The organism is Archangium primigenium, assembly GCF_016904885.1.
Taxonomy (GTDB): domain Bacteria; phylum Myxococcota; class Myxococcia; order Myxococcales; family Myxococcaceae; genus Cystobacter; species Cystobacter primigenius.
In genome coordinates this window covers 2,165,012-2,278,248 of the sequence record NZ_JADWYI010000001.1, presented here as the reverse complement: position 1 = coordinate 2,278,248, position 113,237 = coordinate 2,165,012, and the positions used below count along the sequence as shown (strand labels likewise).

Genomic DNA, 113,237 nt, shown 5'->3' with positions numbered 1-113,237 from the left:
GAACTCGCGCAGGCGCTCCACCTCGCGCATGAGCGCCGTCACCTGGTGGGACGCCACACGCCAGCCGGCGTCCGCGTCCTCGTCCTGCACGAAGCTGGCGGAGGCCACGGAGCTGGCCACCGAGGGGGCCGCCGCGGGCGCCGGGGCGACCATCGCGGACTCGCCACCCATGGCCGCCGCCTCCTCGGGCGGAGGGGCATCGGCCACGAGCTGGGCCAGGGCCACCGCGGGATCCGGCAGCGCGTCTCCACGGCCATCCGCGTGCGCCTGGGCCCGGAGCAGGAAGAGATCCAGCCCGTGCAGCAGCATGTCCACCATGGGGCGGGACATGGGCTTGATGTCCTTGCGCAGCGGCGCGAGGGCATCCTCCAGCTTGTGCGCGATGGAGCTCAGGTCCTGCAGGCCGAGGCTCGCCGCGCTGCCCTTGAGGGTGTGCAGGTGGCGCGCCAGACGCGTGTAGACCTTGCCGAGGGCCTCGGAGTCGAGCCCCTCGCGCTCCAGCTCCAGCAGGTCCAGGGTGACCTTCTGACAGACTTCCTGCGCCTCGGACGAGAAACCCGCCACGAGGCTCTGCAGCATGGGGTCAACCGACATTACGTACCCCGGTGGCGCCCGCGAAGAGGCGCGGCAGATCGATGAGGTGAATCAATTGTCGCGACCCCGGGACGAGCACTTCGATCACCGAGCCCTCCGCGTGCGTCCGGGAGGCCTCCACCGCGGCGGCGGAGATGCTCAGCGGGCGGGGAATGGCCTCGCAGTCCAGGGCGCACAGCTCGCCGTCGCCGCGGTCCACCACGAGCAGCACGGCGGGATCCTGCCGCCAGCCGTGGCCGCCCAGGAGCGCCGCGAGGCTGAGCGCCGCCAGAACCTGCCCCTGGTAGCGCAGCACGCCGATGACGTGCGGCAGGGACAAGGGCACCGCGGTCACCAGGCGCAGGGGCAGCGCCGCGCGCAAGGAGGCGAGCGGAATCGCGTAGCGCTCCTCGCCCAGTGGGAACTCGGCCACCATGAGCACGGTCTCATCGGCGGTGGTGTCGGAGCGTCCACGCAGTCGTGTCGCGCGCTCGTCCAAGAGGGCGCGGACTTCCTGATCCTGAACCTCCTCGGGGCCTCGGGTGGTGGCTGTCATTCGATCGATCCCAACGTGAGGAAGGCGTCAGCGGACGCGCGGTAGAAGCGGGCCGGCAGGGGCTCCGGTCCCTCGATGATCTGGTCCGGAGGCAGCTTGGCGGCGCTGTCACGCACCGCGTGCATGAGGGCGAAGGCCGCCTCGCGCGACCCCGCGCGCTCGCGCAGCAGGGCGAGCTCCAGCATGCCCGGCAGATAGTCCCGGAAGCGCTCCAGGAGCTGCTCCAGCGTGAGGGCGGCCCCCTTCTCGTCGCCCCCCTCGATGCGCTGCAGCGCATCGGTGTGCAGGCTCACCGCGGACACGGGCGGCCGCACGGGCTCGGGGGGAGGCGCCGGACGCACGGGCACGCGGGCCACTTCGGGCGGCGGCGTGGGCCGGGGCGGCGGCGCGGAGTTGGGCAGCGGCCGGCGGAAGGCCTGCAGCTCGGGCGGACCCACGCGCACCAGACCCTCGGGCGGATGGTCCACCTCCACGGTGCCCAGCAGGATGTGACCGCCGGGCACGAGCGCCCGCGCCAGATGGCCGAGCGCGGTCTGGACCGCCTCGGGCGAGAAGTACGTGAGCACGTTGCGGCAGAAGATGACGTCGAACTGCCCGTACACCCCGGCCAGCGGCTCGAGCAGGTTGCCCTGGGCGAAGCGCGTGACGGCGCGCACCGAGTCGTTGACGCTCACCCGGCTGTCGGCGATTTCCTGGTAGAGCGGGTAGAGCAGCGGCCCGGCCTCGCGGCGCGACCAGTTGCCGTAGGTGCCGCGGCGCGCGTACTCCAGCCGGCCCTCGTGCAGGTCCGTGCCGAGCACCTCCACCGTGACCCCCGGGGTCACCGTGTTGAGCAGGCACGCGGCGATGGAATAGGTCTCCTCACCGGAGGCGCACCCGGCGCTCCAGCCACGCACGTGCAGCGAGCCCCGGCGCAGCGCGGAGGGCACGGCCTCGGCGGCGAGGAAGCGGAACTGCTCGGGGTGGCGGAAGAAGTACGTCTCGCCCACCAGCACCGCGTCCAGGAGCGCGCGTGCCAGGGGACCGTTGGGCCTCTGCAGCTCCGCCATCAGCTCCGAGGGCGAGCGGCCCCGCGCCAGCTCCGCGCGCACGACGCGATCCACCGCCGTGGGCGAGATGGCCGTGTCCCGGAATCCCGTGCACGACGCGACGACCTCTCGCGCCCGGGCGAGCACCTGTAGAGACTCCACCTGCGAACTCATGCGCTGCGCTCCCGTTGGTCCGGACGCAGCAACGCCGCCGCCTCATGCAACAATTCCTGCGTGGCGAAGGCCCTGGGGTCGAAGATGGGGACCGGTCGCCCGCTCGCTCTGAGCATGCCCACCAGCGCGTCGCGCAGGTGACCATGGCCCGTGCCGCCCACGCGCTCGCGCGGCTCGATGTCCGCGGCCGGGTATTCCTCGGGGTCCTGCACCGCGTCCACGCTGAGCGCCAACTGCACCCCGTCGATCTCCAGGATGACGAGCTTGCGCTCCTCCACGGGCTCGCTGTGGTTCACGTCCAGGCGACGCGCCAGGTCCAGCACGCACACCGGCTGGCCCTTGAGTTCGAAGAACTCGGAGATGTAGCCCGGCCCCATGGGCAGCGAGCGCGTGGCCGGCTGGAGGATGACCTGCCGCACGCCCTCCAGGGGAATGGCGAACTCCAGGCCCCCCACGCCCAAGCGCAGGAGCGCCATGGACCCCGCCCGTGCCCGGCGCCGCGCGTTCTGCAGCGCGTTCTCCACCGCGCTCAGGAGCTCATCGGCCCGGAAGGGCTTGGACAGGAAGAGCTCCGCCCCGAGCGACAAGCAGGCCTCGGCGCGACTGGCCTCCGAGGAGATGATGATGACGGGGATGTGGGCGGTGGCGGGATCCGCCTTCACCCGCTTGAGCACCTCGTCCCCATCCATCTCCGGCATGGACAGGTCCAACAACATCGCGGCGGGTTGGACTTTGCCAATCTTCTCGAGCGCCTCGCGACCATTGCTCGCCGTGTTCAGGGCGTAGTGGCCGGAGAGGATGGCGCGCTCGAGCGCAAGGATGGCATCGCTGTCGTCGACAAGGAGCAGGGACGGGAGGCTCACGGCTCGGCGCTCAGTTCTGGGCGAGGAGTTTACGCACGGTTTCCGTCAGATCATTGTGGGAAACCGGCTTGTTGATGAAGGAATTGGCTCCGGCCTCGACGCCCCGCTGTCGCAGGTCCCCACCCCGCTCACCCGTGAGCAAGATGACGGGAACGTCGCGCACCGAGGCCAGGATCGGGCTCGTACGCACCTGCTTGACGAAGGTGATGCCGTCCATGCCAGGCATATTGATGTCCGCGATGACCAGCTTGACCGGCACCAGCCGGAGCAGCTGCAACGCCCGTGACGCGTCCTCGGCCTCGACGAACCCCATCTTCAGGTTCATGAGGTAGATCTTGAGGATGTTGCGCACAGTCGGGCTGTCATCCACGAGAAGGATGTTGGCGCTCAAACCCAGTACTCCGCCCGGGCCGCGAAGTTCGGGTCCCGGTTGAAGGAAACGGTGAAGACTCTAACGTGACCTCGCCCCCCAGCGAAAGACGGGGGGGGGGCCGAAACACGACTCCCGGGGGAGGAGCATGCTCCTCCCACCGTACAGCACTCAACCAGCCGAGGGCGTCGGGGGTGGCTGGCCGCTCTCCTCCTTCTCGTCTTGGCTCGTGTCCACCGGCGGGGCCCCGATCGCATGATAGCCGCCGTCCACGTGCACCAGCTCTCCCGTCGTGGACGGGAGCCAGTCCGAGAGCAGCGCACAGGCCGTGCGTGCCACCGCCTCATGGCTGTTGCGAGCATCCCACCCCAGCGGAGCCTGACGACCCCAGCCCCTTTCCAGGGATTTGAAACCAGGAATGCCCTTGGCCGCCACCGTGGACAGCGGCCCGGCGGCCACAGCGTTGACCCGGATACCTTTAGGCCCGAGGTCGCGCGCCAGATAGCGCACCGTGGCCTCCAGGCCCGCCTTGCACACCCCCATCCAGTCGTAGATGGGCCAGGCGACGCGGTTGTCGAAGTCCAGCGTGACGATGGAGCCGCCCTGGGTCATCAGGGGCAGGGCCGCCACGGCCAGCTCCTTGAGGGAGAAGGTCGAGACGCGAAACGCCGTCTGCACGCTCTCCCACGGGGTGTTGAGGAAGTTGCCGCCCAGGGCGTCCTCGGGCGCGAACGCGATGCCGTGCAGCACGCCGTCCACCCGGCCCCAGCGCTGGCGCAGCGCCTCGGTGAGCGCGGGGAAGTGCGCGGGGTTGGCCACGTCCAGTTCCAGCACCTCGGTGCCCGCCTTGAGCCGCTTGGCGCTGCGCTCCGTGAGCGAGCGCGCCCGGCCAAAGCCCGTGAGGAGGATGTCCGCGCCCTGCTCCAGCGCGAGTTCGGCGACGCCGTAGGCGATGGACTGAGGGGTGAGCACGCCCGTGATGAGGAGCTTCTTGCCCTGCAGCAGCATGCGAAGGCCTTTCTGGTTAAGAAGAGGAGGACCGGGGCGGTTTATCACTCCCGGGGCGCGGGGACGCCAGGAAGTAGCCCCGCCCGGCCCCCGCCCCCGAACAGGGACACGGTGAAGTTGTGCTCACGTCGCGCATGACCCTTGCTGCTCGGGCCCTCCCCGACGTGAGAGCGCCAGGCCCCACTTCTCAATAAAACGTGCCGAAAACCCCCCAACGGGGCGGCCTTCCAGTAAAAGACAGCACGCCATGGCGAATTTCCAGGACTCGTACCTCTCCGGCGGAAACATCGACTTCATCGAGGGGCTCTACGCGCGCTACCTCGAGGACGCCTCCAGTGTGGACCCCAGCTGGCGCGAGTTGTTCGAGCGCAGCACCGACGGCGCCGGCCGTCCCATCTTCAACCCCACGCCCATCGATCCGCCCGCGCCCGCCGCGAAGGAAGGCAAGGGCGAGGGCAAGGGGACCAAGGACGGCGCCAAGGAGGGGGGCAAGTCCGCCGCCGCGGTGGCCACCGCGCCGCAGACGGCGACCTCGGTCGCCTTCGAGCAGGACATGAAGCTGCAGGCGCGCGTGGATCAGGCCATCTCCGCCTTCCGCCTGCGCGGCCACCTGCGCGCGAAGCTGGATCCGCTCGACCGTCCGCGCCCGCCCCTGGAGCACGTGGCCGACGTGGGCATGACGGACGACCAGCACTTCTCCGCCACCGAGCTCGAGCAGATGGTGGAGAGCTTCAGCGTCTTTCCCGAGGCGCGCGTGCAGCTCAAGACGCTGCTCGGGCGCCTGCGCCGCACGTACACGGGCTCCATCGGCGTGGAGTTCATGCAGATGCTCGACAGCGAGCGGCGCCGCTGGCTGATGAAGCGCATGGAGTACACGGAGAACCGCACGGACTTCCCGGTGCAGGAGCAGCGCGACATCCTCACCAAGCTGTCCTACGCCGAGGGCTTCGAGAACTTCCTGCACACCAAGTACGTCAACGCCAAGCGCTTCGCGCTCGATGGCGGTGAGGCCCTGGTGCCCATGATCGACGCGCTCCTGGAAGTGGGCGGCGGCATGGGGCTGCGCGAGGTGGTCATCGGCATGGCCCACCGCGGCCGGCTCAACGTGCTCACCAACATCCTGGGCAAGAAGCCGGATCAGATCTTCAGCGAGTTCGACGGCCCGCGCGATCCCAAGAACCACATGGGCCGCGGCGACGTGAAGTACCACATGGGCTTCAGCTCGGATCACACCACGCGCGGCGGGCAGAGCATCCACCTGTCGCTCGCGTTCAACCCGAGCCACCTGGAGGCCGTCAACCCCGTGGTCGAGGGCCGCGTGCGCGCCAAGCAGGACCGCGGCGGGGACGGCGAGCGCCGGAAGGTGATGCCGCTGCTCATCCACGGCGACGCGGCCTTCATCGGCCAGGGCGTCGTGGCCGAGACGCTCAACCTCTCGCGCCTGAGCGGCTACGAGACGGGCGGCACCGTGCACCTGGTCATCAACAACCAGGTGGGCTTCACCACGGACCCCATGGACTCGCGCAGCTCCATCTACTCCACCGCGCTCGCGCAGATGCTCGACGTGCCCGTCTTCCACGTGAACGGGGATGACCCCGAGGCGTGCGTGCACGTGGGCCGGCTGGTGGCCGAGTACCGCCAGACCTTCAAGAGCGACGTGGTGGTGGACCTCATCTGCTACCGCCGCTTCGGTCACAACGAGGGCGATGACCCGTCGTTCACCCAGCCGGTGATGTACGAGTTCATCCACAAGCACCACCCGGTGCGCGCGCTCTACGCCAGGCAGCTCGCCGACCAGGGCCGCATCTCCCTGGAGGTGTCCGACGGCATCAAGCAGCAGTGCATGCAGGAGTTCGACGCGGCGCTCACCCGCGCCCGCGCGGAGAGCCAGTTCAAGGAGCCCAACGCGCTCGAGGGCCTGTGGAAGCCCTACAAGGGCGGGCCCGAGGCGGGCGTGCCCGAGGTGAAGACGGGCGTGGACAAGCAGAAGCTGCGCGAGGCGCTGGAGAAGCTCGCCCACGCGCCCGAGGGCTTCCATGTCCACCCGGTGGTGGAGCGCACGGTGCTCAAGAAGCGCCAGACCATGCTCCAGACGGAGGAGATCCAGTGGGGCGAGGGCGAGACGCTCGCCTACGCCACGCTCGTCTCCGAGGGCTACCCGGTGCGCCTGAGCGGCCAGGACTGCGAGCGCGGCACGTTCAGCCACCGCCACGCGGTGCTCAACGACGTGAAGACGGGCGCCAAGTACTCGCCCCTGGATCAGTTCGCCACCGGCAAGGCGCGCTTCACCGTGCTCAACAGCCCGCTGTCGGAGATGGGCGTGCTCGGCTTCGAGTACGGCTACAGCCTGGACGTGCCGGACGGCCTCACGCTCTGGGAGGCGCAGTTCGGTGACTTCGCCAACGGCGCGCAGATCATCATCGACCAGTTCATCGCCGCGGGCGAGAGCAAGTGGCGGCGGCTCAGCGGCCTCACGCTCCTGCTGCCCCACGGCTACGAGGGCCAGGGCCCCGAGCACTCCAGCGCCCGGCTCGAGCGCTTCCTGAGCCTGAGCGCCGAGGACAACATCCAGGTCGTCTACCCCACCACGCCCGCGCAGATCTTCCACCTCTTGCGCCGGCAGATCCTCCGCCCGCTGCGCAAGCCGCTCGTGATCATGTCGCCCAAGAGCCTGCTGCGCCGCCCCGAGGCGGTGAGCAAGCTGGAGGAGCTGGCCAGCGGGGGCTTCCAGGAGGTCATCCTGGACAAGGTGAAGCCCGAGGGCGTCACGCGGCTGCTCCTGTGCTCGGGCAAGGTCTATTACGACCTGGTCAAGGCGCGCGACGAGAAGAAGGACGAGTCCATCGCCATCGTGCGCGTGGAGCAGCTCTTCCCCTTCCCGTTCGAGGAGCTCGCGGCCCTGGTGGGCAAGATGCCCCAGCTCGCCGAGCTGTACTGGGTCCAGGAGGAGCCGCGCAACTCGGGCGCCTGGCACTTCATCTTCCCCCGCCTGCACGACCTGATCGCCACGCGCGGCCAGGCCCCCGTGAAGGTGGGCTACATCGGACGCGCGGAAGCGGCGAGTCCCGCGACCGGATTCCTGCAGACGCACAACCTCGAGCAGCAGCTCATCGTGGAGGAAGCCATCCTCCGAGGAACCAAGAATGGCCGTTGAATTGAAAGTCCCGCCCCTGGGCGAGTCCATCACTGAAGCCGTCGTCGGGAAGTGGAACAAGAAGCAGGGCGAGACGGTGGCCGCCGACGAGCCCATCGTCGTGCTGGAGACCGACAAGGTCACCATCGACGTGCCCGCTCCCGCCGCCGGCGCCATCTCCGCCATCGCCTTCAAGGAGGGCGACAAGGTGCGCGTGGGCGACGTGCTGGGCACCATCGAGGCCGGGGGCGCCAGCGCGCCCGCGTCCAAGCCCGCCGCCGCGGCCGAGTCGGCTCCGGCCGCCAGCGCCGCGTCCAGCGCCTCGGCCGACGCGCGCATCACGCCCACCGCCCGGAAGATCGTGGAGGAGAACAAGCTGGACGTGAGCCAGCTCAAGGGCACCGGCGCCGGAGGCCGCATCACCAAGGAGGACGCGCTGGGTCAGCTCAACCGCCCCGCCGAGCCCTCCGCGCCCGCCCCCGCGCCCCGGCCCGCCGCGCCGCCCGCCCCCTCCGGTCCCCGCCCGCGCGCCGACCGCGAGGAGCGCGTGAAGATGACGCCCCTGCGCCGCCGCGTGGCCGAGCGTCTGCTGCAGGCCCAGTCCAACGCCGCCATCCTCACCACCTTCAACGAGGTGGACATGGGCGAGGTGATGGACCTGCGCAAGCAGTACAACGAGAAGTTCCAGGCCAAGCACGGCGTGAAGCTCGGCTTCATGAGCCTGTTCGTGCGCGCGGCCATCGAGGCGCTCAAGACCTTCCCCCAGGTCAACGCGGAGATCGACGGCGAGGACGTCATCTTCAAGCGCTACTACGACATCGGCGTGGCCGTCAGCGGCTCGCGCGGACTCGTGGTGCCCGTGCTGCGCGATGCCGACAGCCTGTCGCTCGCGGACATGGAGAAGAAGATCGGCGACTTCGGCACCCGCGCGCGCAACGACAAGCTCACCATCAACGAGCTGCAGGGCGGCACCTTCACCATCTCCAACGGGGGCACCTTCGGCTCGATGCTCTCCACCCCCATCCTCAACCCGCCCCAGACGGGCATCCTGGGGATGCACAACATCGTGGAGCGCCCGGTGGCCCGCAACGGCCAGGTCGTCATCCGGCCCATCATGTACCTGGCGCTCTCCTACGATCACCGCCTCATCGACGGGCGCGAGGCCGTGCAGTTCCTCGTGCGCATCAAGGACTGCATCGAGGATCCCACCCGGCTCCTGCTGGAAATTTGAAGCCCTGCTAAACCGTCAAAGTGGGGAAAACGCGTGAGCCGACTGGACAGCCGGTCGGCCAAGCGCCTACAACTCCATCATCGTCACCCGACGGACGGGGGACGGGACGACGAGCCGGTCTCCGGGTCGGCTCCTGACGAGGAAGAGCAGCATGGCTATCGGCACCGTGAAGTGGTTCAACGACGCGAAGGGCTTTGGCTTCATCACGCAGGAGGAAGGTGGCGAGGACGTGTTCTGCCACCACACCGCCATCAACATGGACGGCTTCCGCACCCTGCAGGAAGGTCAGCGGGTGGAGTTCGAGGTCGCCCGCGGGCCCAAGGGCCTGCAGGCCCAGAACGTGCGCGCCACCTGATGCGTCGTTTCACCGCTTCGCGGTGAGCTGAAGCACGGAAGGCCCGGCGACTCCCGAAACGGAGTGCCGGGCCTTCTGCTTTGCGGGGCCCCTTCAAGGGGCCCCTAGCAGGCGCTCGCTCAGGGCCGCAGGTGGCGCTTGAAGTGGTTCATCACCCACTCGTACTGCCGCTGGGTGATGAGGGGGTCGGGCACCATGTGGGTGAGGCCACTCAGGGGCAGCAGCTCGTGGTACTTGCCGGCGCGGAAGAGCGCGTCGGACAGCTTGAGCGTGTGGAAGAAGTAGACGTTGTCGTCCGCGGTGCCGTGGATGAGCAAGAGCGGGGAGATGGAGCGCGCCGGATCGCTCGCGTAGGTGAGCAGCGAGCTCTTCGCGTAGGCCTCGGGGTCCGTCTGGGGCAGGCGCAGGTAGCGCTCGGTGTAGTGGGTGTCGTAGTCGAGCCAGTCCACCACGGGCGCGCCCGCCACGGCCGCCTTGAAGACGTCCGACCCCTTGAGCGCGGCGAGCGCGGCCATGTAGCCGCCGAAGCTCCAGCCCTCGATGCCCACGCGGGAGAGGTCTACCTCGGGCACCTCGGCGGCGAGCGCCTGGATGCCCGCGGCCTGGTCCTCCAGCGTCACGCCGGAGAAGTCCAGGTGCACGGCGCGCTGCCACTGGGCCCCGCGCAGGGGCGTGCCGCGGCCGTCGATGCGGGCGATGAGGAAGCCCTGGTCCGCCATCCACTGCGACAGCAGGTGCGCGGCCATGCTCTTGTGCACCACGGTGACGGTGGGGCCGGCGTACACGTCGACGATGACGGGCAGCTTCTCACCGGGCCGCGCGGTGCTCGGGCGCACGAGCGAGGTGTGGAACTTGAGCGGGCCCACCTCGCGGAACTCCACGCGCGGCGTGATCGACGGCTCCACGGCCACCGAGGGCAGCTCGCCCACGCGCGAGCCGTCCGCGCGCGCCACGAAGGAGCGGGGCATGGAGGTGGGGCTCGCGTGCGTCACGAGCACCAGGGCGCCCGTCTTGGACACTGTGCCGCCCTCGACCGCCTCGCCGGTGGTGCCCGGACGCACCGCCTCCGGCGCGCCGCCGTCCTTCACGCGCCACAGGTAGCTCTCCGTGGGGTTGGGACCGCCGTTGAAGTAGAGCGTGCGCTCCTTCTCCAGGTAGCGCACGAAGCCGCGCAGGCCCGCCTCCGGCTTCACCAGCGAGCGCACGAGCGCGCCGTCCGCGCCCCGCAGCTCCACCTCGGGGCCGCCGTTGCGCTCGGTGTACCAGAGGAAGCCCTCGTCCACCCACTGGGGGAAGCTCTGGTCCAGCTCCAGCCACGCCGCGTCCTTCTCCGTGAGCAGCTCGCGCGTGGCGCCGCTCGCCAGGTCCACCGCGAGCAGCTTCTGCTCCGTCTGGGTGCGGTTCTGCACCAGCAGCGTGAGGGGGCCCTTCTTCGGCCACACCACCGTGGCCAGGTAGGGATAGGCCTCCGCGTCCCACTTCGCCCAGACGGTGGGTCCGCCCGTGGCGGGCGTGACGCCCAGGCGCACCTGGGCGTTGGGCTTGCCCGGGCGCGGGTAGGCGTAGTTCTCCGCGCCCCGCTCGGGGTGCATCACGTCGATGATGGAGAGGTTCTCCACGCCCGAGGTGTCCGACTCCGTGTAGGCGACGAAGCGCGCGTCCGGGCTCCACCACCAGCCGGAGAAGCGGCTCATCTCCTCCTGGGCGACGAACTCGGCCAGGCCGTGGGTCTTCTGGGGCGTGCCCCCTTGCGTCACCCGGTGCTCGGTGTTGGTGGCCACCTCCAGGCGGTAGACGTCCTGGTCACGCACGTAGCCCACGTGCTTGCCGTCCGCGGAGAAGCGCGGATCGATGACCCCCGCGCCCGTCTTGAGCTCCGTGGAGCGGCCACTCGCCCGGTCCACCAGGTAGAGCCGCCCGGAGAGCGGCACGAGGATGGACGCGCCGTCCTCGGACAGCTGGTAGGAGGTGAAGCCCCGGGCGCTCACCCGCATGCGCTCGCGGCGGGCCTTCTCCTCGGCGGTGAGCGTCTCCTCACCCCCCTTGAGGAGGGACTCGGGGGTGAGCAGCTCGCGCGTCTGACCCGTGGCCACGTCGAAGGCGAACAGCGTCTGCACCGGGGCGCGCGGCTGGCCCCGCAGGAAGAGGATGGTCTTCTCGTCGGGGGTGAAGCGCGCGCTGACGGGACGGCCACTCATGAAGCGGCGCGTCTGGGCGAAGTCGCGCAGGAAGGCTTCTTGCGAAGGGGACATGGTCTTGGGGGAAGCAGAGGAGGACGAGGCGGACGTCGGGGCGTGCTGGGTGAGGACAGGCGCACAGGCCGAGGCCAGGAGCGCGGCGGCGAGCAGGAAGGGAGCTTGGCGCATGGGGACGCGCAGCCTACACTCCCCGCCCTGCGCATGGACGACTCGCACCTTCACTTGCGGCTCGCGGGCGTCATCCGCCTGGCGCTCGGCGGCGGACGAGGGCCCACGGATGCCTACGTCTTCGATCCCCACCGGCTCGCGCTCCCGGCGTGGGCGTGTGCCCTCGGGCCCGAGGGGCCCCCCGCCCTGCTGGTGACGTTGGATCGCCACCTGGACCTCGTGGTGCCCCAGGCCCCGGCCGCCGTCCCCGACCGCTCCGCCGGCCTGCGCGCCCTGGACGAGCACGCGCGCTGGCAGCTGGATGTGCGCAACTACGACCACGTGCTCGCGGCCATGGAGGCGGGACTGGTGGGGGACGCGCTGGTGCTCGCGCGCGCCCGGCCCCGGGGCTCGACCACGGCCGACACCTACGTGGACACCCGCGGCCGGGTCCATCGGCTGGTGGTGGTGTCCACCGTGGACCGGGCCGCCGAGGCCTTCCTCCAACCCGCACCCGGAGACCGGGTCCGGGAGGTTCTCGATGCCGCGGCGTGCGTGTTGCTCGACGTGGACCTGGACTGCTTCACCAGCCCGAGCGACGCGGACCCCACCACGGTGCTGCCCTGGCCCCGGGACATCATCCGGGAGTACCTGCTCCCACCCGACAGCGAGCCCTTCTGGGAGGCCGTGCTGGGCAAGTGCGTGGCGCTCACCCTCGCTCGCGAGCCGCACCACTGTGGGGGTCTGCTCGCCTCGGGCCGGCTCTTCCAGGACGCGGCCCAGGTGCTCTTCCGGGAACTGCTGCGCACCGAGCCCCCCTGAGTCCCACACCCGCGCCCCGCCGGGCGGCGTCCAGGCGGGTGTTCGACCATCTTCCCTCACCGTCTTGTCGTTTCCGTCCCGCGCCTCTGGGAGAATGGTCCAGGTCTCATGAACGGCGCCCAACCCCAGACGGTTCTTCCTCCCCAGCTCGCCGGCCGCGTGTTCCTGCTCGTGGCCCTGGGGATTCTGCTGTCCGCCCCGCTGACCACCTCGCTGCTCGCGCTGTCGATCGGACTGACGGCCGAGCAGATGAGCTGGAGTCTGCGCTACCTGGCGCCTCCCCTCTTCGCGCTGCTGGGCCTGGGGCTGCCGTGGGTGGGCATCCAGGCCGTGCTGCGCTGGGGCTTCTCCGTGCCGGCGGAGGGCGATACGCCCGAGCAGCGCATGCTGCGCCTGCAGCGGCTGCCGTGGCGGCTCGCGGTGGTGGGCATCCAGGTGCCCTACGTGCTGGGCGGCCTGCTGCTGGCGGTGCCGCTCGTGGTGCACTTCCACAAGCACCCGGTCCTCATCCTCTTGCAGCTCGTCGTCGCCTACACCGTGGGCCAGGCGATGTCCCTGCCCGTGGCGCTCAAGCTCGAGCAGCTCCTGATGCCCTTCGTGCTCGCCCAGCGCGAGCGCGTGCGCACGCGCGTGACGGGCCAGGGCCTCGACTGGATGCGGATGCGCTGGTACCTGCCCTACATCTTCGCCAGCCTGCTGTTGAGCACCCTCCTGCTCGCGGGCATGGCGCTGCTCGTGCAGACCGCCGAGATGCGCGACACCGAGACGCGCGCCGTGCTCGAGGACACCGCGCTCTCGCCCCTGCAGGCGCAGCTCGTCGCCCAGCACCTGCGTGACTTCGGCGACACCCTCATCAACCGGTTGATGGTGTCCTTGAGCATCCTCGGCCTGTTCGTGCTGACCATCCCCACCTTCTCCGCGTGGCTGCTGGCGCGCCGTCAGGGTCGGGCCGCCGAGGCGCTCCAGCAGGCCATCGAGCGGCTGTCCCAGGGCAGCCCCGTGGCGCCCGCCTGGGCCTCCACCGACGAGCTGGGCGACGTGGCCATGGAGATGTCGCTCGCGCTCAACCGGCTGCAGGAGATTCCCACCCGCCTGCAGGCCTCGGCGAGCCTGCTGCTCGCCGCCAGCACGGGCCTGGGCACCGCCAGCACCCAGCAGCGCGAGCGCCTGTCCGAGCAGGTCGCCATCCTCCAGGAGGCGCAGCTCACCTCCGAGGAGATCCGCACCACCTCCGAGCTCGCCTCGCACAAGGCCGAGAGCGTGCTCAGCGTGGCCGGTCACGCCGAGAAGCTCGGCCAGTACGGCGAGGAGGCCCTGGAGCGCACCCTCACCGGGCTCAACACCATCCGCGACTTCGTGGATGGCATCCGGGGCAAGGTGCTGCGGCTGCAGGAGAGCGCCACGCAGATCGCCCACATCGCCGTCACCGTGAAGGACCTGGCGGACCAGTCGCACCTGCTCGCGCTCAACGCCTCCATCGAGGCGGCGCGCGCGGGAGACCAGGGCGCGGGCTTCGCCGTGGTGGCGAGTGAAATCCGCAAGCTGGCCGACCAGACCATCCGGGAGAACGCCCTCATCCGCAAGAGCCTGCTGGACATCGGCACCGCCATCCGCGACGTGGTCTCCATGAGCGAGCAGGGCGCGCTCCAGGTGGAGGGCGGCCTCGAGCGGGTGAAGACCTCGGGCAACAACCTGCGCGAGATGTCCCTCATCATCCAGGAGAACGCCGCGGCGGTGCGGCAGATCGCCGTGGCGGTGAACCACCAGAACACGGGCATCTCGCACATCTTCAACGCCATCGCCCACATCTCCTCCGGCATGGACGAGACGATGAAGCGCCTGGACACCACGCTCCAGGCCACCGAGACGCTCCAGGCCGTCACGCGCGAGGTGACGGAGATCGCCCAGCGCTACCAGCTCCAGCGCTGAGGGGGCCACCCGGATGAGCGCGCCCGACCCCTCGCTCTATGCCCGGCTGCTGGGCCCGGACTGGGAGCGGCTGCCCGTGCGCGTGCGCCGGTTGCACGGCGAGGGACTCGCCCGGGGCCACTTCACCATCCAGCGCGGCACGGGGCCCCTGGCCGCCCTGGTGGGCTGGGTGTGCCGCTTTCCGCCCGCGGGCGCGCGAGTGCCCACCCGGCTCGCCGTGCGGCGCGAGGGTGAGGGCCAGCGCTGGGAGCGCGCCTTCGGGGCCCATGCGCTCGCCACGCGCCAGGAGGTGTGGCGCGGGGAGCAACTCGTGGAGTGGCATGGCCCCGTGGCGTGTGTCTTCCGCCTGTGCCCCGAGGCCAGGGGGCTGCGCTACGAGCAGGTGGGCGCGTGGCTGCGGCTCGGGCCCTGGCGGCTGCCCCTGCCGCGGCTGCTCGCGCCCCGCGTCGAGGCCTGGGTGACGGACGCCCCCGAGGGCATGCGGGTGCGCGTGCGGATTGGCGCGGCCCTGGTGGGCGCGCTCCTGGTCTACGAGGGCCAGGTCCAACCCGAGGAGGCGGCATGATCACCGCGCTGTGGCTCTTCGCGATCCAGGGCGTGCTGGGCGCGTTCGACACGCTGTACTACCACGAGTGGAAGGCCCGGCTGCCCGCGCACGTGCCCGGCGCCCGTCCCGAGTTGTTGCTGCACGCCGCGCGGGACTTCTTCTACGCGCTGCTCTTCGCCACCCTGCCGTGGATCGCCTGGCGGGGCGCGTGGGCGGCGGTGCTCGGCGCCGTCATCGTCGCGGAGATCGGCATCACCCTGGCGGACTTCGTGGTGGAGGATCGGGTGCGCGCGCCGCTCGGGGGCGTCTACCCGGGCGAGCGCTGCACGCACGCGGTGATGGCCCTGCTCTATGGCGCGGTGCTCGCGCACGTGGTGCCGGAGTTGCTCGCGAACGGCCAGTTGCCCACGGCGCTCGCCCTGGCCCCCGTGCCCATCCCCGAGGGCCTGCGGGTCGTGCTCGGCCTCATGGCCGTGGGGGTGTTCGGCTCGGGCGCGCGCGACCTGTACGCCGCCCTGCGCCTGCCCGGCGGCCACTGGCCCTGGCCCCCGCCCCGCGAGCGCGCGTCATGAAGCGGCGCCTCTTGCACCAGGCCGTGTTCCTGCTCGCCGCCGTCTACAACCTGCTCTGGGGCCTGTACGCGGCGGTGGACCCCCAGTGGCTCTTCCGCTTCGCCGGCATGCCCGCGCTCAACCAGCCCGCGATCTTCGCGTGCCTGGGCATGGTCGTCGGCGTGTACGGCCTGCTCTACGCCGAGGTGGCGCGGCGCCCCGAGCACGGCTTCGCGCTCGCGGCGGTGGGCCTGCTCGGCAAGGTGCTGGGCCCCATCGGCCTCGGGGTGCTCATCCACCGGGGCGAGTGGCCCCCGGCGACGCTCGTGCTCTGCCTCACCAATGACTTCGTCTGGTGGGTGCCCTTCTCGCTCTACCTCTGGGACGCGTGGCCCTCCTACCGCCGCACCTTCGCGGCGCCGGGCCCCCGCGGCTGAGGCCCGGCGGACGGGCTCAGAGGGGGGCGTCGAGGAAGGAGGGCCGGAACTCGGTCACCTGACCGCCGCTGAAGGAGAGGCGGCCGCTCACGGGGGGCCGCGCGCCGTTGAGCACGTAGCCGAAGTCCAGGCGGAACGGGAAGGTGTTGAACTGGGGGAAGAGCAGGCGCAGGCCCAGGCCCACCGAGTGCACCAGGGTCGGTGCCTCGTCGAACGCGGAGCCGGCGTCATAGAAGAGCACGCCGCCCAGGTGCACCGTGTAGAGGACGAGCGGCCGGGTGCGGTACTCCAGGTTGACGAGCAGCAGCCGCTTGCCGGAGTAGGCCTCGGGGGGCGCGCCGCGCAGGCCGTTGCCGCCGCCGAGCAGCAGCACCCGCTCGTTGAGGTCGTCCCGGTTGAGGTCCACGAGGGCGCGCGCCACGAAGCGGCCACCGAGCACCTTGGGGGACACCTGTTGGACCTCGGCGGCCCAGCGCCGGTTGGTCCACGGGCCCCGGGCCTCGCCCCCGAGCCACCGGCGCACCGAGGCCGCGGTGGACAGCGTGGTGAGCGCATCGCCCAGGCGCAGGCGGTAGCGCGCGGTGAGGGCCACCTCGGCGAAGGTGCTCGCGGAGGCGAGCAGCGGGGGCGCGTAGCGCGCGGAGGCGGTGAGGTAGTGGCCCACCTGGTAGTCCTCGGAGAGGGCGTAGGAGTCCACGTCCCGCATCACCTCGTAGCGGGTGTCCCAGAGGCGCGCGTAGGCGAGAGCGTAGGTGGCGTTCTCGCTGCGCGGCAGGAGCGTGTCGCGCAGCCAGTCGCGCCGGGCCTCGTCCAGGCCGCTGTCCCGGGGCGCGGCGTAGCGCCGGTGGTAGGCGCCCAGGCCGCCGCCCGCGTCCAGCTTGAAGCGCGCGCCCCAGGAGCGCAGGTACAGCGAGCTGCCGCTCCACTCCTCCGCGTCGTAGACGTAGGGCACCGTGCCGCCCTCGGGGTAGGGCAACTGCCACACGTCCGCGCCCCGGAAGACGCGCACCGGCTGCACGCGCCACACCGCCTGGGCCTGGAGGCTCCAGGGCGTGCTCAACGAGAAGAGGGGCCGGGACACGAGCACGCTGCCCTTGGAGCCCTCGGCCTGCCCCGAGCGCGCGAAGATGAGCGCGGCGCTCTCGGTGAGGGACCAGCGGCTGCCGAGCAGGCGCGGGTCCACGTAGCTCTGCCCCAGCGTCACCGAGTCGCGGCGCAGCAGGAAGTCCAGGGCGACCTTCTTGTTGAGGCCGAGGAAGTTCTGCTCGGTGGCTTGCAGGCGCAGGGCCTGCACGAGCGGCCCCACCAGTTGCAGATCCTGGTTGAGGCGCAGGGACCACAAGTCCTTGGTGACCACGAGCAGGGACACTGTGTCCGGGGTGGGGCCGAGCACGGGCTGCACGCGCACCACGGCGAAGATGCCCAGGCGGCGCAGGTTGCGTGCCGTCTCCAGGGCGAGCGCCGAGGAGTACCCGGCGCCCACCTCCAGGAGGACCTCGCGCCGGATGACGTGCTCGCGGGTGCGCGCGTGCAGCAGGTTGAGCAGGGAGGGATAGGGGTCCGTCTCGGCGACGACGTCCTCGGAGGCCACCTCCACGGCGGCCAGGCGCTTGCCCTCGGGCGCCGGGTCCGACACCCGACCGCGCTGGTCGAGCCCCCAGCGGACGAGCACGTCCTCGTAGCCATCGGCGGTTCCCAGCCCGGCGGGCGACGGCTCCGTGGCGACCAGGTGCACGGCCAGCAGGGCGAACCCGAGGGGTGACATGTCCAGATGCTGGCACGATTCGCATGTCCGGAATACGGTAGTGAACAGCTCTCCCCTCCCCGAGATTACGGGGGATTCCCGATGCGACTCGGAAGGGAGACAGTCTGCCCCCAAGAGACGCTGTTCTCCGTAACGTCCGGACGCAAAGTGAAGATTCTCCTGGTAGAGGACAACGAGGACATCCGCGAAGGACTCACCGACCTGCTGGAAAGCGAGGGGTATTCGGTGGTCGGAAGCGGTTCCGCCGAAGAGGGCCTCGCTCACCTGCGGGCCGAGTGCTTCCAGCTCGTCATCACCGACTACATGCTGCCCGGTGAGAACGGCGGATGGATGCTGGAGCAGGCCGAGCGCGAACAACGCCTGCGGGACACGCCCGCGGTGATGATCACCGCGCACCCGCGCGTCAAACCGCCGGCGGGCGTGCGCTTGGTGCACAAGCCCCTGGACATCAACTCCTTCCTGGAGCTGGTGGGCACGCTGCACAACGCGCCGCGCGCCGCCGTGGGGGCCTAGCGCGGCACGCCCCTCAAGTCCCCCGGACGCAGGGGCGGCAGGGGCTCGCGCCGGGCGATGGCCGCCACGATGCGCGCGAGCTGCGCCACCCCGTCCGACAGCGCCGCCGGCCCCGGCTGGAGGATGAGCGAGCTCTTCACCTCGTAGAGCTGATCCTCCACCACCGCCGTCACCCGTTCCCAGCCCGGCCGCGCGGCGATCTTCTCGCGCCTGGCCTTGCGGCCGCACCAGCTGGCGATGACGCCCTCGGGGTCGCGCCGGGCCACCTCCTCGGGCGCGAAGATGCGGCCCTGGGCGTCCTGGCGCAGCCGGGACTCGCGGCACACGTCCTCGCCTCCCACCAGCTCCACCAGCTCCGAGCACCAGCGGATGCCGGAGATGAGCGGCTCGTGCCACTCCTCGAAGAAGACGCGGGGGCGGCGCGGCAGGGCCTCGGCGGCCTCGGCGTGCCGGGCGAGGTTGCCCTCCAGCTCGTCCGCGAGCCGCTCGGCGGGCTCGGCGCGGCCCACCAGCGCGCCCACCACGCGCACCGTCTGGAGGATCTCCGCGAGCGAGCGCTGATTGAAGAGGTACACGGGCACGCCGCGCTTGCACAGCTCGCGGCCCAGGTCCGCCTGCAAGTCGGAGAAGCCCAGCACCAGGTCCGGCTTGAGCTCGAGGATGCGCTCGAAGTTGGCGTCCAGGAAGGAGCTGACGCGCGGCTTCTGGCGGGCCTCGGGGGGCCGCACGGTGAAGCCGGACACGCCCACCACCAGGTCCCCCGCCCCGATGCGGTAGAGCGTCTCGGTGGTCTCCTCCGTCATGCAGATGATGCGCTGGGGGTAGCGCGGCGCGGAGGAGAGCAACGCCCGGAAGCGGTCGGTCATGGGGCCGGCAGTGTACCCGGCCCCGCGCCCGGGCTCACGAGTTGTAGGCGGCCTCGCCGTGCTGGGTGGCGTCCAGGCCCATGCGCTCCTCGTCCTCGGTGACGCGCAGGCCCACCGTCTTGTCGACGACCTTGAGCAGCACGAGCGTCACCGCGGCCGTGTACACGCCCACCACGAGCAGGGCCAGGGCCTGCTTGCCGAGCAGCGCGGGGTTGCCAGCCAGCAGGCCGTCGGCGCCCGCGGGGTTGAGCGCGGCCTGGGAGAAGACGCCCACCAGCAGCGCGCCGAGCAGGCCGCCCACGCCGTGCACGCCCCACGCGTCGAGCGAGTCGTCATAATAGTGCAGCTTCTCCTTGAGCAGCACCGCGCCGTAGCACACGCCGCCCGCCAGGATGCCGATGACGAGCGAGGCCGCGGGCGACACGAAGCCGGCCGCCGGGGTGATGGCGACCAGACCCGCCACCAGGCCCGACACCATGCCCAGGAGCGTGGGCCGCTTGCGCAGCACCCACTCGGCCGTCGTCCAGGCGAGCGCCGCCGCGCCCGCGGCGATGTGCGTGGTGGCGAACGCGAGCGCCGCCAGGGGGCTGGCCGTCAGCGCGCTGCCCGCGTTGAAGCCGAACCAGCCGAACCACAAGAGGCCACCGCCCAGGATGGTCATGGGCAGGTCGTGCGGGATGAAGCGCTCGCGGCCAAAGCCCAGGCGCTTGCCCATGAAGAGCGCGCAGATGAGCGCGCTCAGGCCCGCCGTCCAGTGCACCACCGTGCCGCCCGCGAAGTCGAGCACGCCCAGGTTGAAGAGCCACCCGCCCTCGGCCCACGTCCAGTGCGCCACCGGATCGTACACGAGCGTGGTCCACAAGAGCGTGAAGAGCACGTAGGCGCCGAACTTCATGCGCTCCACGAACGCGCCGGAGATGAGCGCCGGGGTGATGATGGCGAACTTGAGCTGGAACGCCATGAAGACCAGGTGCGGAATGGTGCCGCGCGTCTCCGTGGTCACGTTCTGGAGCATCAGGAAGTCCGCGCCCCCGATGAAGCCCCCGTGCGTCTTGCCAAAGGCCAGCGAGTAGCCGAACACCACCCACTGCACCGTCACCAGCGCCATGGCGAAGAACGAGTACATGAACGTGGCCAGCACGTTCTTCTTGCGCACCATGCCGCCGTAGAACAGGGCCAGTCCGGGCGTCATCAACAGCACCAGCGCCGAGGCCACCAGCATCCACGCCGTGTCGCCGGTGTTGGCCACCGCCTCGGCCGCCTGCGCATGCGCGCGCGCCGACGTCAACAGCCCCAGCACCGGCGCCAGGCGCCGGAGGCCTCTCATTCCTCGATAAATCTCCATGTGGACCCAGCGTGCCTTGACGCAACGCGCAAGTCCAATCTCCTGTGAGTGGGGCTGACACGAACCAGCAGAAGGGGGCCGGGAGGGGCCGGGTCGCGAGGAGGGGCCCGGCGCGGCTTTTCGAGTCCCAGGGGTCTGGTGCTAGCATCCGTCGCCCAGTCCTCATTCCATTCCGCCCCCGACGGGCGGCAGGGGAGCGCATGGTCCAGAATGGCGCATCGCCACAGAGCGCACCGGCCGACGCCGCAGATCCCCTGGTCGGCCGGGTGCTCAACGACAAGTTCCGCATCGTGGAAGTGCTCGGCGCGGGGGGCATGGGACGGGTGTACAAGGCGGTGCAGTCCCCGCTCGAGCGGCTCGTGGCGCTCAAGGTGCTCAACCCCCAGTACAGCGAGGGCAAGGACCCCGGCTTCCAGAAGCGCTTCTTCATGGAGGCGGCCGTCACCTCCAAGCTGCGCCACCCCAACACCGTCACCATCTTCGACTACGGCAAGACGGACGATGGCGTGCTGTACATCGCCATGGAGTACCTGGAGGGGCAGACCCTGGCGAACCTGCTCGCCAACGCGGGCGCCCTGCCGTGGATCCGCGCGCTCAACGTGGTGCAGCAGGTGGCGCGCTCGCTGCGCGAGGCGCACAAGGTGGGCCTCATCCACCGCGACCTCAAGCCCGCCAACATCATGATCCTCTCGCAGGAGGACGATCATGACCTGGTGAAGGTGCTGGACTTCGGTCTAGTGAAGTCCTTCCTGCCCGACCGCGCCCCGCCCCAGGACGTGGAGATCACCCAGGCGGGGGTCATCCTCGGCTCGCCGCTGTACATGGCGCCCGAGCAGGCGCGCAACAGCGCCGACCCGCGCAGCGACGTGTATTCGCTCGGCGTGGTGATGTACCAGATGATGCTGGGCCGCCCGCCCTTCGTGGCCCCGCAGGGCATCGACGTCATCTTCAAGCACATCAACGAAGCGCCCCCCAGCTTCTCCTCCGTCTGGGCCACGCACGACGTGCCCCGGGACGTGGAGGCGCTGGTGATGCGCTGCCTGAGCAAGCGCCCCGAGGACCGCTTGCAGTCCATGGACGAGGTGCTGGACGCCATCCGGCGCGCCGCCTCGGCCGCGGGCCACAGCGGCGCCTTCGCCACCTCGCGCACGCTGGGCAACAGCGGGGTCATGTCCGCGCCGGCCTTCGGCCTGGACGCCCATGGCTCGCGCACCGGTCCCCTGCCCTCGCCCAACACCTCGGGCGCCAACACGCTGTCGTTCACGACGCCGGGCCAGGAGCCCGCGCCGCGCCGGCTCACCCTGCCCCTGGCCCTCTTCGCCGGCTCGCTGCTCCTGGGGCTGGGCGTGGCGGCGGCGCTGACCCTGCGCGCGCCCGCGCCGGGCCCGGTGGCCGTGGCGCCCGAGCCCGTGGCCCCGCCCGCGCCGACGCCCGCGCCCGCGCCCGTCGCCGCCGCTCCAGCCGCCCAGACGCCCCCCGCCGAGGAGGTGGAAGACGAGCTCGCCCCGCTCGTGCAGCCCGCCGGCCCCGACATCGAGGTGTCGCTGTCGAGCGAGCCGCCGGGAGCGACGGTGATGTACCAGGGCCGCGTGCTGGGCGAGACGCCGCTGAGCCTGCCCCTGCCCTCGGACGCCGAGGGCCGCGCCAACGCCCGGCTGACGTTCACGCTCGAGGGCTACCAGCGCGCCACGGCGCTCGTCGCGGGCGAGGGGCCGGTGCTACGCTTCCACCAGAAGCTGCTGAAGAAGAGGAGCGGGACCCGCCCCCCGGCGGACCGGAGCTCCTCCGGGTATAAGGACGACCCTTACTGACAATGTCGAAGAAGATCGCCTGGAAGCGAGCCGGCGCCCTGGCTCTGGTGTTGTGCGCGGGGACGGCCTGGGGCGATGCGCGCCTGGAGGCGCGCCGCCACTTCCGCAACGGCATGAGCCTCATCGCCCAGGGTCAATATGACGCGGGCATCGCCGAGTTGCTGGAAGCCTACGCCATCAAGCCCCACGCCAACGTGCTCTACAACATCGCGCGCGCCTACCAGGACGCGGGCCGTGTTCCCGAGGCCGTGGACTACTACCGGCGCTACCTCGCCGCCAGTCCGCCGGACTCGGGACCCGCGGCCGCCACGCTCGCGAAGCTGGAGCAGCAGCTCGCGGCCACCGCGCCCGCCGAGGGCACCCAGGCCCCGGGGCTGCCGCCCATGCCGCCTCCGCCCGCCGGCACCGCGGAGACCAGCAAGGCGCTCGCGTCGCTGATGGAGCGGCTGGAGAAGGCCATCGTGCGCGCCGAGTCGCTGCCGGCCGCGTCCACCGCGCCGCGCGCCCCCGAGAGCGCCTCCGCCGACGCCGTGGCCCTGCAGACGGGCACGGCGCCCGCCGCGGACGACGGGGACGTGCCCTACGAGGAGCGCGTGGTGACGGCCAGCCGCCGCGCGCAGTCCTCGCTCGAGGCGCCCAACGCCACCACCGTCATCACCGCCGAGGACATCCGCCTGTCCGGGGCGCGCACCCTGCCGGAGCTGCTGCGGCGCGTGCCCGGCGCCGAGGTGATGATGATGGGCGCGAGCAGCGCGAACGTGTCGCTGCGCGGCTTCAACCAGCGCCTGTCCAACAAGGTCCTGGTGCTGGTGGACGGCCGCTCGGAGTACCAGGACTTCCTGGGCATGACGCTCTGGCCGGCCATCTCGGTGTCGCTCGATGAGATCGAGCGCATCGAGGTCATCCGCGGGCCGGGCAGCGCGCTGTACGGCGCCAACGCGATGCTCGGCGTGGTGAACATCATCACCCAGGCCCCGGGCACGGGCCCCCGCGCCCGCTTCCAGGGCTACGCGGGCAACGCCGACGTGGCGGGCGGCGACTTCGTGAGCCACGGCGGCACGGGCGCGCTGCGCTACCGCGCCTCGGTGTCCTATACCCAGGCGGACAAGTGGAGCCGGGACGTGTCCCCGGACCGCGCCGACCTGGTCATCCGGGATCCCAACCCGGAGCTCGGCGTGCGCAGCGCGCGGGCCACCCTGGCCACCAGCTACCAGTTCGCCGCGGGCCCCCAGGTGGGGCTCACCGGCGGCGTCAACCGGCTCTACACCGAGGCCTATCCGCTCGGCGCCCTGCGCAACTTCTACATGGACGGGGTGAGCGCTTTCGCCAAGGCGGACGCGAACCTCGGTCCCCTGCGCGCCAAGGCCTTCTGGAACCACCTGTCGGCCAACGCGGGGCCGCAGTACGAGGCCCTGGGCCTGCGCTCGCTGCAGACGCGCGTGGACTCCAACGTCTTCAACGGCGAGCTCTTGCTCAACAAGAGCTTCTCCCTGCTCGGCGAGCACCAGGTGAACGTGGGCGTGGAGGGCCGCGTCAAGCGCCTGGGCTGGGCCTACATGCAGGGCTTGCGTCAGGAGCTGCACGCCGCGGCCTTCGTGCAGGACGAGTGGCGGCTGATCCAGCCCCTGCGCGTGGTGGCCTCCTACCGCGTGGACCGACACCCGCTGCTCGACAACGGCAATCCGGGTCTGGCGCACTCGCCCCGCGTCTCGGCGCTCTTCATGCCCGTGGCCGGACATGCGTTTCGCGCCAGCGCCGCCACGGCCTTCCGCGTGCCCACCTTCATGGAGAGCTACGCCTACGTGGGCTTCCCCATCCCGGGCGTCAACGGGGCCAACCTGCTCACCACGGGCAACACGCGGCTGCAGGCCGAGCGGCTGCAGGCCTACGAGCTCGGCTACCGCGGCGAGGCGCCCCGGCTCGGCATCGACTGGGACCTGGCGCTCTACCAGAACACGGTGCGCAACCTCATCCGCCTGTCCGCCGTGGAGCCCATCGGCGCCGGCGCGGCCTGGAACCCCGCCCTGGGCACCTACCTGCTCGGCCACTCCGTCTTCATGAACGAGCGGGCGATCTACACCGCGCGGGGCGCCGAGGTCGGCATGACGCTCGCGCCGGTGGACGGCCTGGGCATCCGCCTGAGCGGCGCGCTGCAGCGCCTGACGTCCACCGGAGAAAAGGACGAGGCGCTCGACGAGGCCGCGTGCGGCCCGTGCGGCGAGGCGCCCCAGTTCAAGCTGTACGGCGGCATCACCTACCGCACCCGTCAGAGCCTGGAGCTGGGCTTCGACGTGGCCTGGGCATCCGCCACCCGCTGGCTGGAGCGCGAGCCCACGGCGCAGGATCCCACCCGCATCATCCCCATCACCAACGGCCTGGGGGCCTACACCGTCATCAACGCCCGCGTGGGCTACAGCCCGGTGAAGGACCGGGTGTCGGTGGCGCTCGTGGGCACCAACCTGGGCCCCTCCCATACCCAGCACCCCTTCGGCAATCTCATCGAGCGCCGGGTGCTCGCCCTGTTGACGGTGACGCCATGACCCCCCCCTTCGCCAAGCGCCTGGGGGGCCTCGCCCTCACGGCCCTGATCGCCACGGGCTGCGAGCCCCCGCCCGTCGTGCCCACCGCGGACGTGCGGCAGAAGAACGCGCTCACGCGCATCGAGGGCCAGCTCGTGGTGCAGGGCCGCGTGCGCGGCAACGCCATCGTGCTGCTCTACGACACCGAGCGGCCTCCGCCCCCGCAGGGCACCGGCCGCCCCGTGAGCTTCACCGTCGTTCCGCGCGAGCAGCTCTTCGGGCCCTCGGACGTGACGTCCACGGGCCCCTTCACCGCGCCCTACGCCTTCAGCCAGGTGGCGCCGGGGAGCTACTTCGTGCGCGGCTTCATCGACGTGGACACCTGCGTCATGCCGGGCGCCACGTCGTCCTGCCGCACCCCGGACTTCATCCCCTGGTACACCATCACCAGCGAGCCCAACACGGGCGACGTGGGCGGCGCCGCGCTGGACACCTCGCGTGACGGCGCGCCCGTGCCCCGGGTGTTGAACCTCACCCCGCGCGCGGACGGCACCCTGCCCGTCGCCACGGGCGTCAACGTGAGCTTCTCCGCCGATCAGGCCACGGTCCCGCTCGAGCGGCCGGTGTTCTCGGTGGATGGCACCGGAAACTTCAGCGGCCAGGCCGGCGCGCTGTTCACCCTCCGGCCCCGCGCCGTGGAGGTGCGCACGGACAAGGAGAAGACGGGCGAGGAGGACTCCAGGCTGCTGTCCACCCAGGGCGCGCCCGCCTTCTTCGTGCGGCTGGTGGACGACAACAACGACGGCCAGCCGGACGGCGACAAGAAGCTGGAGATCTGGCCGCGGGTCCTCGTGCGCAAGCTCACCGACGTGAAGAACCCCGACAACCCCTCGCAGGAGCTGGCGGACGAGAACGACCTGGACCGCAATGGCCTGCTCGACAAGACCGGCGTGGAACACGCCCCGCTGGTGGGGGACAAGGACGGGCAGCCGGACCGGGTGATCCTCCTGACGAGCCTGGACGTGCCCCCCGAGGTGCGCGACCGGCTCATGCAGAAGAACGCCAACGGCACCTGGAACTTCCAGCCCGTGCCCTCGCCCACCCTGCTGCTCACGCTGCAGCCCCAGGCGGTCGACGCGCGCGATCCGCTCCACCCCGTGCCGCTCAAGGCCGTCCCCTCGGGGCGCTACGCCATCACCCTGGTCCAGTTCACCGGGCAGACCTGGCGGGTGCCCAACGAGCTGTCGGCCAGCGTGGCGCCCTCGATCGACCTGCTGCCCAGTGACACCCAGTCGTTCACGATCAACGTCCCGTGAAGGATTCGGCGCCCCGGCCGGAATCCGGGGAGGTGCGACTTTGACTTCGAGGTGTGCGTGGGACAACATGAGGATCAGTTGGGTCGTGAGCGGGGGGGGGGAACACCGCAGGGAGGTTCTTCGATGAAGTCGGCCACCGTTGTGCCCGAGTCACTGGCGACAGCTTCAGTTCGTTCCCCGGCGGCTCCCAGCGAGCCCGCCCGGCCCTCCGTGTCCACGCCCGTGGTGACGCGTCCGGGCGAGACGGCGCGCCCCTTTGGCGGCATCAACGCCGAGACGGCCCGCGCCTTCACCGCCGTGGCCCACCCGCCCGAGACGCGGCCCTTCGCCCGTCCCGAGCCCGGGATCAAGCCCCAGCGCGTGCTGCTCGTGGACGACAGCCGCTCCATCCGCACGCTGCTGAAGATCTACCTGATGGCGCGCTCCTTCGAGTACATCGAGGCCGAGTCGGCCGAGTCGGCGCTCAAGGAGCTGGACACGCAGCAGGTGGACCTCATCCTCACCGACTTCCACATGGACGGGATGAACGGCGCGGATTTCGCGGCCACGGTGCGCTCGCACAAGGATCTCAAGGTGTCGCGCATCCCCATCCTGATGATGACGGGTGATGCCAACGCCGCCGAGGTGCGCAACAAGGGCCAGAAGGCGGGCATCAACGCCTTCGTGCGCAAGCCGGTGAGCTGCGCCCAGCTCATGACGCTGGTGGACACCATCCTCCCGGCGCCCAAGAAGACCTGAGCGGGCGTCAGGTGGCGGGCAGCGACGCGCGCGCGCGCCGCTTGCGCACGGCCTCCGCCACCCGGAGGGCGAGCAGCAGGCCCAGCACGCACGCGTACACGAGCGGCTCGGTCAGATCCTTCTTCACCCGCCAGAGGAAGTGCACCACCCCCAGCACCGCCGCCACGTACACGAGCCGGTGCAGCCGCTGCCAGGCGGGAAACCCCAGGCGCCGCACCATGCGATTCGTACTGGTGACGGCCAGGGGCACGAGCAGCACCAGCGCCAGGAAGCCCACGGTGATGAAGGGCCGCTTCGTGATGTCCGCGAGCACCGCCCCCACCGCCAGGCCCTGATCCAACCCCACGTACACGAGGAAGTGCAGCACCGCGTAGGCGAAGGCCAAGAGGCCCAGCAGCTTGCGCAGGCGCATGGGCCACGTCCAGCCCAGCAGCGCCTTGAGCGGCGTGCACGCGAGCGACGCCACCAGGATGATCAACGCGAGCAGGCCCGTCTGGTTGAGCACGCGCTCGATGGGGTTGGCGCCGAGCGTGCCCCGCGCGAGATCGAGCAGCAGGAGCGCCAGGGGCGACAGGCCGCCCACGAGGACGGCGGGCTTGAGCCACGGGTAGGGAGTGGAGGCCATGGCGTCAGTAGTTCGCCCGCAGGTCCAGGCCCGCGTAGAGGTGGGCCACCTGCTCGGCGTAGCCGTTGAAGGGCAGCGTGGGGCGGCGGCGCAATTCCCCGATGCGGCGCTCGGTGGCCTGGCTCCAGCGCGGGTGGTCCACCTCGGGATTCACGTTCGCGTAGAAGCCGTACTCCCGCGCGTTGGCCAGGTTCCACGTGGTGGGCGGCGGCTCCTCGGTGAGCGAGATGCGGACGATGGACTTGATGCCCTTGAAGCCGTATTTCCACGGCACCACGAGCCGCAGGGGCGCGCCGTTCTGGTTGGGCAGCACCTTGCCGTAGAGCCCCACCGCCAGGAGCGTGAGCGGGTGGAGGGCCTCGTCCAGACGCAGCCCTTCCACATAGGGCCAGTCGAGCGCGGCCTGCCGCTGACCGGGCATCTGCTGGGGATCCCTCAGCGTGGTGAAGGCCACGTACTTCGCCCGGCTCGTGGGCTCCACGCGCTTGAGCAGCCCCGCCAGCGGCAGGCCCATCCACGGAATCACCATGGACCAGGCCTCCACGCAGCGCATCCGGTAGATGCGATCCTCCAGCGGGAACCACGACTGGAGCGTGTCCACGTCCACGCGCTGCGGCCGGGCCACCTCCCCGTCGATGACGACCGTCCAGGGCCGCGGCTTGAGCGTGTGCGCGTTCCGGGCGGGGTCGCCCTTGTCGTACCCGAACTCGTAGAAGTTGTTGTACGTGGTGGCGTCCTCGTAGGACGTGGGCGCCTCGTCGGTGTCGTAGGGGCCCTGGGGGCGCGCCTTCCGGGCCACCGCGTCCGGCGTGGCGGGGGCGGGCCCCGCTCCGCCCCCCTCCCCTCCCGAGGGCCGCCCGCTGAGCAGCTGCAGCCCCGCGCCCACCGCCGCGGCGGTGCCGGTGAAGAGCGCGGCGCCCTTGATGAACTCGCGCCGCCGGGCGTACAGCGGCTCGGCGGTGATCTCGGACCCAGGCGGCTCGGGAGGCAGGTGGCGCATGCCCCTCATAACGCCCGGGAAAGCATCGGGTTACAAGGGGGCGTCCGGGCGGGGCAGCCGGGCGGCCGTCTCCCGATCCGAGACCTCACCCGCGCGCACCCGCGCATCGCGGTCACGCCACAGGGCCCACCACGGCGTCACGGGCGATTGGTGGTGCTCCCAGTGATAGCCGAAGAAGTAGCAGGACAGCATGGCCCACAGGTGGTTGCGCGGCAGCGAGCGCGCGTGGTGGGGCGCCATGTCCGGGGTGTGCGGCTGACGGTGCGGCCGATAGGTGCCGAAGTAGAAGAGCTGGAAGGTGCCGGCCACCGCGGGCGCCACCCAGAAGGCCCAGATGCGCCACTGCTCCACGCCCAGCCACCACAGCACGTTGAACTTGAGCGCCATGGTGAGGAACTGCGGCCACGTCATGTAGCGCACCATGAACGTGGTGAACCACGGCAGGAAGGCCTGCGTCCGCGTGGAGAAGTCCGGATCGTCCGGGCCCGTGGGGTCCAGGTGGTGCGCCCGGTGATTGACCACCAGGCGCGTGTAGGACAGCCCCGCGAACAGGAAACACGCGGCCGTGCCCACCGCCTCGTTGAGCCACCGGTGGCGGCTCACCGTGCCGTGCATGGCGTCATGCCCGGTGATGAACAGTCCCGTGGACAGGTAGGCCTGCACCGCCATGTGCAGCCAGGCGAGCGGCGAGGCGAGCGACAGCTCGGAGAAGGCGAGCAGCCAGACGAGGTGGCCCAGCCACGCCCCAAGCACGGCGAGCGCGATGAGGACTCCCCAGGGACCCTGATGCGGGTGGTGGCGCGGGTGGTGGCGCATACAGCCTCATGTCTCATCACCTTTCGCTCGCCGTGCACGAGGAAAAACACACGGCGAGCGGGCAGGCGACACTACTTCTTGCCCGCCGGGGCGGCCGCCTCGGTGCCGGCCATGAGGCGCTCGGCGGTGACGTAGCGCGGCTCGATGTCCACGGGCACGTTGACCATCTTGTCGAGGATGCGCTTCACCTCGGGGCGCACCACACCCATCTTGCCGAGCAGCGCGTCGGCGGCGGCGCGATCGCCCCGGGCCTGCAGTTCCATGAGCTGCCGGGTCAACACGGTGACGGACTCGCGCACCTTGGCGGGCACCACGGCGAAGGTGCCGTCCTTGGCCACCACCACCGCGCCGGTGTCCAGGAAGTGGTTGAGCTGCAGCGCCACGCCCTTGCCGTGCGCCTCGTTGATGCCGAAGCGGATGGAGCGGAACGCGGACGCCAGGAACGTCGTGTACATGGTGCGCTCGAGCTCCTTGCCGATGACGCCCTTGTCCACGAGCGTCTGCAGGGCCCACAGGCCGGAGATGTCCGCCTTGGCCTCCTCGATGGCGCTCGAGGACGCCTGGAGCGCCTGACGCACCGTGGTCTGCTTGCCCTCCACGGTGATGGTGTGGGGCCCCAGGCCGTGCATCAGCTCGTGCATGAGGATGTGGGTGAAGAACGCGTCGAAGGACACGTCCTTCCTGTCCTTCGCCTCGAGCGCCACCTGGGCGATGGGCAGGAGCACGCGCTGGAACTTCGCCTCCTGGATGTTCTTGAGCATCACGCGCTTGGTGCCCTTCTCGGCCGCCACGCGCTCGTCATTGGGCAGGTTGTACGCCGCCGTCTGCACGCCCCGGTTGCCGTCACCCGAGGAGTACAGGCTGTTGACGACCCGGATGGGCGCGAGCGCGCCGAGCTTGGGGTTGCGCAGCTTGGGATCGATGGGCAGCGCGTCCTCCAGGCCCTGCAGCTCCCCGCTGAACTTGGACAGCTTGGCCGTCTCGGCGTCGTCCCGCAGGGCGATGAAGGCCTCGAAGGCGGCCTTGTAGTTGAACCACTCGTCCTCGTAGACCTCGTAGGGCCCGAGCGTGGGCTCGATGCTCGCGTCCAGCTCCATCCACGCCACTTCGCTCGGGTAGTAGTCGTTGCTCAGAAAGGCGTCCGCGCGCCGGGTGAGGAAGGCGCGCAGCGTGGGCTGGCCGGTGAGCTCCGCGGCCTCGATGAGCAGGTGGGCCGCCTGGGCGAGCTCCCCCTGGTACTCGACACTGTAGGGCACCGCGCGGAACTTGCCGTCCGGCCCCCGGCGCAGCGTGGAGAAGAAGCCCGTGGCCTCCTTCTGCTGGGCCTCGGGCAGGGACTTCACCCAGGCCTCCACGTCCGCCTGCGTGGCGCCCGCCGGATAGAAGTGGCCCTCGGGGGGCTTGGCGGGCACGCCGGGGATGAAGGGCGCGTTGTGGTCCAGGCGCGACCAGGGGCCCTTGTTGAGCAGGAACGCGTGCAGCCGCTCCTTGCCCAGGGGCGAGGTGTCGCGCACGAGGTCGAGCAGCAGCGTCTCGTTGCCCGCCCAGGCCTGACGCAGGAACAGCGCGTCCATGATGCGCGCGGCCTGGAGGATCTTCGTGAGCGCCCGGCGCTCGTTGTCGGGCAGCTTGGACACGTCCCCGGTGATGTCGACGGGAGCGAAGCGCGCCGTCATGCGCTTGAGCTCGGCGGCGCCCGGAAGGGCCGTGGGAGCGGAGGGCTCGGCGGCGCCCGCGGCGCTCGAGCCGAGCACCGCCGCGGCGGCGAGGGAGAGGAAGGTGCGGTTCATGCCCGCCCTTTTACCCCCGCCCGGGCGCGCGGGACAGCAAAGGCCTCAGGGCGCGGGCCGGTAGGTCCCGAAGCTCCAGACATGGCCCTCGGGATCGCGCGCCGCGTAATCCCGGGAGCCGTAGTCGGTGTTGAACGGCTCCCGGACGATGATGGCTCCCGCGGCGCGGGCGCGGGCGCAGTGCGCGTCGATGTCGGCCACGTAGACGTAGGGCGCCATGCCTCCCGCGGAGCCGAAGACGTCGTCCTTGACGCTGCCCATCATGAAGATGCCATTGCCAAAGCGCAGCTCCGCGTGGGCGATGGTGCCCTCGGGACCGGGGACGACCAGGTGCTCCTCGAAGCCGAAGGCCGTGGCGAGCCACCGGAGGGCCGCGGGCGCATCCCGGTAGCGCAGGCTCGGGTAGAAGGTCGGCGCACTGCTGGACGAGGGCTGGGTCATGGCGTGCTCTCCTGGGAAGCGGGGTTCACGTTGCGCCCACGACCTTACGGGAGGAAGTCGAGCCGCGGCCACTCTTCGTCTAGAAGGCCGTCCATGATCTCCGCCTTGCTGCTGCTCCTGTTGACGCAAGTGGCGTGCACGCCCGGCGAGACCACGCGGGTGTGCGGTTGCAAGGCGGGCATGGTGAGCGCCTGCGTCACGCTCGCCGGCGAGGACACGCGCAAGGCCGCCCAGGTGCTGGACCAGGTCGAGGCGGCCCTGGAGCAGGCCTCGCAGATGGAGGGCAAGGAGGACGAGCACAAGGCCAGGCAGCTCCAGGCGGTGGCGGAGTCCTTGTCCGAGGCGCTCGGTTCTTCCGCGACGTCCCAGTGCAAGGGCCAGAAGCACCATCTCATTTCTCGACCCATCTCCAAGAGTCTGGAGGAACATTCCACGCTCAAGGGACTCTACAAACCCCGAGATCCACGCTTCGTGCTCCACGCCAGGGATGAGCAGGCGCACTGCGGCTACCAGCAGTGGCACCGCGATGTGGACAAGGAAGTGATTGATTGGCTCGATGAGCATCCCAAGGCCACACCCACGGAGTTCATGGAAAAGCTGCGTCGCATTTACAACCGCCCTGAAATGCAGGCGAGATTCCCCGATGGCTTCTGAATTTCCTGCCCCCCCACGCTTCTTCGTCCTGGAGGAGGAGGTGTCCTCGTCTCGTTATGACGTCGAGGTGGAGAAGGTCGAGCCCGTCAACCGCTCGGACGCGCCTCACTGCCCACGGTGTGGAGACATCATCGGATTGCGGACGTGGCTTCCCCCCTATCGTGTGGAGTTGGAGCTGCACGGGCAAGAGCTCGGCGATTTCGTCCGAAGCACTGGATACGAGCGGCTCATCTCGGAGCGATTCGCGGACGCATTTCGCGCGGAGGGACTCACGGGGCTGGAGGGCTTCCACCCCGTGGAAGTGGTCCGAGTACGCTGCCTGAGGAAGAGACCGCGCCATTCCCTCACCGTTCCACGCTACTCCGTCGTCTGGCCTTGCTTCGGCCACGCAGCGGTGGATCTGGTACTCAACCGCGTGCGTGTCTCGAGGCCTCCGGCCTGCTCCGAGTGCCGCGCGACGGGCATCGACGCCATCCACGGCTTCGTCTTGGAGCCGGGCACCTGGAGAGGGGAGGACATCTTCCGCCCACGCGGCATGCAGGGGAAGGTCGTCGTCACCGAGCGCTTCAAGGACTTCGTCAATCAGCACGGCTTCACGAACATGCGACTCACCCCTACCGAGCAGTTCGTTCGAGATCCCGACGGGCTCGGTCCCGCCCCCCTGCCCTCGTCGTGAAACCGCCTTCCGGACCCGTCACATGCTCGCCAGTCTCCTTCTGACCCTCCTGACGCAACTCGCCTGCATGCCCGGCGAGACCACATTGGTGTGCGGTTGCAAGGCGGGCATGGTGAGCGCCTGCGTCACGCTCGCCGGCGAGGACACGCGCAAGGCCGCCCAGGTGCTGGACCAGGTCGAGGCGGCCTTGGAGCAGGCCGCGTTGATGGAGGGCAAGGAGGACGAGCACAAGGCCAGGCAGCTCCAGGCCGTGGCGGAGTCCTTGTCCGAGGCCCTGGGTTCTCCCGAGCCGCCCTGCAAGGGCCAGGAGCACCACCTCATCTCCCGACCCATCGCGAAGGCCCTGTCCCGGCACTCTACGCTCAAGGGACTCTTCACACCTCGGGATCCGCGCTTCGTCGCCCGAGCCAAGGACGAGCAATCACATTGCGGCTATCAGCAATGGCACCGCGACGTGGACAAGGAGGTCATCCAATGGCTCTTGAGGACAGCCAAGGCCACGCCCCAGACATTCTTGAACAAGTTACGTGACATCTACAGCCGTCCCGAGATGAAGGCGAGGTTTCCCGATGGTGTTCAAGGCCTCTAGCGACCCACGTTTCTTTGTCCTGGAATCGGAGGGAACCCGATCTCGATACGATGCGGACGTTGATCCATCCGAGCCCGACAACCTGGGCGAGGCCCCTCGCTGTCCACGGTGTGGCGACTTCATCGGGATGCTGCCCTGGCTTCCTCCCCATCGAGCGGAGTTGGAGTTGCACGGAGAGGAACTCGCCGACTTCATCAGCTGCCCAGGATACGACTGGCTCGTCTCCGAGCGATTCGCCGAGGCCTTCCGTGCGGAGGCACTCACCGGCTTGGACGGCTTCCACTCCGTGGAGATCATCCGCGTGCGTCGCATGCGGAAGCGCTCACTCACGCCGCTAGCGGTGCCCCGTTATTACGTCGTCTCCCCTTGCTTTGGCCGTGCCCTGGCGGATCCGGTGCTCAACCGCGCGCGCATCTCCGCGCCGCCCACCTGTCCGGAGTGCCGCTCCACGGGCATCGACGCCGTCCACGGCATCGTCCTGGAGCCGGGCACCTGGAGCGGAGAGGACATCTTCCGGCCTCGTGGCATGCAGGGCGAACTCCTCGTGACCGAGCGCTTCAAGGTCTTCGCCGAGCGGCACGGCTTCACCAACATGCGCTTCACCCCCTCCGAGCAGTTCGTGTGGGATCCCTCCAATCTCGGACCCGCGCCCCTCCCCTCGTCGTGAAACCGCCTTCCGGACCCGTCACATGCTCGCCAGTCTTCTTCTGACCCTCCTGACACAAATCGCCTGCACGCCCGGCGAGACCACGCTGGTGTGCGGTTGCAAGGCGGGCATGGTGAGCGCCTGCGTCACGCTCGTGGGTGAGGACACGCGCAAGGCCGCCCAGGTGCTGGACCAGGTCGAGGCGGCCTTGGAGCAGGCCGCGTTGATGGAAGGCGAAGGCGACGACAAGAAGAAGCAGCGACTCCAGGCCGTGGCGGAGTCCTTGTCCGAGGCCCTGGGTTCCCCCGAGCCCCCTTGCAAGGGACAGGAGCATCACCTCATCTCCCGGCCCATTGCCAAGGCGTTGGAGGACCACGCCACGCTCAAGGGACTCTACAAACCTCGAGACCCCCGCTTCGTAACCCGAGCCAAGGACGAGCAATCACACTGCGGCTACCAGCAGTGGCACCGCGCCGTGGACAGGGAAGTCATCCGGTGGCTCGATGAAACACCTGGAGCAACTCCCCAGGACTTCATGAACAAACTGCGAGAGATCTACAGTCGCCCCGCGATGCAGGCGAGGTTCCCTCATGGGTTCTGAATCCGCCAAGAACCCACGGTTCTTCGTCTTCGAGGAAAGCCCGCTTGGGTCTCGTTATGATGTCGACGTCGACACCATTGAGCCCATCAACCGCGCGGATGCGCCCCGCTGCCCATGCTGCGGTGTGTTCGTTGGGTTGCTGAGGTGGATGCCGCCCTACCGGGTCAAACTCGAATTGCACGGGGAGGAACTCGGGGACTTCATCAAGAAGTCGCCCTATCACCCCCTCGTCTCCGAGCGCTTCGCGGAGGCGTGGCGCGCGGAGCACCTCACGGGACTGGAAGGCTTTCATCCGGTCGAGGTCGTCCGGGTACGCCCGATGAAGAAGGGCGCTCGCCGTCCCGACACCGTGCCCCACTACGTGGTCGTCTCGACCGCCTATGGCCGAGCGGCGGTGGACCTGGTGCTCAATCGGGCGCGCATCGCGCGTCCCATCACGTGCCAGGAGTGCCGCTCGACCAACATCCAGGCCGTGCACGGCATCGTCCTGGAGCCGGGCACCTGGAGCGGTGAGGACATCTTCCGGCCCCGAGGCATGCCGGGCACTCTCCTCGTCACCGAGCGATTCAAGGACTTCGCCGAGCAGCACGGCTTCACCAACATGCGCTTCACCCCCTCCGAGCAGTTCGTGTGGGATCCCTCCCACCTCGGACCCGCGCCCCTGCCCTCGGGGTAGCTCAGCCCACCGGCAGCAGGACGATGATCAACACGTCCCACAACGCGTGGCTCACCCAGGAGGCCACCAGGCTCTTGCGCCACTCGGCGAGCAGGCCCCACGCGAGCGACGTGGGCAGGGCCGCGAGCGCCAACAGCGGCTCCTGGAAGAACAGCAGCACGAGGCTCGACAGCACCGCGGCCACAACCACCGCGCCCCGGCTCCCGAGCCTCGGCCTGAGCGCCCCCTGCACCACGCCCCGCCAGAACAGCTCCTCGGCGGGCGTGAGCACGAACACCAACGCCACCGCCGCCCCCCAGCCGCTCCGGCCAAAGCCCGCGTAGATGTCCCGCAAGGGCTCGCACGCCACCCGCGTGAGGCCTCCGCACAGCGCCCACAGCACGACGCGCGAGCCCACGTACAGCACGCCCGCGAACGTCACGCCCCAGAGCACGTCCTCGCCCCGCGGCGTGAGCAGCGCCCGGCCCGTGCGCTGGCCGAGCGCCAGGAGCGACAGCCCCGCCAGCACGCCACACGTGAGCGAGGCCCAGGCGTAGAAGTGCGGCGGATTCCAGCGCACGAGCGCCGTCCACCCGAGCACCGCCAGCCCCGAGGCCACGAGCCACCCCAGCCGCCGGTCCTCCCGCGTGTCCGTCATGGCAGGGGCAGCTCCAGGTCGCTCAGCAGGGCCTCGGCGGCCCGCCGGCCCGAGACCATGGCCCCGTCGATGGAGCCGTTCTCCCGATAGTCCCCGCACGCGTACAGGCCCGGGGACAGGCGCACCCGCCGGTGCGGCTCCTCGAACGCCTCGGGCGTCTGCAGGGGCAGGGCCCGGGGAAGCGCGTACGTGCGCAAGAGCCGCCACCCCGCCACGCCCGCGCCGAACCACTCGGTGAGCTGCTCCCGCACGCGCGCCTCCAGCGCCCCCGCCTCCTGCCCCGTCTCCAGCACCGACACCGACACCAGGGCCTGGCCCGCGGGCGCGTACTCGGGTGACACCTCGCTCATCACCGCCAGGTTGTTCACCGGCCCGTGGCCCTCGCCGTTGAGCACCAGGTGGGGGCCGCGCACGGGCGGCTCGGGCGCGGCGAAGTACAGGCCCGTCACCCCCGTCGTCGGCCGGGGGGGCAGTCCCGGCAGCAAGTCCTCCGCCGCGCGCCCGTCCGTGGCCACCACCACCGCGTCCGCCTCCTCGCGCGCCCCCGACACCAGCCGCACCCGGTGGCCGAACACCTCCTCCACCGGGGTGTTCAGGTGCAGGCCGCCCTGGGGCAGCTTCCCGGCGAGCTGCGCGGTCAACTCCCCCATGCCGCGCGCGGGCACCGCCGTGGCCCCCGAGGAGAACATCCGGAAGACGAACTCCAGCATCCGACTGGAGGTGCGCAGCTCCTTCTCCAGGAAGATGCCCCCGAAGAAGGGCTGGAAGAAGGCCTCCACCATGGCGTCGGAGAAGCCCACGTCCCGCAGGTACGCGCGCGACGTCTTCTGCGGGCGCAGGAACACGTCCTCCACCTCTCCCGCGTGCGCCTGTTTCCACACGTCCAGCACGTGCAGCTTGTCGGCGAGCGAGCCCACGGGCGTGAAGACGCTCCGGGCGGCGTGCAGGGGCCGGCGCAGCGGATCCGCCAGTTGATGGAAGCGGCCTCCGCGCCGCACGCGCGCCCCGGGAAAGAAGCGCTGGAGGTCGAGCGCCCCGTAGTCCAGCCACCGCGGGGGCTCCGGGTAGGCGGTGAGCAGCACCTGGAAGCCCCGGTCCAGCCGGAAGCCCTCCACGACGTCCGTGCGCACCCGACCGCCGACCCCGTCGCTCGCCTCCAGCACCCGGACCGTCACCTTGGCCCGCTGTAGCATCCGCGCACACGTGAGCCCCGCCAGCCCCGCGCCCACCACGATGACCACCGGTTTCGCCACGCCGCGCTCCCTCCCAGAAATACCCGTCTGTCCGTCCTGTCTTGATTCCCAGGAACGGGCCCGTCAGACTCGGGGGGAATATAGAAGCGACCGGACCGCTTGTGCCCACGAGGTGTCCTGTGCGCTCCTCGTTCAAGCAGTTCCCAACACCGGCCCGCTCCCCCACGGGGGCGGCGGACGGCGGAGAGTCGAGAACCATGTCGAGAGTCACCCGCGGTGACGTGGCCCGGTGGGAAGCGGTGTCATGACCCTCAAGGAAGCGTTGAGTCGGGTCGTGGGCCGCAAGGACCTGACGCGCGAGGAGATGGCGTCCGTCATGGGCCAGATGCTCGCGGGCGAGGCCACGCATGCCCAGGTGGGTGGCTTCGCGGTGGCCCTGCGCATGAAGGGCGAGACGGAGGACGAGATCCTCGGGGCCGCCGAGGCCATGCGGGCGTGCGCCGTGCGCATCCAGCCCAAGGCGGACGTGGTGCTCGACACGTGCGGCACGGGCGGCGACGGCGCGCACACCTTCAACATCTCCACCGCCGTGGCGCTCGTGGCCGCGGGCGCGGGGGTGACGGTGGCCAAGCACGGCAACCGGGCGGTGTCCTCGCGCTGTGGCAGCTCGGACGTGCTCGCCGCGCTGGGCGTGTCCATGGACCGCTCGCACGAGCACGTGACGTACGACATCGACGCGCACGGCGTGGGCTTTCTCTTCGCGCCCTCGCACCACAGCGCCCTGCGCCACGTGGCGCCCGCGCGCCGCGAGCTCGGCCTGTACACCGTGTTCAACCTGTTGGGCCCCATGACCAACCCGGCGGGCGCCCGCTATCAGCTGCTCGGCACCTTCGCCGGCGAGCGCCTGGAGCAGACGGCGCGGGTGCTGCGGCGCCTGGGCAGCCGGCGCGCCTGGGTGGTGCACGGCTGGGACGGGCTCGACGAGCTGTCTCCCTGCACCTCCTCCGACGTGGCGGAGCTGCGCGAGGACGGCTCGGTGCACACCTTCACGCTCACACCCGAGGACGCGGGCCTCGAACGGGTGAAGCCCGAGTCCATCGTCGGCGGCGACGTGGAGGACAACGCCCGGCGCTTCAAGTCGCTCCTGGAAGGCGAGCGGTCCGGGGTGCGCACGGCCGTGGTGCTCAACACCGCGGCGGCCCTGGTGGTGGTGGGCAAGGCGGCGGATCTCAAGGAGGGTGCGATGCGGGCCATGGAGTCGATCGACTCGGGCGCGGCGGCGGCCAAGCTGTCGGCGCTCGTGCAGGGGGGCACGCCGTGAGCGCGCCCCCCGAGGACAAGCTCGCGGCCATCTTCGCGCGCAAGCGCCGGGAGCTCGCCGCGCGCGGCCCCCGCGTGGCCGCCCATCCCCGCCCCGCCCCGCGCGACTTCACCGCCGCGCTGACCCAGCCCCGGCCGGGCCAGCCCATCAACGTCATCGCCGAGGTGAAGCGCCGCAGCCCCTCCGGCGGCGACTTCCCCCACACGGACCTGGTCGCGGTGGCGCGGGGCTACGAGGCCGCGGGCGCCAGCGCCCTGAGCGTGCTCACCGACGACGTGGACTTCGGCGGCTGCCTGGAGGACCTGCTCCAGGTGCGCGAGGCCACGGGCCTGCCGGTGCTGCGCAAGGACTTCCTCGTGTCGCCCCAGGAGGTGGAGGAGAGCGCGGCCCTGGGCGCGGACGCCATCCTGCTCATCGCGGACGCGCTGGAGGACGGCGAGCTGCGGGAGATGGTGGCGGCGGCCCGGGCGAGCCGGGTGGCGGCGCTCGTGGAGGCCCACACCCAGGCCCATGCCGAGCGGGCGCTCCAGGCGGGCGCGGAGCTGGTGGGGCTCAACAACCGCGACCTCGCCACGCTGCGCACGGACACCACCACCGCCCTGCGGGTGATTCCGCTCCTGCGCGGACGGGCCCGGGCCTTCGTGGCCGAGAGCGGCCTCAAGACGCCCGAGGACTTCCGGGCGGCGCGGGCGGCGGGCGCGCACGCGGTGCTCGTGGGCGAGTCCCTGCTGCGCGACGCGGACCCCGGCCGGGCGCTGGCGCGGCTGCTCGCCCCGGGAGACGCGCCGTGAGCGTGCGCGTGAAGATCTGCGGCGTCACGCGGGTGGAGGACGCGCGGCTGGCGTGGGCGGCGGGCGCGGACGCGCTCGGGCTCAACTTCTACGCGCGCTCGCCCCGCTGCGTGACGCCCGAGCAGGGCGCGGCGCTGGCGCGCACGCGGCCGGGGCTCGGCGCGCTGGTGGGCGTCTTCGTCAACGAGTCGCCGGACGTCATCCGGGCGCGGGTGCGCGACTGCGGCCTGACGGCGGTGCAACTGCACGGCGACGAGCCCCCCGAGGCCTGCCAGGGCTATGACGTGCCCGTCATCAAGGCGCTGCGGGTGCGCACCGCCGAGGACGTGGAGCGGGCGCGCACGTACGTGGGCGCGGGCGACGTGACGACGCTGCTCTTGGACGGCGCGGCGCCGGGCTATGGCGGCGGCGGGGTGGGCTTCGACTGGTCGCTCGTGGCGCGGCTGGCGGACGTGGGCACGCCGGTGCTGGTGGCCGGCGGACTGCACCCGGGCAACGTGCTCGAGGCCGTGCGGGCCACCCGGCCCTACGGAGTGGATGTGGCGAGCGGGGTGGAGTCACGCCCCGGCATCAAGGACGCGGACGCGGTGCGGGCCTTCCTCCGCGCCGCGAAGACTTCATTTTCGGAGTGAGAGACCCCATGGACACGCAAACCGCCCCGGGCCGCTTCGGCCGTTATGGCGGCCGTTATGTGCCGGAGACGCTGGTGCCGGCGTTGCAGGAGCTGGAAGTCGCCTACGCCGAGGCCCGGAAGGATCCGGCCTTCGACGAGCAGGTGGCGCAGGTGCTGCGCGAGTACGTCGGGCGCGAGACGCCGCTGACGCCCGCGCGCCGCCTCACCGCGCTGTGGGGCGGGGCCGAGGTGTGGCTCAAGCGCGAGGACCTGGCGCACACGGGCGCGCACAAGATCAACAACACCATCGGCCAGGTGCTGCTCGCGCGGCGCATGGGCAAGCGGCGCATCATCGCGGAGACGGGCGCGGGCCAGCACGGCGTGGCCACCGCCACCGCGTGCGCCCTGTTCGGCATCCCCTGCGAGGTGTACATGGGCGCGCTGGACGTGGAGCGCCAGTCGCTCAACGTCTTTCGCATGAAGGCCCTGGGCGCCACGGTGCACGCGGTGGAGTCCGGCTCGCGCACCCTCAAGGACGCGATGAACGAGGCCATGCGCGTCTGGGTGTCCCAGGTGGAGGACACCTACTACGTCATCGGCAGCGCCGCCGGGCCCCACCCCTACCCCACCATCGTGCGGGACTTCCAGGCCATCATCGGCAAGGAGGTGCGCACCCAGTCGCTCGTCCACTTCGGCCGGCTGCCAGACGCCATCATCGCGTGCATCGGCGGAGGCTCCAACGCCATCGGCGTGCTGCACCCCTTCGTCGGGGACGCGGGCGTGCGGCTGGTGGGCGTGGAGGCCGGGGGCCACGGACTCGACTCGGGCCAGCACGGCGCGTCGCTCACGCTGGGCACCGAGGGCGTGCTGCACGGCTCGCGCTCGCTCGTGCTGCAGGACGAGCACGGGCAGATCACCGAGGCGCACTCCATCTCCGCGGGCCTGGACTACCCGGGCGTGGGGCCGGAGCTCGCGCACCTGGCCAAGACGGGCCGCATGGAGGTGCGCACCGCCACGGACGACGAGGCGCTCGCGTCCTTCTACCAGGTGAGCCGCACCGAGGGCATCCTCCCCGCCCTGGAGTCCTCGCACGCCTTCGCGCGCGCCGCGGACCTGGCGCGGGAGCTGGGCAAGGGCAAGCACCTGGTCATCAACTGCTCGGGCCGCGGGGACAAGGACGTGGCCACCATCGCGGCGCGCGGCATGCCCGCCGCCATCCGTCTGGAGGGCGCATGAGCGGGGAGATCGCGGACGCGTTCGGCCGGGCCCGGGCGCGGGGAGAAGGCGCGCTGGTGGCCTACGCCATGGCGGGAGACCCGGACCTCGCGCGCTCGGTGGACGTGTTCGCCGCGTGCGTGGAGGGCGGCGCGGACCTCCTGGAGATCGGCGTCGCGTTCAGCGACCCCATCGCCGACGGGCCCGTCATCCAGGCCGCCTCGGAGCGGGCGCTCAAGGCGGGCGCCACGCTGCGGCGGGTGCTCGACGAGGTGGTGCCCGCGGTGCGCGAGCGCTGCCCGCACACGCCCCTGGTGGTGATGACGTACGTCAACGTGGTGATGGCCCTGGGCGAGGCGCGCTACGCGAAGCTCGCCCGGGAGCGCGGCGTCTCGGGCACCATCCTGCCGGACCTGCCGCCCGAGGAGAGCCTGTCCCTGCGGGCCGCCTTCGACCAGGAGGGCGTGGCGCTCATCCCCTTGTGCGCGCCCACCACGTCGCCCCAGCGCGCCGCGAGCATCGCCAAGGACGCGCGCGGCTTCGTCTACTGCGTGTCGGTGGCGGGCGTGACGGGTATGCGCTCGCAGCTGCCGGCCAACCTGTCCGAGCGCCTGGAGCTGGTGCGCGGCGTCTCCCCCGTGCCGGTGGTGGCCGGCTTCGGCATCTCCTCGGCCGAGCAGGCGCGCGTGGTGGGTGCCCACGCGGATGGCGTGGTCGTGGGCAGCGCCATCGTCCGCGCCGCCCAGGCGGACGGCCCCGGCGCCGCCCGGCAGCTCTGCGCCGACATCAAGCGGGGCCTGAAGCGCTGAGGGCGCGGGCCCCGCGCCCCACCAGCAACCCCAGGCCGCACCAGGCGCCGAGGATGGGACTGACGCCCATGCCCAGCCACGGCACGGGAAAGGCCCCGAGCCCTGGCGCCAGCACACAGAGCGCGAAATAGACGGCGAGGCCCCACGCCGCCGCCCGGACACCCTCCACGGGGCTCGCCCGGGCGGCCAGGGGCGACAGCGCCGCGCCCGCCAGCAGGAGCACCGCCAGCACCGCCAGCCCAGGCGAGGTCTCCCAGGCGAGGCCGACGATGCCCTCGACCTCGGGCACCGGCGCGAGCGGGTCCGCACGCCCGAGCGACACCAGCGCCGCCACCCCGGAGCCGATGGCCACCCCGCCCCCCAGGGCCCCGCGCCTCCGGAGCACGAGCAGGGCCGCCCCGACGGCGCCCGCCAGCGCCACGGCCTGCGCGGCATCGGGCTGGAGCGCCAGGAGGCCCGCGAGCCCGAGGACCGCGAGCCCGAGCGGGTGACGTCGGGCCGCCAGGTCCGTCCAGGCGACGAGCGCCCCGGGCAGCAGGAGCGCGGCGGCGTGCAGCCGCACCGGGCCGAGGCCCACCCAGCGGTGCACACCCGACAGGCCACTGTCGAGGAACGTGGCCCCCACCCCGAACACGGCGAGGGGCAGCAGGAGCCAGGCCCCCCGCCCCGACGCGTGCCTCGCCAGGAGCGCCGCCAGCAGGGCCCCCACGAGCCACGCCCCGGCGTTGCGCACCCCCAGGGACAGGGGGACGCCGTGCGCGGCGGCCACGAGGCCGCCCAGGAGGACCCCCCCGCCCGAGGTCAGGGTGAACGAGGCCGCCGCCCGGCCCGGGGGCGTCCCTGGAAGGACGCGCGTCAGCCAATGCATGGACATGATGGGGTAGACACGGCTCCTCGTAGCACGGCGGCGTCCCGCGGGCGCCCAGGAGACCTCCCCATGAAGCTGTTCGGCATCCCGTTCTCGCCCTGGACCGAGAAGGCCCGCTGGGCGCTCGACCACCACCGGCTCGCGTACACCTTCCACGAGCACGGGCCCCTGCTCGGGGAGTGGCGGCTGCGCCGGCGCCTGCGCCAGCCCACCGGCCCGGTGACGGTGCCCGTCCTGGAAGCGGACCGGTGGTACCGGGACTCGTTCGAGATCGCTCGGTACGCGGAGGGGCTCGGACACGGGCCCCGGCTGTTTCCCGAGGGGCAGCTCGACGCCCTCACCGCCTGGAACGCCCGGAGCGAGGCGGCGCTCGCGGCCGGACGCGCCCTGTTCATGCTCGGCGCCCTGGACACCCCGGGTGCCCTCGACGCGCTCGTGCCGCCCGAGGTCCCCGCGCCCCTGCGGCCCCTCGTGCGGCCCGTGGTCCGCCGGAGCCTGGAAGCCCTCACCCTCAAGTACCGGATGCGCGACGACGCCGGACGGCACGAGCTGCTCCTCACCCAGACGCTGGACGCGCTGGCCACGGCGGTGTCCCCCGAGCGGCCCTACCTGCTCGGCGCGTTCTCGTACGCGGACATCGCCATGGCCCTGGTGCTGCAGGGCGTGAGCCCCGTGGACACGTCCTTCATGCCCGTGGGGATTGGAGGACGCGCCGCCTGGACCCAGCCCCGGCTCGCGGCGCGCTACCCGGCCCTGCTCCAGTGGCGCGACGCCCTCTACGCGAAGCACCGCCGGCCCCCAGCGGCATGAGCCGTCACGGCCTCAATGCCCCGGGTAGACGGTCCACACGCGCCGGGCCCGGGGGATGATGCTGGAGACGCCATCCCCAATCTGGAGCGACTGGTTGTCGCCCCAGCCCCAGAGCGAGCCATCCGCCCGCACCGCGTGGGCGGTGGAGGCAGAGGTCGACAGGGAGACCACGTCGCGCAGACCCGGAATGGGCGCGGGCGCGCTCGGCGAGAACGTCTGGCTCACCGGACCCCGGCCCAGCTGCCCCTGGTAGTTCACGCCCCAGGACCAGACGGAACCATCGGCCCGCAGCGCCAGGGAGTGGGTCTCGGCCGTGGCCAGCCCCACGACGCGCGTCAGTCCGGAGACCCGCCGGGGGACGAGGACACTCTCCTGGGGGGCGGTGGCGTCGAGCGCCGCGTCCCAGTTCGAACCCCAGCCCCAGACGGACCCATCCGCGCGCAGCGCCAGCGCATGGGCGAGGCCCGCGCGCACCTCCACGACATCCGAGAGGTGGGCCATCCGCACGGGCGTGAGGCGCGTCGTGGTCGTCCCGTCCCCCAGTTGGCCCGCGACATTGAACCCCCAGGCCCACACCTGCCCGTCGCGCTGGACGGCGTGCGAGAAGTTGCTTCCCGCCGAGACGGCCACGATGTCCGTCAAGCCAGAGACGGGCAGGGGCGTGGTGCGCGAGGTGGTCGTGCCGTCGCCCAGCTGGCCCGACTGGTTGAACCCCCAGGCCCACACCCGTCCGTCCCGGCCCAAGGCGAGCACATGGGAGGTGACGGACAGCGCCACGATGTCGGACAGACCCGGCACGGGCTGGGGCGCCTGGGTCGCGCTCCAGCGCCACAGCGAGCCATCCGCGCGCACGGCCAGGCCCTCCCCATTCCACCGCGCCACATCCACGACGTGGGTGAGCCCCGCGACGCGCGCGGGCGGCGCGCCCTCCGCCCAGGACCAGACCGAGCCGTCCGCGCGCAGCGCCAGCGAGGGCGCCGTCTTGACCACGTCCTGGAGCCCGGGCAGCACGACGGGCTCGAGCCGCCACGCGGAGCCCAGTCCCACCCGGCCCTGGGTGTCATCGCCCCAGCCCCACACGGACTGGGTCCAGTCACGGGCCAGCCCATGCGCGGACCCACTCGCGAGTTCCACGATGCCCTGGAGCCCCTGGAGCCGCACGGGCGTGACCTGGTTCTCCGCCGGCAGGTGCCCGAGCTGATGCCCGGTGTTGAGCCCCCAGCCCCAGACCGTTCCATCCCACCGCAGCGCGAAGCTGGAGCGCTGCCGCGCCACGACGTCCCGCACGAGCGAGAGCCCGGGCACGCGCACGGCAGAGGTCCGAGGCGCGGTCGCCGGGTCACCCAACCCCAACTCTCCCACCGACCCCTGGCCCCAGGCCCAGACCGAGCCGTCCCACCGCGAGGCCAGACTGTGGGACTCACCCGCCGCGACGGACGACCCTCCCGTGAAACCCGGGACGGGCCCGGGATAGCCCGGGCCGTGCACGACCCCACGCCCCAGCTGACCCAGGTGATTGGCGCCCCACGCCCAGACCGCGCCATCCCGGCGGGTGGCCAGCACATGCCGCATGCCGGCCGCCAGGGACGTCACCTCGGAGACCCCCGGAATGGCGGTGGGCTCGAAGAGCGCCCATTCATAGACACCGAGCTGTGCGTGAGACGAGACCCCCCAGCCCCACACACTGCCATCGGCCTTCAAGGCCAGGGAATACTCCCCGTTGGCCGCGATGGCGACCACCCCCGACAGGTCTGGAACGAGCGCGGGGAGGCAGCCAAACACGCAGGTGTCGATCCTCCCCTGACCCGACTGTCCGAACATGTTGTCGCCCCAGGACCAGACCCGGCCGTCCGCGCCCAAGGCCAGACTGTGATACTGACCCGCCGCCACGGAGACGATGTTCGTCAAACCCGGCACCCGGGTCGGCGCGGCCCGCGTCCGCACGGACCAGGAGTCCGACACCCCCAATTGACGAATGGAGTTGTCACCCCAGGCCCACACCGTGCCGTCCAGGGCGACCGCCAGCGAATGGTCCGCCCCCACCGCCAGGGTCGCGCGACCCGGCGCGCGGCCCTTCAGCGCGCCCGCCTCCGCCGCGAGGGCCTCCGCCTCGGGCAGGGGTGAAGGAGCGGCCACGGACAGGCCCGCCGACAACGACAAAACACAGACACACCAGGACTTCAGTCCTCGGATCATTCGGAGCTCGTGGGAAGGGGGAGTGACCTGGCGAGACATCTCCCCCCGCGGCCCTCGGCCACGCGGTCCAGACGCCCACGCCATGTCATCTCGTCCACGAAGCACGCGTCATGCCACGTCCGGCGGGCGGGCAACCGCCTGTTATTCCTCTCCGCCCCGCCCCGGCGCGGACAAACAGTGACAATTCTCGTCCACCGCGCTGACAAATCCGGGACGCCCGCCACCCGGCGAAGGCGCTACGGATAGCTGACGGGGGGCGGCGGCGAGCCCGGCAGGGGGATGAAGTCCGTCGCCCCCTCGATGCGGCCGAAGCGCTGGGCGAGCCAGTCCTCCTTGGCCTGCTCGATGCGCTCCTGGGAGCTGGAGACGAAGTTCCACCAGATGTGGCGGGGACCGTCCAGCGGCGCGCCCCCGAGCAAGAGCACCCGGGCGCCCTCGCTCGCGCGCAGGCACACCTCGGCGCCGCGCTGGAACACCGCCATGTGGCCGGGCGGGAGCGTCCCCGTGCTCAGCTCCAGCGCGCCCTCCACCACATAGACGGCGCGCTCCTCGTGCTCGGTGGGCAGGCCCAGCACCGCGCCGGGCTCCAGCGCCACGTCCGCGTAGAAGAGCTCCGAGTGCGTCTTCACCGGCGAGCGCTCGCCGAAGAGCGAGCCCGCCACCAGGCGGATGCGCGCCCCGCCCTCCCCGAACTCGGGCAGCGTGGCCGCCGCGTGGTGCACGAAGGCGGGCGCCACCTCCTCGTGGGCCTTGGGCAGGGCCACCCAGATCTGGATGCCGTACAGCCGGCCCCCCGGCGCGCCCGTGGCGTGGGTGATGTGCTCGGAGTGGGCGATGCCCCGGCCCGCGGTCATCCAATTGACGTCGCCGGGGAGGATGCGCTGCACGCTGCCCACGGTGTCCTTGTGCACGCCCTCGCCCGCGAAGAGGTAGGTGACGGTGGACAGGCCGATGTGTGGGTGCATGCGCACGTCCGCGGCCCTGCCCGCCGCGAAGTCCACCGGGCCCATCTGATCGAGGAACACGAAGGGGCCCACCATGCGGCGCCGGGCCTGGGGCAGGGCCCGCAGGACCTGGAGGCCACCGCCCAGGTCCGAGCTGCGTGCCGCGAGAACGAGTTCGACTTCCGCCGCTTCCAAGGGAGAGGTGCTCATGGCCGGAACGGTAGACGGAAGGAGGCGTCCTCCAACAGGCGCGAAACACGGAACACGCTGTTGCGCGCGCGCGGGCTAGCGGACCACGAAGGCCATGCCGATGGAGGCCGGGGCCGTCGGCTTGAAGCCGAACTGCTCGTAGAGCCGGTGGGCGTCCCCATCGGCGATCAGGCTGACGTAGGCGCTCACCGGGGCCGTGGCGCGCAGGTGCTCCACGAGCCGGCCGACGATCGCCTTGCCCAGCCCCCGGCCCTGGTGCTGGGGCTCCACGGCGATATCCACGACCTGGAAGAACAAGCCGCCATCGCCCACCACCCGCCCCATGCCGACCACCTGCCCCCCGGTCTTGATCACCACCGCGAACAGGGTGCGGGGCAGACCCGCCGCCGCGGCCTCCGCGCTCTTGGGGCTCAACCCCGACACGACGCGCAACCGCCGGTAGTCCTCCGCGGAGGGCACCTCGACCACCAGCTCATAACCCGCTTCCACCATCGGCCTCCCAGGCACGCATACGAGGCCGCGCACGATGTCGTGTCCCCGGCGCCCTCACAAGTCCGCAATTCATGAATTCCTTGACCCACGAGCGAGAGGGGCCGCAGCATCCACGCGCCGTCCCCGCCGTTCTCGAAAGGAGTGCCCGATGCCCGCCCCTCGCATCGCCGCCGCCGCCCTGCTCGCCGCCACGACCGCTGGCGTGGCGGGTTCGGCCTGGGCGATCAACGCGCCCACCGTCTACGCGCGCAATCCCACGGGAGGCACGGCCTTCCTCGATCACACCGCGCTCCTGGGCGGCATCAACGACAAGCCGTGGTTCGAGGCCAACATCCCCTTCCTCGAGGTGCCGGACCGGCAGATCCAGGAGGTCTATTACTACCGCTGGCAGACCTACAAGGAGCACCTGGTCTACACGGGCGCGGAGTACGGCTACCTGTCCAACGAGTTCCTCACGCCGGTGTTCTACGGCGCGCCCTACGGCGGCATCGTCGCGGCGGCCGGGCACCACATCCACGAGGGCCGCTGGCTGAGGGATCAGCAGTACGTGAAGGACGTCATCAACTACTGGCTCGCGGGGCCCGGACAGTTCCCCAAGCCCATGGTCGAGTCGGTGAACCCGAACACCTCGGACTGGGCCCACGAGTACAGCTTCTGGGCCGCCAGCTCGGTGTGGCAGCACTACCTGGTCACCGGGGACAAGGCGTTCGTGGTCGCCCAGCTGCCCAACCTGATCAAGCAGTACCGGGGTTGGGACAACCACTTCAATGCCACGCTGGGCCTCTACTGGCAGGTGCCCGTCTGGGACGCCACCGAGCTCACGCCCGCGTCCTACGAGAGCCCGGACCCCTACCACGGCGGAGCCGGCTACCGGCCCACCCTCAATGCCTATCAGTATGGGGATGCGCGGGCCATCGCCCAGATCGCCGGGCTCGCGGGCGACACGGCCACCACCACCGAGTACAACAACCGGGCGGACGCGCTCAGGACCGCGACCCGGGCCCGGCTGTGGGACGCGAGCCGGAATTTCTATTACCACATGCACCGCGACAACAACCCGGGCTACACCCTGCTCGGCACGCGCGAGGAGCATGGCTTCGTGCCGTGGATGTTCCACCTGCCCCAGGCCTCGGACGCCACCGCGTTCGCCCAGCTGCTCGATCCGCAGGGCTTCGCCGCGACCTACGGGCCCACCACCGTCGAGCGGCGCAGCAAGTGGTTCAACCACGAGGCCAACAAGGGCTGCTGCCGCTGGACCGGCCCGTCCTGGCCCTATGAGACCTCGCAGACCCTGACGGGTCTGGCCAACCTGCTCATCGACTATCCCGCCCAGACGACGATCACCGCCGCGAACTACGTCCAACTGCTCCGGGGCTACGCGGCGACGCAGTACAAGAACGGCGTCCCCTACGTCGCCGAGGCGCACGACGCCGACGCCAACACGTGGATCTACGATGGCGCCGGGCACAGCGAGGACTACAACCACTCGACCTACACCGACAACGTCATCTCCGGGCTCCTCGGCGTGCGCGGCCAGGCCGACGACACGCTGACGCTCAAGCCGCTCGCCCCCGCGACCTGGGACTACTTCGCGCTGGAGAACCTCCCGTACCACGGCCACAACGTCACCGTGCTGTGGGACCGGCTGGGCACGCGCTACGGCCAGGGCGTGGGTCTGCACGTCTTCGTGGATGGCGCGCGGGTCGCCACCCAGACGGGCCTGGGCGCCGTCACCGTCACCGTGGGCGCGCCGCTCGTGCAGTCCAACGGCGGGGGCAAGGTGAACATCGCCGCCAACGGCCAGCGCATCGCCTACAAGGCGCAGCCGTTCGCGTCGTACACGTTCGGGGGCGCCGGGGACAACGCCTGGAACGCGATCGACGGCCTCGTCTTCCGCAACGGCATTCCCCAGAACACCCGCTGGACGACCTACGCCACCGCGCAGGCGAGCGATCACTTCGGCGTGAGGTACCAGCACCCCATCACCACCTCGGACGTCCGGCTGTACTTCTATGACGACGGCGGGGGCGTGCGCACGCCCCGGAGCTATGACTTGCAGTACTGGACCGGCGGCGCCTGGGCGAGCGTGCCCGGGCAGACGCGCACGCCCTCGGCGCCCACGGCCACCACGGTCAATCACATCACCTTCCCGCCGCTGACCACGACCCAGCTGCGCGTGGTCGCGCCCAACGCCGGAGGCGGCACCGGCTGGGGCCTCAGCGAGTTCGAGGTCTGGTCGGCGCCCGTCTTCCTCCTGCAGAACGTCAACAGCGGCAAGCTCATGGGCATCGCCGCGGCGTCCCAGGACAACAGCGCCCAGGTGCAGCAGTACGCCGACAACGGGACGCTGGACCACCAGTGGGAGCTGGTCGACGCGGGCGGCGGTTGGTTCAAGGTCCTCAACCTCAACAGTGGCCTGGTGCTCGCCGTCCAGGGCGCCTCCCAGGCCCTGAGCGCGCGGATCCAGCAGCACCAGGACAGCGGGACGAACGATCAGCTCTGGCGCTTCGTCGACGCGGGCGGCGGACAGTTCAAGATCCTCAACCGCCACAGCGGGCTCGTGCTGGGCGTGGACGGCATGTCGAAGGCGGACAGCGCCAACGTGGTGCAGTTCAGCGACAACGGCACCAGCGATCACCTCTGGCGGGTGGAGCCGGCCTGGCAGCCCCGGCTCTTCCAGGACGACTTCGAGGGCAACACGACCCAGCAGTGGTCGCCGCAGCTCGGCACCTGGTCGCTGTGCCGCCCCGTCTCCACCGAGTACTGCGCCACCGGAACCGGCGACAACCTCACGCTCGGGGGCAGTGCCGGCTGGCGGGCGTACACGATGGACGCCTCGGTGCTCGCCCACAACGCGCCCCTCAACGCCGGCATCGCGCTGATCGCCCGGGCCCAGGACGCGACCCACTACTACCAGGCGGAGTTCAAGCGCACGAGCGCCGGCTACACGTGGGCGGTGTCGAAGAACAACGGCGGCACGTGGACCCTCCTGGCTGGCGGCCTCTACCCCTGGCCGTCCGGCGCGGGCCAGTACATGAACATCCGCTTCTCGGTGCAGGGCGATGCGTTGACGATGGGCGTCTGGCAGCCCGGCGGGACGTGGCAGACGCTGGGCACCGGCCGCGATGCGCAGTACGCCTCCGGCCGGATCGGCCTGCGCACCTGGGGCGGACTCACGGGCGGCTTCGACATCGTGAATGTCCACGGCGGCTGATCGCCCGCGGCGAGGCCTCACCTGGAGTGAGGCGGTGCCGCACCCACACCAACCCGGGGTGCGGGCAGAAGACACTCGCGGGACAGGGGGATGAGGCCGCTGTCCGTTGGTGAGCAGTCATGGGGCCGGGCCTCCCCCCCGCGGCCCCGGGTCCAGCGGGCGTGGGGGGGGTCGCGTTAGCTTCCGCTTCCGATGAACCCCCGCCCGTCGCCCCGTGAAGCCCTGCTGCGCATGCAGCGCCGCAACTACTTCGTTGGCGCGAGCGCGCTCCTGGGCGGACTGGTGCTGCACTGCGTGGTGACACGTGACGTCCCACCGGGGCTCGTGGGCGTGCAGTTGCTGAGCATCGTGAGCTTCTGCCTCATGGGCCTGGGCGTGGGCGCGGGGTGGATCAGCATGCGCTGGGCGGGAGCGCTCGCCGCCGGCCTGTCCCTGGTGACCACCACCTTCTTCGTCCACCTGAGTGGCGGGCCGCAGAGCCCCTACTTCCAGGTGTTCTTCGTGATGCCCTTCATCCTGTCGGTGTTCTCCCCCGACAGCCGCATGCCCACGCTCATCGCCGGAGGCGCGGGACTCGGCGTGGTCATCCTGCTCAACGCGCTGGCCGGAGTGCCCCCCGAGCGCATCCTCCTGCAGTCGGTGAGCTTCACCACGCTCCTGGCCCTGGCCCTCTTCGGCACGCGCATGTACCGGCGCATGATCGAGGCGCAGCAGGCGGCGCACGCGGAGCGGCTCCAGGCGTTGGATCAGCTCGCGGAGAGCGAGCGGCTGCGGGCGCGCGCCGAGCGCGAACGCTCGGACGTGGAGCGGCTCGTGCTGGTGGGCCAGCTCGCCGCGGGCGTGGCGCACGAGGTGAACAACCCCCTGGCGTACGTGAAGGCCAACCTGAGCCACGTGCGACGCCAGCTCGGCAGTGCCCACGAGCCCCTCGACCGGCAGGAGATGGAGGAGGTGCTCGGCGAGACCCAGCAGGGCGTGCTGCGCATCCAGCAGATCGTCACGGACCTGCGGGGCTTCTCGCGCGCGGGGGTGATGGGCGAGGAGGAGCGGGGCCAGCTGGAGCAAGCGGCGCAGGAGGCCCGGCGGCTCGTCTCCATGCGGCTGCGCGAGGAGGGCGCGGTCCACCTGGTGCTCGCCCCGGGACTGCCCGAGGTGCGCCTGGGCCAGCGCCACATGGTGCAGGTGCTGGTGAACCTGCTGCTCAACGCGGCCGATGCGGTGGACATGGCCCAGCCCCCCCGCCGCCCCCACATCACCGTGAGCGCGCGGCTCGCGGCGGAGGGGGTCATCCTCTGGGTGGACGACAACGGTCCGGGCATTCCCCCCGAGGTGCTGGCGCGCCTCTTCGAGCCCTTCTTCACCACCAAGCCCCCGGGCAAGGGCACGGGACTGGGACTCGCCCTGTGCCGCGAGTACGTGGCCCGGGTGGGCGGCTCCCTGCACGCGGAGAACCACGCCGCGGGCGGCGCCCGCTTCGTGCTGAGCCTGCCCACCGCGGCGACGCTCCCGCTCGCCCAGGCCTGACGGTCCGCGCGAGGCGCCGCTCGGGCCTCACGGGTGCTGGGCGAGGTAGGCATCCACCTGGGACTCCAGCGCGTGCGCGGTGGCGGGAGAGAGGCGCGAGAGGAGGCGCCACTCCAGCTCCAGGTCCCGTTCGAGCACCGGACGGCCGGGGGACATGGGGTCTCCCTGGGTCATCTTCTGCGTGCCCGTCTTCTCGTCCACATGGGACGAGACGGGATGGGGCGCGGTCCGGCCCACGGAGGTGCTGGACATCCGGTACACGTTCACCGCGCAGAGGCCCTCGTCGAGCCGCTTCACCAGGACGAAGTGCCGCTGCCGCAGGCCTCCGATGTCCAGGGTGTCGTCGAACTTCACCCGCCAGGCGGTGCGCACGTAGAGCGGATCCGTGCTCGGCACCAGGGCGTAGCCCTCCTCCAGGAGGAGCTCCCGGGCCACGTCCAGGAGCCGCTCGGGGGGCAGCCGGTAGGTGATGGCGGCGGCCCCGCGCTCGAGCAATTGCCGCCGGTCGATCGTGGCGCAACCCGTGAACCACATCAGCACACAACCCAGCGAGACCCAGCCCATCGACGCGCGCGAACGAGGTGTCATGCGCTCACAACGTCCGCGCGCGCCCGGCATATCAGGCGGAGCGCTGGACTTCCTCTTCCGGCTCGGCCGGCAGCGGCAGCAGGCGCTCGTCCTCCTCCAGGCGCGAGCCCGGGGGCTGGCGCTCGAGCAGCGCGAGCAGCGCGGGGAAGAGCACGGTGGTGCCGAGGAAGGCACAGGCCACGCCCAGCAGGGCCAGCTCGCCGATGGACTTGAGCCCCGGGTGGCGCGCGGTGAGCAGCGCGCCGTAGCCGGCCGCGTTGGACAGGGTGGCCACCACCGCCGCCACGCCCGTGGTGCGCACCACGTGGGCGAGCGAGCCGGGGCCCTCCTCGCGGTAGCGGTGGTAGAGGTGCACCGCGTTGTCCACCGCGATGGCCAGCAGGTTGGGCAGCACCACCGCGTTGATGAAGTTGAGCTTGAGGCCGTACAGGTGCATCGCCGCGGGCAGGCACGCGAGCCCCACGTACAGCGGCCCCGCCACCAGGCCCGCGCGCCGCAGGCTGCGCAGGCTCATGGCCATCATCGCGAACACCGCCAGCCCCGCGGCCAGCAAGAGGCCCGGGCCGTCCTTCCGCACCAGCTCGAAGATGCGGTAGGCGATGAGGTTGGAGTCGAGCACCTTCATGTCCAGGCCGCGCGCCCGCGCCACCTCGCGCAACTCGTCCATCTGCGCGCCGAAGCGGTGCAGCGCGTCCGTGTCCGACAGGGACTCGCGCTTGAAGGCCATCACGAAGCTGCCCGCGCCATCCAGCGCCGTGAAGCGGCGGCGCACCTCCGAGGGCACGGCCTCCACGCCGTAGGGCTTCGCGGCGAGCAGCGTCTCCAGCCGATCCAACGCCGGACGCAGCCGGTCCGACGTCCGGGCGCTCTCGGGCAGGTCGTCCATGAAGGCGCGCAGCGCGGCGCGCTCGGCCTCCACGTCCGCGCCCTGACGGGGCAGGAAGTCATTGAGCGACACCACGTCGGCGAACGTGCGGTCCTTGCCGTGCCGGGCCTCCAGGTCGCGCAGCGTGGTGGCGAGCTGACCCGCCTGGGCCACGTCCGGCGACAGGAAGACGGTGGGCGAGTGGCGCCGACCCAGCTGCGAGATGATGTGATCGTCCAGGCGCGTGGCGGCGAACTCCCCGCGCAGCTTGCGCATGTTGGGCTCGAAGCCGACCGTGTGGGCCACCGAGGCCGAGTAGGCCACGATGGCGCCCACGCCCACCACGATGCCCACCAGCAGCATGCGGGGCACGGGCCGCGGGGCCGAGCGGCGGGGCCGGTGCGGCAGGGGCGCCGCGGCGCGCGAGGGCCGCAGGCGCTCGGTGAGGGCGACGAGCGCGGGGCCCAGCAGGTAGGTGGCCAGCACGGTGCACATCACGCCCGAGGCGGCGATCCACCCGAACTGGGCGAAGGCCTGGAACTGGGCGAGCGTGAGCGCGGCGAAGGCGGCGGCGTTGGTGCAGGCGGAGGTGAGCGCGCCGGCCCAGGTGCCCTGGATGGCGGCCACCAGCGCGGCCTCGGCGGGCAGCTCGCGACGCTCCTCGGCGTAGCGCAGGAACAGGTGCAGGCCGTACTCGATGCCCAGGCCGATGAGGATGGCCACCAGGAAGCCGGTGATGATGTTGAGGTAGCCGATGGTCACCTGCACCACGGCGAAGGTGACGAGCAGGCCCGCGCCCACGGGCGCGCCCACCACCGCCAGCGCGGTGAGGCGCCGGCACGACAGGGCGACGATCGCCGCGGCGATGAGGCCCGAGAGCATGGAGGCGCGCGTGAGGTCCTCGCGCATGCGCCGATCCTCCTCGATGCGCAGCACGTGCGTGCCCGTGGCGTCCGTGCGCACGCCGGGGAAGTCCTTGGCCACCGCGTCGCTCGTGGCCTGCACCGCGGCCACCAGCTCCTGGGCGAACACCAGGTCACCCGCGACGCCCGCCGGCTTGACGAAGAGGTACAGCTCGCGCCCGTCCGGGGACGTGAGGTACTCGCTCACCCCGAGCTTGGGCGTGTGCTTGCGCGCGATCTCCTCGAAGGTGAGCGGCGGCGTGTCGTCCAGCGACACGAACAGCGGGTTGGCCGCGAGCTTCTGCTGCCGCAGCGCCTCCTCCAGGTCCTCGCGCAGGCCCTTGAGCTGGGGCGCGGACAAGAGCAGCAGGGCGCGGTCCGCGAAGAAGCGCGTGTCGTAGCGGTACTCGACGTAGCGCACCTCCTCCAGCGTCTCCAGCCGAGGCGCGAGCGCGTGGGCGAAGCGGCGCAGCTCCTCGGGCGCCGCGCCCTGGGCCCGGAGCACGAGGTAGCCATCCCCTCCGGCCTTCTGGGACACCGCCTCCAGGTCGCTCACCTCCACGGTGTGCGAGGGCAACAGCTCCACGAATGAGCCATGGAAGCCCAGGCGCGCGGCGAACCCCGCCGCCAGGAGCGCCACCAGGAGGGCGCCCAGGAGCACCCGTCCTGGCCGTTGGTAGGACAGTCGGGCGAAGCGCCCCATTGCACCGTCGAAGTCCACAGGGAAACGCACGCTGCCTCACGGATGAGCGATGAACGGGTCCGGCACTTCCCGTCGCCTCGCGGTTGTGTCACGAAATCGTCCGGGCCCCAAGGAGCCGGGGTCCGACGTAACACTTCTTAAAAGCCACGCCCGCCCGCTTGCTCTTTTTCGGAACCTGTGGTGCGGCGCCCGCGCTTCACCCGTGCTCCCTCCCGAGGTCATCGCCTTCATGAAGAAGCCGTCCGTGCTCGTCCTGGTCCGCCATGGGGAAACCGCCTGGAGCCGCAGCGGCCAGCATACCGGCCGCACGGACATTCCCTTGCTCGACGAGGGGCGTCAGATGGCGACGCGGCTGCGCGAGCCCTTGCGTGCGTGGACCTTCGCCGCCGTGTGGACCAGCCCCCTGAGCCGCGCGAGCGAGACGTGCGCCCTGGCGGGCTTTGGGGACGTGGCCGCGCCGCGCCCGGATCTGATGGAGTGGGACTACGGCGCGTACGAGGGCAAGACGAAGGACGAGATCCGCGCCCACCGGCCCGACTGGCGCATCTGGACGGACGGCGTGCCCCAGGGCGAGTCGCCCCAGGACGTGGGCGCCCGCGTGGATCGCGTCATCGCCGAGGCCCGCGCCGTGGACGGCGCGGTGCTCGTCTTCGCCCACAGCCACCTGCTGCGGGTGCTCGGCGCGCGCTGGCTCGGCCTGCCGCCGGGCGACGGGCGCTTCTTCGTGCTCGGCACCGCGGCGATCAGCGTGGTGGCGCTCGACCCGGACTCCCGCCAGCCCGTCATCCAGCGCTGGAACGACACGTCCCACCTGGCTCCCGGCTAGGCTTCGGGGCATGTCCCCGCTCCCCGGCGCCTCGCGCTCCACCCTCGCCACGCTGCTGCTGGGCGTGGCCGCCTGCACCCACTCCCCCTCCGCCGCTCCCGAGGCCCGCGCCCCCGACTGCGAGCGCCTCGCCGCCCTCGCCGTGCAGGGCGCCACGCTCACCCAGGCCACGCGCGTGCCCGCCCAGGGGCCCGTGCCGGAGTACTGCCGGGTGCGGGGCGAGCTGCCGCCCTCGCTCCACTTCGAGGTGCGGCTGCCCACCGGGTGGAATGGCCGCACCGTCTACAATGGGGGGGGCGGCTATGACGGCGTCATCTTCCCCGCGGACGAGAACCTCGCCCGGGGCTATGCCTCGGTCGCCTCGGATGGTGGCCACACCGGCACACCCGCCCAGGGCGCGTTCGCGCTGGAGCCCGGGCCGCTCGAGGACTTCGCCTCCCTGTCCGTGCACCGCGTGCTGCCCGTGGCCCGGGCCCTCATCCGCGCGCACTACGGCCAGGACGCCACGAAGACGTATTTCGAGGGCTGCTCCAACGGCGGGCGCGAGGGGCTCATCGCCGCCCAGCGCTGGCCCGAGGACTTCGACGGCCTCGTCATCCACGCGCCCGCGCACGACTTCGTGTCGCTGATGCTCGCGTTCAACCAGCACGCCCAGCGGCTCGCGCTCCCGGGCGCCCTGCCCTCGCGCGCCCAGCTCTCGCACCTGGGCCAGGCGATGCTCGCCGCCTGTGACGCGAAGGACGGCCTCGCCGACGGCATCGTCTCCCACCCCGGCTGCGCGTTCGACCCCGGCGTCCTCCAGTGCCAGGGCCCGGAGCGCGACACGTGCCTGACGCCCGCCCAGGTGGCCTCGGCCCGCGCGCTCGCCGCCCCCGTGGTGGTCGACGGGCAGGTGCTCTACCCGGGCTGGCCGGTGGGAGACGCGGAGGATCCGGGCGGCTGGGCCGCGTGGCGGCTGGAGCCGGGCGACTTCGAGCGCTCGGCGGGCCAGGTCCTCTCGCGCGAGCTCATCCGCTACTTCATCACCCGGGACCCCGGCTTCGACCCGCTGCGCTTCCAGCCCGGCGCGTGGCGCGAGCGCATCGCGGAGGTGACGGCCCAGGTGTCCGCGCTCGACCCGGACCTGAGCCGCTTCCGGGCGCGGGGCGGCAAGCTCATCCTCCGGCACGGGAGCGCCGACGGCATCATCAGCTCGCGCGGCACGGACGCGTACTACGAGGCCGTGGTGCGCGCGGCGGGAGGACAGGCCCAGGCGGACACCTTCGTGGAGTACTTCCCCGCCCCGGGCGTCCACCACTGCGGCGGCATCCCCGGCCCGGGCCCCAACCAGGTGGACTGGCTCTCCGCGCTGGAGACCTGGGTGGAGCGCGGCGTGCCCCCCTCGCGCACCCCGCTCCTCGCCCACACGCCGGATGCCACGGGCGCGCCCGTCCTCTCCCGCCCCGTCTGCAAGTACCCGCTCTATCCGCGCTACTCCGGCGCCGGCAATCCGAACCTCGCGGACAGTTTCACCTGCGTGGCGCCCTGAACCGCTCCCCCCGCGCCTTGCACCGTGAAGAATGGCCTTGGTAGAAGCCCAGGCCATGTCGATACTGCGAATCAATTTCAAATTTCATGCCCTCCTGCTCACGCTGGCGCTGACCGGCGCCGCCTGTGGGGGTTCGACGCCGCCCGGGTCCTCGGAGCCGGAGGCGCCGGGAACGACGGAGCCCGTGGAGCCCGGACCGGGCCCGGAGTCCCCGCCCCAGCCGCCCACCGAGCCGCCGCCGCCCGAGCCCCAGAAGGACACGGAGGCGCCGGTCATCACCCTCACCTCGCCGAGCGCGGACACGCGGCCCAGCACGTGGCGCGTGCAGCTGACGGGCACGGTGACGGACGCGTCGGGCATCGCCTTCATCGGCTGGAAGCTCAACGCGGACACCGCCCACGGCGAGCGCGAGCCCCAGGGCGCCACGCGCCACGAGCTGAGCGTGGAGCTCAAGCCCCGGCCGGGCCTCAACACGCTGGTGCTGGTGAGCCGGGACATCCACGGCAACGAGCGCGAGCAGACCGTGTCCTTCCTCTTCGGCACGCAGACGGGCGCGGGCGGCCTGCACAGCGGCGTCATCCGCGAGGGCACGCTCTACACCTGGGGCCGCAACAACCGGGGCCAGCTCGGCCACGGCGGCACCACGGACACGAACGCGCCCGTGAAGGTGACGGTCCTGAGCGACGTGGCCACGCTGGTGATCGCGCAGAACAACTCGCTGGCGCTCCGGGCGGACGGCTCGGTGTACACGTGGGGTGACAACGGCAGCGGCCAGCTCGGCATCGGGCGGCCCGGCCCCCCGGATACCCTGCCGCGCGACATCCCCACGCGCGTGCCCGGCATCTCCGACGCGGTGATGGCCGCCATCGGCTACACGCACATGCTCGTGCTCCACCGCGACGGCCACGTGTCCGCCTTCGGCAAGAACAACAACGGGCAGCTCGGCGACGGCACCACCGAGGACAAGACCTACCCGGTGCCCGTGCGGGGCCTCACCGACGTGGTGCGCGTGCTCGGTGGCTCGCAGCACTCGGCGGCCCTGCGCGCCGATGGCACCGTCTGGGTGTGGGGCCGCAACAGCTACGGCAACCTGGGCTCCGGCGCGGCCGACGCGGACAACCACCCCGAGCCCGTGCGGGTGCCCGGCCTCACGGACGTGGTGGACATCGCCAACGGCCGCGACCACGTGCTCGCGCTGCACCGCGACGGCACCCTGTCCGCCTGGGGCCTCAACGCCAGCGGCCAGCTCGGCGACGGCCAGGGCGGCAAGGACAGCCAGCGCGCCACGCCCGCCCCGGTGCAAGCCATCACCGACGCCATCTCCGTGCACGCCCAGGGGAACATGAGCTTCGCCCGACGCCGGGACGGCTCGCTGTGGGGCTGGGGCCAGAACTTCAACGGCCAGCTGGGCACGGGCGACACCACGGAGCTGTCGGTGCCCACCACCCCGGTGCTGCTGCGCGTGGCGCCCGCCGAGCCGCTGCTCGGCCTCGCCGACGTGACGCCCGGCGCCACCCATGTCGTCGCCCTGCACCCGGACGGCACCGTGTACACCTGGGGCTGGAGCGCCAAGGGCTCGCTGGGCCGCGCGGACCTGCTGGAGAACTGGGCCTACCCCCTGCCGCAGCGGGTGGTGCTGCCGTGAGCGGCGCCCGTCGGGGACTGGCCCTGCTGCTGCTGGGCGTGGCCGCGGCCTGTGGCCCCGCGCCGGAAGTCCCGTCCCCGCCTCCCCCCGAGGCCCCGACCCCGCCCGACACCCAGGCCCCCGAGGTCCGCCTGCTCTCGCCGCGCGAAGGCCAGGTGGGCGCGGTGTACCAGTTCCGTGCGCACGGGACGCTCGCGGATGACCGGGGCGTGGTGCGCGCCGCGTGGTCCCTCAATGGCCAGGCCCCGGTGGACCTGTCCCCCACGGGCGACTTCACCCTCGAGGGCACGCCCCGGCCCGGCGCCAACGTGCTGCGCGTGGAGGCCGTGGACGCCGCGGGCAACACGGGCGTGGCCGAGGTGCGCTTCGTGCTGGGCAGCCCCCTCGCCGGAGGTCTGTCCCACTCGGCCGCCGTGCGCGACGGCCAGCTGTACACCTGGGGAGACAATGGCGCGGGCCAGCTCGGGCGGCGGACGGACACGGGCCCCGTCCGCCCCGCGTCCGTGCCGGGACTCGACCGGGTGAGCACCGTGGTGACGGGCGCCTCCGGGACACTCGTGCTCCAGGAGGACGGGAGCGCCTGGGCGTGGGGCTCGCTGCCCCAGGGCCTGGTGCCCCCACGCGAGGCGGCCCACGTCCCCACGCGCATTCCCACGCCCGCGCCGGTGGTGGGCGCGTCCCTCGGGGGCGCGCACGCGCTCCTGCTGCTCGCGGATGGCACGGTGCTCGCCGCGGGGGCCAATGCCGCGGGCCAGCTGGGCCTCGGCTCCACCACGACCGTGGATGGACCCACCCGCGTGCCGGGGCTCGACCGCATCGTCCGCGTGGCCGCGGGCAGCGCGCACTCCGTGGCCCTGCGCGCGGATGGCGCCGTGTTCGTCTGGGGCTCCAATGGCGACGGGCAGCTCGGCAACGGCGAGGTGGACGACGCGCCCCACCCCGAGCCCTTCCAGGTGACGCACCTGGAGCGGGTGGTGGACGTGGCGGCCGGCCGGGCCCATGTGCTGGCGCTGGGCGAGGATGGCCGCGTGCGTGCCTGGGGCATGGGCTCCTCGGGGCAGCTCGGCCAGGGCAAGAGCGGCATACTCGGAGGCCGCGCCCAGCCCGTGGAGGTGCTGGACGTCACCGGCGCCGAGTCCGTGTCCGCCCAGGCCCACAGCAGCTTCGCGCTCTCGGCCACGGGCGCGCTCTGGGCGTGGGGGCAGAACTCCAACGCCCAGCTCGGCGACGGCACCACCGCCGAGCGTCCCCGCGCCGTGCAGGTGAAGGGCCTCGGGGCCGCGCGCGCGGTGGGGCCGGGCTCGCTGCACGTGCTGGCGCTCACCGGGCCGGACGCGTGCTTCGCCTGGGGCGCCAACACCAGCGGGCAGCTTGGCGCGAGCACGTCCTCGTCCGGCGCCTCCCGCTCCGCCGTGCCCCTCCGGGTGGAGTGGCCATGAGGCGCCACACCCTGCTGGGGGCCTGGCTCCTCGCGCTCGGGGCCGCGTGTGGCCCCGCGCCGGTGCCGCCCCCCCCTCTCGAGCCGCACACCGAGCCGCCGTCCACGCCCGTGAACCGGGGCGTGGTGGAGCCCGGCGAGGAGCTGCCCGGCGGCGCCGCGACGAGCCTGGCGAGCGACGCGCAGGCCTACTCACGGCCCGCGCCCAACCTGCCCACCGCGCGCCTGTCCGCGTTCGGCTCGGGCGAGGCGCTCTTCGAGGCGGACTGGTTCGCCGCGCCCCACGCGCGCGCGGACCGGGATGGGCTGGGGCCCGTCTTCAACGCCGTCTCCTGCGAGGCCTGCCACTTCCAGAACGGGCGCGGCACCCCGCCCACCAGCGAGGAGCAGCCCACGGTGTCGCTCCTGCTGCGGCTGAGCGTGCCGGGCACGGACGCGCACGGCGGCCCCCGGCCCGAGCCCACCTATGGAGACCAGCTCCAGACGCGCGCCGTGGCGGGCGTGCCCGCGGAGGGCCGCGCCACGCTGGTGTGGACGGAGCGCTCGGGCAGCTTCGCGGACGGCGAGCCGTGGACGCTGCGCGCGCCGGACTACCGTGTGAGCCAGCTCGCCCACGGCCCGCTGGCGCCGGACGTGCGCGTGTCCCCGCGCGTGGCGCCGCCGCTCGTGGGCTCGGGGCTGCTCGAGGCCGTCCCCGAGTCCGAGCTGCTCGCCTGGGCGGATCCGGACGACACGGACGGCGATGGCATCTCCGGCCGACCCAACCGCGTGTGGAGCGCGCGCCGGGGCCGCGTGGAGCTGGGCCGCTTCGGCTGGAAGGCCAACCAGCCGGACCTGGAACAACAGAACGCGGGCGCGCTGCGGGGGGACCTGGGCATCACCACGGCGCTCTTCCCCACCGAGTCCTGCACGGCCCCGCAGAAGGCCTGCCGCGACGCCCCCTCCGGCGGCACGCCCGAGTTGGACGAGGCCAAGCTCGACGCCCTCACCGCCTACACCCGGGGGCTCGCCGTGCCCGCGCGCCGGGGGCACGACACACCCGGCGTGCTGCGCGGCAAGGACGTCTTCCACCGCGTGGGCTGCGCGCGCTGCCACCGGCCCTCGCTCGACACGGGCGCCGCGCCCGAGCACCCGGAGCTGGCCCACCAGCGCCTCTGGCCCTACACGGACCTGCTCCTGCACGACCTGGGCGAGGACCTGGCCGACGGGTACGAGGACTCCCTCGCCACGGGCCGCGAGTGGCGGACCCCACCCCTCTGGGGCCTGGGCCTCACCCGCGTCGTCAGCGGCCACACGCGCCTGCTCCACGACGGCCGCGCCCGCTCGCCCCTGGAGGCCATCCTCTGGCACGGCGGCGAGGCCCAGGCGTCCCGGGACGCGGTGCTCCAGCTGCCGCGCGCCGAGCGCGACGCCCTGCTCGCGTTCCTCGACTCCCTGTGAGGTCCGCGCTCGGTCGCCGCTCGCACGGGGCGACCGTTTTTGACTTTGCTTCGCAGATTCAATAGGAGCCCCTGCCAATTCCAAGTCACGAGGAGTCGCCATGAAGAAGCACGGGTGGGTCGCACTGATGACGGGCGCGCTGTTGCTCACGAGCTGTGGAGAGGACGCGGTGGTGGTGGATCCGCTCCCCGAGCAGAGCGCGCGGCCGGTCATCCAGAACTACGCGGCGCTGACGTACGCGAACTACACGGAGGCGGTGAAGCAGGCCAAGGCGATGCAGACGGTCATCGACGCCTTCGTGGCCAGCCCCAGCAAGGAGCGCCTGGAGGCCGCGCGCACGGCGTGGCTCGCCGCGCGTGACTCCTACGGCCAGAGCGAGGCGTTCCGCTTCTACGGCGGCCCCATCGACAACGAGGACGACGGCCCCGAGGGGCAGATCAACGCCTGGCCGCTGGACGAGAACTACATCGACGGCGCGGCGGGCTCCAACACCGTGGGCATCATCGCCGACACGGTGAACTACCCCAGCCTCACCCAGGGCACCCTGCTGGAGGCCAACGAGCGCGACAGCGAGGTGAACATCTCCTCGGGCTACCACGCCATCGAGTTCCTGCTGTGGGGCGAGGACACGTCCGAGACGGGCCCGGGTGACCGGCCGTTCACGGACTTCGTGGACGGGGGCACGCGCCCCAACGCCGACCGCCGCCGGCAGTACCTCACGCTCGCCACGCGCCAGCTCATCGAGGACCTGGAGTCCGTGCAGGTGCAGTGGGCGCCCGGCCAGGACAACTACGCGCGGCGCTTCACCGCCGAGGCCCCCAAGGAGGCGGTGCTGAAGATCCTCACCGGCCTGGGCAGCCTGAGCGGCGCTGAGCTCGCCGGTGAGCGCATGGCGGTGGCCTACGACAACAAGGACCAGGAGGACGAGCACTCCTGCTTCAGCGACAACACGCACCAGGACCTCTACAACAACGCGCTGGGCATCCAGAACGTGTACCTGGGCGCGTACGGCTCGGTGTCCGGCCAGGGCCTGAGCACGCTGGTGGCCGCGGTGAACCCCGCGCTGGACCAGAAGATGAAGGCTCGCCTGAAGGCCAGCCTGGACGCCATCCGGGCCATTCCGGCGCCCTTCGATCAGGCTATCCTCGGCGCGGACAGCAGCCCCGGGCGGCAGAAGGTGAAGGCCGCCATCGACGCCCTGCGCGCGCAGACGGACACGCTCGTCGAGGTGGCCACCGCGCTGGGCATCACGCTCAACCTGGAGTGACCTCCCGACATGCGGCGCGCGCTCATCACCCTGTGTTGTCTGCTCGCCTGTGGCGGCGAGCGTGAAGAGGAAGGACCCGAGCCCGGCGAGGAGCTGCCGGGCGGGGCCACCACCGTCCACGACACCACGCGCAACGCCTTCACCCTGGTGGCCCGCAACCTCCAGGGCGAGCGGCGCGATGCGTTCTTCGTGGGCAACGCGCTCTTCAACCGCAACTGGGTGACGGCGCCCGCGTCCACCGAGGGGCTCGACGGCCTGGGCCCCACGTTCAACGCCGCCTCGTGCGCCGCATGTCATTTCAAGGATGGGCGCGGCAAGCCGCCCACCGAGCCGGGCGAGAAGGCCCAGGCGCTGCTCTTCCGGCTGAGCATCCCCGGCGAGGACGCGTACGGCGGACCGCTGGAGGATCCCGTCTACGGCGGGCAGCTCCAGCCGCTCGCCATCCTGGGCGTGCCCGCCGAGGGCTGGGTGGAGCTCGGCCGCACCGAGCGCCCGGGCCAGTACGCGGACGGCACGCCCTGGTCGCTGGAAGTGCCCCAGTACACCCTGCGTGACCTGGCGTTCGGGCCGCCCCATCCCCAGCTGATGATGAGCCCGCGCGTGGCGCCGGTGATGGTGGGCCTGGGCCTCTTGGAGGCCATTCCCGAGGCCCGGCTGGAGGCGCTCGCGGACCCCGAGGACCGGGACGGAGATGGCATCTCCGGTCGCGTGAACCACGTCTGGGACGTGGAGCACCGCGCGACGCGCGTGGGCCGCTTCGGCTGGAAGGCCAACAAGCCCTCGCTCCAGCACCAGAACGCGGGCGCGTTCCGAGGGGATCTGGGCATCACCTCGGACCTGTTCCCCACCCATGACTGTCCTCCGGCGCAGGAGGCCTGCCGCGCGGCGCCCAACGGCGGCGAACCCGAGCTGGACGCGCGCAAGCTGGAGCAGGTGACGTTCTACACGCGCATGCTCGCCGTGCCCGCGCGCCGCGAGCCGAACGAGCCCGAGGTGCTCGAGGGCCGCGCGCTCTTCCGCGAGGCGGGCTGCGCGTCCTGCCACGTGCCGCGCCACGAGACGGGCACGATGGCGGACGCGCCCGAGCTGTCCGGCCAGGTCATCTTCCCGTACACGGACCTGCTCCTGCACGACATGGGGCCGGACCTGGCCGACGGCCGCCCGGACTTCGAGGCCACCGGGAGCGAGTGGCGCACGCCGCCGCTCTGGGGCATTGGGCTGGTGAAGACGGTCAACCGCCACACCCGCTTCCTGCACGACGGGCGCGCGCGCTCGCTGGAGGAGGCCATCCTCTGGCACGGTGGCGAGGCCGAGCGGGCCCGCGAGCACTTCCGCCACCTGTCCGCCCCCGAGCGCGCCGCGCTGCTGCGCTTCCTGGAGTCCCTGTGAACCCCACCATTCGCCGCCTGCTGACCGCCACCGTGGTGCTGCCGCTCGTCGCCCTGTCGGGCTGTGGCGAGGCCCAGGGCACCACCCTGCGCACGGCCTTCCTCAAGAGCCTGGGCGAGGACACCATCCTCCCCGCGTACCGCGACTTCGACACGCGCTCGGCCACGCTGGCCACGGCGCTCGACGCGCTCGACGCCACCCCCACCGAGGCCACCCTCACCCAGGCGCAGACGGCCTGGCGCGCGGTGCGCGAGCCCTGGGGCATGCTGGCGGTCATGAGCATCGGCCCCTCGGAGAACCTGCGCACGGTCTCCGCGGTGGATCAGGTGTCGTCGCCCAGTGGCATCGACAGCGTGCTCACGAGCACCACCAAGCTGACGGTGGAGAACGTCGAGCAGCTGGGCACCAACCGCAAGGGGATGATGGCGCTGGAGTACCTGCTCTTCGACGCGAAGGAGGGCAGTGCCGCGGTGCTCGCGCGCTTCACCGCCGAGGGTGAGCCGGGCACGCGCCGCCGCGCCTATGCCCGGGCGCTCGGCGAGGTGCTGCACAATGACGCCACGGCGGTGCGCACCGCGTGGGAGCCGGACGGCGGCGACTTCGTGTCGCGCCTGGCCAACGCGGGCGTGTCGAGCATCCGCTACGCGACGCAGAAGGACGCGGTGGACGAGGTCGTCAACCGCTTCATCTCCTCGGTGGAGGTGGCCGAGCTCAAGCTGAGCAAGCCCCTGGGCTTCGAGACGGGCGGCACGGTGCGTCCCGACGAGGAGCGGTCGCGGCGCAGCGACAACTCGATCGCGGACCTGCGGGCCAACGTCGCCGGCATGGAGCGGCTGTGGTTCGGCGCGGACGGCAAATCGGGCCTGTCGGGCATCGTGGCCTCCACCAACAAGAAGCTGGACGGCACGGTGCGCGCGGACCTCTCGCGGCTGCGCGGGGCGCTCGAGGCCATTCCGCCGCCGCTGCGCACGGCGCTCCTGGAGAACCGCGAGTCGGTGGAGGCCGCCCGGGCCGCCTTCTCCACGCTGCGCGCCACGCTCGCCACCGAGGTGGTGTCCAACCTGGGCGTGACGCTCAAGTTCAACGACAACGATGGAGATTGAGCGGGCGCGCGCGCGGCTGTTCGCGCCCGTGGACCCGGCCTCGCTGACGGTGTGGCGGGTGCTGTTCGGGCTGCTGATGGCGGTGGCCGTCGCGCGCTTCTTCGCCTACGGGTGGATCGAGGAGCACTACCTCGCCCCCCAGGTGCTCTTCCCCTTCGCGGGCCTGGAGTGGATCCGCCCCTGGCCGCGCGAGGGCATGTACCTGCACTTCGCGCTCATGGGCCTGGGCGCGCTGGGCATCGCCGCGGGCGTGGCGTACCGGGCGAGCGCGATCCTCTTTCTGCTCACGTTCACGTACGCGCATCTGATCGACCGCACGTACTACCTCAACCATTACTATTTCATCTCGCTCGTGGGGCTGGTGATGGTGTGCCTGCCTTTGGGAAGCGTGGGAAAGCGCGAGGCCGTGCCCGCGTGGTGGCTATGGCTGCTACGGGCGCAGGTGGGGCTCGTGTATCTCTTTGGCGGCGTGGCCAAGCTCAAGAGTGATTGGCTCTGGCATGCCCAGCCCTTGAAGATCTGGCTCCGGGCGAGCACGGATCTGCCGGTGCTGGGACGCTTCTTCGAGTGGTCCTGGGTACCGCACGCGTTCAGCATCGGCGGCGCGCTGTTCGACTTGAGCGTGGTGCCCGCGCTGCTATGGCGGCGCACGCGGCCGTTCGCCTTCGCGGCGGTGGTGGTCTTCCACGTCATCACGCGCATCCTCTTCCCCATCGGCATGTTCCCCTGGGTGATGATCTCCGGCGCCCTGCTCTTCTTCCCACCGGACTGGCCGAGGCGGCTCGCGGCGTGGGCACGGCGGGGCGCGCGGGTGGAGCCCCCCCGGGAGGCCGTCCCCGTACGGCGTGCGTGGACGGGCCCGGTGCTGGCGGTCACGTTCCTCGGGGTGCAGTGCCTCTTGCCGTTGCGGCACCTGCTCTACCCGGGGGACGTGATGTGGACCGAGGAGGGCTTTCGCTTCTCGTGGAACGTCATGCTGATGGAGAAGGACGGCGTGGCGGAGTTCCGGGTGAGCGAGCCCGCCACGGGCAAGTGGTGGGTGGTGTCGCCGAGCAAGTACCTCGCGCCCTACCAGGTGAAGATGATGGCGACGCAGCCGGACATGCTGCTCACGTTCGCGCACTACCTGGCGCGGGACTTCGCCGAGAAGGGCCATCCGGACGTGGAGGTGCGGGTGAACGCCTTCGCGAGCCTCAATGGTCGGCCCCGACAGCGGCTCGTGGACCCGAGCGTGAACCTGGCCACGGTGAGCCCCTGGCAAGGCACGCACACCTGGGTGCTCCCCTTTCAGGACGTGGCGCCGCCCTGAGCACTCCTCAACCGACGGTCGCTGTTCCGCCCCGAAATGCCGTGAGCCAGGTCACGTCTATGAAAAACCTCTCCTGGTGCCGATGGACCCTTGCCGTCACCACGTTGGCCTCGGGCTGCATGGGGCCGGACGCGGCACTCGTCGACCGGGAGTGCAACCAGACGGACAGCACCGTGACTTGCTGCCTCAAGCTGAACCCGGGCCAATATGACCGGTGCGGTGCTCCATCGCCGCACCCACCCACGCAGCGAATCAACGCGGCGATTCCCAAGCTTCCGACACGGACGGAAAAGGAGAAATGGCGCAAGGACATCTGCACACCGGCCTACAGCAGGTGTATTGAAGCAGGTGGAGGTGACACCCAAGGCCGCGTCTGGGACGAAACGCAGTGCAAGGCGTGCTTCGAGGCCTGCATGCGCTACGGCACTTGGCCCTAGGAAGCGAACGGCAAGCCCTGTCCAGGAGACTGACCATGCGCCGCACACTGAAAGAACGCGGACTGGAGCGCGGGCAGGAGAAGGACCGACGAATCCTCGAACTGCTCAATGCCGATGCGCCCTACGCGGAGTTCAAACGCACTTTACTGGAGCTGGAGAAGCACTGGTTGAAGGGAGAAGCCACCGAAACCGGTCGGCTGAGGATTCGGAGGAGCATCGCGGAAGACCTGGTCTCCCAGGCGTACGCCTTCGACATGCCCTGGAAGGAATTCGGTACGCGACTTCGTGTGGTTCAGCGGCTGGGTTTCTCCAACCTCGCGTTACGCGTTCACATCGCCTGCCTCTACGTTCAATCGCTTCACCTCTACCCACGTCAAGCACGGGACGCCTGGGACATGCTGGAGGACGCCGAGCGAAGGCTGCTGCGTGTCCCCAAGGCACATTTCCTCCGGAAGGAGGGCCTGAGTGCCATCGCGCACGCGAAATCGGTCACAACCGTGAGCAGGCCCTCGTCGCGTAGACGAGCATGAGCATTGATTGGCGGCGGTGGGCCCCTGCATTCTCGGCACGTGAGCGGATGGGAAAATATCTGTAAATGTTTGTCGACGTGCCCGGCGTGAAGTCTTGACATACACGCGTTAAAAAGACGCTCATTCGCACCGTCGGGTGTCAGAACTTCCCAGAGGGTGTGCCTTGAGAACGTCGCAACAGACCGCGGTCCCGGTGGAGGAGGACTCGCCGCCGCCCGGACCGGTACTCACCGAGGTTCCACGGCCCGTCAGGCCCGACGCTCCCCGGGAGCGCTGGATGCACGTCATCCAAGGACTGTTGAATCTCATCGTCCAGAAGCCCCGCGCGGTGACGTTGCGTCTGGGCGTGGCCAGGACGCCCGAGGAGCTCGCGGCGGTGGGCGCCCTGCGGCTGCGCGTGTATCAGGACAAGTTGCCGTACCTGCTCCAGGAGCTGTCCGACACCGGGACGGATGCCTACGACGCCCAATCCTTCGTCTTCGCTATCTGGAGGGGCTCGCAGGCCGTGGCGACCCTCCGGGCCACGCGCTACCCGTACGAGACCCTGAGGTATGTGCCGGAAGCGGAGCTGGCCGGGTGGTTGAAGAAGGGTTGGGACACGCACTTCGTGGAGTGGGGCCGGCTGGTCGTGGAGCGCACGGAGGGAATCAACCGGCTCGCGCCCGCGCTGCTCTGCTGCGCGGGCATGTACCTGCGCGCGAACACGGCCTATCGCCACTACTTCGCCTACACCCGGCCGCAGGTCCGCCAGCAGTCCCTCGGAGGGTTCCGGACGGACAAGGACGCGCTGACCTTCCGCATTCCCAGCCGAGGCGAGCATCACTACACGCTGGCCAAGGGCAATTTCCTGCGCACCCTGCTCTTCGAGGGCCCTCGTTGGGCAGGCGCGTTCCTCAAGAAAATGGGACAGCGGATGCGCCGGACCTCACCACCGCAGGGGCGCGCAGGAGCATTGCCTGTCCCATGCGGCTCACGTAAGGGTCCTCGCCCATGAGCTCCGTGCGCCGCGTCCTCATTCCGCTTCCCGACCAGGACTTCGATGTGACGGAGGTCGCCGTGCCCTGGCGGCTCTTGACGGACGCGGGCCATCAGGTGGTCTTCGCCACCGAGAAGGGCCAGGTCGCCGCGGCGGACCCCCTGCTGCTCACGGGCGTGGTCTTCGGCAAGCTCGGCGCGGAACCCGAGCCCAAGCGCTTCTACGAGAACATGCTCGCCTCGCCCGCGTACCAGCAGCCCATCGCCTGGGACGCCATCCGCCCCGAGGACTACGACGGCCTGGTGCTCCCCGGTGGCCACGCGCCCGGCATGCGGCAGTACCTGGGCAGCGAGACGCTCCAGGCCAAGGTGGCCGCGTTCTGGAAGCTCGGGCGGCCCGTGGGCGCCATCTGCCATGGCGTGTTGGTGCTCGCGCGGGCGAAGGATCCCGCCACCGGCCAGAGCCTGCTCGCGGGCGAGCGCACCACGTGCCTGCCCAAGTACATGGAGCGCGCGGCGTACTTCCTCACTGCCTGGAAGGTCGGGCGCTACTACCGCACCTATCCGGCCTACGTGGAGGACGAGGTCCGCGACGCGCTCGCCCACCCCCGCCAGTTCGAGCGCGGTCCCCGCGAGTATTCCCGGCGCGGCACCGCCACGGACCACGCGCCCGCCTTCGTGGTGGAGAGCGGGCGGTATGTCTCGGCACGCTGGCCCGGCGATGCCTATCTGTTCACCGAACGCTTCCGCGCGAAGCTCGAGGCGTCCGTGAAATGAGGCCATTCACCCTGGGGGTGTCATCGTGAAGAACAAGCGCTCGCCTGGTTCCCAGCCAGGCTTCCAGCCCGCTCATCCCAAGAAGCAGGGCAATCCCGTCTCGAAGATGACCCTGGTGGCGGGCCGCCGGATTGGCGGGGCGCTTCGAGCGGAGCAGGCCCGGCAGCAGAAGCGCAAGGACTCGCGGTAGGGGTGGGCCCGGGAGCGGGCGGGCGGGCGTGAAAAGCGGCGCGGACTCGTACGGGACGTGAGAGCGCGCGTATGCTGCCGCCCGCCCATGCTTCCCTACGCCGCGACCCTCTTCCTCAGCGCGTTCCTGCTCTTTGGCGTGCAACCCCTGGCGGGCAAGTACTCCCTGCCGTGGTTTGGCGGCACCTCGACCGTCTGGACGACGTGCATGCTGTTCTTCCAGGCCATGCTCCTGGGAGGCTACGCGTACTCCTACGTCTCCACGCGCTGGCTGACGCCGCGCAAGCAGGCGCGGGTGCACCTGGGCCTGCTCGGCATCACGGCGGCGGTGCTGCTGGGCCGCGTGCTGGTGGAGGGCTCGCCCGTGGCCCCCGGCCCCGAGTGGCGCCCGGCGGCGGATGGCATCTCCACCTGGCGGCTGCTCGCGATGCTCGCGGCGACCCTGGGCCTGCCCTTCTTCACGCTGTCCACCTCCGCGCCGCTGCTGCAGAGCTGGTTCAGCCGCGCGAAGCCCGGCGTGTCCCCGTACCGGCTCTATGCCCTGAGCAACACGGGCTCGCTCCTGGCGCTCCTGGCCTATCCGCTGCTCGCCGAGCCCTGGCTGAGCCGGGGCGTGCAGGCATGGGCGTGGGGCCTGGGCTTCCTGGTGTTCGCGGTGGGCAGCGCGGTGTGTGCCCGCAACACGATGAAGCTCGAGGAGCCCGCGGCGGCGGCGGTCGTGCAGGAGAAGCCGGCCGAGGCGGAGGGCGCGGACGAGGCGGCGCCCGGGGTGCCGCGCACGCTGGGCTGGCTTGGCCTGAGCACCCTGGCGTCGGTGCTGCTCACGGCCACGACGAACCAGATGTCGCAGGACGTGTCCGCGGGCCCGTTCGTCTGGGTGCTCCCGCTGGCGCTCTACCTCATCACCTTCATCATCGCCTTCGAGCGCGAGGCGCTCTACTCGCGCACGGGCACGGCGCTCCTGCTGCTCGGCTCGGTGTACGGCGTGGCGCGCATCACCTACGAGGGTCCCCACGTGCCCCTGCCCATCCAGGTGCTCGTGTACTGCCTCACGCTGTTCTCCGGGGCGCTGCTGTGCAACGGCGAGCTGTACCGGCTGCGGCCCGCGCCGCGCCACTTGGGGGCCTTCTACCTGTGGGGCTCGGTGGGCGGCTTTCTCGGCACGGCGATCGTGAACCTGGTGGCGCCCAACGTGCTGCGCACCTACCTGGAGTTCCCCCTGTCGCTCAGCGCGTGCTGCCTGCTCGCGGCGATGCTGCTCCTGCGGCGCGCGGACGACGAGAGCATCCCCCGGGCGGCGGTGCGCTTCGCCCCGGCGCTGGGCCTGCTGCTCGTGTCGGTGGGCGTGCACCTGGCGGACGCGGACACCCGCCGGCCGCTGGACTCCTGGCGCGGCTTCTTCGGCGTGGTGCAGGTGGGGCAGAACAAGAGCCCGGGCAACGAGAACCACGCCTTCCTGCTGCGCCACGGCGTCATCATCCACGGCGTGCAGTACACGCAGAATGGCCGGCGGCTGAAGCCCACGGCGTACTACACGCCCGACAGCGGGCTCGGTCTGGCCATCCAGGAGCAGCGTCGGCTGCGCGAGGTGGCGGGCAAGGCGCCGGGGCTGAACATCGGCGTGCTGGGCCTGGGCATCGGCACCACGGCGGCGCTCGGACGGCCCGAGGACACGCTGCGCTTCTATGAGATCAACCCCCAGGTGATCGAGCTGGCCGAGGGCAAGGGCGACTACTTCACCTTCCTCAAGGACACGAAGGCGAAGTACAGCATCCACGAGGGCGACGCGCGCATCCTCCTGGAGCAGGAGTTGGCCAAGGGTCAGGGCCAGGGCTTCGACGTGCTCGCGGTGGACGTGTTCAGCTCGGACTCCATCCCCGTGCACCTGCTCACCGAGGAGGCCGTGGCGCTCTACCGCCAGCACCTGGCGCCCGGGGGCGTCATCGCCCTGCACATCAGCAACGTGCACCTGGACCTGTTGCCCATTCCGCTCGCGCACGCGCACAACCTCGGGCTGCACCTCACGCGCGTGCACACCAAGGGCAACGACGAGGCCGAGAGCGAGGACAACACCTGGGTGCTGCTCGCGCCGGACAAGGACTTCTCGCGTGGGGAGACGTTCCTCGCGGAGAGCGACGAGCGGGTGAAGCGGCTCGCGTACGACATCACCCCGCCCGTGCGCTGGACGGATGACCTGAGCAGCCTCTTGCCCGTCATCCGCACCACGGACGAGCCGGACCGCTCGGGCATCCGCGTGGAGCCCTCGGGCAAGCCCGAGTCCGCCCCGGTGGCGGCGCCCGCGGTCCCCTGAGCCGCATACGGCGGGCGGCGGCCTACAGCCGCCCGTCGAGGAAGTTGCGCACCAGCTTGGGCCCCTCGGGCGTGAGGACACTCTCCGGGTGGAACTGCACGCCCACCACCGGAAGGGTGCGGTGGCGCAGGCCCATGATGAGGCCGTCGGGGGACCAGGCCGTGGCCTCCAGTTCGCGCGGGAGCGTCGCGGCGTCCACCACGAGCGAGTGGTAGCGCGCGGCCTGGAAGCCCACGGGCATGCCGACGAAGAGGCTCTGGCTCTCGTGGCGCACGGTCACCGTCTTGCCGTGCACGGGCTCGGGGGCGCGCACCACCTGGCCGCCGAACACCGCGCCGATGGACTGGTGGCCCAGGCACACGCCGAGCACCGGCACCTTCGCGGAGCGGATGGCGGCCATGCTCACGCCGGCCTCGTTGGGGGTGCACGGCCCCGGGGACACCACCAGGTGCGAGGCGCCCGAGGCGGCCACGCCTGCGGCGTCGATCTCGTCGTTGCGCACCACCTTCACCTCGGCGCCCAGGGAGTAGAGCAGTTGCACGAGGTTGAAGGTGAACGAGTCGTAGTTGTCGATGACGAGGATCATCGCACGCCTCCCTGGTGCGCCTGCTGGAGGGCCGTGGCGAGCACGCGCGCCTTGGCCTCGGTCTCATCGGCTTCCTTGGACGGCACGGAGTCCGCCACGAGCCCCGCGCCCGCCTGCCACATGGTGCGCTCGCCATCGATGTAGAAGGTGCGCAGGGCGATGGCCAGGTCCAGCGCGCCACAGAAGGACAGGTAGCCCACGGCGCCCGCGTAGGGGCCGCGGCGCATGGGCTCCAGCTCGTCGATGATCTGCATGGCGCGAATCTTCGGTGCGCCGGAGACGGTGCCCGCGGGGAACGTCCAGGCGAGCGCGTCCAGGGCGTCGTACTTCGCGTCGAGCTGGCCGCGCACCTGCGAGACGATGTGCATCACGTGGCTGTAGCGCTCGATGACCATCAGATCCTCGACGCGCACCGAGCCCGGCGCGGCCACGCGGCCCACGTCGTTGCGGCCCAGGTCCACGAGCATCATGTGCTCGGCGCGCTCCTTCTCGTCCGCGAGCAGCTCCTTCTCCAGTGCCTGGTCCTCGGCCTCGGAGGCGCCGCGGCGGCGGGTGCCGGCGATGGGCCGCACCACCACGTCCCCGTCGCGCACCTGCACGAGCAGCTCCGGCGAGCCGCCCACGAGCGCGCGCGACTCGCCCATGTCCAGGTGGAAGAGGTAGGGCGAGGGGTTGATGCGGCGCAGGGCGCGGTAGAGCGACAGGGGCGGCGGGGCGCCACGGGCCTCGAAGCGGCGGGCGAGCACCACCTGCATGCAGTCGCCGGCGCGGATGTACTCCTTCACGCGCTCCACGGCGGCCTCGTAGCCGGCGCGGTCCCAGGCGACCTTCACGTCCAGGGGCGTGGTGGCGACGGGCTCGGGCGCGTAGGCCTCGGCGGAGATGGGCCGGAGCAGCCGCTGCGCGAGCCCCTCGGCGCGCGCCTGGGCGTCCTTGAGCGCCGCCTCGACGCCACCGTGCAGCGCGGGCCGGGCGATGGCGGTGGCGTGGAGCGTCTGGGTGCGCGAGTCGAGGGTGACGAAGTCATCACACAGCAGCCACTCGGAGTCCGGGAAGGACGTGTCGGTGGGGTGCCGGTCGGGCACGTGGCGCTCGAACCAGGACATGCAGTTGTAGCCGAGGTAGCCCACGAGCCCGCCCATGAATGGGGGCTCTCCGGGCAGCATGGCCACGGCGTTCTCGCGCCACACCGCGCGCAGCACGTCCAGGGGTTTGCCCTCCAGGCGCCGCGACTCCCGGCCCCGCCAGAGCGTGCCCCCGCGGGCATCGAGCCGCAGGCGGCCCGCGGGCGCAGGACCCACGTGGCTGTAGCGACCGAAGCGCTCGCCACCGTGGCAGGACTCGAGGATGAAGCCCCCCGCCCCTCCGAGCTTGAGGTAGGCAGACAAGGGCGTGTCGAGGTCGGCGGGGAGCACCACCGAGACGGGGACCGCCTCCCCCTTCTCCGCGCGCTGGCGGTAGGCCGCCTTGCGCTCCTGAGCGTTCATCTGCGTGCCTCGCGATGGGTTGGATTTCCGGTGTTATCCTCTTTTCGAAGCACCGGCGGCAACTCCAACCCATCGGGCGCCAGAGGCGTCAGCGCGCGAGGGCGGTGCGCAGGGGCCGGATGGCCACCAGGCCCATCACGGCCGCCAGGGCCCAGCGGCCCCAGTGCGTGCGGCTCTCGGGCACGGGGTGGTTGCGCGGGGCGTGCTCGGCGAAGAGCTGCACCATGCCCTTGATGAAGTGGCGCATGTCGTGGGGGCCGCGGCTGGAGAACCAGCGCTCGTCGCGGACGCCGGACTCGTCCACCCATTCCGCGCCGGCGTTGCGCAGGTCGTCCTTGATGCCCGGCCAGGCCGACAGCTTGCGCCCGCTCACCAGCCCCGCGGACACGAGCACCCAGGGCCCATGGCACAGGGTGGCGATGGGGCGCTGGAGCCGGTCGATCTCCCGCACGAAGTCGAGCACGGCATCGCTCTGCCGGAGCGCGTCCGGGTTCTGGAAGCCGCCGGGGATGAGGATGGCGTCGAAGTCCTTGGGCCGGACCCGGTCCACGGTCTCGTCCACGGCGACCTTCTTGCCGGGCCACATGAAGTTGATGCCGCGGATCTTCCCCTTGTGCAGGGAGACGATGTCCACCTGCGCGCCCCGCTTGCGCAGGGCCTTCACGGGAATCGTGAGCTCCACCTGCTCGAAGCCGTCCGCCGCCAGCACGCCCACCCGGATGCCCTTCAGCGTCTTCCTCGCCATGCGCCACCTCCTGAAGTCGTGGTCTTGGGGATGAAGATGGTGTCCTCCCCCGTCCCGGCAGGCGCGGCCCGCCGGACCGAGGAGGGAGCGGGAAGACGAGGGCCCCCCGGCTTCGGACAGGCGTCCGGGGAAGGGCCGCCCGGGGGTCCGCATCCTTATAATAGAGGGGTTCACGTGGCCCCCACGGGCGAGGGAGCACCATGTCGAAGGCCTTCACCAAGGAGGACGCGGGAGGGGAGGACATCCTGCCGCCTCCGCGTCCCCGCTCGGCCTCGGGAGACAAGCGCTACATCACCGCCGAGGGCTACCGCGCCTTGCAAGAGGAGCTGGCGGCGCTGACGGCCCCCCTGAGCCAGGAGCAGAAGGAAACCCAGGCCCGCTTGGGTGAGGGGGCGGCCCGGCAGCGGGCCCACCGGGCGCGGCAGGTCGCGGCCACCCTGGAGGAGGTCCAGGTGGTGACGGAGGTCCCGGACGAGCGGCACGTCTTCTTCGGCGCCTGGGTGCGACTGGAGGACGAGGCGGGCGAGGAGACGTCCTACCGCATCGTGGGGCCGGACGAGGCCGAGGTGAAGGAGGGGCGGCTGAGTGTCGAGTCGCCGCTGGCGCGGGCCCTGCTGGGTCGGGAGGAAGGGGAGTCCGTCCGCGTCGAGCGCCCCCGAGGGGCCATCGAGTACACGGTCACCCAGGTCACCTATCACCCGCCGACGAGCTGAGGTCCCCGGCGGCTCAAGGCCGTTGGGGCTTCATCATTCGTGAGGCGATGCGGTCCGCCAGCCCGGGCAGGAGCGCGCGCAGGGCCATCAGCAGCCGGGGGGCGGGCACCATCACCAGCTCGCGCTCGCGCCGGTCCATGCCCCGGAGGATGAGGGCCGCGCAGGTGGCGGCGTCCATGATGCGCTTGCCCTGCTCCTCGGCGATGTCCTCGTGGCCCACCGAGCCATCGGGGCCGTAGGCGCGGGAGCGGATGGGGGTGGCGACGAAGCCGGGGCAGACGACGAACACGTCCACGCCGCTGCCGAGCAGCTCGATGCGCAGCGAGTCGAAGAAGCCCTGCATGGCGTGTTTGGTGGCGGAATAGCCGCTGCGGCCGGGGACACCCGACTTGCCCGTGAGGGAGGAGACGGCCACGAGCAGCCCCCGGCGGGCCTTGAGGTGCGGCAGGGCGTGGTGGGTGCAGTAGACGGAGCCCAGGTAGTTGACCCGCATGAGCCGCTCGAAGACGGACAGGTCGGTCACCTGCTCGAAGCGCCCCCGCATGACGACGCCCGCGTTGTTCACCAGGACGTCGATGCCCCCGAAGGCCTCCACGGCCCGCTCCACCAGGCGGCGACAGGCCTCGGGGTCGCTCACGTCGGTGGGGACCACGAGCGCGCGGCCCCCCGCCCGCTCACACCGCTCGCGCACCCGCTCCAGCGCCGTGGCGTCCCGCGCCGCCAGCACCAGCCGGGCGCCCCGCGCGGCGAGCGCCACCGCCAGCTCCTCGCCGATGCCCGAGGACGCCCCCGTGATGACCACTGTCTGTTCCGTCATGGGGCCATGCTCGCATTCCGGGCGGCCGAAGGGGAGCCAGCCGCTCCCGCCCGACTCCAGGCCCGGTGGCGCGCGGCCCGCGCGGGTCCTAGGAAGAGAAGGGATGAGCGCCGCCAAACGCCGCCGGGTCCTCGGCATCGTGGCCACCGACGCCACCTTCGAACGGACCGAGCACCGGGGCCGCGAGGTCTGGCTCGGCAAGTGCCTGCACTGCAACGCCCATCTGGTCATCGGCCTGGACGGCGAGCCCGTCAGCCGCGCCACCATCGAGCACATCGTGCCGCAGGTGCACGGGGGCTCGGACGACCTGGGCAACCTGGGCCTGGCGTGCGCGCGCTGCAACCAGGGCAAGGGCAGCCGGCACGACCGCCACTTCCAGCGGGATCCGCGGGTGCGCGAGCTGGTGGATCGGCTGCTCGCGAGGCGCCGGGAGCGCTGGCGTGAGCCCGAGGAACCCTAGGGCCACCCGGGGCTTTCAACCCCCCTTCCATATTCCAGAAGAGATCGTCATCGGCTCTGCTTTCTGATCGCGCCAGGAGTCCTGGGTCGTGGTATCCCGCGCGCCGCGCACCCTGTAGAGCGGAACACAGAAAGGTTGACAGCCTGATAATGATGCCCGATGGTCACGCGCCGCGTTGGGAAGGGACGAGGAGGATCGACCCCGCCCACGCCATCTCTTTCGAGGGTTGGGGTCGGGTGTCTCCGCGAAACTCCCATGAAGGTGGGAGTCCTCGCTGCCTTAGCAACGCCAATGCGCTTCTTGTTCCAGTCTCCCCGTGCTTCTCTCCGGTCCCAGCGCCCCGTCCTCCCGGTGGCGACGTCCGGAGGGGTCCACTGACTAGCCCCCCGGTCCTGGTATGAGCGGTCCTCTCTTCCCACGATGGACGAACACGGCGTCGCGCGCTTCGGCCGCGGCCCTCCTTGCCCTCCCCGCGATCGCGCTTGGCGGTCTGATGGCGTACGTACGGTCTCCGTTCGTCACCAACCAGCACCGTCCGATCGAACAGCCCATCGAGTTCGACCACCGGCATCACGCGGGTGACGAGCAGATCGACTGTCGCTACTGCCACTTCTCCGTCGAGAAGTCGCCGTCGGCGGGCATTCCTTCCACCACGGTCTGCATGTCCTGCCACGCGCAGGTGTGGAACAAGAGCCCGTACCTGTCGGTGGTGCGGGAGGCCTACTTCACGGATCGGGCGATCCCGTGGGTGCGCATCCACAACCTGCCGGACTTCGTCTACTTCAACCACGCCATCCACGTGGCCAAGGGCGTCGGTTGCGTCACGTGCCACGGGCGCGTGGACGAGATGGGCGCCATCGAGCAGGTGGCTCCGCTCACCATGCAGTGGTGCCTGGACTGCCACCGCAACCCCGCGCCGAACCTGCGTCCGCAGGAGTTCATCACCAGCCTGACCTGGACGCCCCCGAAGGATCCGGCCGAGGCCAAGGCGCTCGCGGACAAGCTGTACACCGAGAACGACGTTCACTCGCGCACGAGCTGCTCCACATGCCACCGCTGAAGCCCACGCTCGACGGAGCCCCCATGAAGGACACCCCCGCTTCCTTCGCCCTGCCGGTTGTCACGGACGCGGCCCCCGCGGCGGCGCACGCTCACGAGCATGCGCACGACGTGGTCGGTGACGCGCTCGAGCACGCGGCCTCGCAGAGCGCCCACACCTCCACCACCGAGGGCGCCTACGGCAAGACGTACTGGCGCAGCCTCGAGGAGAAGCTCGGCCAGTCCGAGTACCTCGAGGAGACCCGTCCCGAGTTCCCCCAGGGCGCGGACCTGCCGCCCACGGGCGTGGCCCGCCGCCAGTTCATGCAGCTGCTCGGCGCGTCGCTCGCCATGGCCGGCGCCACCGCCTGCTCCACCCGTCCGGTGGACGAGCGCATGGTGCCCTACACCCGCACGCCGCCGGAGCTCGTCCCCGGCAACCCGCTGACGTACGCGTCGGGCATGACGTTCGGTGGCCACACCTCCGGCGTGCTCATCACCGCGCGCGAGGGTCGGCCCATCAAGGTCGAGGGCAACCCGCAGCACCCGGTGAATCTGGGCGCCGCCGGTGTGTTCGAGCAGGCCTTCCTGATGTCGCTGTACGATCCGCAGCGCGCCCGCGTGGTGCGCTACCGCAAGGAGCCCCGCTCCCTGCGCACGTTCGGCGAGGAGCTCGGCAACACGCTCGCGCGCTCCGTGCAGGCCAACGGCGGCGGTCGCATCCGCTTCCTCACCGAGCCCAACACCTCGCCCGTGCAGGAGCACCTGCACACGCGCATGCGGGAGCGGCTGCCCAACGCCCGCTTCCAGGCCTACACCTCGGTGAGCCAGGACGCGGCCAGCGAGGGTCTGCGCGCGGTGTTCGGCCAGGCGGCCCACCCGCTGTACGACTTCGCCAAGGCGGACGTGGTCGTCTCGCTGGACGCGGACTTCCTCGAGAGCCGTCCGGCCAACCTCGCCTACGCCCGCGCCTTCGCGCGTCGGCGTGACCCGGCCGAGGGCGAGCTCAACCGCCTCTACGTGGCCGAGCCGCGCTACACCATCACCGGTGGCATGGCGGACCACCGCCTGCGCGCGCGCTCCCAGGAGATCATCGCCATCGCCGCCGCGCTCGCCGCGCGCGTGGGGGGCCCGGCCGCGAGCCTCGGCGCCGCCGCCGGCCAGAAGGCGAAGCTCAACGAGCACCACCAGAAGTGGGTGGACGCCGTCGCCGCCGACCTGAGCGCCCACACGGGCCGCTCGCTGGTGCTCGCCGGTGAGCGTCAGCCCGCCGCGGTGCACGCGCTGGCCGCCGCCATCAACGCGGCGCTCGGCAACGAGGGCAACACGGTCAGCTACGTCGCCAGCGTCACCAACGAGACCACCAGCGACGCCAGCCTGCGCCCCCTCGTGGAGGAGCTCAACGCGGGCGCCGTGGACGTGCTCGTCATCACCGCCTGGAACCCCGTGTACCGCGCGCCCGCGGACCTGGGCCTCCAGGAGGCGCTCGACCCGGCGAAGAACCCCAACCGCGCCAAGCTCACCGTCATCTACACCTCGCTGTTCGAGGACGAGACGAGCGCGTACGCCGACTGGTTCATCCCGGCCGCGCACGAGCTGGAGGCCTGGGGTGATGGCCGCTCGCACGACGGCACGGTCTCCATCGTGCAGCCGCTCGTGCAGCCCATCTTCAACGGCGTGCCCACCACGGAGCTGCTCGCGCTGTTCCTCGGTGAGCCCTACCGCGGCAGCTACCAGATCCTCCGGGACTTCTGGCGGGGCCGCTCGGCCGCCGCCGAGGACTTCGAGACGCCGTGGGAGACGTGGGTGTCCGTGGGCATCGTGCCCAACAGCGCCTCGGCCCGCCTCACCTCCAACACCCTCAACGCCGCGGGCGCCAGCGCCCTGGTGAACGCCTACCAGGCGCCGGCCGCCGAGGGCCTCGAGGTGAACTTCGTCGCCGACTACAAGGTCTACGACGGCCAGTTCGCCAACATGTCCTGGCTGCAGGAGCTGCCGGATCCCATCTCGAAGATGACGTGGGACAACGCCGCCTACCTGAGCCCCACCACCGCGCGCGCGCTGAACCTGCAGCCCGGCGACGTGGCGACGCTCACCTACGGCGGCCGCTCGCTGGACGTGCCCGTGTGGATCATCCCCGGCACGGCCGACAACGTCGTGGTGCTCCCGCTGGGCTACGGCCGCACGGGCGTGTTCGAGACGGTGGCCAAGGAAGTGGGCTTCAACGCCAACCGGGTGCGCAGCATCAACGCGCCCTGGTTCGACGGCGGCGCCAGGCTCGAGAAGAAGTCGGCCACCCACAAGTTCTCGCTCACCCAGCAGCACTGGCGCACCGAGGGCCGTCCCATCGCCCTCGACATGTCGGTGGAGCAGTTCCGCGCCGAGCTCGAGAAGGACAAGAACAAGGCGAGCCCCATCTTCGCGCGCGTCAAGGGCGAGCAGGTCAACCTGATGCCCGAGGTCCAGGACGTGACCACGAGTCACGGGGACCGCGGCGGCCAGGGCTACAAGTGGGCCATGGCCATCGACCTGGCGCGCTGCACGGGCTGCGCCGCGTGCGTGGTGGCCTGCCAGTCGGAGAACAACATTCCCGTGGTGGGCAAGGAGCAGGTGGCCCGCAGCCGCGAGATGCAGTGGCTGCGCATCGACCGCTACTTCTCCGGCCATGAGCTGAATGATCCCGAAATGATCATGCAGCCCATCGCCTGCGTGCACTGCGAGAAGGCGCCCTGCGAGTACGTGTGCCCCGTGAACGCCACCGTCCACTCGGACGAGGGCCTCAACGACATGGTGTACAACCGCTGCGTCGGCACGCGCTACTGCTCGAACAACTGCCCGTACAAGGTCCGCCGCTTCAACTACCTGCACTACACCGCGGACAAGACGCCCACGCAGAAGATGATGATGAACCCGGACGTCACGGTGCGTAACCGCGGCGTCATGGAGAAGTGCACCTACTGCGTGCAGCGCATCGAGCGCGTGCGCATCAAGGCCCGCGTGGAGAAGCGCTCCATCTTCGAGAAGGAGCTGCAGACGGCCTGCCAGCAGACGTGCCCCACCGAGGCCATCGTCTTCGGCACGCTGAGCGACCCGAACTCCACGGTCAGCAAGCACCACCAGGACGAGCGCGCCTACAAGCTCCTCAAGGAGCTGGGCACCGCGCCGCGCACCGCCCACCTCATCCGTCTTCGCAACCCCAATCCCGCCCTCGCGTCCGCCGCGCACGCCGCGGAGCACGAAGGAGGCCACTGAGCCATGGCCGAGACAGCCACCTCCCACTTCCCCCCGGGCGTCGATCCGCTGGAGCCGCGGGCGCTCGTCGCGCCGCACCACGACGACGCCACGCTCAACGAGACGCTGCTCGACCACGTCTGGCGCAAGCCGGGCAAGGGCTGGTTCCTGCTGTTCGGAATCGCCCTGGTCGGCCTGGGCATGTTCCTGGTCGCCGTGACGATGACCCTCGCGCGCGGCATCGGCGTGTGGGGCAACAACCAGCCCAACGGCTGGGCGTTCGACATCGTCAACTTCGTGTGGTGGGTCGGTATCGGCCACGCCGGTACCCTCATCTCCGCCATCCTCCTGCTCTTCCAGCAGAAGTGGCGCACGAGCATCAACCGCTTCGCCGAGGCGATGACCATCTTCGCGGTCATCTGCGCGGGCCAGTTCCCCCTCTTGCACACGGGGCGTCCCTGGTTCGCCTTCTGGCTCTTGCCCTACCCGAGCACGCTCGGCGCCTGGCCCCAGTTCCGCTCTCCGCTGGACTGGGACGTGTTCGCCGTGTCCACGTACTTCACCGTGTCGCTGCTCTTCTGGTACGTGGGCCTCATCCCGGACCTGGCGGCGCTGCGTGACTCCTCGCCCACCAAGCTCCAGCGCACCATCTACGGCCTGTTCTCGCTCGGCTGGCGCGGCTCGGGCCGCCACTGGCACAACTACAAGATTGGCTACCTGCTGCTCGCGGGCCTCTCCACGCCGCTGGTGCTCAGCGTGCACACGATCGTGTCCTTCGACTTCGCCACGGGCCTCATCCCCGGCTGGCACGCCACGATCTTCCCGCCCTACTTCGTCGCCGGCGCCGTGTTCAGCGGCTTCGCGATGGTGATCACGCTCATCGTCCCCGCGCGCAAGTACCTCAACCTCCGGGACGTCATCACCGACCGCCACCTGGAGAACATGAACAAGGTCATCCTCGCGACGGGCCTCATCGTGTCCTACGGGTACATGATGGAGCACTTCATCGCGTGGTACTCGGGCAGCGAGTACGAGATCTGGACCTTCTACGTGAACCGCGCCCGGGGCCCGTACTGGCAGGTGTACTGGCTGATGATCGCCTGCAACGTCATCACCCCGAACATCTTCTGGTTCCGCAAGTGCCGCACGAGCATCCCCATCATGTGGGTGGCCTCCATCGTGGTGAACATCGGCATGTGGTGCGAGCGCTTCATCATCATCGTGACGTCGCTGACGCAGGACTTCCTGCCCTCCTCGTGGGACCTGTACAGCCCCACCTGGGTGGACTGGTGCCTCTACATCGGCACGCTGGGCCTCTTCAGCACGCTCTTCCTCTTGTTCCTCAAGTTCGTGCCCGCGGTGGCCATCAGCGAGGTGAAGGAGCTGCAGCTCGAGCTCAAGCACGCCGCGCACCACGCCGCGCACGGCCATGACACTCACGGAGCGCACTGACCATGTCCGCTGACACCAAGGTCCTGGACAGCTGGTTCCTCGCCGAGTTCGCCACCCCCGAGGCGCTGGTGGATGCCACGCGCCAGATGCGGGAGAAGTACGGCTACGAGGGGATGGACACCTATTCCCCCTACCCGCTGCACGGCGGCTCGGAGGCCCTGGGCCTGCCGCCCTCGCGCGTGCCCTTCATCGCGCTCATCGGCGCGCTCACCGGCATGGTGACGGCCATCTCGATGATGGCCTACATGAACGGCTACGACTACCCCATCAACGTGGGTGGCCGTCCCCAGTACAGCCTGCCGGCGTACGTGCCCATCACGTTCGAGCTCACCGTGCTGTTCGCGGCGTTCGGCATCTTCTTTGGTCTGCTGGGCCTCAGCCGGCTGCCGCAGCCCTACCACCCGGTGTACGAGCACGACGCGTTCCGCACGGCCACCACGCACGGCTACTGGCTGAGCGTGCCCAAGACCGTGAGCGTGCAGTCGGACACCATCATGGAGCAGCTCAAGTCGCTGGGCGCCACCCAGGTGACGGTTGTGACGGGAGAGAAGGAATGAGGCGGCTCATCCCCGTGGCCGGGCTCGCCCTGGCCGCTTGTAATGTCCCGTCCGAGTTCCTCCAGCGCATGGAGGAGCAGGCCAAGTACGAGTACTACGAGTCGAGCTCGTTCTGGGCGGACGGTCGCGCCATGCGCACCCCGCCCGAGGGCACGGTTCCCCGGGAGCGCCTGGTGGGTGACCCGGCCCTGACCACGGGCCGCGTCGCCGGTCAGTTCGTCAGCGCCCTGCCCCGCTCGCTCAAGGTGGACCGCGCGCTGCTCGAGGAAGGCCAGAAGAAGTACAACATCGTCTGCGCCCAGTGCCACGGCCGGCTCGGCGACGGCAACAGCGTGGTCGCCGAGAACATGGCGCTGCGCCTGCCGCCCTCGCTGCACGAGATCGCCAACAAGCCGGATGGCCACTTCTACGTCGCCATCACCGAGGGCTACGGCGCCATGCCGTCGTTCGCGGGTGAGCTCAACATCCAGGAGCGTTGGGCCGTGGTGGCCTACGTTCGCGCCCTGCAGACCGCCCGCTCGGCGACCGCGGGCGGCACGCAGCCGGTGCCTCAGGAGAACCGATGATTGCCGTGGACCGTTTCGACGGCCCCTCGAAGGTGATGCTGGGCGCGGGCGCCGTGGGCGTCCTGGGCCTCTTGGCCACCTTCGCGGGCCTCTTTCTCGACCCCCAGGCCTCGGCGTACGGCTACCTGTTCGGCTTCTGCTACTGGCTGGGCATCTGCGTGGCCTCCATCATCATGGTGGCCATCTTCCACACCGCCAAGGTCAAGTGGATCATCGTGCTGCGCCGCACCATGGAGACCATGGGCGCCAGCGTGGTGTTCTTCGCCGTGCTCATCATCCCCATCCTGCTCACGGTCAAGCAGCTCTTTCCCTGGGTGGACGCCGAGAACTGGGTGTTCCCCGGCACCGACGGCGTGAAGTACACCCCGGTGGAGCTGCACCACCTGCACCACAAGCACCCGTACCTCAACCTGACCTTCTTCTACATCCGTCAGGCCATCTACTTCTTCACGTGGATCTTCGTGTCCTGGCGGCTGCGCTCCTGGAGCCTGCAGCAGGACACCACGGGTGAGCTGGAGCTGACGGCCAAGAAGCGGCGCTTCGCCCCGGGCACCCTGCCCTTCCTGGCGCTGACCATGACGTTCGCGGCCTTCGACTGGCTGATGACGCTCACCCCCCTGTGGTTCAGCACCATCTTCGGCGTCTACTACTTCGCCGGCAGCTTCCTGGCCGCCTTCTGCATCGTGACCATCGTCACGGTGAACGCCCAGGACAAGGACGGCTACGGCTCGCTCGTCACCGCCGCGCACTACCACAACCTCGGCAAGCTCATGTTCGCCTTCACGGCGTTCTGGGCCTACATCGCCTTCTCCCAGTTCTTCCTCATCTGGATCGCCAACCTTCCGGAAGAGGCGGGCTGGTACAAGCTGCGCATCGAGGGCCCCTGGCTGCCGGTGTCCCTGTCGTTGTTGGTGGGACACTTCCTCCTGCCTTTCTTCACGCTGCTATCGCGCAAGCTGAAGCAGCGCCCCCAGGCGATGGCCGTCGCGGGCGTGTACCTGCTGGTCATCCACGCCGTGGACATGTACTGGCTCATCTGGCCGGCGTTCTCCCCCAGGGCTCCGTCCTTCCACTGGTCGCTCCTCACCGCCTTCGTGGGCGTGGGTGGCACGGCGGTGGCGGGCGCCTTCTGGTTGAGCAAGGGCCGGTATACGGTTCCCGTGAAGGACCCCTACATCTCGGAGTCGCTGAGGTACGTGCAGCCATGAAGAAGTCCCAGGTGGAGATTGAGTCGCGCGTCATCCATGGCGCGCACGGCGTTTCCGCCGAGGAGGACCACATCCTCACCGGCAAGGTCGTCCAGGTGGGTGTGGGTGCCCTCGTCATCTTCATCGTGGGTGGAATCTGGGCCTGGCGGCTGCAGATCGCCACCACCGAGGAGTTCGCGCCCGGCGGTCCCGCGCCCATCCCGGCGCTGATCACCCCGGACAAGGACTACAAGACGGCCTACGAGATCGGCATCGTCAACCAGCGGCTCTTCAGCCAGGACACGCACGCGGAGGAGAAGATCGCCGCGCAGCAGAAGGCCCTGGACGAGGGCACGGGTGACCAGCCGGGCGTGCGCAGCCATGTGCCCATCTCCCAGGCCATGGATCAGTTCATCCGCGACCAGGCGGCCCCGCGCGCCCCCGCCGCGCCGTCCCCCCAGCAGTAGCCCCGCGGTAAGAGAGGCCGAAGCACGATGTACTCCCCCCGCTCTTGCATGAACCCGCGCGCCGTGTTGGCCGCGCTGCTCCTGGCGCTCGGCGCCGGGCAGTCGGCGTTTGCCCTTCCCGGCGGCGGGCGGACCCCCCAGAGCATCATCGACGCCCAGTCCGACGCGCCCCCGCAGCTCAAGGGCGTGGACGTGCTGGAGCACCTGGGCGAGCTCGTCGCCCTCGAGGCCAGGTTCACCGACTCCTCGGGCAAGCCCGTGGCGCTCCGGGACGTGCTGCCGCGCACCCGGCCGGTGTTGCTGACGCTTGTGTATTACAACTGCCCGCTGCTCTGTAACCTCGTCATCAACGAGCAGATCCGCACCATGCGCGAGCTGGGGCTCAAGCTCGGCGAGGACTACGAGGCGGTGACGGTCAGCATCGATCCGCAGGACACGCCCGCGCAGAGCCTGGAGCGGCGGCGCAAGCACCTGCAGTCCATGGGTCTGCCGGAGACGGCGCCGTGGCACTTCCTCACCGGCACCGAGGACAACATCCAGCGGCTGGCGGACTCGGTGGGCTTCAAGTTCGCCTACGACACGACGAGCAAGCAGTACGTCCATCCCGCGGTGGTGAATGTCATCACCCCGGAGGGCTCCATCTCGCGCTATCTGTACGGCACGTCGTTCAGGCCCCAGGACATGAAGCTGGCCCTGGTGGAAGCGGCGGGCGGCCGGGTGGGCACCAGTTTTGATCGTATCGTCCTGACCTGCTTCAAGTATGACACCGCCACACGGCGGTACGGCTTCTACATCTTTGGATTCCTCCGGATTGGCGCGCTCATGATCTTCGGCGCGCTCGCGAGCATGCTCGCGTACTACTGGAGGCGTGAGCTGAAGAAAGGCGCGGCAGCATGAACGAGTTGCTGAACAAACTCCTGTTCCTCCCGGAGCAGGCCTCGACCTTCGCGGAACGGGTGGACTCGCTCCACTACTTCGTCGTCACGGTGACGATGTTGAGCTCGTTCGTCACGGGCACCGCGGCGATCTACTTCTTCTTCCGCTACCGGCGCCGGGCGGACCACCAGACGACGGAGTACGTCATTCCGTCGGTGAAGACGGAGTTCGTCTTCGTCTCGCTGCCGCTCGTGTTCTTCCTGGCGTGGTTCGTCATCGGCTTCCGGGACTTCGTCTACGTGCAGACGCCGCCCAAGGACTCGATGGACGTCTACGTCATGGGCAAGCAGTGGATGTGGAAGTTCTCCTACCCGGAGGGCCCCAACGGGGTGAACGTGCTGCACGTGCCGGCCAACCGCCCGGTGCGTCTGCTCATCACCTCGCGTGACGTGCTCCACTCCTTCTTCGTGCCGGCCTTCCGCATCAAGATGGACGCGGTGCCGGGCCGCTACACGCAGACCTGGTTCGAGGCCACCAAGCCCGGCACGTACCAGATCCTCTGCACCGAATACTGCGGCCTGTCGCACTCCAAGATGCTGGGCGAGGTGGTCGTGCTCAGCCCCGAGGAGTGGGACGCGTGGGTGAAGGAGCAGCGCAAGGGCGGCCTGCAGAACCGCCAGGACGCGCTGGCGGACCTGGCGCTCGAGCCGGAGACGGCGCGCATGTCCGCCCAGGGCCAGAAGGTGGCGGCCGAGGTGGGGTGCTTCAAGTGCCACACCGTCAATGGCGAGCCGCACATCGGGCCCACGTTCCAGGGCATGTACGGCCGCATGGAGACGATGCAGGACGGCACCAGCCTGCGCGTGGACGAGGCCTACATCACCCAGTCCATGATGGACCCGGGCGCCCACCTCGTGACGGGCTTCCCCAATGTCATGCCCACCTTCCAGGGCAAGCTGACGGGACCGCAGACCGCGGCCATCGTCGAGTACATCAAGACCCTGCGCACCCCGGACATCCGCACCGGTGCCACACAAGGACCTGTTTATGAGCCCATCCAGTAGCACTGAAGCCGTGCCGGGCGCCGTGCCCGCGCCGGATGAGCATCACGAGCACCATCCGAGCTACCTGGTCGATGGCACCACGGTGAAGTCGTGGCTGCTGACGCTCGACCACAAGCGCATCGGGGTGATGTACCTCATCTGGGTCCTGCTCTTCTTCCTCATCGGTGGCACCTACGCGCTGGTGGTTCGCCTGGAGCTGCTCACGCCGGGCCCGACCATCATCGACGCGATGACGTACAACCGCGCCTTCACCATGCACGGCGTGGTGATGATCTTCCTGTTCATGATTCCCGCCATCCCGGGCGCCTTCGGCAACTTCATGCTGCCCTTGATGCTGGGGGCCAAGGACGTGGCGTTCCCGCGCCTCAACCTCTTGTCGCTCTATCTGCTCCTCATCGGGGCGATGATCGCCATCTGGGGCATGATCAACGGCGGCATGGACACGGGCTGGACGTTCTACACGCCCTACAGCACGCACACGACGACGACGGTGGCGCCCATCCTCTTCGGCGCGTTCATCATCGGCTTCAGCTCCATCGCCACGGGCCTCAACTTCATCGTCACCACGCACACCATGCGGGCGCCGGGCATCACCTGGTTCAAGATGCCCCTGTTCGTGTGGGCCATGTACGCCACGGCGTGCATCCAGGTGCTGGCGACGCCGGTGCTCGGCCTCGTGCTCCTCTTGGTGGTGGGCGAGCAGCTCTTCCACTTCGGCATCTTCGATCCGGCGCGCGGTGGAGATCCGGTGCTCTTCCAGCACCTGTTCTGGTTCTACTCGCACCCCGCCGTGTACATCATGGTGCTGCCCTCCTTCGGCGTGATGAGCGAGATCGTCGCCGCGTTCAGCCGCAAGAACATCTTCGGCTACCGCGCCGTGGCGTTCTCGTCGCTGGGCATCGCGTTCGTGGGCTTCTTCGCCTGGGGCCACCACATGTTCGTGTCGGGCCAGTCCACGTTCAACGCGGGCGTGTTCGCGGTGCTGACGATGCTGGTGGGCGTGTTCACCGCCATCAAGGTCTTCAACTGGGTGGGCACCGTCTACAAGGGCGCGGTCGACTTCAAGACGCCCTTCGCCTACTTCTGCGGCTTCCTCTACTTCACCGTGTTCGGCGGCATGACGGGCGTGGCCTTCGCCACGGCGTCGCTGGACGTGCCCTGGCACGACACCTACTTCGTGGTGGCGCACTTCCACTTCATCATGGTGGGCGCGACCATCATGGCCTTCATGGCGGCCATCCACTACTGGTTCCCCAAGATGTTCGGGCGCATGTACCACGAGGGATGGGGCCTGGTGTCCGCGGCGCTCATCATCCTGGGCTTCAACGCCACGTTCATTCCCCAGTTCCTCCTGGGCAACGCGGGCATGCCGCGGCGCTACTACGAGTACCCGGAGCGCTTCCAGACGCTCAACGTCGCCTCCACCGCGGGCGCGTCGCTGCTGGCGCTCGGCTTCATCATCTCCGCCATCTACCTGGTGTACGCGCTGGTGTACGGCGAGAAGGCCGCCTCCAACCCGTGGCACAGCAAGGGCTACGAGTGGCTGACCGAGTCCCCGCCGCCGACGCACAACTTCGTGGGCCCGCAGCCCATCTACACCGAGGAGCCCCACTTCTACGTGGATCCCGAGAAGGCCGAGGAACCCTATGAAGTCTGACGCCGCCGTCCCGGCCTACCCGGCCGGGACTCCTCCCGTCCCCCAGGTGGCCGCGCACTTCGCGTCGCTCGACGTGCAGCAGCACGCGGCACGGCTGGGCATGTGGCTGTTCCTGGCCACGGAAATCCTGCTCTTCGCCGGTCTGTTCGTCATCTACGCGAACTACCGGTTCATGTTCCACGACGGGTTCGCCGCCGCCAGCCGGCACCTGGACCTGTTCCTGGGCACCGTGAACACCATCGTGCTCATCACCTCCTCGTTCACCGCCGCCATGGCGGTGCACTACGCCCGGGAGGCGAAGAACCGCATGGTGGTGGTGATGTTCGTGCTGACCATCGCCATGGCGCTGGGCTTCCTCGTCATCAAGTACTTCGAGTACTCCCACAAGTTCCATGAGGGGCAGCTGCCCGGTCCCTACTTCTTCGATACCAACCCCGAGTTGCAGGTGGCCGGCGTGCCGATGTACTACGCCATCTACTTCCTCTCGACGGGTCTGCACGGCTTCCACGTGGTCATCGGCATGATCGTGCTGGCGTGGATCACGGTGAAGGCCTGGCGCAACGAGTTCAGCGGCCGCAACTACACCGCGGTCGAGCTGGGCAGCATGTACTGGCACCTCGTGGACCTGGTGTGGATCTTCCTCTTCCCCATGCTGTACCTCATCTAAGGGAACCGACCCTCCATGTCCGCGATCGCGAATGAGTCGTCCAAGGAATCACACGACATGCGGCACGAGCATCACTCGGGCCCCGGCATCTACGTCATCATCTGGATCGCCCTGATGGTGCTCACCGTCGTCACGGTGGTGACCGGCCGCATGCACATGCCGGACTGGGGTCTGGCGCTGGCGCTGGTGATTGCGTCGGTGAAGGGCACCTTGGTGGCGCTCTACTTCATGCACCTGTCCGAGCATCAGGGAGCCAACCGGCTCGTGTTCGGCTGCTCCATGCTGTTCGTGGTGCTGCTGCTGCTCTTCACGCTGTTCGACATCGGCACGCGCTTCCGTCCCACGCTGGCGCCCAACGGCCACCCGGTGCAGTGGCCGGTGGCCACCGGCCAGTCGCTGCCCTATGAAGGGCAGACGGGGCCGGCGCCGCTGGTCCCCACGCACTGAGACGTCCCCGGACGTCTTCCCCGCGGCGCCGAGGACTCGTCCCCGGCGCCGCGTTTTGTTTTTCGCGGGGCATTCTCTCGCGGGACATTTTTCGCGGGACGATGGAGGCCCGCCGCCCATGCACCTCGTGCCCGCCACCGACGCGCAGAAGGCCGAACGCGATGCCCTCACCTACGCGGAGTGGGGCAGCCTGCTCACCCCCGAGGCCTATGCCGCCCGGGAGCACCGGCTGCGCGCGCACGCCTGGTCCCGCGCGGACATGCGCACCTGGCTCTTGTGCGCGGAAGACGGCGCGGTGCTCGCCTCGTGCGAGACGTTCCGCACCCGCAGCTTCCTGAGGGACGCGGATGGGACACGCCAGCCGGGGGACAGCTTCGCCATCGCCAGCGTCTTCACCGAGCCCCACCTGCGGGGCCGGGGGCATGCCACGCACCTGATGGACCTGCTCGCCGCGGAGCTCGCCCGCCGGCCCCGCGCCCACGCCGCCCTGCTCTTCTCGGACGTGGGCCCCCGCCTCTACGCGCGCTCGGGCTACCTGCCCCAGCCCGCCTGGGACTGGCACCTCCCCCCCTCGCCCACCCCGCCCCCGGACGTCCAGGCCCTGCCCCGGGCCTCGGGCCTCGGGCCGGTGCTGGCGCGGCTGCGTCCCCCCGACGACGCCTTCTCTTTCTGGCCCACGCCCGAGCAGCTCGACTGGCACCTGGAGCGCGGGCGCATCTACGCCGAGCAGCTCGGCCGAGCCCAGCCGCCCTCGCTCGGCGCGGCCCGGGGCACGGACACCCTGGTCTGGTCCTTCGTGGCCAAGAGCAACACGCTCGTCGTGCTGTGGTTCGACGCGCGCTCGCCCGAGTCGGCCCACGCCCTGCTGGACGCGGCCCGGCACGAGGCCCACCTCGCGGGCCTGGAGCGCGTGGTGCTCTGGGAGGAGCCCGGCCTCGAGCCCCTGCTGGCCACGCATCCACACGCGCGGCGCGTGGCGCGCCCGGACGCGCTGCCCATGGTGCGGCCCCTGCGGCCCGAGGTGGCCCGGGCCCTGGAGCCCACCTCCGGACTGCCCTCCAGCCTGCCCTCCAGCCTGCTCCATGTCCCGCGGGGCCTCTGGGTTTGAGCTAGGGTGGCCCGACTCCATGGACTGCACCCGCTGTGGCGCCTGTTGCGTGGCGCCAGACATCGCCGCGCTCGACAAGCCCCTGGGCCTGCGCTGCCCCCACCTGGGCGCCGACAACCTGTGCACGGTGTATGACCGGCGGCCCCAGGTCTGCCGCGACTACGCGGCGGACGAGGTGTGCCGGCGCATCGACGCGCCCACGCTCGAGGAGCGGGTGCACAAGTACCTGGTGCTCTTCGAGCTGACGGACGAAGCGCGGCGGGTGCGCGAGAGCGGGTGTTCCTCCATGCGGCGCGCCCGCTCCGGGTGATATCCCCGGGCCGTGTCCTTCCAACCCACCCCTGCCTTCGTCCCCGCGACGGGCCTCGGTTCGCCCCACGCGCAGACCATCTACGCCTCGCTCGTGCGTCCCACGCTCGCGCCGCCCCTCAAGCGCGAGCGCTGGGAATTGCCCGACGGGGACTTCGTCGACCTGGACTCCTTCGACGGCCCCTCGGGGGCCCCGCACGTGGTGACCCTGCACGGGCTCGAGGGCTCCTCGCGCTCGGGCTACATCACCGCCATCCTGCGCGGCGCGGCCGACCGGGGCTGGGGCGCCACCGCCATCAACTTCCGCTCCTGTGGGGGCGAGAGCAACCGGCTCGCGCGCTCCTACCACTCGGGCGACATCCACGACGCGCTCTCCGTCATGCTCCACCTGCGCCAGCGGCTCACCGGTCCGCTCTACGCGGTGGGCTTCTCGCTCGGCGCCAACGTGCTGCTGCGCGTGCTGGAGGAGACGGGGGACGCCACGCCCATCACCGCCGCCGCCGCCGTGAGCGCGCCCTACGACTTGAGCGCCTGCGCCCACGCGCTCGACGCGCCGGGGCCCTTCGCGCGCCTCTACCGCCAGCGCTTCCTGCGCACCCTCAAGGCCAAGGCCCGCGAGAAGCTCTTGCGCTTTCCCGGCGCCTTCGACGCCCAGGCGCTCATGCGCGTGAACACCATCCGGGGCTTCGACGACGTCGTCACCGCGCCCCTGCATGGCTTCCGCGACGCGGCGCACTACTACGCCGAGGCCTCCTCGGGCCCGCACCTGCACCGCATCCGGCGTCCCACCCTGCTGCTGAGCGCCGAGGATGATCCGATGATTCCGGCCGCCACCCACCCGCGGGACCTGGGCGCCAACCCCCTCGTCCACCCGGTGGTGACCGCCCGGGGAGGTCATGTCGGTTTCGTGTCCGGCAGCGCCTGGGCTCCCGTCTTCTGGGGAGAGGCCCAGGTGCTGGCCTTCTTCGCCGCCCAAAAGTGAAAGAGCCCGGCTGGCCCCCACCAGCCGGGCTCCCTCGAAAGGCGCCCCCCTCCCTCGCCCTGCTTTCCTCCCCCCGGACGGCCCTCGGAGCAGGAGGCCCCCCAGCCCCCGTCCCCCAGTCCCCCGCCGCCCTTCCCCCGGAAAGCCCTCCCCCGTGTCGCGAGGGGACACCAAAGCACGCGCCATGCCAGGCGCCGCCGCGCGGGGAGGCTCCGTGATTCCAGGGGGTTGGCGGTGAAGGGGGGCGCGGACGTCCCGAAAAAACTCCAGGCGCCGTCCCGGAGGGCGGTGGAAAAGACGGGTCAGGCCTCGCCGATGGGCGGACGCAGCACCCGCAGCAGGTGCTGGGCGAGCAGGTCCCGCGTGGCGCGCTGCAGCTCCGCGAGCAGGAAGTGCAGCGCCTCGGCCGAGCCGTCGTGGACCTCGCGCACCCGCTCCTCCCCGCCGTCGAAGACCCGCAGGCGGCCCGGCACCAGGGTGATGAGGGGCTGGCGCGGGTAGCGCCGCTTGAGCAGTCCCAACATCAAGGGGGCGTCCTCGTCCGGCCGGCGCGCGTCCACCACCACCAGGGCGGGCTCCTCGTCCGCGAGCGCCTCCAGCAGTTCATCCGCGTCCGCCATGGCGACCACGGACAGGTCCGGCTGCGCCAGCAGGCGGGACAACAACTCCCGGGAGGGCCGATGAGGACTCAGGATGAGGATGCGGCGCATGGGGGGCGCAGCCTAGGGGCAATGCGACACGAAGAGGAGGGCCCCGCACCCGCACCCGGTGTATGACTTTGAACCTCGGACATTCCCTGCGCACCTCCGCCGTCCCGTGTCATGGACGGCCTCCTGACCGGGCGGGGAGACGTGGAAGGTCATGCGCTGGCGTGGGTGCGAGAATCGGGTTACTCCGATCTCTCCACCCAGGACATGGCGACCGAACTCCACTTCGATTGCGGCACCCTCGTGGCGCCCACGCTGCCCGATGACGGGGCCCTGCGGGGGCTGTTCCAACGGGATGCGCGCACCGGGGTGTACCGGACGGAGGCCCGGCACTACCGGGACGTGGTGCTGCGGCTGCGCGCGCTGGAGGCCCCCTACGAGGACCGGGCCCGGCGCTTCGAGCCGCTGGAGGTGGCGCTCACGGCCCCGGTGGAGCCCTACCCCCACCAACAGGCGGCGCTGGAGGCCTGGAGTCAGGCGGGCGGACGCGGGCTGGTGGAGCTGCCCACCGGCGCGGGCAAGACGCTGCTCGCGGTGCTGGCGATCGCGCGCATCCAGCGCCCCACCCTGGTGGTCGTCCCCACGCTGGACCTGATGACGCAGTGGCAGGGCGTGCTCTCGCGCCACCTGGGCGTGCCCGTGGGCATGCTGGGCGGCGGGGTGAGTGACCGGCGCCCCATCACGGTGACGACGTACGACTCGGCGGCGATGCAGACCGAGTTCCACGGCAACCACTTCGGCCTGCTCGTGTGCGACGAGTGCCACCACCTGCCGGCGCCCAGCTACCGCTTCATCGCCGAGGGCTCGCTGGCGCCCTACCGGCTGGGCCTCACCGCCACGCTGGAGCGCACCGACGGGGGCGAGCGCGTGTGCGAGGAGCTGCTCGGGCCGCTCGTGCACCGCACCGACATCCGCGAGTTGCAGGGGCGCTACCTGGCCCCGTACGAGGTGCGCCGGATCGAAGTGCCCCTCACCGCCGAGGAGCAGCCGCGCTACGACGAGGCGCGGGCGCGCTACCTGGCCTTCATCCGCGCGCGCGGCATCCGCTTCGACGTGCCCGAGGGCTGGGCGCGCTTCCTCGCGGAGAGCCAGCGCACGGACGAGGGCCGCGCGGCCCACCGCGCCTACCGGGAGCAGCGCCGCATCGCCCTCACCTCCAGCGCGAAGCTGGACGTGCTCTGGCGCGTGCTGCTCGAGCACCGCGAGGACCGGAGCATCGTCTTCACCGACGACAACGAGACGGTGTACACGCTCGCGCGGCGGCTGCTGCTGCCCGCGCTCACGCACCACACGCCCGTGCCCGAGCGCAAGGCGCTGCTCGCCGCGTTCGCCAGCGGGGAGCTCACGGTGCTGCTCACCTCGCGGGTGCTCAACGAGGGCGTGGACGTGCCCGAGGCGCGCGTGGGCATCGTGCTCAGCGGCAGCGGCAGCGTGCGCGAGCACGTGCAGCGCCTGGGCCGCATCCTGCGCCAGCGCCCCGGCAAGCGCGCCCTCCTGTACGAGGTGTGCTCGGCGCAGACGGCCGAGGCCTCCATCAGCGAGCGGCGGCGCCAGCACCGCGCCTACCAGGAAGGCCCGGGGGAGCCATGCTGACGCGCGAGCTGCTGCTCTTCCGCACGCGGGACGCCAAGCTGCGCCCCACCTTCGTCAAGCGCGAGGAGCCCGCCCTGCTCGCGCTCGCCAGGGAGCTGCTCGCCAGCGTGGAGGCGGGCCTCGGCCAGTCGCGCGACGAGGTGGAGGAGGCGCTGGGGCTGCGCGCGGGCGCCCACACGCGGCCCAAGGTGGCCCGGGGGCTGGTGAAGCTGCTCGTGGACCGGATGCGCTTCGAGGAGCCCGGCGAGGGCGCCAGCGAGGCGCGCGCGGTGCTCTTCCAGCAGGCGGCGCGGGTGCGGCGCGCGCTGCCTCCCGACGCGCGCGTGGAGGACTACGAGGCCCGGCTCGCCGAGGCCCTCGCCCAGCCCCTGCCCGCCCTGCGCGAGTCCCTGTATGCCGACCTCCCAGGTCACCGGCGGCTGCTCGGCTGGGACGCGCTCTCGCCCGCGGAGCTCATCGATCGCTACAACCTCGCCTTGGCCCAGGGGCCGCTGATGGACGCGCGCCGGCTGACGCTCCGGGCGCTCGCGCCCGAGCTGCTCCGGGTGCGCAAGGTGCTGCGCTGGCTCAAGTTCTGCCGGCTCGTCGCCGAGGTGCGCCGCGAGGGCGAGGACTGGGTGCTGGAGGTGGAGGGGCCGGGCGCCATGCTCTCGCTGCAGAAGAAGTACGGCCTGCAGCTGGCCAGCTTCCTCTCGGTGGTGCCCGTCTTGCGCTACTGGCGACTGTCCGCCCCGCTCCACCAGGCGCGCCGCGAGGCGACCCTGATTCTGGACGAGAAGGATCCCCTGGTGTCACCTCATGGGGCCGCGCTGGGCCACATCCCCCCCGAGGTGGCGTCGCTGGCGGAGGGCTTCGATGACGCGGAGTGGGAGCTGGATCTCTTGCCACTGCCCCGACACACGGGGGCCACCGGCTTGTGCGTGCCCGACGTGACGTTCCGCCACCGCCAGACGCGCCGCGAGGTGGCGCTGGAGCTCTTCCACGCGTGGCACGCGGGGCCCCTGGCGCGTCGGCTCGAGGAGCTGCGCTCGCGGCCGGATGAAGGCTTGTTGTTGGGAGTGGATCGGGCGCTGGCCAAGAGCACCCCGGAGCGTGAGGCACTGGAGGCACACCCGCAGGTGGTGCTCTTCCACGGTTTTCCATCGGCGAAGCGGCTGCGCGCGAGGCTCACCCCGTGAGACGAACGTCCGACCTACCCGTTCTTCTGTCCCAGGTGCGCGGCCACGAGGCTCAGCACGCGCAGGGAGTTGCGGTCCAACAAGCGCGCGCGGCGCAAGAGCCGGCGCAGCTCCGCAGGCTCACTGGCCTCGGGAGGCGTGGGGGGCGGTGTCCAGGACGGCGCCGCCTCGGCGGCCAGGCCCAGCGCCTCGTCCGCGGACAGCGCCAGCACCGCGCACAGCTTGCGGAAGGTGGGGACGCTCGGAAGCATGTTTCCCCGCTCCAGGCGCCCGTACACCTCCGTGGCGATGCCCACGCGCTCCGCCACGTCTTCTTGTGTGAGGTTGAGGCGCTGCCGGGCTGCGCGTGCGCACTCTCCCAGCCTGGTTGCGAGCTTTTTTGCCATTGTCCCGGGACCCGAGTGGTTCATCGGTGGCAATATGACTCGGGAGGTTGGTTTCCCAGGACGACTGGGGTAGTATCTCCGTCCGAGGACCCGTCACGTTACATAGAGAAAGCAGGGGTTTCCGGATGACCACGGACACCACGCCCTCCTATCTCTTCGTCGACGAGGATCCCCTCCAACTCTCCGCGCTGCGCCGGCTGTTGCGCGACGTGCCCGGGCACAAGCGCGCGGCCACCAGCGGGGAGGAAGCCCTGCGCATGGCCGAGGACGAGGCCCCCTCCGTCGTCATCGCCGCGTACATCCTGCCGGGCATGGATGGGTTGTCGTTGATCGCCGCGCTGCGCGAGCGCCTGCCCCATACGCGCTACGGCCTGCACACCACGCAGCTGCCCGGACGCGACATCGTCCCGCCCGGCATCACCATCCTGCTCAAGCCCTGTCCGCCCGAGCGGCTGCGGGCCTTCCTGCTGTCGGCGGTGCCCGCGCCTCGCGGGTGAGCCCCGAGGCCCGCGCCCCGCGCGGCGACTACGACTTCTTGGCCGCCTCGTCCATCTTCTGGCGCAGGCTCAGCGGGCGCATGTCCGTCCACACTTCCTTGATGTACGCGAGGCACTCGTCCTTGTTGCCCTGCTTGCCCGCGTCCTTCCAGCCCAGGGGGTTCTCCCGGTCCGCGGGCCAGATGGAGTACTGCTCCTCGTGATTGACCACGACCTTGTACTGGATGTTGTCGGCGCTCTCGCTCATGGGGTGCATTCCACCCCACCCTCCCCGCGGGCGTCAACGCCTTCCAGCGCCGCCGGGAGCGCGTGACCTGGCCAACCTCTTAGGTCGGGCGGCGCGAAACCCCAGGCTTCCAACGACCCGACCCCAGAGGTTGGAAGGCGTGTTCAGCGCGAGCCACGCGTGAGCGCGCGGGCGTACTCCTGGGCCACCCGGGTGAAGCGCGCGCCGCCCAGGCCGCTCACGTACTGGCGCACCATGGCGCGCGTGGCCCCCACGTAGAAGAGGGCGCGGCGCGTGCGCTCCAGCTCGCGCTCCTGCCGCCCCGCCTTGCCCTCCATCCACGCCATGTCGTCCAGGGCATCCACGCCACAGAAGAACACCACGGGGCTCTCGTGGCCCTTGCAGGAGAAGGCCGTCGTCACCCGGAGGTAGTCCACCGCGCCCACGCTGAAGGCGGCCACGTCCTCGCCGCCCCGGCCGCCGAAGGCCACCGCCTTGAGCCCCTCGCGCTCCAGCGCCTCGGCCAGCCGCGCGGGCCGCACCGGCGCCACCACCAGCACGTCCGAGGGCCGCACCCCCTCGTGCCGCATCAGCCGCTTCACCTCGCGCACGAGCCACGCCTCCTCGTCCCGGGCCGAGTCGAAGGCGCGCACCTGGGGGCTCCACCCCTCGCGCTCGCCGCTGCGCAGCCGGAAGAGCCCATCCACCCCCGGCACCGGCTCCTCCAACAGGCCCTGCTCGCGCAGCTCGCTCGCGCGCATGAACTCGCGCATGCCCGGGTTGCCCACCCGGTGCAGGCCGAGCGGATCCAACACCACGTTGAAGGCCAGCTCGGACACCTGGCGCGTGGAGCGGAACGTCTCGCGCAGCACCCGCACGCGGCCGGTGAAGTCCAGGCCGTCCGGCAGCTCCTGGCGCAGGGCCTCCACGGCGCTGTGGCCGTAGACGTTCTGGGAGTCGTCCGCGAAGAGCAGGAAGGCCTTGAGCGGCGTGCCCTCCTCGCGCGAGAGCGGCCGGGCGAGCCCGTACAGGTGGGCGAGCTCCGCGGCGCTCAGGTCCTGCGCCTCGTCCACGAAGACGGCGTCGAAGCTCTCCTTCGCGTAGCCGCCCGTGCCCGTCATGTGCATGAGCGTCACGCGGTGCAGGTAGAACGAGGCGCGCCGGCCCAGGCGCTGGCGCAAGGCCGAGTCCACCAGGCGCGTGAGCAGCGGCGTGAGCGCCTTGTTGAAGAAGGACACCAGCACGCGCGCCTCGGGGTGCTCGGCGAGGTAGCGCGCCACCCAGTGCGCCAGCACGTACGTCTTGCCGCTGCCCGCCACCCCGCGCACCAGGTGGTGCCCCTCGTCGAAGCGCCGCTCGAAGAGCGACACCTGCTCCTGGGTGAAGAGCGGCCCCATCTCCCGCAGCACGTCGATCTCCTGGCCCAGGCCGTCGGGCCGCGTCGCCGTGCGCGCGCGCACGCCCGGCATCACCAGCAGCGGCTGCAGGGAGAAGCGCGGCTCCAGGCGCGGCGCCACCGGGGTGAGCAGCTCGAGCAGCTGCGAGGGGATGGCCGCCTCGGACTCGGCGCGCGAGGACAGGACGAAGAGGTACTCGCGCGCGCGACTGGCCGCCACGTTGAGCATGGGCGTGAGCTCGCTGGGCGCGAAGGGGCGTCCGGCGGCCACCGTGTCCACCACCACCACGTCGTACTCGGTGCCCTGCTGCCGGTGGATGGTGGAGGCCTGGAAGCGCGACTCGTTCCAGCCCCGCTCCTCGGCCATGCCGCGCAGGAGGCCCGCCTGGGCCCGGTAGGGCGTCACCGCGAGCACCTTGAGCCCCGCCTTGAGCGCGGGCGCGGCGAGCGCCATCACCAGCTCCGCGGAGAAGGGGCGCCGGTAGCCATGGCCCGAGTCCCCGCGCTCGTGGCACACCCGGCGCGCATCGCGCGTGGCCTCGTCCAGCACCACCCAGCACGCGCGCGCCGCCGGGAAGGCGTCCACCGTCTTGTGCGCGCGCGTGCGTGGCCCCTCGCCGTCCTCCAGCATGCCCGCGTAGCTGAAGTGGCTCACCACCGCGCCAATCTGCGGGTGCATGCGGTGCTGGGCGCGCAGGAGCAGCACGTGCGGCAACTCCGCCGCGGCGCGCGCGTCCTCCAGGTGCGACAGGGGCGAGCTGCGCATCCACGTCTGCACCGGCCGCTCCCCGCCCTCCAGCGCCCGGCTCACCGGACCAATCTGCTTGGGGTCTCCCCCGAGCAGCACCTTGCGCGCGAGCGGCGCGAGCAGCCCCACCGCCGCGCGCGACACCATGCCCGCCTCGTCCACCACCAGCCGGTCGAAGCGCTGGGCCCCGTCCAGCTCGGACACGAGCCGCAGCGCCCGGTGCACGGTGAGCACCATGAGCGTGGCGTAGCCCTCGCGCGCCACGAAGAGCGTCTCGTCCGTGAGCCCATCGCGCACCTTGCGCAGCTCCGCCTTCACCGCCGCCATGCGCGAGGAGGACGCGTTGCCGAGGAACTCCTCGCGCACGCGCTCCTCCATGTGCTGGATGCGCGCCGCGTGCTTCTGGTAGCCCGCGTCGTGCAGGAGCGCGGGGAAGGCCCGGGTGAGCTCCTGGCCCACGCCCAGGCCCCCCCGGAAGACGCGGCACGTGGTGTCCGGGGCATGCAGGGCACCCGCCTGGGACAACATGCGCGCCACGCGCAGGGCCAGCGTGTCCGCGGCGCGGTTGGTGGGCGCCACCGCGAGGATGCGCTCGCGGGGGTTGTTCCGCACGGCCTGGGCGAGCAGCCGCGCCATCGTCTCCGTCTTGCCCGTGCCCGGCGGCCCCCAGAGCAGCGCCCAGGGCTTCTCCCAGAGGTGCTCGGGGCCCTGGCTCGGTCCGGTGCCGTCGTCCGGGATGAGGCCCCGCACCCGCTCGAGCGCCTCGCGCACGTCCGCGCCCCGCGCGTCATAGGCCTTGGAGGCGGCCACCAGCGCCTCGGAGAAATCGTAGGGCTGGAAGGCCCAGCGGTCCACCGAGGTGACGGCCGGCGGGATGTGGCCCATCGAGCGCGTGGAGAGGAAGACGCGGCCCGTGGTGGGATCCAGGTGGACGATCTCTCCGATGAAGCGGCGCTCGTCGGGGAGGAAGCCGATGAGCTGGCCGCCGCTCCAGCTCGGGTCCGCCGCCGGCAGGGGCGTCAGGCCGAGCATGGACTCGTCCTCCAGCCGCACGTCCACCGCCCCCTTGAGCATCACCCACCGGTAGAGCGACCGCTCACTCTCCAGCGCCGCCAGCACGTCCTCGGGCAGCACCGAGCGCACGACGAGGTCCACCGGCTCGGCGGCCGGGGCCCGGAAGGCGGGGGGCTCCTTCGCGCGCGCGGAGGAGCGAGGGGTGGGAAGGGGCTTCTCCATGGGCCAGACGGGGCGCCCATGCTGCCCTGGCGCGGCACGGAGGAAAAGCGACAAGCCCCGCCCCCACCGCCGCCCGGCTGGCTGCTTTCCCGTCGCGAGAAACCCCGCCCCCGCTCGGGCGTCCAGTAGAGTGGACGGTGTCCCCGGAAACCGCATGAAGCTCTACGCCCTCAGTGATTTGCATCTCCGCTACGAGCCCAACCGGCGGGCGCTCGAATCGCTCGCGTCCCATCCGGACGACTGGCTCATCGTCGCCGGGGACGTGGGCGAGACACGCGACGACATGGACTTCGCCTGGCGCACGCTGACGGCCCGCTTCGGGCGGGTGCTGTGGGTTCCGGGCAACCACGAGCTGTGGACGCTGTCGCGCGAGCCGGGCGCGCTGCGCGGGGACGCGCTCTACCAGGACCGGGTGGCGCAGTGCCGCGCGTATGGCGTGCTCACCCCGGAGGACCCCTACCCGCGCTGGCCCGGCGAGGGGCCCCACCGCGTGCTGGTGCCGCTCTTCCTGCTCTACGACTACTCCTTCCGGCCGGACGACGTCACCGAGCAGGGCGCGCTGGACTGGGCGCTCGCGGCCAACATCCTGTGCACCGACGAGGCCGTGCTCCACCCGGACCCCTACCCCACGCGCGCCGCCTGGTGCGCCGCGCGCGTGGAGTCGACCCTGGCCCGGCTGGCGACGCTGCCCGCCGACTGCAAGACGCTGCTCATCAACCACTTCCCCCTGCGCTACGAGCACGTGCGCCTGCCGCGCATCCCCCGCTTCTCGCTGTGGTGCGGCACCAAGAAGACCGAGGACTGGCACACGCGCTTTCGCGCCGAGGTGGTCGTCACCGGCCACCTGCACATGCCCGCCACGCTGTGGCGCGATGGCGTGCGCTTCGAGGAGGTCTCGCTCGGCTACCCCAAGCAGTGGACCTGGCGCGGGGACATCTCCCAGTGCCTGCGGGAGATCCTCCCCGGCCCCGCGCGCTGAGCGCCCCCGCGGCGGGCGCGCACTGCGCGTGAGAACGGTGTCCTCAAACGACACCCACCCGCGCGTGCACCGTCCACGTCGTCTTCTCCGCGATGACACGCTCCAGCGGGAGGGGGCGCGCGAAGGGGCGCCCGCCCGCGACTCCCCACACGGGTGAAGTCCCCTTGCCCCTGTCAGGACGCGTCACGACCTCATGAACACGGGGCCCATGAGGGGCATGACGTGCGAATGGTAATGGCTGAGGTAAGTCCGCTCGTTGTCTGAATGCACGCGGCCCGAAAGCGGACGCAGCCCTCGCGCTATAGGGCGAGGTCCAACCATCGAGGACACATGGCAGATCAGCCAGATGGAGAGCAGGCACAAGCCGAGGCCCTGGCACGGGCCCAGGTTCAGGGACAGGATCTCCCGGCGCTGGAGCGGGAGCTGAGCGTGCTGGTACGGCGCTCGGTGCTGTCGCTGTGGAGCAACAAGCGCGACGAGAACGGAGTGGATCGCTGGACCTACGCCCTGCTCATGCGGCTGGCGGAGGAAGGCCCCACGCGCGTGGGCGACGTGGCGCGCCGCTTCGGCATCGACAAGTCCACCGCGAGCCGACACCTGGGCCGCATGGAGGAGCAGGGCCTGGTGCAGGGCATCCCGGACGAGAGCGATGCCCGCTCGGTGCTGCTGCGCATCACGCCCCAGGGCGCCGAGCATCTCAGCGCGGCCCGCTCCCGGCGGCTCAGGATACTGCGGACCATCTTCGACGCCTGGCCCGAGCAGGATCGCACGGAACTCACCCGGCTGCTAGGCCGGCTCAACACGGAGTTGGATCAGGCCAGCGGCTTCTAGCCAGCGCCGCCAGCGGGGCGCGCGCCTTGAGCAGCACCTCCTCCCACTCGGCCTCGGGTTGGGAGAGCGCCACCACCGCTCCGCCCACGCCGAGCGACAGGGCCTCCGGACACACGACGGCGGTGCGGATGACGATGTTGAGGTCCGCGCCCCCCCCGACACCCAAGAAGCCGATGGCGCCCGAGTAGGGGCCTCGCGCCGCGCCCTCCAGCCGGTCCAACAGCGCCAGGGTGCGCTTCTTCGGCGCCCCCGTCATGGAGCCGCCTGGAAAAGCGGCCTGGATGCAGTCCACCGCCGTCGACTCGGGCCGCAGACGGCCCCGGATGGTGCTCACCAACTGGTGCACCGTGGCGTAGCGCTCCACGTCCATGAGCACGGGCACGTGCACGCTGCCCACCTCGCACACGCGGCCCAGGTCGTTGCGCACCAGGTCCACGATCATCAGGTTCTCCGAGCGCTCCTTCTCGCTCGCGCGCAGCGCCGCCTCGAGCCGCGCGTCCTCCTCCGCGTCGCGGCCCCGGGCCACGGTGCCCTTGATGGGCTTGGACTCCACGAGCCCCGCGCGGTCGATGCGCAGGAAGCGCTCGGGTGACGAGCACGCGAGCGCGGTGTCCCCGAGGCGCAGGAAGGCGGCGTAGGGCGTCGGGGACACGCGGCGCAGGCGCCGGTAGTAGGCGAGCGGCTCCGGCGGGGGCGCGGTGCGCAGGGTGTTGGTGAGGCACACCTCGTAAGTCTCGCCCTCGCGGATCTCCCGCTGGCAGGCGGCGATGTCGGCGAGGTAGCGCTCGCGGGAGCGCGCGAACTGGACCTCGGGCGCGGGGCCGGCCGGCGTCTCGGCGAGGGGCGGCGCCGGGGGCACCGCGCGCAGCCGCGCCTCCAGCGTGTCCAGCCAGGCCTCCGCCCCGGCCGCGTCCTCCTCTCGCGCGAGGCACACCCCATACACCACACGCTCCTGGGCATCGAAGGCCAGCAGCCGGTCCGCCAGCAGCAGGTGCGCATCCGGCAGGGGCGACACATGCGCCGCGTCTCCCCCGCACTCCGCCTTGAGCTCGTAGCCGAGGTAGCCCACGAAGCCGCCGTTGAAGTCGAAGGGCAGCGCCTCGGACACCACCCGGCGTCGGGCGAGCTCGCGGCGCAGGTAGTCGAAGAGCGACTCGTCCCGGCGCTCGGTGTGCGTCCCCCGCGTCACCCACAACGCCCGGGGCTGGACGTGGTAGCGGACCTCGAGGCCCTCCGGGCCCCCGGCCTCGCCCATGAAGGAGAAGCGCGACAGGCCCGGCTCCACCCGGCTGCTGTCCAGCCAGAAGGCCCGGGGCGCCTCGCCGAAGAGGTGGAGGAAGACGGCCTCCGGCTCGGGGAAGAGCGGCAGGCGTCGGAAGCGGACGGTGAAGCGCTCCGCCGCGACGGGCGCACGCGCCTCCTCCCGCGCCGCGGCGAGGGACGGCGCGGGCCCCGCGCGCACGGGCCGTCGATGCGTCTGGAGGAAGGCCCGGCTCAGCGCCTGGAAGTTCTCGAACAGCCGCCGGCCGTGCTCGCTGCGAATGGACTCGGGATGGAACTGGACACCCCACTGGGGCAGGTCCCGGTGGCGCAGGCCCATCACGAGCCCGTCGGCGGTCCAGGCGGTGCGCTCCAGGCACGCGGGGAGGTCCGTCACCATCAAGGAGTGGTAGCGCACGGCGGAGAAGCCCTGGGGCACCCCCGCGAACAACCCCATGCCGTCATGGAGGATGGCGCTCGCCCGACCGTGCATCACCTCGGGCGCGTGGACCACCCGGGCCCCGTGGACATGGCCCAGGCCCTGGTGGCCCAGACACACGCCCAGCACCGGCCACGTGGCCTGCTGGAGCAGGCGCGTGCAGACGCCGAAGTCCGTGGCGCGCTCGGGCCGGCCCGGGCCCGGCGAGAGCACCACCTGGTCGAAGTCGAGCGACTGGAGGTGGGCCCAGTCGACGTCGTTGCGCACCACGAGCGGCGGCGTGCCGGAGACCTCGGCGCACAACTGGTACAGGTTGAAGGTGAAGGAGTCGTAGTTGTCGACGAGAAGCGTCTTCATGACCGTCAGGCACACGCCGGGGCGAACGACAGAGGCCGCCCCGGAGACATCCCGGAGCGGCCTCGTGTTCCTAGCCGGAAGCGTGGCTCAGTTCAGCTCGATCTTGCAGATGTCGCTGCACCCATCCCCGCGATCGCGGTTGCCGTCGTCGCACGTCTCGCCGTGCTCGCGCTGGATGACCCGGTCACCACAGCGGGGCCCGAGCACGCAGCCGCGGGCGCAGCCGTTGTAGGCGCCGTCGTTGAAGCCGTCATCGCACTCCTCGCCCGGGTCCACGATGCCGTTGCCGCAGGTGGCGCGGCACTCAGTGCGGCTGGTGAGGAAGTTGCTGAGCGTGAGCCGGTAGTTGGAGCCGTTCGTGTGGCGCTCGGCCTGGAACACCACGGCCTCGTAGATGCCGCCCACCTTGAGGCCCAGCTCGGTCGCCTTGGCGGTGCTGGTCAGGTCCACGGTGCCCGAGGACGGGCCGTGCACGCCGCCCAGGTCCATGGCGAGCTTGCGGTTGATGAACACCCACACGTCGTCATCGCCCGTGAAGGACAGCTTCTCCTTGCCCTTGTACTCGAACCAGTAGCGCGTCTCGCTCGTGAAGTTGAAGTTGCGCTTGACGCCGTTGCCGTCGTTGCGCAGCGGCTCCTTGCCGGCCGCCACCCAGCCGTCGTTGTCGAGGGGGAAGAAGTTGCTGTTGTTGTAGACGTACGTGCCCGTGCTGCCATCGCGGCCCAACGAGAGCGTCTTGACCACCGTCTTGTTGACGTTGACCGTGTCGCGGTACCACTGGTCGAACGACTCCTTGCTGTTGGTGGACTGGGTGCCACCCGCGCCCGCGGCCTTGCTGTACACGGGCTTGCCATCCGTCCCCAGGTCGTACTTCACGATGCCCTGCTCGGCGACGTTCTTGTTCTCGAAGTCGACGTGGCCCTTGGGCAGGGCGCCATCGGCGGGCAGGTCGTTGCCCCGGAAGTCACGGAACACGAAGGGGATGGCCACCGAGTCCGGCGGCGTGCTCTCGATGAGCTCGCACACGAAGCCCTCTTCCTTCTTGCAGGTGGGCGAGCAGCCATCGTTGGCGCGCGTGTTGCCGTCATCGCACTCCTCGGTCGTGTCGCCCGGGAGGATCACGCCGTCGCCGCACTTGGACGTGCACTTGCCGTCGATGCCGCACTCGGGCTCGCGCTTGCACAGGGGCGAGCAGCCATCGCCCATGTTGTTGTTGCCGTCGTCGCACTCCTCGGTGCCCTCGACCTGCCGGTCACCGCAGTAGGTGGGCTGGCACTTCGCGCCCACCACGGGGCACTTGAAGCCATCCTCGAGGCGGCAGGTGGCGCTGCAGCCGTCGCCCGACGTGGCGTTGCCGTCCTCGCACTCCTCGTCACCGGCGACGATGCCGTCACCGCACAGGGTCGCCACGCACCGGCCACCCGTCGACACGCAGGTCCAGCCGGCCTCCGTGACGCAGGAGGACGAGCAGCCGTCGCCCGACTCCGTGTTGCGGTCGTCGCACTGCTCCGTGCCCTCGACCTTGCCGTTGCCACAGATGTTCGTCGGCGCGCACGCCTTGCCCGGCGCCTCGCACACATAGCCGCGCTCGACCTGCGAACAGTTGGCCGAGCAGCCATCGCCGCTCACCGTGTTGCCGTCGTCACAGGCCTCGTTGCCCTGCTTGATGCCGTCGCCACAGCGGCCCAGGGGCCCCGCGTCGGGCGAGGTGGACCCGCCACCGTCGGTCTTTTCCGAATCGAGTCCCGCGTCGGGTTTGGAGGGAATCGAGGGTCCGTCGCCGCCACCACAGGCCGCGACCGACAACAGGAGGGAAGCAATCAGCAGGCTCGCGAGCCGCGAGCGGGTTGGGGGATTCACCATGGATGGCTCGAGCAGAAGGAGGGAGGGGGATGGGGGATGAGTCACGGCGAAGTGTACCTCTCCAGACCCCCTCCCGTATTCCCTTCCACCCTCACCAAAAGAAAACAGTTTCATCGACCTCGCCTGCTCAGTTGCTCAGCGAGGTGAGAATCTCGCCAAGACGCGCGAAGATGAGAAACAAGTGGGTGAACCCACGACTCGCTCAGGGGGAGACATGAGTCCACAAGAACAGCGGTGTCCATTCCGAGGAAACTCCATCCAGGAAGCGTCCGGACCCACGCGCCAGGGCAAGCCGCCCCGAGTGGTGATCATCGGCGCGGGAATCGGGGGGCTGACGCTCGCCCAGGGATTGCGCAAGGCGGGTGTGAGCGTCGCGGTGTATGAGCAAGACACCGCCTCTGGCCTGCGTCATCAGGGCTACCGGGTGCCCCTGCATCCGCCCAGCCTTCATGCCCTGGAGCAGACCCTGCCCGCGGATCACCTCGGCTGGCTGCGCGCCTCCTTGCAGGAGTGGAAGCCGTCCCGGACGGTGAGCGAGCGGCTGGAGACGCTCCTGTTGTCCACCGCCGCGATCTCCGGCAAGCGTGAGTCGAGCTACTCCATCGATCGGCTCACCCTGCACCGGCTGCTGAGCGCCGGGCTCGAGGACGCCGTGCACCATGGCAAGGTGTTCGAGCGCTACGAGGAGCGGGACACGGGCGAGGTGCGCGTGCACTTCGCGGATGGCACCTCGGTGGTGGCGGACGTGCTCGTGGGAGCCGATGGCACGACGTCCCGGGTGCGGCGCCAGTTGCTGCCCCAGCACGCCGAGCAGCTCGACACCGGCTACCGGGAGCTCACCGGCCGGATGCTGCTCACCCCGGACACGCGCCGGGAGATCGAGGCCGTGGGGCTCGAGTCCCAGGTGCTCGTCTTGGACAAGGCGAGCGCCATGCTGGTGCTCAGCCGCCAGGAGTTCCGCGCCGGTGCCGCCCACGCGTGCGCGGCGCCCGGCCCCGGCGCGGACCTGCCGCCGGATCACGTCGCCTGGGGGTTGATCGCCCCGACCGCGCACTTCGCGCGCGCCGGAGACGGGGAGCGGGTGGACGTGGGCGTGCTCAAGCAGATCGCGTTCGAGACGGCGCGCACGTGGCACCCCGCCCTGCGCCGGATGATCGAACGCACGCCCCCGTCCCACCTCGGCCTCAATCCCCTGCGCACCGCCGTGCCCCACGCCCACTGGGGCACGCGGCCCGTGACCCTGCTCGGGGATGCCGTCCACGGCATGGTGCCTCCGCGCGAGCACGGGGCCACCATCACCCTGCGCGACGCGCTCCTGCTCGCCCAGCGGCTCATCGGCGTGAGCGAGGGGGAGAAGTCGGTGATCGCCGCCCTGCAGGCGTACGAGACCGAGATGCTCCCGTACGCCTTCAAGGCCGTGAGCGAGTCGCACGCCACCCTCAAGCAGATGATGGAGGGCAGCCGGTTCGCCCGCGGCGCGGTCCACCAGGCCCTCAAGGCCATGAACGGCCTGCTGGGCGCGGCGTCCCGGGTGCTCCCGGCCAGCGCGCCCCGGAACTGAGGGACGGCCCCCCCTTCCCGCACGAGTGGCGGGCCGCGGGTGGACCACTCGAAAAGTGGCCTCGGGGGAGGGAACTCGCCTTGGGCCACGGCCTGCAAGAGAATGGGGGAGCCATGGCTCCCACCGACCGTCCAGGTAATGTCGCACCGCTCGGCAGCCAGCTGCTCGCCGAGCACCTCCGGGCGGACGCCGCCGCCCGGGAGACCTCCGTGGCCCGGTTCAACAGCGGGGTGTGCTTCCTCTTCTTCATGTCGGCGCTGGGGCTCGCCCCGGTGCTGGGCTGGCCCCGGGCGCTGTCCGTGATGGCCATGTGCGGCGCCTACTCCGCCTACTACGGGTGGATGTACCGGCGGCTCAAGCGCGGCTGGTTCCACCCGGCGCTGGCCTGGTTCAACGTGTGCCTGGAGAACACCGCCGTCGGCGGGCTGTTCCTCTTCGACATCGTCTTCGCGGACGCCGAGCAGGCCCTGTCCAACCCCTCGGCCGTGCTGTGGAGCGCCATCATCGTGCTCGCGGCCCTGCGCTCCAACCTCAAGCTGGCGCTCTTCGCGGGGGGCCTGGTGGCCGCGGAGATGCTGGCGCTCTACTTCTTCGTGGCCCTGCCGCGCATGAGTGGACCCCTGCCGCTCATGTTCACCCCCACCCTCATGGTGCAGCGCGCCGGCTACTACTTCATCACCGGGTGGATGGCGGCGCTCGTGGCCAGCCACCTCACGAGCAAGGCGGAGGAGGCGCTCCGGGCGGTGCGCGCCAAGGACTTGCTCGGCAAGTACTTCCTGCACGAGCGGCTGGGCGTGGGCGGCATGGCCGAGGTGTTCCGCGCCACGTACAGCCCCGAGGGCGGCTTCGAGAAGGTGGTGGCCATCAAGCGCATCCTCCCGGCGTACGCCGAGGACGAGGACTTCGTGACGCTGTTCCGGCGCGAGGCGGAGCTGGTGTCGCTGCTCAACCACCCCAACATCGTCCAGGTGCTCGACGTGGGCCGCTTCGAGGACACCTACTTCATGGCCCTGGAGCACATCGAGGGGGTGTCGCTGCGCGAGCTCATCAAGGTGCACGGCCGGCTGCCCCCGGCGGCGGTGGCGCTCATCGGGGCGGAGATGGGCCAGGCGCTCGACTACGTGCACCGGCGCACCGCGAGCGATGGCACCCCGCTCAACCTCGTGCACCGCGACGTCAATCCCCCCAACATCCTGCTGTCGCGCATCGGCGAGGTGAAGCTCGGGGACTTCGGCGTGGCCCGGGCGGCCATCCACGTGCGCCTCACCCAGGCGGACCGCGTGCGCGGCAAGCTCGGCTACATGGCGCCAGAGCAGGCCCGGGGCGAGCCCTTCGATGGCCGGGCGGACCTCTTCGCGCTCGGCCTCACGCTGCACGAAGCCCTCACCGGCCGGCGCGTCTTCCATGGAGAGGATGCCTCGGACACCCTGCGCAGCAGTCCGCCCGCCTTCCTCCTGCCGCCCTCCACCTACCGTCCGGAGATTCCCCCCCAGCTGGATGCCGCCATCATGGGCCTGTTGGAGTGGCGGGTGTCGGAGCGCACGCCCCGGGGCCTGCGGCTGCGCGAGCGGCTGTGCGAGCTGACGGGAGCGGCGGCCCCCTACCCCCAGGGCCAGGAGGAGCTGGCGCGCCTGGTCCAGGAGGCCATGGCGCTGCGGCGCCTGGCGCCCACCTCCGGAGACCGCGACCACGAGACGCGTCCGGAAGGCCCGGTGTTCGCCACCAGCGAGGAGCCCACGGGGGTGCTGATCTCCACGGGGAGCCTGGAGGCGCCGGAGGAAGCGCCGGAGCAGGAGCCGGCGGCCCACGTCCCGGGCAAGCGCTGAGCCCCCCCGCGGGCCTAACCGCCCGTGTCGCCCTCGCAGGTACTGTCCTCGAGCGTGTTGCCGGAGCCGCCGAGGAGGGCGAAGCAGCTGCCCCGCCAGGACATCTGCACGCTGTTGTGGCGCAAGACGTTGTCATGGCCGGCGGCCTCTCCCGCCACGCCCTCGGCGCCGATGACCAGCGCGTCGGCCCCCGTGTTGCGGAAGTGCGAGTGCTCCACCACCGAGTTGCGCGTGCCGTGGGCGAGGTGGATGCCCTGCCCGGTGAGGTTGCGAAAGCGCGAGCCCTTGACGACCAGGCCATCCGTCGGGTGCGCGGAGCCCTCGGCGCCGGACCAGATGCCCGCCTCCACGTGCTCGACCCAGACGTTCTCGATGACCGTGTCCTCGCCCAGCTCCCCGTGAAACCCATGGGCGGGCGCGTGGGCGTCGGGGAGCGACCCCTCGCCGAGGAGCGAGAAGTCGGCGAAGTGGCAGCCGCCCGCGCCCGGGCAGGACAGCGTGCTCCGCCTGCCCTGGAGGCGGGAGTACCACATGCCCGCGCCTCGCACCTGGAGGCCCTGGAGCGACAACCGCTCCGCGTCGACGCGGAACGTGCCCGGCGGAATCCAGACGCCCGCCCACCCCTCCGCCACCGCCGCGTCGAGGGCCCGCTGGATGGCCTCCCCATCATCCCCGCCATCGTCCGGCGTCGCGCCGTGGTCGGTGATGGAGAGGAGGTCCGCCGGCTTCGACAGGGGCGGCGCGACCAGCTCCAGGTCGACGAGGTCGATCACGTAGAACGCCGCGGTGTCCTCGTCATCCTTCTGGAGCTTCACCTCCGTGCCCGCGGGAAAGCCGTCCACCCGGGCGCGCACCTCGTCGAAGAAGGCATGCGGCTCGCCCCGGGCCGGGTCGTCGGACGGGTCGAGGCCCGCGCCCTGGTACACCCAGGAGTAGCGCGAGGTCACCGGGAGCGTCTGGACGCGCTGGCCCTTCACGTAGAGGCCCAGGGTGGCGTCGAGGCCTCCCCCCGTCGGCGCGTCGGGAATGGACAGACGCACGACGATGGAATTGGCGGCCTTGGTGGCGGTGAAGGCCACGAAGTCCCCCACCTTCTCCAGCCGGACCGCCTCACGGCCCACGGCCTCGGCCTCGATGGCGGTGGCCTCCCGCCGCGCGTTCGTCTGGCCCGCCTCGGCCTGGTACTCCACCCAGGCCACCTTGGCGCCCCGGGTGGGCGGGGCGGGCGGCGCGGACGACCCCTGTGGGGAGACCTCGGAGTCCCGACAGGCCGTGCTTCCCACGGTCAGCACCAGGACACTCAACGCCAGCCTCTCGCGCATCATCATGGGCATCCTCCTCGGGCCACTCCCCCAACCGCGTGGCGCGCCACGCTAGCGGGGAAGGCACACGAGACAAATGGCCCCGGCGCCCAAGCGGACATGACTCAACACGCCGCGCCGTCGGACACCCGACCCGGGCGCACAAGTGAACAGGGCCCGGGCGGCGTCTGTCTTTAGGGAGCCCTCACACGGTGACTTCGATGCGGTTGCCCTCGGGGTCGAGCACCACACACTCGTAGTACCCGTCCCCCGTCTGGCGAGGGCCGTCCACCACGGGATGACCCTCGCGCCGGAAGCGCTCCGCCATCGCATCCACCGCCTCGCGCGAGCCCAACGAGACCGCGAGGTGGGCATAGCCCACGGGCGGCGCGTCCGCGACGGGCGCCTCCACGTCGGGCCGGGACATGATCTCCAGCCGCGCCCCCGACTCGAAGCTCAGGAAGTACGACGTGAAGCGCTTGCGCTCATTGACGTACCGGGGCCCGGCGCTGGCCCGGAAGTACGTCTCATAGAAGGAGCGAAGCCGCTCGATGTCCCGCGTCCAGAGCGCCACGTGTTCGATGCGCATGGCGCCATCCTCCGCCACCTGGCGCCCGGCGGGAAAGGGGCGTCACGGCGCTCCCGCGCGGAACGTGTCGCAGGCCTCGAGCGTGCCCTGCTCCAGGCCCCGCCGGAACCAGGCGACCCGCTGCTCGGACGAACCATGGGTGAAGGACTCGGGCACCACGTGGCCTCCCGCGCGGCGCTGCAGCGTGTCGTCGCCAATGGCCGAGGCCGCGTTCAACCCCTTCTCCACGTCCCCCGGCTCCAGCACGTGCCGCTGCTTCTGGGCATGGTGGGCCCAGATGCCGGCGAAGCAGTCCGCCTGCAACTCCTGACGGACGGACAGCGCGTTGGCGTCCCGCCGCGAGCCGCGCGCTTCGTGGACCCGCGCGGAGATGCCGAGCAGGTTCTGCACGTGGTGACCCACCTCGTGCGCCACCACGTAGGCCCGGGCGAAGTCCCCGGGCGCGTCGAGCTGCTGCTCCAACTGCCGGAAGAAGCCCAGGTCCAGGTACACGCGCTGGTCTCCCGGACAGTAGAAGGGGCCCACCGCGCTCTCCTGGAAGCCACAGGCCGACTGCACGGCCTCGGAGAAGAGGACGAGCCGGGGCTGCACGTACCGCACGCCCTCGGCGGACAGCAGCGCGGGCCAGGTGTCCTCGGTGTCCGCGAGCACCACGGAGACGAACTCCTTGAGTTCCTCCTGCGCCGGGTCCCCCTGCCCGCCCGAGCCGCCCGTGCCCACCTGGGTCGGCGCGCCCGAGGGGTCTCCGGAAAGCACCACGCCGGGGTCGCCCCCGAGCAGGTACACCACCACGGCGGCCACCAGGGTGAGCACCCCGCCGCCCATGGCCAGGGGCCGTCCCACGCCCTGCCCCCGCCGATCCTCCACATTCGAGCTGCGTCGGCCGTCCCGCCAGTTCATGCGCCCTGCCTCCCGCGTCCGTTGCGTCCCCGGAAGGTAGGGCGCCCCTGCACGCACGGCACTCCCAGCGAGGGCCTGGCTGGCCGCTCCCTTCACGCCTCCCAGAGTTCCCAGGTCGTTTCCAAGCCCCCGTCGGGGGTCCGGGTGCAGCCCACGACCAGGAACCGCCCGGGGTCCACCTCCACCAGTTGCTGTCCCGCCCGCTCGATGCGCAGGGGCGTGCCCGGAGCCCACGTCCCCTGGAGGGGGTCCCAGATCTCCACCGTGGGGGTGCCCGTGTCCGAGGTCTCGGTGAGCCCGCCGGAGACCAACGCCCGCCCCCCGGGAAGCGCCGTCAGCGCGAAACCCGAGCGGGGCGTCGCGAGGCTCCCCGTGGCGCTCCACGCCTCCGTGCGGGGGTCCCACACCTCGGCGGAGGCCAGCACGTGACCCTGGCGCCAGCCCCCCACGACCAGGACGCGCCCATCCGACAGGGTGACGCCCAGGGCCCCGTCTCGAGACTCCGTCAGGGGAAGGGCCTGCCGCCAGACCCGGCGCTCCCGGTCCCAGACCTCGGTCATCTGGTCCAACGGCGGCGCAT

102 protein-coding genes (2 of these 102 running past the window's edge) are annotated in these 113,237 nt (G+C 71.0%); 65 read left to right on the top strand and 37 right to left on the bottom strand.

All coding sequences use genetic code 11. From position 1 onward, the window contains the following. From I3V78_RS09685 to fabI, 6 genes are all read right to left on the bottom strand, one after another. Positions 1-594: the beginning of a hybrid sensor histidine kinase/response regulator gene (locus tag I3V78_RS09685; protein WP_204486310.1), read on the bottom strand. The gene continues 1,563 nt to the left of window position 1, outside the view; only the first 594 of its 2,157 coding nucleotides appear in the window; it begins with the start codon at positions 592-594; its stop codon lies off the left edge, out of view. Further along, positions 584-1,129 carry a chemotaxis protein CheW gene (locus tag I3V78_RS09680; protein ID WP_204486308.1) on the bottom strand — a complete coding sequence of 182 codons (546 nt, stop codon included), beginning with the start codon at positions 1,127-1,129 and terminating at the stop codon, positions 584-586. Before I3V78_RS09680 ends, I3V78_RS09685 begins: the two co-directional genes overlap by 11 nt. Further along, positions 1,126-2,331, bottom strand: coding sequence for a CheR family methyltransferase (locus I3V78_RS09675; RefSeq protein ID WP_204486306.1), 1,206 nt, complete (start codon positions 2,329-2,331; stop codon positions 1,126-1,128). The genes I3V78_RS09680 and I3V78_RS09675 overlap by 4 nt, the downstream gene beginning before the upstream one ends. Beyond that, positions 2,328-3,194 (bottom strand): response regulator, encoded by an 867-nt coding sequence (locus tag I3V78_RS09670; protein WP_204486304.1) that lies wholly within the window; start codon positions 3,192-3,194, stop codon positions 2,328-2,330. Before I3V78_RS09670 ends, I3V78_RS09675 begins: the two co-directional genes overlap by 4 nt. Positions 3,195-3,204: 10 nt before the next feature. Then, positions 3,205-3,585, bottom strand: a complete 381-nt coding sequence (locus I3V78_RS09665) for a response regulator (protein ID WP_204486302.1) — start codon at positions 3,583-3,585, stop codon at positions 3,205-3,207. Between the two features lie 150 nt (positions 3,586-3,735). Beyond that, positions 3,736-4,572: an enoyl-ACP reductase FabI gene (gene fabI / locus I3V78_RS09660; RefSeq protein WP_204486300.1), complete on the bottom strand. Its 837-nt coding sequence runs from the start codon at positions 4,570-4,572 to the stop codon at positions 3,736-3,738. Positions 4,573-4,819: 247 nt separating this feature from the next. Here fabI and I3V78_RS09655 point away from each other — a divergent pair, with 247 nt between their 5' ends. The 3 genes from I3V78_RS09655 (at position 4,820) to I3V78_RS09645 (ending at position 9,291) form a co-directional block, all read left to right on the top strand. Further along, positions 4,820-7,726: a 2-oxoglutarate dehydrogenase E1 component gene (locus tag I3V78_RS09655; protein WP_204486298.1), complete on the top strand. Its 2,907-nt coding sequence runs from the start codon at positions 4,820-4,822 to the stop codon at positions 7,724-7,726. Then, complete coding sequence (gene odhB / locus I3V78_RS09650; protein ID WP_204486296.1) at positions 7,716-8,936, top strand: 2-oxoglutarate dehydrogenase complex dihydrolipoyllysine-residue succinyltransferase; 1,221 nt, start codon at positions 7,716-7,718, stop codon at positions 8,934-8,936. The genes I3V78_RS09655 and odhB overlap by 11 nt, the downstream gene beginning before the upstream one ends. Before the next feature lie 151 nt (positions 8,937-9,087). Then, positions 9,088-9,291, top strand: a complete 204-nt coding sequence (locus I3V78_RS09645; protein WP_204486294.1) for a cold-shock protein — start codon at positions 9,088-9,090, stop codon at positions 9,289-9,291. Positions 9,292-9,410: 119 nt separating this feature from the next. On the opposite strand, the gene I3V78_RS09640 is transcribed toward I3V78_RS09645, so the two are convergent. Continuing rightward, a complete protein-coding gene (locus I3V78_RS09640; RefSeq protein ID WP_204486292.1) occupies positions 9,411-11,657 on the bottom strand; it encodes a S9 family peptidase in 2,247 nt (748 codons plus the stop codon). A gap of 33 nt (positions 11,658-11,690) precedes the next feature. Between I3V78_RS09640 and I3V78_RS09635 the strand changes: the two genes are divergently transcribed. The 5 genes from I3V78_RS09635 to I3V78_RS09615 all read left to right on the top strand — a co-directional run bounded on the left by I3V78_RS09635 (position 11,691) and on the right by I3V78_RS09615 (position 15,922). Beyond that, entirely contained in the window at positions 11,691-12,458 is a 768-nt protein-coding gene (locus I3V78_RS09635; RefSeq protein ID WP_204486290.1) for a UPF0489 family protein, read from the top strand. A 108-nt stretch (positions 12,459-12,566) separates the two neighbouring features. Then, complete coding sequence (locus tag I3V78_RS09630) at positions 12,567-14,387, top strand: methyl-accepting chemotaxis protein (RefSeq protein WP_204486287.1); 1,821 nt, start codon at positions 12,567-12,569, stop codon at positions 14,385-14,387. Between the two features lie 13 nt (positions 14,388-14,400). Next, positions 14,401-14,952 (top strand): DUF4166 domain-containing protein, encoded by a 552-nt coding sequence (locus I3V78_RS09625; RefSeq protein WP_204486285.1) that lies wholly within the window; start codon positions 14,401-14,403, stop codon positions 14,950-14,952. After that, positions 14,949-15,506, top strand: coding sequence for a hypothetical protein (locus I3V78_RS09620; RefSeq protein ID WP_204486282.1), 558 nt, complete (start codon positions 14,949-14,951; stop codon positions 15,504-15,506). The genes I3V78_RS09625 and I3V78_RS09620 overlap by 4 nt, the downstream gene beginning before the upstream one ends. After that, complete coding sequence (locus tag I3V78_RS09615) at positions 15,503-15,922, top strand: hypothetical protein (RefSeq protein WP_204486280.1); 420 nt, start codon at positions 15,503-15,505, stop codon at positions 15,920-15,922. Before I3V78_RS09620 ends, I3V78_RS09615 begins: the two co-directional genes overlap by 4 nt. Positions 15,923-15,938: 16 nt before the next feature. Here the strand turns inward: I3V78_RS09615 and I3V78_RS09610 are convergent, their stop codons facing one another. Beyond that, entirely contained in the window at positions 15,939-17,687 is a 1,749-nt protein-coding gene (locus I3V78_RS09610; RefSeq protein ID WP_204486277.1) for a BamA/TamA family outer membrane protein, read from the bottom strand. Between the two features lie 147 nt (positions 17,688-17,834). Here I3V78_RS09610 and I3V78_RS09605 point away from each other — a divergent pair, with 147 nt between their 5' ends. After that, positions 17,835-18,200, top strand: coding sequence for a response regulator (locus tag I3V78_RS09605; protein WP_204486275.1), 366 nt, complete (start codon positions 17,835-17,837; stop codon positions 18,198-18,200). Here I3V78_RS09605 and I3V78_RS09600 read toward each other — a convergent pair. Both I3V78_RS09600 and I3V78_RS09595 read right to left on the bottom strand, forming a co-directional pair. Beyond that, positions 18,197-19,066, bottom strand: coding sequence for a cobalamin-binding protein (locus I3V78_RS09600; RefSeq protein ID WP_204486272.1), 870 nt, complete (start codon positions 19,064-19,066; stop codon positions 18,197-18,199). The genes I3V78_RS09605 and I3V78_RS09600 overlap by 4 nt on opposite strands. A 34-nt stretch (positions 19,067-19,100) precedes the next feature. Continuing rightward, complete coding sequence (locus tag I3V78_RS09595) at positions 19,101-20,393, bottom strand: ammonium transporter (protein ID WP_204486270.1); 1,293 nt, start codon at positions 20,391-20,393, stop codon at positions 19,101-19,103. Between the two features lie 218 nt (positions 20,394-20,611). Here I3V78_RS09595 and I3V78_RS09590 point away from each other — a divergent pair, with 218 nt between their 5' ends. From I3V78_RS09590 to I3V78_RS39875, 4 genes are all read left to right on the top strand, one after another. Beyond that, positions 20,612-22,222 carry a serine/threonine protein kinase gene (locus I3V78_RS09590; RefSeq protein ID WP_204486268.1) on the top strand — a complete coding sequence of 537 codons (1,611 nt, stop codon included), beginning with the start codon at positions 20,612-20,614 and terminating at the stop codon, positions 22,220-22,222. Between the two features lie 2 nt (positions 22,223-22,224). After that, positions 22,225-24,762, top strand: coding sequence for a TonB-dependent receptor domain-containing protein (locus tag I3V78_RS09585; RefSeq protein ID WP_204486266.1), 2,538 nt, complete (start codon positions 22,225-22,227; stop codon positions 24,760-24,762). Beyond that, positions 24,759-26,057, top strand: coding sequence for a hypothetical protein (locus I3V78_RS09580; RefSeq protein WP_204486264.1), 1,299 nt, complete (start codon positions 24,759-24,761; stop codon positions 26,055-26,057). The genes I3V78_RS09585 and I3V78_RS09580 overlap by 4 nt, the downstream gene beginning before the upstream one ends. A 297-nt stretch (positions 26,058-26,354) precedes the next feature. Further along, positions 26,355-26,795 (top strand): response regulator, encoded by a 441-nt coding sequence (locus I3V78_RS39875; RefSeq protein ID WP_338023850.1) that lies wholly within the window; start codon positions 26,355-26,357, stop codon positions 26,793-26,795. A 7-nt stretch (positions 26,796-26,802) separates the two neighbouring features. Here the strand turns inward: I3V78_RS39875 and I3V78_RS09570 are convergent, their stop codons facing one another. The 5 genes from I3V78_RS09570 to I3V78_RS09550 form a co-directional block, all read right to left on the bottom strand. Beyond that, the gene (locus tag I3V78_RS09570) at positions 26,803-27,420 is read right to left on the bottom strand and encodes a protein-methionine-sulfoxide reductase heme-binding subunit MsrQ (protein ID WP_204486259.1); all 618 of its coding nucleotides are present in this window, start codon (positions 27,418-27,420) and stop codon (positions 26,803-26,805) included. 4 nt (positions 27,421-27,424) lie between these two features. Further along, positions 27,425-28,420 carry a protein-methionine-sulfoxide reductase catalytic subunit MsrP gene (msrP, locus tag I3V78_RS09565; RefSeq protein WP_204486257.1) on the bottom strand — a complete coding sequence of 332 codons (996 nt, stop codon included), beginning with the start codon at positions 28,418-28,420 and terminating at the stop codon, positions 27,425-27,427. 30 nt (positions 28,421-28,450) lie between these two features. Continuing rightward, positions 28,451-29,236 carry a fatty acid desaturase gene (locus I3V78_RS09560; protein WP_204486256.1) on the bottom strand — a complete coding sequence of 262 codons (786 nt, stop codon included), beginning with the start codon at positions 29,234-29,236 and terminating at the stop codon, positions 28,451-28,453. 71 nt (positions 29,237-29,307) lie between these two features. After that, a complete protein-coding gene (locus I3V78_RS09555; RefSeq protein ID WP_204486255.1) occupies positions 29,308-31,026 on the bottom strand; it encodes a dipeptidyl-peptidase 3 family protein in 1,719 nt (572 codons plus the stop codon). A 45-nt stretch (positions 31,027-31,071) separates the two neighbouring features. Then, on the bottom strand, positions 31,072-31,467 hold the full coding sequence (locus tag I3V78_RS09550; protein ID WP_204486254.1) for a VOC family protein: 396 nt from the start codon (positions 31,465-31,467) through the stop codon (positions 31,072-31,074). 93 nt (positions 31,468-31,560) lie between these two features. Here I3V78_RS09550 and I3V78_RS09545 point away from each other — a divergent pair, with 93 nt between their 5' ends. The 6 genes from I3V78_RS09545 (at position 31,561) to I3V78_RS39085 (ending at position 35,309) form a co-directional block, all read left to right on the top strand. Then, positions 31,561-32,121 (top strand): Wall-associated protein precursor, encoded by a 561-nt coding sequence (locus tag I3V78_RS09545; protein WP_204486253.1) that lies wholly within the window; start codon positions 31,561-31,563, stop codon positions 32,119-32,121. A gap of 415 nt (positions 32,122-32,536) precedes the next feature. Then, positions 32,537-32,797 carry a hypothetical protein gene (locus I3V78_RS39095; protein ID WP_338023511.1) on the top strand — a complete coding sequence of 87 codons (261 nt, stop codon included), beginning with the start codon at positions 32,537-32,539 and terminating at the stop codon, positions 32,795-32,797. A gap of 22 nt (positions 32,798-32,819) precedes the next feature. Beyond that, the gene (locus I3V78_RS09535; protein ID WP_204486251.1) at positions 32,820-33,386 is read left to right on the top strand and encodes a Wall-associated protein precursor; all 567 of its coding nucleotides are present in this window, start codon (positions 32,820-32,822) and stop codon (positions 33,384-33,386) included. A gap of 166 nt (positions 33,387-33,552) precedes the next feature. Continuing rightward, positions 33,553-34,053 carry a hypothetical protein gene (locus I3V78_RS39090; protein ID WP_239576367.1) on the top strand — a complete coding sequence of 167 codons (501 nt, stop codon included), beginning with the start codon at positions 33,553-33,555 and terminating at the stop codon, positions 34,051-34,053. A 22-nt stretch (positions 34,054-34,075) separates the two neighbouring features. After that, entirely contained in the window at positions 34,076-34,633 is a 558-nt protein-coding gene (locus I3V78_RS09525; RefSeq protein ID WP_204486249.1) for a Wall-associated protein precursor, read from the top strand. Between the two features lie 148 nt (positions 34,634-34,781). Further along, positions 34,782-35,309, top strand: a complete 528-nt coding sequence (locus tag I3V78_RS39085; RefSeq protein ID WP_239576366.1) for a hypothetical protein — start codon at positions 34,782-34,784, stop codon at positions 35,307-35,309. Position 35,310: 1 nt separating this feature from the next. Here I3V78_RS39085 and I3V78_RS09515 read toward each other — a convergent pair whose 3' ends face one another. Beyond that, a complete protein-coding gene (locus I3V78_RS09515) occupies positions 35,311-35,946 on the bottom strand; it encodes a CPBP family intramembrane glutamic endopeptidase (RefSeq protein WP_204486247.1) in 636 nt (211 codons plus the stop codon). Continuing rightward, positions 35,943-37,199, bottom strand: coding sequence for an FAD-dependent oxidoreductase (locus I3V78_RS09510; protein WP_204486246.1), 1,257 nt, complete (start codon positions 37,197-37,199; stop codon positions 35,943-35,945). Before I3V78_RS09510 ends, I3V78_RS09515 begins: the two co-directional genes overlap by 4 nt. Positions 37,200-37,443: 244 nt before the next feature. Between I3V78_RS09510 and trpD the strand changes: the two genes are divergently transcribed. The 5 genes from trpD to trpA are packed head-to-tail and all read left to right on the top strand — an operon-like array spanning position 37,444 to position 41,888. Further along, positions 37,444-38,460 (top strand): anthranilate phosphoribosyltransferase, encoded by a 1,017-nt coding sequence (gene trpD, locus I3V78_RS09505; protein ID WP_204486245.1) that lies wholly within the window; start codon positions 37,444-37,446, stop codon positions 38,458-38,460. Further along, positions 38,457-39,251, top strand: coding sequence for a beta/alpha barrel domain-containing protein (locus tag I3V78_RS09500; protein WP_204486244.1), 795 nt, complete (start codon positions 38,457-38,459; stop codon positions 39,249-39,251). Before trpD ends, I3V78_RS09500 begins: the two co-directional genes overlap by 4 nt. Next, on the top strand, positions 39,248-39,883 hold the full coding sequence (locus I3V78_RS09495; RefSeq protein WP_204486243.1) for a phosphoribosylanthranilate isomerase: 636 nt from the start codon (positions 39,248-39,250) through the stop codon (positions 39,881-39,883). Before I3V78_RS09500 ends, I3V78_RS09495 begins: the two co-directional genes overlap by 4 nt. A gap of 8 nt (positions 39,884-39,891) precedes the next feature. Continuing rightward, complete coding sequence (trpB, locus tag I3V78_RS09490; RefSeq protein WP_204486242.1) at positions 39,892-41,100, top strand: tryptophan synthase subunit beta; 1,209 nt, start codon at positions 39,892-39,894, stop codon at positions 41,098-41,100. Beyond that, positions 41,097-41,888 carry a tryptophan synthase subunit alpha gene (gene trpA, locus I3V78_RS09485; protein WP_204486240.1) on the top strand — a complete coding sequence of 264 codons (792 nt, stop codon included), beginning with the start codon at positions 41,097-41,099 and terminating at the stop codon, positions 41,886-41,888. Before trpB ends, trpA begins: the two co-directional genes overlap by 4 nt. Here the strand turns inward: trpA and I3V78_RS09480 are convergent. Next, entirely contained in the window at positions 41,866-42,762 is an 897-nt protein-coding gene (locus tag I3V78_RS09480) for a hypothetical protein (protein ID WP_204486239.1), read from the bottom strand. The two genes, trpA and I3V78_RS09480, sit on opposite strands and share 23 nt — an antisense overlap. Positions 42,763-42,825: 63 nt before the next feature. Between I3V78_RS09480 and I3V78_RS09475 the strand changes: the two genes are divergently transcribed. Continuing rightward, positions 42,826-43,566, top strand: coding sequence for a glutathione S-transferase family protein (locus I3V78_RS09475; protein ID WP_204486237.1), 741 nt, complete (start codon positions 42,826-42,828; stop codon positions 43,564-43,566). A gap of 12 nt (positions 43,567-43,578) precedes the next feature. Here I3V78_RS09475 and I3V78_RS09470 read toward each other — a convergent pair whose 3' ends face one another. From I3V78_RS09470 to I3V78_RS39870, 3 genes are all read right to left on the bottom strand, one after another. Beyond that, entirely contained in the window at positions 43,579-45,762 is a 2,184-nt protein-coding gene (locus I3V78_RS09470) for an RCC1 domain-containing protein (RefSeq protein ID WP_204486235.1), read from the bottom strand. Positions 45,763-45,998: 236 nt separating this feature from the next. After that, the gene (locus I3V78_RS09465) at positions 45,999-46,916 is read right to left on the bottom strand and encodes a pirin family protein (RefSeq protein ID WP_204486233.1); all 918 of its coding nucleotides are present in this window, start codon (positions 46,914-46,916) and stop codon (positions 45,999-46,001) included. 75 nt (positions 46,917-46,991) lie between these two features. Further along, on the bottom strand, positions 46,992-47,405 hold the full coding sequence (locus tag I3V78_RS39870; RefSeq protein ID WP_204486231.1) for a GNAT family N-acetyltransferase: 414 nt from the start codon (positions 47,403-47,405) through the stop codon (positions 46,992-46,994). A 151-nt stretch (positions 47,406-47,556) separates the two neighbouring features. Here I3V78_RS39870 and I3V78_RS09455 point away from each other — a divergent pair, with 151 nt between their 5' ends. Beyond that, complete coding sequence (locus I3V78_RS09455; protein ID WP_204486229.1) at positions 47,557-50,622, top strand: MGH1-like glycoside hydrolase domain-containing protein; 3,066 nt, start codon at positions 47,557-47,559, stop codon at positions 50,620-50,622. Between the two features lie 192 nt (positions 50,623-50,814). Next, positions 50,815-52,146, top strand: coding sequence for a sensor histidine kinase (locus I3V78_RS09450; RefSeq protein ID WP_204486227.1), 1,332 nt, complete (start codon positions 50,815-50,817; stop codon positions 52,144-52,146). 27 nt (positions 52,147-52,173) lie between these two features. Here the strand turns inward: I3V78_RS09450 and I3V78_RS09445 are convergent, their stop codons facing one another. Further along, the gene (locus I3V78_RS09445) at positions 52,174-52,734 is read right to left on the bottom strand and encodes a hypothetical protein (RefSeq protein WP_204486225.1); all 561 of its coding nucleotides are present in this window, start codon (positions 52,732-52,734) and stop codon (positions 52,174-52,176) included. 31 nt (positions 52,735-52,765) lie between these two features. Then, complete coding sequence (locus tag I3V78_RS09440; RefSeq protein ID WP_338023510.1) at positions 52,766-55,234, bottom strand: efflux RND transporter permease subunit; 2,469 nt, start codon at positions 55,232-55,234, stop codon at positions 52,766-52,768. A gap of 199 nt (positions 55,235-55,433) precedes the next feature. On the opposite strand from I3V78_RS09440, the gene I3V78_RS09435 reads away from it, so the two are divergent. The 14 genes from I3V78_RS09435 to I3V78_RS09370 all read left to right on the top strand — a co-directional run bounded on the left by I3V78_RS09435 (position 55,434) and on the right by I3V78_RS09370 (position 72,368). Further along, positions 55,434-56,030: a histidine phosphatase family protein gene (locus tag I3V78_RS09435; protein WP_204486223.1), complete on the top strand. Its 597-nt coding sequence runs from the start codon at positions 55,434-55,436 to the stop codon at positions 56,028-56,030. 10 nt (positions 56,031-56,040) lie between these two features. Further along, positions 56,041-57,558, top strand: coding sequence for a tannase/feruloyl esterase family alpha/beta hydrolase (locus I3V78_RS09430; RefSeq protein ID WP_204486221.1), 1,518 nt, complete (start codon positions 56,041-56,043; stop codon positions 57,556-57,558). A gap of 55 nt (positions 57,559-57,613) precedes the next feature. After that, a complete protein-coding gene (locus I3V78_RS09425; protein WP_204486219.1) occupies positions 57,614-59,203 on the top strand; it encodes an RCC1 domain-containing protein in 1,590 nt (529 codons plus the stop codon). Then, positions 59,200-60,642, top strand: a complete 1,443-nt coding sequence (locus tag I3V78_RS09420; protein WP_204486217.1) for an RCC1 domain-containing protein — start codon at positions 59,200-59,202, stop codon at positions 60,640-60,642. The genes I3V78_RS09425 and I3V78_RS09420 overlap by 4 nt, the downstream gene beginning before the upstream one ends. Further along, entirely contained in the window at positions 60,639-62,081 is a 1,443-nt protein-coding gene (locus I3V78_RS09415) for a di-heme oxidoreductase family protein (protein WP_204486215.1), read from the top strand. The genes I3V78_RS09420 and I3V78_RS09415 overlap by 4 nt, the downstream gene beginning before the upstream one ends. A 100-nt stretch (positions 62,082-62,181) precedes the next feature. Continuing rightward, complete coding sequence (locus tag I3V78_RS09410; RefSeq protein ID WP_204486213.1) at positions 62,182-63,348, top strand: imelysin family protein; 1,167 nt, start codon at positions 62,182-62,184, stop codon at positions 63,346-63,348. 9 nt (positions 63,349-63,357) lie between these two features. After that, positions 63,358-64,737 (top strand): di-heme oxidoreductase family protein, encoded by a 1,380-nt coding sequence (locus tag I3V78_RS09405; RefSeq protein WP_204486211.1) that lies wholly within the window; start codon positions 63,358-63,360, stop codon positions 64,735-64,737. Further along, positions 64,734-65,840, top strand: coding sequence for an imelysin family protein (locus I3V78_RS09400; protein ID WP_204486208.1), 1,107 nt, complete (start codon positions 64,734-64,736; stop codon positions 65,838-65,840). The genes I3V78_RS09405 and I3V78_RS09400 overlap by 4 nt, the downstream gene beginning before the upstream one ends. Beyond that, the gene (locus tag I3V78_RS09395) at positions 65,830-67,149 is read left to right on the top strand and encodes an HTTM domain-containing protein (RefSeq protein WP_204486206.1); all 1,320 of its coding nucleotides are present in this window, start codon (positions 65,830-65,832) and stop codon (positions 67,147-67,149) included. Before I3V78_RS09400 ends, I3V78_RS09395 begins: the two co-directional genes overlap by 11 nt. Before the next feature lie 472 nt (positions 67,150-67,621). Then, a complete protein-coding gene (locus I3V78_RS09390) occupies positions 67,622-68,116 on the top strand; it encodes a hypothetical protein (RefSeq protein ID WP_204486204.1) in 495 nt (164 codons plus the stop codon). A 277-nt stretch (positions 68,117-68,393) separates the two neighbouring features. Further along, positions 68,394-69,110 (top strand): hypothetical protein, encoded by a 717-nt coding sequence (locus I3V78_RS09385; RefSeq protein ID WP_204486201.1) that lies wholly within the window; start codon positions 68,394-68,396, stop codon positions 69,108-69,110. Next, positions 69,107-69,868 carry a type 1 glutamine amidotransferase domain-containing protein gene (locus I3V78_RS09380; protein ID WP_204486199.1) on the top strand — a complete coding sequence of 254 codons (762 nt, stop codon included), beginning with the start codon at positions 69,107-69,109 and terminating at the stop codon, positions 69,866-69,868. Before I3V78_RS09385 ends, I3V78_RS09380 begins: the two co-directional genes overlap by 4 nt. 25 nt (positions 69,869-69,893) lie before the next feature. After that, on the top strand, positions 69,894-70,058 hold the full coding sequence (locus I3V78_RS09375) for a hypothetical protein (RefSeq protein ID WP_204486197.1): 165 nt from the start codon (positions 69,894-69,896) through the stop codon (positions 70,056-70,058). An 87-nt stretch (positions 70,059-70,145) separates the two neighbouring features. Continuing rightward, positions 70,146-72,368: a spermidine synthase gene (locus I3V78_RS09370; RefSeq protein ID WP_204486195.1), complete on the top strand. Its 2,223-nt coding sequence runs from the start codon at positions 70,146-70,148 to the stop codon at positions 72,366-72,368. Positions 72,369-72,390: 22 nt separating this feature from the next. Here the strand turns inward: I3V78_RS09370 and I3V78_RS09365 are convergent, their stop codons facing one another. The 3 genes from I3V78_RS09365 to I3V78_RS09355 form a co-directional block, all read right to left on the bottom strand. Beyond that, positions 72,391-72,954 carry an anthranilate synthase component II gene (locus I3V78_RS09365; RefSeq protein WP_204486193.1) on the bottom strand — a complete coding sequence of 188 codons (564 nt, stop codon included), beginning with the start codon at positions 72,952-72,954 and terminating at the stop codon, positions 72,391-72,393. Then, entirely contained in the window at positions 72,951-74,441 is a 1,491-nt protein-coding gene (locus I3V78_RS09360; protein ID WP_204486191.1) for an anthranilate synthase component I family protein, read from the bottom strand. The genes I3V78_RS09365 and I3V78_RS09360 overlap by 4 nt, the downstream gene beginning before the upstream one ends. 88 nt (positions 74,442-74,529) lie before the next feature. Next, the gene (locus I3V78_RS09355) at positions 74,530-75,186 is read right to left on the bottom strand and encodes a type 1 glutamine amidotransferase domain-containing protein (RefSeq protein WP_204486189.1); all 657 of its coding nucleotides are present in this window, start codon (positions 75,184-75,186) and stop codon (positions 74,530-74,532) included. Between the two features lie 200 nt (positions 75,187-75,386). On the opposite strand from I3V78_RS09355, the gene I3V78_RS09350 reads away from it, so the two are divergent. Next, positions 75,387-75,899 (top strand): GreA/GreB family elongation factor, encoded by a 513-nt coding sequence (locus I3V78_RS09350; RefSeq protein ID WP_204486187.1) that lies wholly within the window; start codon positions 75,387-75,389, stop codon positions 75,897-75,899. Positions 75,900-75,912: 13 nt separating this feature from the next. Here the strand turns inward: I3V78_RS09350 and I3V78_RS09345 are convergent, their stop codons facing one another. Beyond that, on the bottom strand, positions 75,913-76,716 hold the full coding sequence (locus I3V78_RS09345; protein WP_204486185.1) for an SDR family oxidoreductase: 804 nt from the start codon (positions 76,714-76,716) through the stop codon (positions 75,913-75,915). Between the two features lie 103 nt (positions 76,717-76,819). Between I3V78_RS09345 and I3V78_RS09340 the strand changes: the two genes are divergently transcribed. The 16 genes from I3V78_RS09340 (at position 76,820) to I3V78_RS09265 (ending at position 92,784) form a co-directional block, all read left to right on the top strand. Beyond that, positions 76,820-77,176, top strand: a complete 357-nt coding sequence (locus tag I3V78_RS09340) for an HNH endonuclease (RefSeq protein ID WP_204486183.1) — start codon at positions 76,820-76,822, stop codon at positions 77,174-77,176. Between the two features lie 397 nt (positions 77,177-77,573). Beyond that, complete coding sequence (locus I3V78_RS09335) at positions 77,574-78,236, top strand: cytochrome c3 family protein (protein WP_204486174.1); 663 nt, start codon at positions 77,574-77,576, stop codon at positions 78,234-78,236. Beyond that, positions 78,224-81,466: a TAT-variant-translocated molybdopterin oxidoreductase gene (locus I3V78_RS09330; protein ID WP_239576365.1), complete on the top strand. Its 3,243-nt coding sequence runs from the start codon at positions 78,224-78,226 to the stop codon at positions 81,464-81,466. Before I3V78_RS09335 ends, I3V78_RS09330 begins: the two co-directional genes overlap by 13 nt. 3 nt (positions 81,467-81,469) lie before the next feature. Then, positions 81,470-82,897, top strand: a complete 1,428-nt coding sequence (nrfD, locus tag I3V78_RS09325) for an NrfD/PsrC family molybdoenzyme membrane anchor subunit (protein ID WP_204486172.1) — start codon at positions 81,470-81,472, stop codon at positions 82,895-82,897. Between the two features lie 2 nt (positions 82,898-82,899). Then, positions 82,900-83,454: a DUF3341 domain-containing protein gene (locus I3V78_RS09320; RefSeq protein ID WP_204486169.1), complete on the top strand. Its 555-nt coding sequence runs from the start codon at positions 82,900-82,902 to the stop codon at positions 83,452-83,454. Then, the gene (locus I3V78_RS09315) at positions 83,451-84,020 is read left to right on the top strand and encodes a c-type cytochrome (protein ID WP_204486167.1); all 570 of its coding nucleotides are present in this window, start codon (positions 83,451-83,453) and stop codon (positions 84,018-84,020) included. The genes I3V78_RS09320 and I3V78_RS09315 overlap by 4 nt, the downstream gene beginning before the upstream one ends. After that, the gene (locus I3V78_RS09310; protein ID WP_204486165.1) at positions 84,017-85,228 is read left to right on the top strand and encodes a hypothetical protein; all 1,212 of its coding nucleotides are present in this window, start codon (positions 84,017-84,019) and stop codon (positions 85,226-85,228) included. The genes I3V78_RS09315 and I3V78_RS09310 overlap by 4 nt, the downstream gene beginning before the upstream one ends. Continuing rightward, entirely contained in the window at positions 85,225-85,674 is a 450-nt protein-coding gene (locus I3V78_RS09305; protein ID WP_204486163.1) for a hypothetical protein, read from the top strand. The genes I3V78_RS09310 and I3V78_RS09305 overlap by 4 nt, the downstream gene beginning before the upstream one ends. A gap of 27 nt (positions 85,675-85,701) precedes the next feature. Beyond that, the gene (locus I3V78_RS09300; RefSeq protein WP_204486161.1) at positions 85,702-86,571 is read left to right on the top strand and encodes an SCO family protein; all 870 of its coding nucleotides are present in this window, start codon (positions 85,702-85,704) and stop codon (positions 86,569-86,571) included. Further along, a complete protein-coding gene (coxB, locus tag I3V78_RS09295; protein ID WP_204486159.1) occupies positions 86,568-87,614 on the top strand; it encodes a cytochrome c oxidase subunit II in 1,047 nt (348 codons plus the stop codon). The genes I3V78_RS09300 and coxB overlap by 4 nt, the downstream gene beginning before the upstream one ends. Next, complete coding sequence (locus I3V78_RS09290; RefSeq protein ID WP_204486157.1) at positions 87,598-89,271, top strand: cbb3-type cytochrome c oxidase subunit I; 1,674 nt, start codon at positions 87,598-87,600, stop codon at positions 89,269-89,271. The genes coxB and I3V78_RS09290 overlap by 17 nt, the downstream gene beginning before the upstream one ends. Continuing rightward, positions 89,261-89,938: a cytochrome c oxidase subunit 3 family protein gene (locus tag I3V78_RS09285; RefSeq protein ID WP_204486155.1), complete on the top strand. Its 678-nt coding sequence runs from the start codon at positions 89,261-89,263 to the stop codon at positions 89,936-89,938. The genes I3V78_RS09290 and I3V78_RS09285 overlap by 11 nt, the downstream gene beginning before the upstream one ends. A 57-nt stretch (positions 89,939-89,995) precedes the next feature. After that, a complete protein-coding gene (locus tag I3V78_RS09280) occupies positions 89,996-90,385 on the top strand; it encodes a cytochrome C oxidase subunit IV family protein (RefSeq protein ID WP_239576363.1) in 390 nt (129 codons plus the stop codon). A 118-nt stretch (positions 90,386-90,503) separates the two neighbouring features. Continuing rightward, positions 90,504-91,493 (top strand): GNAT family N-acetyltransferase, encoded by a 990-nt coding sequence (locus I3V78_RS09275; RefSeq protein ID WP_204486149.1) that lies wholly within the window; start codon positions 90,504-90,506, stop codon positions 91,491-91,493. A 19-nt stretch (positions 91,494-91,512) separates the two neighbouring features. Further along, positions 91,513-91,803 carry a YkgJ family cysteine cluster protein gene (locus tag I3V78_RS09270; RefSeq protein ID WP_204486147.1) on the top strand — a complete coding sequence of 97 codons (291 nt, stop codon included), beginning with the start codon at positions 91,513-91,515 and terminating at the stop codon, positions 91,801-91,803. Positions 91,804-91,815: 12 nt separating this feature from the next. Next, entirely contained in the window at positions 91,816-92,784 is a 969-nt protein-coding gene (locus I3V78_RS09265) for an alpha/beta fold hydrolase (protein WP_204486145.1), read from the top strand. Positions 92,785-93,086: 302 nt separating this feature from the next. Here I3V78_RS09265 and I3V78_RS09260 read toward each other — a convergent pair whose 3' ends face one another. Further along, entirely contained in the window at positions 93,087-93,494 is a 408-nt protein-coding gene (locus I3V78_RS09260; protein ID WP_204486143.1) for a response regulator, read from the bottom strand. Between the two features lie 204 nt (positions 93,495-93,698). On the opposite strand from I3V78_RS09260, the gene I3V78_RS09255 reads away from it, so the two are divergent. Beyond that, positions 93,699-95,084, top strand: a complete 1,386-nt coding sequence (locus I3V78_RS09255; protein ID WP_204486141.1) for a DEAD/DEAH box helicase family protein — start codon at positions 93,699-93,701, stop codon at positions 95,082-95,084. Then, positions 95,078-96,262 (top strand): DUF790 family protein, encoded by a 1,185-nt coding sequence (locus tag I3V78_RS09250; RefSeq protein WP_204486138.1) that lies wholly within the window; start codon positions 95,078-95,080, stop codon positions 96,260-96,262. Before I3V78_RS09255 ends, I3V78_RS09250 begins: the two co-directional genes overlap by 7 nt. Before the next feature lie 14 nt (positions 96,263-96,276). Here the strand turns inward: I3V78_RS09250 and I3V78_RS09245 are convergent, their stop codons facing one another. After that, the gene (locus I3V78_RS09245) at positions 96,277-96,648 is read right to left on the bottom strand and encodes a helix-turn-helix transcriptional regulator (protein WP_204486136.1); all 372 of its coding nucleotides are present in this window, start codon (positions 96,646-96,648) and stop codon (positions 96,277-96,279) included. 125 nt (positions 96,649-96,773) lie between these two features. Here I3V78_RS09245 and I3V78_RS09240 point away from each other — a divergent pair, with 125 nt between their 5' ends. Continuing rightward, complete coding sequence (locus tag I3V78_RS09240; protein WP_204486133.1) at positions 96,774-97,145, top strand: response regulator; 372 nt, start codon at positions 96,774-96,776, stop codon at positions 97,143-97,145. A 28-nt stretch (positions 97,146-97,173) separates the two neighbouring features. On the opposite strand, the gene I3V78_RS09235 is transcribed toward I3V78_RS09240, so the two are convergent. Together I3V78_RS09235 and I3V78_RS09230 are read right to left on the bottom strand one after the other, a co-directional pair. Next, positions 97,174-97,392 carry an MbtH family protein gene (locus tag I3V78_RS09235; RefSeq protein WP_204486131.1) on the bottom strand — a complete coding sequence of 73 codons (219 nt, stop codon included), beginning with the start codon at positions 97,390-97,392 and terminating at the stop codon, positions 97,174-97,176. Positions 97,393-97,535: 143 nt separating this feature from the next. Continuing rightward, entirely contained in the window at positions 97,536-100,751 is a 3,216-nt protein-coding gene (locus I3V78_RS09230; protein WP_204486124.1) for an AAA family ATPase, read from the bottom strand. Between the two features lie 154 nt (positions 100,752-100,905). On the opposite strand from I3V78_RS09230, the gene I3V78_RS09225 reads away from it, so the two are divergent. Then, positions 100,906-101,730, top strand: a complete 825-nt coding sequence (locus tag I3V78_RS09225; RefSeq protein ID WP_204486122.1) for a metallophosphoesterase family protein — start codon at positions 100,906-100,908, stop codon at positions 101,728-101,730. 330 nt (positions 101,731-102,060) lie between these two features. Continuing rightward, positions 102,061-102,561: a MarR family winged helix-turn-helix transcriptional regulator gene (locus tag I3V78_RS09220; protein ID WP_204486120.1), complete on the top strand. Its 501-nt coding sequence runs from the start codon at positions 102,061-102,063 to the stop codon at positions 102,559-102,561. Here I3V78_RS09220 and pabB read toward each other — a convergent pair. Further along, on the bottom strand, positions 102,527-104,617 hold the full coding sequence (pabB, locus tag I3V78_RS09215) for an aminodeoxychorismate synthase component I (protein WP_204486118.1): 2,091 nt from the start codon (positions 104,615-104,617) through the stop codon (positions 102,527-102,529). The genes I3V78_RS09220 and pabB overlap by 35 nt on opposite strands. A gap of 87 nt (positions 104,618-104,704) precedes the next feature. Then, positions 104,705-106,480: a DUF4215 domain-containing protein gene (locus I3V78_RS09210; RefSeq protein WP_204486116.1), complete on the bottom strand. Its 1,776-nt coding sequence runs from the start codon at positions 106,478-106,480 to the stop codon at positions 104,705-104,707. A 214-nt stretch (positions 106,481-106,694) separates the two neighbouring features. On the opposite strand from I3V78_RS09210, the gene I3V78_RS09205 reads away from it, so the two are divergent. Together I3V78_RS09205 and I3V78_RS09200 are read left to right on the top strand one after the other, a co-directional pair. Beyond that, the gene (locus I3V78_RS09205) at positions 106,695-108,041 is read left to right on the top strand and encodes an FAD-dependent oxidoreductase (protein WP_204486113.1); all 1,347 of its coding nucleotides are present in this window, start codon (positions 106,695-106,697) and stop codon (positions 108,039-108,041) included. A gap of 113 nt (positions 108,042-108,154) precedes the next feature. Continuing rightward, on the top strand, positions 108,155-109,867 hold the full coding sequence (locus I3V78_RS09200; protein WP_204486111.1) for a serine/threonine-protein kinase: 1,713 nt from the start codon (positions 108,155-108,157) through the stop codon (positions 109,865-109,867). Positions 109,868-109,881: 14 nt separating this feature from the next. Here I3V78_RS09200 and I3V78_RS09195 read toward each other — a convergent pair whose 3' ends face one another. The 4 genes from I3V78_RS09195 to I3V78_RS09180 all read right to left on the bottom strand — a co-directional run. Continuing rightward, positions 109,882-111,195, bottom strand: a complete 1,314-nt coding sequence (locus tag I3V78_RS09195) for a glycosyl hydrolase family 28-related protein (protein WP_204486109.1) — start codon at positions 111,193-111,195, stop codon at positions 109,882-109,884. A 178-nt stretch (positions 111,196-111,373) separates the two neighbouring features. Continuing rightward, complete coding sequence (locus I3V78_RS09190; RefSeq protein WP_204486107.1) at positions 111,374-111,757, bottom strand: VOC family protein; 384 nt, start codon at positions 111,755-111,757, stop codon at positions 111,374-111,376. Positions 111,758-111,799: 42 nt separating this feature from the next. Next, the gene (gene ypfJ / locus I3V78_RS09185) at positions 111,800-112,657 is read right to left on the bottom strand and encodes a KPN_02809 family neutral zinc metallopeptidase (RefSeq protein ID WP_204486105.1); all 858 of its coding nucleotides are present in this window, start codon (positions 112,655-112,657) and stop codon (positions 111,800-111,802) included. A gap of 92 nt (positions 112,658-112,749) precedes the next feature. Next, on the bottom strand, positions 112,750-113,237 hold the 3' end of the coding sequence (locus tag I3V78_RS09180; RefSeq protein ID WP_204486103.1) for a Kelch repeat-containing protein. Its footprint extends 610 nt past the window's final position; the window shows 488 of its 1,098 coding nt (coding positions 611-1,098); its start codon lies off the right edge, out of view; its stop codon occupies positions 112,750-112,752.

Bases quoted from the DNA above. Each gene is read 5' to 3' on its own strand.
- I3V78_RS09390 (WP_204486204.1), top strand. From the start codon at position 67,622: ATGCGCCGCACACTGAAAGAACGCGGACTGGAGCGCGGGCAGGAGAAG.
- I3V78_RS09410 (WP_204486213.1), top strand. From the start codon at position 62,182: ATGAAGAAGCACGGGTGGGTCGCACTGATGACGGGCGCGCTGTTGCTC.
- I3V78_RS09480 (WP_204486239.1), bottom strand. From the start codon at position 42,762: ATGTCCATGCATTGGCTGACGCGCGTCCTTCCAGGGACGCCCCCGGGC.
- I3V78_RS09455 (WP_204486229.1), top strand. From the start codon at position 47,557: ATGCCCGCCCCTCGCATCGCCGCCGCCGCCCTGCTCGCCGCCACGACC.
- I3V78_RS09560 (WP_204486256.1), bottom strand. From the start codon at position 29,236: ATGCGCCACCACCCGCGCCACCACCCGCATCAGGGTCCCTGGGGAGTC.
- I3V78_RS09275 (WP_204486149.1), top strand. From the start codon at position 90,504: ATGCACCTCGTGCCCGCCACCGACGCGCAGAAGGCCGAACGCGATGCC.
- fabI (WP_204486300.1), bottom strand. From the start codon at position 4,572: ATGCTGCTGCAGGGCAAGAAGCTCCTCATCACGGGCGTGCTCACCCCT.
- I3V78_RS09640 (WP_204486292.1), bottom strand. From the start codon at position 11,657: ATGCGCCAAGCTCCCTTCCTGCTCGCCGCCGCGCTCCTGGCCTCGGCC.
- I3V78_RS09360 (WP_204486191.1), bottom strand. From the start codon at position 74,441: ATGAACGCTCAGGAGCGCAAGGCGGCCTACCGCCAGCGCGCGGAGAAG.
- I3V78_RS09525 (WP_204486249.1), top strand. From the start codon at position 34,076: ATGCTCGCCAGTCTTCTTCTGACCCTCCTGACACAAATCGCCTGCACG.
- pabB (WP_204486118.1), bottom strand. From the start codon at position 104,617: ATGAAGACGCTTCTCGTCGACAACTACGACTCCTTCACCTTCAACCTG.
- I3V78_RS09365 (WP_204486193.1), bottom strand. From the start codon at position 72,954: ATGATCCTCGTCATCGACAACTACGACTCGTTCACCTTCAACCTCGTG.
- I3V78_RS09430 (WP_204486221.1), top strand. From the start codon at position 56,041: ATGTCCCCGCTCCCCGGCGCCTCGCGCTCCACCCTCGCCACGCTGCTG.
- I3V78_RS09340 (WP_204486183.1), top strand. From the start codon at position 76,820: ATGAGCGCCGCCAAACGCCGCCGGGTCCTCGGCATCGTGGCCACCGAC.
- I3V78_RS09190 (WP_204486107.1), bottom strand. From the start codon at position 111,757: ATGCGCATCGAACACGTGGCGCTCTGGACGCGGGACATCGAGCGGCTT.
- I3V78_RS09620 (WP_204486282.1), top strand. From the start codon at position 14,949: ATGATCACCGCGCTGTGGCTCTTCGCGATCCAGGGCGTGCTGGGCGCG.
- I3V78_RS09305 (WP_204486163.1), top strand. From the start codon at position 85,225: ATGAAGAAGTCCCAGGTGGAGATTGAGTCGCGCGTCATCCATGGCGCG.
- I3V78_RS09210 (WP_204486116.1), bottom strand. From the start codon at position 106,480: ATGGTGAATCCCCCAACCCGCTCGCGGCTCGCGAGCCTGCTGATTGCT.
- nrfD (WP_204486172.1), top strand. From the start codon at position 81,470: ATGGCCGAGACAGCCACCTCCCACTTCCCCCCGGGCGTCGATCCGCTG.
- I3V78_RS09200 (WP_204486111.1), top strand. From the start codon at position 108,155: ATGGCTCCCACCGACCGTCCAGGTAATGTCGCACCGCTCGGCAGCCAG.
- I3V78_RS09545 (WP_204486253.1), top strand. From the start codon at position 31,561: ATGATCTCCGCCTTGCTGCTGCTCCTGTTGACGCAAGTGGCGTGCACG.
- I3V78_RS09245 (WP_204486136.1), bottom strand. From the start codon at position 96,648: ATGGCAAAAAAGCTCGCAACCAGGCTGGGAGAGTGCGCACGCGCAGCC.
- I3V78_RS09355 (WP_204486189.1), bottom strand. From the start codon at position 75,186: ATGGCGAGGAAGACGCTGAAGGGCATCCGGGTGGGCGTGCTGGCGGCG.
- I3V78_RS09405 (WP_204486211.1), top strand. From the start codon at position 63,358: ATGCGGCGCGCGCTCATCACCCTGTGTTGTCTGCTCGCCTGTGGCGGC.
- trpB (WP_204486242.1), top strand. From the start codon at position 39,892: ATGGACACGCAAACCGCCCCGGGCCGCTTCGGCCGTTATGGCGGCCGT.
- I3V78_RS09585 (WP_204486266.1), top strand. From the start codon at position 22,225: ATGTCGAAGAAGATCGCCTGGAAGCGAGCCGGCGCCCTGGCTCTGGTG.
- I3V78_RS09450 (WP_204486227.1), top strand. From the start codon at position 50,815: ATGAACCCCCGCCCGTCGCCCCGTGAAGCCCTGCTGCGCATGCAGCGC.
- I3V78_RS09515 (WP_204486247.1), bottom strand. From the start codon at position 35,946: ATGACGGACACGCGGGAGGACCGGCGGCTGGGGTGGCTCGTGGCCTCG.
- I3V78_RS09345 (WP_204486185.1), bottom strand. From the start codon at position 76,716: ATGACGGAACAGACAGTGGTCATCACGGGGGCGTCCTCGGGCATCGGC.
- I3V78_RS09645 (WP_204486294.1), top strand. From the start codon at position 9,088: ATGGCTATCGGCACCGTGAAGTGGTTCAACGACGCGAAGGGCTTTGGC.
- I3V78_RS09300 (WP_204486161.1), top strand. From the start codon at position 85,702: ATGTACTCCCCCCGCTCTTGCATGAACCCGCGCGCCGTGTTGGCCGCG.
- I3V78_RS09580 (WP_204486264.1), top strand. From the start codon at position 24,759: ATGACCCCCCCCTTCGCCAAGCGCCTGGGGGGCCTCGCCCTCACGGCC.
- I3V78_RS09220 (WP_204486120.1), top strand. From the start codon at position 102,061: ATGGCAGATCAGCCAGATGGAGAGCAGGCACAAGCCGAGGCCCTGGCA.
- I3V78_RS09195 (WP_204486109.1), bottom strand. From the start codon at position 111,195: ATGATGATGCGCGAGAGGCTGGCGTTGAGTGTCCTGGTGCTGACCGTG.
- I3V78_RS09285 (WP_204486155.1), top strand. From the start codon at position 89,261: ATGAAGTCTGACGCCGCCGTCCCGGCCTACCCGGCCGGGACTCCTCCC.
- I3V78_RS09250 (WP_204486138.1), top strand. From the start codon at position 95,078: ATGCTGACGCGCGAGCTGCTGCTCTTCCGCACGCGGGACGCCAAGCTG.
- I3V78_RS09470 (WP_204486235.1), bottom strand. From the start codon at position 45,762: ATGATCCGAGGACTGAAGTCCTGGTGTGTCTGTGTTTTGTCGTTGTCG.
- I3V78_RS09310 (WP_204486165.1), top strand. From the start codon at position 84,017: ATGATTGCCGTGGACCGTTTCGACGGCCCCTCGAAGGTGATGCTGGGC.
- trpD (WP_204486245.1), top strand. From the start codon at position 37,444: ATGACCCTCAAGGAAGCGTTGAGTCGGGTCGTGGGCCGCAAGGACCTG.
- I3V78_RS09280 (WP_239576363.1), top strand. From the start codon at position 89,996: ATGCGGCACGAGCATCACTCGGGCCCCGGCATCTACGTCATCATCTGG.
- I3V78_RS09330 (WP_239576365.1), top strand. From the start codon at position 78,224: ATGCCACCGCTGAAGCCCACGCTCGACGGAGCCCCCATGAAGGACACC.
- I3V78_RS09350 (WP_204486187.1), top strand. From the start codon at position 75,387: ATGTCGAAGGCCTTCACCAAGGAGGACGCGGGAGGGGAGGACATCCTG.
- ypfJ (WP_204486105.1), bottom strand. From the start codon at position 112,657: ATGAACTGGCGGGACGGCCGACGCAGCTCGAATGTGGAGGATCGGCGG.
- I3V78_RS09230 (WP_204486124.1), bottom strand. From the start codon at position 100,751: ATGGAGAAGCCCCTTCCCACCCCTCGCTCCTCCGCGCGCGCGAAGGAG.
- trpA (WP_204486240.1), top strand. From the start codon at position 41,097: ATGAGCGGGGAGATCGCGGACGCGTTCGGCCGGGCCCGGGCGCGGGGA.
- I3V78_RS09320 (WP_204486169.1), top strand. From the start codon at position 82,900: ATGTCCGCTGACACCAAGGTCCTGGACAGCTGGTTCCTCGCCGAGTTC.
- I3V78_RS09535 (WP_204486251.1), top strand. From the start codon at position 32,820: ATGCTCGCCAGTCTCCTTCTGACCCTCCTGACGCAACTCGCCTGCATG.
- I3V78_RS09625 (WP_204486285.1), top strand. From the start codon at position 14,401: ATGAGCGCGCCCGACCCCTCGCTCTATGCCCGGCTGCTGGGCCCGGAC.
- I3V78_RS09380 (WP_204486199.1), top strand. From the start codon at position 69,107: ATGAGCTCCGTGCGCCGCGTCCTCATTCCGCTTCCCGACCAGGACTTC.
- I3V78_RS09615 (WP_204486280.1), top strand. From the start codon at position 15,503: ATGAAGCGGCGCCTCTTGCACCAGGCCGTGTTCCTGCTCGCCGCCGTC.
- I3V78_RS09385 (WP_204486201.1), top strand. From the start codon at position 68,394: ATGCACGTCATCCAAGGACTGTTGAATCTCATCGTCCAGAAGCCCCGC.
- msrP (WP_204486257.1), bottom strand. From the start codon at position 28,420: ATGCGCCACCTGCCTCCCGAGCCGCCTGGGTCCGAGATCACCGCCGAG.
- I3V78_RS09610 (WP_204486277.1), bottom strand. From the start codon at position 17,687: ATGTCACCCCTCGGGTTCGCCCTGCTGGCCGTGCACCTGGTCGCCACG.
- I3V78_RS09445 (WP_204486225.1), bottom strand. From the start codon at position 52,734: ATGACACCTCGTTCGCGCGCGTCGATGGGCTGGGTCTCGCTGGGTTGT.
- I3V78_RS09315 (WP_204486167.1), top strand. From the start codon at position 83,451: ATGAGGCGGCTCATCCCCGTGGCCGGGCTCGCCCTGGCCGCTTGTAAT.
- I3V78_RS09630 (WP_204486287.1), top strand. From the start codon at position 12,567: ATGAACGGCGCCCAACCCCAGACGGTTCTTCCTCCCCAGCTCGCCGGC.
- I3V78_RS09570 (WP_204486259.1), bottom strand. From the start codon at position 27,420: ATGGCCTCCACTCCCTACCCGTGGCTCAAGCCCGCCGTCCTCGTGGGC.
- I3V78_RS09555 (WP_204486255.1), bottom strand. From the start codon at position 31,026: ATGAACCGCACCTTCCTCTCCCTCGCCGCCGCGGCGGTGCTCGGCTCG.
- I3V78_RS09550 (WP_204486254.1), bottom strand. From the start codon at position 31,467: ATGACCCAGCCCTCGTCCAGCAGTGCGCCGACCTTCTACCCGAGCCTG.
- I3V78_RS09590 (WP_204486268.1), top strand. From the start codon at position 20,612: ATGGTCCAGAATGGCGCATCGCCACAGAGCGCACCGGCCGACGCCGCA.
- I3V78_RS09255 (WP_204486141.1), top strand. From the start codon at position 93,699: ATGGCGACCGAACTCCACTTCGATTGCGGCACCCTCGTGGCGCCCACG.
- I3V78_RS09675 (WP_204486306.1), bottom strand. From the start codon at position 2,331: ATGAGTTCGCAGGTGGAGTCTCTACAGGTGCTCGCCCGGGCGCGAGAG.
- I3V78_RS09270 (WP_204486147.1), top strand. From the start codon at position 91,513: ATGGACTGCACCCGCTGTGGCGCCTGTTGCGTGGCGCCAGACATCGCC.
- I3V78_RS09600 (WP_204486272.1), bottom strand. From the start codon at position 19,066: ATGACCGACCGCTTCCGGGCGTTGCTCTCCTCCGCGCCGCGCTACCCC.
- coxB (WP_204486159.1), top strand. From the start codon at position 86,568: ATGAACGAGTTGCTGAACAAACTCCTGTTCCTCCCGGAGCAGGCCTCG.
- I3V78_RS09395 (WP_204486206.1), top strand. From the start codon at position 65,830: ATGGAGATTGAGCGGGCGCGCGCGCGGCTGTTCGCGCCCGTGGACCCG.
- I3V78_RS09475 (WP_204486237.1), top strand. From the start codon at position 42,826: ATGAAGCTGTTCGGCATCCCGTTCTCGCCCTGGACCGAGAAGGCCCGC.
- I3V78_RS09205 (WP_204486113.1), top strand. From the start codon at position 106,695: ATGAGTCCACAAGAACAGCGGTGTCCATTCCGAGGAAACTCCATCCAG.
- I3V78_RS09415 (WP_204486215.1), top strand. From the start codon at position 60,639: ATGAGGCGCCACACCCTGCTGGGGGCCTGGCTCCTCGCGCTCGGGGCC.
- I3V78_RS09235 (WP_204486131.1), bottom strand. From the start codon at position 97,392: ATGAGCGAGAGCGCCGACAACATCCAGTACAAGGTCGTGGTCAATCAC.
- odhB (WP_204486296.1), top strand. From the start codon at position 7,716: ATGGCCGTTGAATTGAAAGTCCCGCCCCTGGGCGAGTCCATCACTGAA.
- I3V78_RS09465 (WP_204486233.1), bottom strand. From the start codon at position 46,916: ATGAGCACCTCTCCCTTGGAAGCGGCGGAAGTCGAACTCGTTCTCGCG.
- I3V78_RS09290 (WP_204486157.1), top strand. From the start codon at position 87,598: ATGAGCCCATCCAGTAGCACTGAAGCCGTGCCGGGCGCCGTGCCCGCG.
- I3V78_RS09435 (WP_204486223.1), top strand. From the start codon at position 55,434: ATGAAGAAGCCGTCCGTGCTCGTCCTGGTCCGCCATGGGGAAACCGCC.
- I3V78_RS09225 (WP_204486122.1), top strand. From the start codon at position 100,906: ATGAAGCTCTACGCCCTCAGTGATTTGCATCTCCGCTACGAGCCCAAC.
- I3V78_RS09335 (WP_204486174.1), top strand. From the start codon at position 77,574: ATGAGCGGTCCTCTCTTCCCACGATGGACGAACACGGCGTCGCGCGCT.
- I3V78_RS09240 (WP_204486133.1), top strand. From the start codon at position 96,774: ATGACCACGGACACCACGCCCTCCTATCTCTTCGTCGACGAGGATCCC.
- I3V78_RS09595 (WP_204486270.1), bottom strand. From the start codon at position 20,393: ATGAGAGGCCTCCGGCGCCTGGCGCCGGTGCTGGGGCTGTTGACGTCG.
- I3V78_RS09370 (WP_204486195.1), top strand. From the start codon at position 70,146: ATGCTTCCCTACGCCGCGACCCTCTTCCTCAGCGCGTTCCTGCTCTTT.
- I3V78_RS09680 (WP_204486308.1), bottom strand. From the start codon at position 1,129: ATGACAGCCACCACCCGAGGCCCCGAGGAGGTTCAGGATCAGGAAGTC.
- I3V78_RS09260 (WP_204486143.1), bottom strand. From the start codon at position 93,494: ATGCGCCGCATCCTCATCCTGAGTCCTCATCGGCCCTCCCGGGAGTTG.
- I3V78_RS09425 (WP_204486219.1), top strand. From the start codon at position 57,614: ATGTCGATACTGCGAATCAATTTCAAATTTCATGCCCTCCTGCTCACG.
- I3V78_RS09655 (WP_204486298.1), top strand. From the start codon at position 4,820: ATGGCGAATTTCCAGGACTCGTACCTCTCCGGCGGAAACATCGACTTC.
- I3V78_RS09635 (WP_204486290.1), top strand. From the start codon at position 11,691: ATGGACGACTCGCACCTTCACTTGCGGCTCGCGGGCGTCATCCGCCTG.
- I3V78_RS39085 (WP_239576366.1), top strand. From the start codon at position 34,782: ATGCCGCCCTACCGGGTCAAACTCGAATTGCACGGGGAGGAACTCGGG.